This window comes from Rhodococcus sp. IEGM 27, assembly GCF_033142305.1.
Classification (GTDB): Bacteria; Actinomycetota; Actinomycetes; order Mycobacteriales; family Mycobacteriaceae; genus Rhodococcus_F; species Rhodococcus_F oxybenzonivorans.
On sequence record NZ_JAWLSG010000006.1, the window covers coordinates 171,518 to 286,860 of the forward strand.

Annotated in this window: 107 protein-coding genes, 3 tRNA genes and 1 pseudogene (3 of these 111 only partly in view); 55 read left to right on the forward strand and 56 right to left on the reverse strand. The window is 65.8% G+C overall.

Annotated elements, in window-relative coordinates; translation table 11 throughout:
• Positions 1-14: the final stretch of a nitroreductase/quinone reductase family protein gene (locus R4P95_RS33635; protein ID WP_397517705.1), read on the forward strand. It extends 307 nt beyond the left edge of the window; the window shows 14 of its 321 coding nt (coding positions 308-321); its start codon lies off the left edge, out of view; it ends in the stop codon at positions 12-14.
• Here R4P95_RS33635 and R4P95_RS21605 read toward each other — a convergent pair.
• The 4 genes and pseudogenes from R4P95_RS21605 to R4P95_RS21620 all read right to left on the reverse strand — a co-directional run.
• Positions 1-777, reverse strand: partial view of an SDR family oxidoreductase gene (locus R4P95_RS21605; RefSeq protein ID WP_317745234.1) — the 5' portion only. Its footprint begins 30 nt before the window's first position; the window shows 777 of its 807 coding nt (coding positions 1-777); it begins with the start codon at positions 775-777; its stop codon lies beyond the left edge, outside the window. The two genes, R4P95_RS33635 and R4P95_RS21605, sit on opposite strands and share 44 nt — an antisense overlap.
• Before the next feature lie 59 nt (positions 778-836).
• Complete coding sequence (locus R4P95_RS21610) at positions 837-2,147, reverse strand: serine hydrolase domain-containing protein (protein WP_317745235.1); 1,311 nt, start codon at positions 2,145-2,147, stop codon at positions 837-839.
• A 105-nt stretch (positions 2,148-2,252) separates the two neighbouring features.
• The gene (locus R4P95_RS21615; RefSeq protein ID WP_317745236.1) at positions 2,253-3,821 is read right to left on the reverse strand and encodes an MFS transporter; all 1,569 of its coding nucleotides are present in this window, start codon (positions 3,819-3,821) and stop codon (positions 2,253-2,255) included.
• Positions 3,818-4,099 (reverse strand): annotated as a pseudogene (locus R4P95_RS21620) (cation:proton antiporter); the annotation flags it as partial. The gene R4P95_RS21615 and the pseudogene R4P95_RS21620, both read right to left, overlap by 4 nt.
• Before the next feature lie 224 nt (positions 4,100-4,323).
• Between R4P95_RS21620 and R4P95_RS21625 the strand changes: the two are divergent.
• Positions 4,324-4,746 (forward strand): SHOCT domain-containing protein, encoded by a 423-nt coding sequence (locus tag R4P95_RS21625; RefSeq protein ID WP_317745237.1) that lies wholly within the window; start codon positions 4,324-4,326, stop codon positions 4,744-4,746.
• 9 nt (positions 4,747-4,755) lie between these two features.
• Here R4P95_RS21625 and R4P95_RS21630 read toward each other — a convergent pair whose 3' ends face one another.
• Positions 4,756-5,661, reverse strand: coding sequence for a LysR family transcriptional regulator (locus R4P95_RS21630; RefSeq protein WP_317745238.1), 906 nt, complete (start codon positions 5,659-5,661; stop codon positions 4,756-4,758).
• Positions 5,662-5,775: 114 nt separating this feature from the next.
• Here R4P95_RS21630 and R4P95_RS21635 point away from each other — a divergent pair, with 114 nt between their 5' ends.
• Positions 5,776-6,120 (forward strand): YybH family protein, encoded by a 345-nt coding sequence (locus R4P95_RS21635; RefSeq protein WP_244461302.1) that lies wholly within the window; start codon positions 5,776-5,778, stop codon positions 6,118-6,120.
• Positions 6,121-6,187: 67 nt separating this feature from the next.
• Here R4P95_RS21635 and R4P95_RS21640 read toward each other — a convergent pair.
• The 3 genes from R4P95_RS21640 to R4P95_RS21650 all read right to left on the reverse strand — a co-directional run bounded on the left by R4P95_RS21640 (position 6,188) and on the right by R4P95_RS21650 (position 7,212).
• Positions 6,188-6,260, reverse strand: a tRNA-Arg gene (locus R4P95_RS21640).
• Positions 6,261-6,301: 41 nt separating this feature from the next.
• A tRNA-Ser gene (locus R4P95_RS21645) sits at positions 6,302-6,393 on the reverse strand.
• A 93-nt stretch (positions 6,394-6,486) separates the two neighbouring features.
• Entirely contained in the window at positions 6,487-7,212 is a 726-nt protein-coding gene (locus R4P95_RS21650; protein WP_317745239.1) for a dienelactone hydrolase family protein, read from the reverse strand.
• 60 nt (positions 7,213-7,272) lie between these two features.
• Between R4P95_RS21650 and hisC the strand changes: the two genes are divergently transcribed.
• Together hisC and R4P95_RS21660 are read left to right on the forward strand one after the other, a co-directional pair.
• The gene (gene hisC / locus R4P95_RS21655; RefSeq protein ID WP_317745240.1) at positions 7,273-8,349 is read left to right on the forward strand and encodes a histidinol-phosphate transaminase; all 1,077 of its coding nucleotides are present in this window, start codon (positions 7,273-7,275) and stop codon (positions 8,347-8,349) included.
• 90 nt (positions 8,350-8,439) lie between these two features.
• Positions 8,440-10,137, forward strand: coding sequence for a bifunctional UDP-sugar hydrolase/5'-nucleotidase (locus R4P95_RS21660; RefSeq protein ID WP_317745241.1), 1,698 nt, complete (start codon positions 8,440-8,442; stop codon positions 10,135-10,137).
• Here R4P95_RS21660 and R4P95_RS21665 read toward each other — a convergent pair whose 3' ends face one another.
• Positions 10,138-11,145, reverse strand: coding sequence for an alpha/beta hydrolase (locus R4P95_RS21665; RefSeq protein ID WP_213574618.1), 1,008 nt, complete (start codon positions 11,143-11,145; stop codon positions 10,138-10,140).
• A gap of 219 nt (positions 11,146-11,364) precedes the next feature.
• Between R4P95_RS21665 and R4P95_RS21670 the strand changes: the two genes are divergently transcribed.
• The 7 genes from R4P95_RS21670 (at position 11,365) to R4P95_RS21695 (ending at position 15,413) form a co-directional block, all read left to right on the forward strand.
• Positions 11,365-11,823, forward strand: coding sequence for a YbaB/EbfC family nucleoid-associated protein (locus tag R4P95_RS21670; protein ID WP_213574621.1), 459 nt, complete (start codon positions 11,365-11,367; stop codon positions 11,821-11,823).
• Positions 11,820-12,134: a WXG100 family type VII secretion target gene (locus R4P95_RS21675; RefSeq protein ID WP_213574623.1), complete on the forward strand. Its 315-nt coding sequence runs from the start codon at positions 11,820-11,822 to the stop codon at positions 12,132-12,134. The genes R4P95_RS21670 and R4P95_RS21675 overlap by 4 nt, the downstream gene beginning before the upstream one ends.
• Positions 12,134-12,823 carry a hypothetical protein gene (locus tag R4P95_RS21680; RefSeq protein ID WP_213574624.1) on the forward strand — a complete coding sequence of 230 codons (690 nt, stop codon included), beginning with the start codon at positions 12,134-12,136 and terminating at the stop codon, positions 12,821-12,823. The genes R4P95_RS21675 and R4P95_RS21680 overlap by 1 nt, the downstream gene beginning before the upstream one ends.
• A gap of 75 nt (positions 12,824-12,898) precedes the next feature.
• Positions 12,899-13,213 carry an ArsR/SmtB family transcription factor gene (locus tag R4P95_RS33640; RefSeq protein WP_236603354.1) on the forward strand — a complete coding sequence of 105 codons (315 nt, stop codon included), beginning with the start codon at positions 12,899-12,901 and terminating at the stop codon, positions 13,211-13,213.
• Positions 13,213-14,193, forward strand: a complete 981-nt coding sequence (locus R4P95_RS21685) for a TIGR03086 family metal-binding protein (protein WP_397517703.1) — start codon at positions 13,213-13,215, stop codon at positions 14,191-14,193. The genes R4P95_RS33640 and R4P95_RS21685 overlap by 1 nt, the downstream gene beginning before the upstream one ends.
• 23 nt (positions 14,194-14,216) lie before the next feature.
• Entirely contained in the window at positions 14,217-15,008 is a 792-nt protein-coding gene (locus R4P95_RS21690) for a VOC family protein (protein WP_317745242.1), read from the forward strand.
• Positions 15,009-15,035: 27 nt separating this feature from the next.
• Complete coding sequence (locus R4P95_RS21695) at positions 15,036-15,413, forward strand: TfoX/Sxy family protein (protein ID WP_317745243.1); 378 nt, start codon at positions 15,036-15,038, stop codon at positions 15,411-15,413.
• 881 nt (positions 15,414-16,294) lie between these two features.
• On the opposite strand, the gene R4P95_RS21700 is transcribed toward R4P95_RS21695, so the two are convergent.
• On the reverse strand, positions 16,295-16,999 hold the full coding sequence (locus tag R4P95_RS21700) for a lysophospholipid acyltransferase family protein (protein ID WP_317745244.1): 705 nt from the start codon (positions 16,997-16,999) through the stop codon (positions 16,295-16,297).
• Between the two features lie 76 nt (positions 17,000-17,075).
• On the opposite strand from R4P95_RS21700, the gene R4P95_RS33645 reads away from it, so the two are divergent.
• Positions 17,076-17,657, forward strand: a complete 582-nt coding sequence (locus R4P95_RS33645; protein WP_397517712.1) for a TetR/AcrR family transcriptional regulator — start codon at positions 17,076-17,078, stop codon at positions 17,655-17,657.
• A gap of 816 nt (positions 17,658-18,473) precedes the next feature.
• Here the strand turns inward: R4P95_RS33645 and R4P95_RS21705 are convergent.
• A tRNA-Ser gene (locus R4P95_RS21705) sits at positions 18,474-18,563 on the reverse strand.
• A gap of 42 nt (positions 18,564-18,605) precedes the next feature.
• Positions 18,606-19,088 carry a MarR family winged helix-turn-helix transcriptional regulator gene (locus R4P95_RS21710; RefSeq protein ID WP_109326123.1) on the reverse strand — a complete coding sequence of 161 codons (483 nt, stop codon included), beginning with the start codon at positions 19,086-19,088 and terminating at the stop codon, positions 18,606-18,608.
• A 123-nt stretch (positions 19,089-19,211) separates the two neighbouring features.
• Between R4P95_RS21710 and R4P95_RS21715 the strand changes: the two genes are divergently transcribed.
• A complete protein-coding gene (locus R4P95_RS21715; protein WP_317745245.1) occupies positions 19,212-20,207 on the forward strand; it encodes an NAD(P)H-quinone oxidoreductase in 996 nt (331 codons plus the stop codon).
• Positions 20,208-20,271: 64 nt separating this feature from the next.
• Here R4P95_RS21715 and R4P95_RS21720 read toward each other — a convergent pair whose 3' ends face one another.
• Positions 20,272-21,474, reverse strand: a complete 1,203-nt coding sequence (locus tag R4P95_RS21720) for a cysteine desulfurase-like protein (protein ID WP_109326121.1) — start codon at positions 21,472-21,474, stop codon at positions 20,272-20,274.
• Between the two features lie 133 nt (positions 21,475-21,607).
• Between R4P95_RS21720 and R4P95_RS21725 the strand changes: the two genes are divergently transcribed.
• The 6 genes from R4P95_RS21725 (at position 21,608) to R4P95_RS21750 (ending at position 27,223) form a co-directional block, all read left to right on the forward strand.
• Positions 21,608-22,189, forward strand: a complete 582-nt coding sequence (locus tag R4P95_RS21725) for a bacterial proteasome activator family protein (protein ID WP_317745246.1) — start codon at positions 21,608-21,610, stop codon at positions 22,187-22,189.
• Positions 22,190-22,237: 48 nt separating this feature from the next.
• Entirely contained in the window at positions 22,238-23,110 is an 873-nt protein-coding gene (locus R4P95_RS21730) for an ABC transporter permease (RefSeq protein ID WP_213574636.1), read from the forward strand.
• 99 nt (positions 23,111-23,209) lie between these two features.
• Entirely contained in the window at positions 23,210-24,151 is a 942-nt protein-coding gene (locus tag R4P95_RS21735) for an ABC transporter ATP-binding protein (protein WP_317745247.1), read from the forward strand.
• Positions 24,148-25,059 (forward strand): glycosyltransferase, encoded by a 912-nt coding sequence (locus R4P95_RS21740; RefSeq protein ID WP_213574638.1) that lies wholly within the window; start codon positions 24,148-24,150, stop codon positions 25,057-25,059. Before R4P95_RS21735 ends, R4P95_RS21740 begins: the two co-directional genes overlap by 4 nt.
• 193 nt (positions 25,060-25,252) lie before the next feature.
• Entirely contained in the window at positions 25,253-26,287 is a 1,035-nt protein-coding gene (rsgA, locus tag R4P95_RS21745) for a ribosome small subunit-dependent GTPase A (protein ID WP_317745248.1), read from the forward strand.
• A gap of 63 nt (positions 26,288-26,350) precedes the next feature.
• Positions 26,351-27,223, forward strand: a complete 873-nt coding sequence (locus R4P95_RS21750; protein ID WP_213574640.1) for a TylF/MycF/NovP-related O-methyltransferase — start codon at positions 26,351-26,353, stop codon at positions 27,221-27,223.
• On the opposite strand, the gene R4P95_RS21755 is transcribed toward R4P95_RS21750, so the two are convergent.
• Positions 27,215-29,092 carry a glycosyltransferase gene (locus R4P95_RS21755; RefSeq protein WP_317745249.1) on the reverse strand — a complete coding sequence of 626 codons (1,878 nt, stop codon included), beginning with the start codon at positions 29,090-29,092 and terminating at the stop codon, positions 27,215-27,217. The genes R4P95_RS21750 and R4P95_RS21755 overlap by 9 nt on opposite strands.
• A gap of 80 nt (positions 29,093-29,172) precedes the next feature.
• A complete protein-coding gene (locus R4P95_RS21760; RefSeq protein ID WP_317745250.1) occupies positions 29,173-29,778 on the reverse strand; it encodes a helix-turn-helix domain-containing protein in 606 nt (201 codons plus the stop codon).
• 92 nt (positions 29,779-29,870) lie between these two features.
• Here R4P95_RS21760 and R4P95_RS21765 point away from each other — a divergent pair, with 92 nt between their 5' ends.
• Entirely contained in the window at positions 29,871-30,827 is a 957-nt protein-coding gene (locus tag R4P95_RS21765) for an NAD(P)/FAD-dependent oxidoreductase (RefSeq protein ID WP_317745251.1), read from the forward strand.
• Between the two features lie 17 nt (positions 30,828-30,844).
• On the opposite strand, the gene R4P95_RS21770 is transcribed toward R4P95_RS21765, so the two are convergent.
• From R4P95_RS21770 to rfbB, 11 genes are all read right to left on the reverse strand, one after another.
• On the reverse strand, positions 30,845-31,198 hold the full coding sequence (locus R4P95_RS21770; RefSeq protein ID WP_249354096.1) for a gas vesicle protein K: 354 nt from the start codon (positions 31,196-31,198) through the stop codon (positions 30,845-30,847).
• On the reverse strand, positions 31,191-31,394 hold the full coding sequence (locus tag R4P95_RS21775) for a gas vesicle protein (protein WP_159918846.1): 204 nt from the start codon (positions 31,392-31,394) through the stop codon (positions 31,191-31,193). Before R4P95_RS21775 ends, R4P95_RS21770 begins: the two co-directional genes overlap by 8 nt.
• A complete protein-coding gene (locus R4P95_RS21780) occupies positions 31,391-32,179 on the reverse strand; it encodes a GvpL/GvpF family gas vesicle protein (RefSeq protein ID WP_213574645.1) in 789 nt (262 codons plus the stop codon). The genes R4P95_RS21775 and R4P95_RS21780 overlap by 4 nt, the downstream gene beginning before the upstream one ends.
• Complete coding sequence (locus tag R4P95_RS21785) at positions 32,166-32,567, reverse strand: gas vesicle protein (RefSeq protein WP_213574647.1); 402 nt, start codon at positions 32,565-32,567, stop codon at positions 32,166-32,168. Before R4P95_RS21785 ends, R4P95_RS21780 begins: the two co-directional genes overlap by 14 nt.
• Complete coding sequence (locus R4P95_RS21790) at positions 32,564-32,854, reverse strand: gas vesicle protein (RefSeq protein ID WP_213574649.1); 291 nt, start codon at positions 32,852-32,854, stop codon at positions 32,564-32,566. Before R4P95_RS21790 ends, R4P95_RS21785 begins: the two co-directional genes overlap by 4 nt.
• 6 nt (positions 32,855-32,860) lie before the next feature.
• Complete coding sequence (locus tag R4P95_RS21795) at positions 32,861-33,118, reverse strand: gas vesicle protein GvpG (RefSeq protein ID WP_317745252.1); 258 nt, start codon at positions 33,116-33,118, stop codon at positions 32,861-32,863.
• A 3-nt stretch (positions 33,119-33,121) separates the two neighbouring features.
• Complete coding sequence (locus tag R4P95_RS21800) at positions 33,122-33,910, reverse strand: GvpL/GvpF family gas vesicle protein (protein ID WP_317745253.1); 789 nt, start codon at positions 33,908-33,910, stop codon at positions 33,122-33,124.
• Positions 33,910-34,317 (reverse strand): gas vesicle protein GvpJ, encoded by a 408-nt coding sequence (gvpJ, locus tag R4P95_RS21805; RefSeq protein WP_213574655.1) that lies wholly within the window; start codon positions 34,315-34,317, stop codon positions 33,910-33,912. Before gvpJ ends, R4P95_RS21800 begins: the two co-directional genes overlap by 1 nt.
• On the reverse strand, positions 34,314-35,423 hold the full coding sequence (locus R4P95_RS21810) for an SRPBCC family protein (protein WP_213574657.1): 1,110 nt from the start codon (positions 35,421-35,423) through the stop codon (positions 34,314-34,316). The genes gvpJ and R4P95_RS21810 overlap by 4 nt, the downstream gene beginning before the upstream one ends.
• A 4-nt stretch (positions 35,424-35,427) precedes the next feature.
• Positions 35,428-36,087 (reverse strand): hypothetical protein, encoded by a 660-nt coding sequence (locus R4P95_RS21815; protein ID WP_213574659.1) that lies wholly within the window; start codon positions 36,085-36,087, stop codon positions 35,428-35,430.
• A gap of 216 nt (positions 36,088-36,303) precedes the next feature.
• Positions 36,304-37,308: a dTDP-glucose 4,6-dehydratase gene (gene rfbB, locus R4P95_RS21820; RefSeq protein ID WP_317745254.1), complete on the reverse strand. Its 1,005-nt coding sequence runs from the start codon at positions 37,306-37,308 to the stop codon at positions 36,304-36,306.
• A gap of 63 nt (positions 37,309-37,371) precedes the next feature.
• Here rfbB and rfbA point away from each other — a divergent pair, with 63 nt between their 5' ends.
• From rfbA to R4P95_RS21835, 3 genes are all read left to right on the forward strand, one after another.
• A complete protein-coding gene (gene rfbA / locus R4P95_RS21825) occupies positions 37,372-38,247 on the forward strand; it encodes a glucose-1-phosphate thymidylyltransferase RfbA (RefSeq protein ID WP_159918836.1) in 876 nt (291 codons plus the stop codon).
• 1 nt (position 38,248) lies between these two features.
• Complete coding sequence (locus R4P95_RS21830; protein ID WP_213574663.1) at positions 38,249-38,839, forward strand: dTDP-4-dehydrorhamnose 3,5-epimerase family protein; 591 nt, start codon at positions 38,249-38,251, stop codon at positions 38,837-38,839.
• Positions 38,840-38,944: 105 nt separating this feature from the next.
• A complete protein-coding gene (locus R4P95_RS21835) occupies positions 38,945-39,454 on the forward strand; it encodes a polyketide cyclase (protein ID WP_159918833.1) in 510 nt (169 codons plus the stop codon).
• 24 nt (positions 39,455-39,478) lie between these two features.
• Here R4P95_RS21835 and R4P95_RS21840 read toward each other — a convergent pair whose 3' ends face one another.
• From R4P95_RS21840 to R4P95_RS21850, 3 genes are all read right to left on the reverse strand, one after another.
• Positions 39,479-39,763, reverse strand: a complete 285-nt coding sequence (locus R4P95_RS21840) for a PLDc N-terminal domain-containing protein (protein ID WP_317745255.1) — start codon at positions 39,761-39,763, stop codon at positions 39,479-39,481.
• 85 nt (positions 39,764-39,848) lie between these two features.
• On the reverse strand, positions 39,849-41,090 hold the full coding sequence (locus R4P95_RS21845; RefSeq protein WP_317745256.1) for a reverse transcriptase family protein: 1,242 nt from the start codon (positions 41,088-41,090) through the stop codon (positions 39,849-39,851).
• 257 nt (positions 41,091-41,347) lie between these two features.
• Positions 41,348-42,007, reverse strand: coding sequence for a TetR/AcrR family transcriptional regulator (locus R4P95_RS21850; protein ID WP_213574669.1), 660 nt, complete (start codon positions 42,005-42,007; stop codon positions 41,348-41,350).
• A 144-nt stretch (positions 42,008-42,151) separates the two neighbouring features.
• Here R4P95_RS21850 and R4P95_RS21855 point away from each other — a divergent pair, with 144 nt between their 5' ends.
• The 16 genes from R4P95_RS21855 (at position 42,152) to R4P95_RS21930 (ending at position 58,781) form a co-directional block, all read left to right on the forward strand.
• On the forward strand, positions 42,152-43,690 hold the full coding sequence (locus R4P95_RS21855) for an NAD(P)/FAD-dependent oxidoreductase (protein WP_317745257.1): 1,539 nt from the start codon (positions 42,152-42,154) through the stop codon (positions 43,688-43,690).
• Positions 43,687-44,601 carry a metal-dependent hydrolase gene (locus R4P95_RS21860; RefSeq protein ID WP_213574673.1) on the forward strand — a complete coding sequence of 305 codons (915 nt, stop codon included), beginning with the start codon at positions 43,687-43,689 and terminating at the stop codon, positions 44,599-44,601. Before R4P95_RS21855 ends, R4P95_RS21860 begins: the two co-directional genes overlap by 4 nt.
• A gap of 21 nt (positions 44,602-44,622) precedes the next feature.
• Positions 44,623-45,717 (forward strand): PDR/VanB family oxidoreductase, encoded by a 1,095-nt coding sequence (locus R4P95_RS21865; RefSeq protein WP_317745717.1) that lies wholly within the window; start codon positions 44,623-44,625, stop codon positions 45,715-45,717.
• Entirely contained in the window at positions 45,714-46,226 is a 513-nt protein-coding gene (locus tag R4P95_RS21870; RefSeq protein WP_213574675.1) for an SRPBCC family protein, read from the forward strand. The genes R4P95_RS21865 and R4P95_RS21870 overlap by 4 nt, the downstream gene beginning before the upstream one ends.
• A complete protein-coding gene (locus R4P95_RS21875; RefSeq protein WP_317745258.1) occupies positions 46,223-47,707 on the forward strand; it encodes an aldehyde dehydrogenase family protein in 1,485 nt (494 codons plus the stop codon). Before R4P95_RS21870 ends, R4P95_RS21875 begins: the two co-directional genes overlap by 4 nt.
• A 2-nt stretch (positions 47,708-47,709) precedes the next feature.
• Positions 47,710-48,669, forward strand: coding sequence for an SDR family oxidoreductase (locus R4P95_RS21880; RefSeq protein ID WP_317745259.1), 960 nt, complete (start codon positions 47,710-47,712; stop codon positions 48,667-48,669).
• Positions 48,666-50,513, forward strand: coding sequence for a fatty acid--CoA ligase FadD11 (fadD11, locus tag R4P95_RS21885; protein WP_317745260.1), 1,848 nt, complete (start codon positions 48,666-48,668; stop codon positions 50,511-50,513). The genes R4P95_RS21880 and fadD11 overlap by 4 nt, the downstream gene beginning before the upstream one ends.
• A gap of 34 nt (positions 50,514-50,547) precedes the next feature.
• Positions 50,548-51,717, forward strand: a complete 1,170-nt coding sequence (locus R4P95_RS21890) for an acyl-CoA dehydrogenase family protein (protein ID WP_317745261.1) — start codon at positions 50,548-50,550, stop codon at positions 51,715-51,717.
• Between the two features lie 9 nt (positions 51,718-51,726).
• Positions 51,727-52,107, forward strand: coding sequence for a helix-turn-helix domain-containing protein (locus tag R4P95_RS21895; RefSeq protein WP_213574685.1), 381 nt, complete (start codon positions 51,727-51,729; stop codon positions 52,105-52,107).
• A 273-nt stretch (positions 52,108-52,380) separates the two neighbouring features.
• Positions 52,381-52,860, forward strand: coding sequence for a MaoC family dehydratase (locus R4P95_RS21900; protein ID WP_213574687.1), 480 nt, complete (start codon positions 52,381-52,383; stop codon positions 52,858-52,860).
• Positions 52,857-54,548: a PHA/PHB synthase family protein gene (locus R4P95_RS21905; RefSeq protein ID WP_317745262.1), complete on the forward strand. Its 1,692-nt coding sequence runs from the start codon at positions 52,857-52,859 to the stop codon at positions 54,546-54,548. The genes R4P95_RS21900 and R4P95_RS21905 overlap by 4 nt, the downstream gene beginning before the upstream one ends.
• Before the next feature lie 82 nt (positions 54,549-54,630).
• Positions 54,631-54,936, forward strand: a complete 306-nt coding sequence (locus tag R4P95_RS21910) for a hypothetical protein (protein ID WP_109326075.1) — start codon at positions 54,631-54,633, stop codon at positions 54,934-54,936.
• Between the two features lie 91 nt (positions 54,937-55,027).
• Positions 55,028-56,212 carry an alpha/beta fold hydrolase gene (locus tag R4P95_RS21915; RefSeq protein ID WP_317745263.1) on the forward strand — a complete coding sequence of 395 codons (1,185 nt, stop codon included), beginning with the start codon at positions 55,028-55,030 and terminating at the stop codon, positions 56,210-56,212.
• A 98-nt stretch (positions 56,213-56,310) separates the two neighbouring features.
• On the forward strand, positions 56,311-57,120 hold the full coding sequence (locus R4P95_RS21920) for an enoyl-CoA hydratase (RefSeq protein WP_317745264.1): 810 nt from the start codon (positions 56,311-56,313) through the stop codon (positions 57,118-57,120).
• A gap of 147 nt (positions 57,121-57,267) precedes the next feature.
• Positions 57,268-57,675 (forward strand): pyridoxamine 5'-phosphate oxidase family protein, encoded by a 408-nt coding sequence (locus R4P95_RS21925; protein ID WP_317745265.1) that lies wholly within the window; start codon positions 57,268-57,270, stop codon positions 57,673-57,675.
• 29 nt (positions 57,676-57,704) lie between these two features.
• Positions 57,705-58,781, forward strand: a complete 1,077-nt coding sequence (locus R4P95_RS21930) for a S1C family serine protease (protein ID WP_213574697.1) — start codon at positions 57,705-57,707, stop codon at positions 58,779-58,781.
• Between the two features lie 3 nt (positions 58,782-58,784).
• On the opposite strand, the gene R4P95_RS21935 is transcribed toward R4P95_RS21930, so the two are convergent.
• The 3 genes from R4P95_RS21935 to R4P95_RS21945 form a co-directional block, all read right to left on the reverse strand.
• On the reverse strand, positions 58,785-59,822 hold the full coding sequence (locus R4P95_RS21935) for an alpha/beta hydrolase (RefSeq protein ID WP_213574699.1): 1,038 nt from the start codon (positions 59,820-59,822) through the stop codon (positions 58,785-58,787).
• A gap of 129 nt (positions 59,823-59,951) precedes the next feature.
• Positions 59,952-60,809, reverse strand: coding sequence for a PIN domain-containing protein (locus R4P95_RS21940; RefSeq protein WP_213574700.1), 858 nt, complete (start codon positions 60,807-60,809; stop codon positions 59,952-59,954).
• A 133-nt stretch (positions 60,810-60,942) separates the two neighbouring features.
• Entirely contained in the window at positions 60,943-61,419 is a 477-nt protein-coding gene (locus R4P95_RS21945) for a GtrA family protein (RefSeq protein WP_283254043.1), read from the reverse strand.
• A gap of 99 nt (positions 61,420-61,518) precedes the next feature.
• Here R4P95_RS21945 and R4P95_RS21950 point away from each other — a divergent pair, with 99 nt between their 5' ends.
• The 4 genes from R4P95_RS21950 (at position 61,519) to R4P95_RS21965 (ending at position 65,998) form a co-directional block, all read left to right on the forward strand.
• A complete protein-coding gene (locus R4P95_RS21950; protein ID WP_213574702.1) occupies positions 61,519-62,952 on the forward strand; it encodes an FAD-binding oxidoreductase in 1,434 nt (477 codons plus the stop codon).
• Positions 62,949-63,710, forward strand: coding sequence for a decaprenylphospho-beta-D-erythro-pentofuranosid-2-ulose 2-reductase (locus R4P95_RS21955; RefSeq protein WP_159918813.1), 762 nt, complete (start codon positions 62,949-62,951; stop codon positions 63,708-63,710). The genes R4P95_RS21950 and R4P95_RS21955 overlap by 4 nt, the downstream gene beginning before the upstream one ends.
• Before the next feature lie 11 nt (positions 63,711-63,721).
• Positions 63,722-65,614, forward strand: a complete 1,893-nt coding sequence (locus tag R4P95_RS21960) for a galactan 5-O-arabinofuranosyltransferase (protein WP_317745266.1) — start codon at positions 63,722-63,724, stop codon at positions 65,612-65,614.
• A 108-nt stretch (positions 65,615-65,722) separates the two neighbouring features.
• The gene (locus R4P95_RS21965) at positions 65,723-65,998 is read left to right on the forward strand and encodes a hypothetical protein (protein ID WP_213574703.1); all 276 of its coding nucleotides are present in this window, start codon (positions 65,723-65,725) and stop codon (positions 65,996-65,998) included.
• Here R4P95_RS21965 and R4P95_RS21970 read toward each other — a convergent pair.
• A complete protein-coding gene (locus R4P95_RS21970) occupies positions 65,995-66,696 on the reverse strand; it encodes an MspA family porin (protein WP_109326058.1) in 702 nt (233 codons plus the stop codon). The genes R4P95_RS21965 and R4P95_RS21970 overlap by 4 nt on opposite strands.
• A 215-nt stretch (positions 66,697-66,911) precedes the next feature.
• Here R4P95_RS21970 and R4P95_RS21975 point away from each other — a divergent pair, with 215 nt between their 5' ends.
• Positions 66,912-68,717, forward strand: a complete 1,806-nt coding sequence (locus tag R4P95_RS21975) for a glycosyl transferase (protein WP_317745267.1) — start codon at positions 66,912-66,914, stop codon at positions 68,715-68,717.
• Here R4P95_RS21975 and map read toward each other — a convergent pair.
• Positions 68,714-69,478, reverse strand: a complete 765-nt coding sequence (gene map / locus R4P95_RS21980) for a type I methionyl aminopeptidase (RefSeq protein ID WP_213574708.1) — start codon at positions 69,476-69,478, stop codon at positions 68,714-68,716. The two genes, R4P95_RS21975 and map, sit on opposite strands and share 4 nt — an antisense overlap.
• 51 nt (positions 69,479-69,529) lie before the next feature.
• Here map and R4P95_RS21985 point away from each other — a divergent pair, with 51 nt between their 5' ends.
• The 4 genes from R4P95_RS21985 (at position 69,530) to R4P95_RS22000 (ending at position 77,724) form a co-directional block, all read left to right on the forward strand.
• A complete protein-coding gene (locus R4P95_RS21985; protein ID WP_317745268.1) occupies positions 69,530-69,799 on the forward strand; it encodes a helix-turn-helix transcriptional regulator in 270 nt (89 codons plus the stop codon).
• 109 nt (positions 69,800-69,908) lie between these two features.
• Positions 69,909-73,175, forward strand: a complete 3,267-nt coding sequence (locus R4P95_RS21990; protein ID WP_397517702.1) for an arabinosyltransferase domain-containing protein — start codon at positions 69,909-69,911, stop codon at positions 73,173-73,175.
• A gap of 91 nt (positions 73,176-73,266) precedes the next feature.
• The gene (locus R4P95_RS21995) at positions 73,267-76,590 is read left to right on the forward strand and encodes an arabinosyltransferase domain-containing protein (protein WP_317745269.1); all 3,324 of its coding nucleotides are present in this window, start codon (positions 73,267-73,269) and stop codon (positions 76,588-76,590) included.
• A gap of 96 nt (positions 76,591-76,686) precedes the next feature.
• A complete protein-coding gene (locus tag R4P95_RS22000) occupies positions 76,687-77,724 on the forward strand; it encodes a hypothetical protein (protein ID WP_317745270.1) in 1,038 nt (345 codons plus the stop codon).
• A gap of 26 nt (positions 77,725-77,750) precedes the next feature.
• On the opposite strand, the gene R4P95_RS22005 is transcribed toward R4P95_RS22000, so the two are convergent.
• The 14 genes from R4P95_RS22005 to glf all read right to left on the reverse strand — a co-directional run bounded on the left by R4P95_RS22005 (position 77,751) and on the right by glf (position 100,462).
• Positions 77,751-79,295 carry an acyl-CoA carboxylase subunit beta gene (locus R4P95_RS22005; RefSeq protein ID WP_109326052.1) on the reverse strand — a complete coding sequence of 515 codons (1,545 nt, stop codon included), beginning with the start codon at positions 79,293-79,295 and terminating at the stop codon, positions 77,751-77,753.
• On the reverse strand, positions 79,295-84,286 hold the full coding sequence (gene pks13, locus R4P95_RS22010) for a polyketide synthase Pks13 (protein WP_317745719.1): 4,992 nt from the start codon (positions 84,284-84,286) through the stop codon (positions 79,295-79,297). The genes R4P95_RS22005 and pks13 overlap by 1 nt, the downstream gene beginning before the upstream one ends.
• 115 nt (positions 84,287-84,401) lie before the next feature.
• Positions 84,402-86,297 carry a long-chain-fatty-acid--AMP ligase FadD32 gene (gene fadD32 / locus R4P95_RS22015; protein ID WP_213574716.1) on the reverse strand — a complete coding sequence of 632 codons (1,896 nt, stop codon included), beginning with the start codon at positions 86,295-86,297 and terminating at the stop codon, positions 84,402-84,404.
• A gap of 187 nt (positions 86,298-86,484) precedes the next feature.
• Positions 86,485-87,474: an LLM class F420-dependent oxidoreductase gene (locus R4P95_RS22020; protein WP_213574720.1), complete on the reverse strand. Its 990-nt coding sequence runs from the start codon at positions 87,472-87,474 to the stop codon at positions 86,485-86,487.
• A gap of 193 nt (positions 87,475-87,667) precedes the next feature.
• A complete protein-coding gene (locus tag R4P95_RS22025; protein ID WP_317745271.1) occupies positions 87,668-88,648 on the reverse strand; it encodes a cutinase family protein in 981 nt (326 codons plus the stop codon).
• A 6-nt stretch (positions 88,649-88,654) separates the two neighbouring features.
• A complete protein-coding gene (locus R4P95_RS22030) occupies positions 88,655-89,221 on the reverse strand; it encodes a DUF732 domain-containing protein (RefSeq protein WP_317745272.1) in 567 nt (188 codons plus the stop codon).
• 107 nt (positions 89,222-89,328) lie between these two features.
• A complete protein-coding gene (locus R4P95_RS22035) occupies positions 89,329-91,218 on the reverse strand; it encodes an alpha/beta hydrolase-fold protein (protein WP_213574726.1) in 1,890 nt (629 codons plus the stop codon).
• A 143-nt stretch (positions 91,219-91,361) separates the two neighbouring features.
• Positions 91,362-92,357 carry an alpha/beta hydrolase gene (locus R4P95_RS22040; RefSeq protein WP_213574728.1) on the reverse strand — a complete coding sequence of 332 codons (996 nt, stop codon included), beginning with the start codon at positions 92,355-92,357 and terminating at the stop codon, positions 91,362-91,364.
• A 280-nt stretch (positions 92,358-92,637) separates the two neighbouring features.
• Positions 92,638-93,648, reverse strand: coding sequence for an alpha/beta hydrolase (locus R4P95_RS22045; protein ID WP_213574730.1), 1,011 nt, complete (start codon positions 93,646-93,648; stop codon positions 92,638-92,640).
• Between the two features lie 334 nt (positions 93,649-93,982).
• Entirely contained in the window at positions 93,983-95,899 is a 1,917-nt protein-coding gene (gene zomB, locus R4P95_RS22050) for a flagellar motor control protein ZomB (protein ID WP_317745273.1), read from the reverse strand.
• 1 nt (position 95,900) lies between these two features.
• Complete coding sequence (locus R4P95_RS22055; protein WP_213574734.1) at positions 95,901-96,806, reverse strand: decaprenyl-phosphate phosphoribosyltransferase; 906 nt, start codon at positions 96,804-96,806, stop codon at positions 95,901-95,903.
• On the reverse strand, positions 96,803-97,321 hold the full coding sequence (locus R4P95_RS22060) for a phosphatase PAP2 family protein (RefSeq protein WP_208962933.1): 519 nt from the start codon (positions 97,319-97,321) through the stop codon (positions 96,803-96,805). The genes R4P95_RS22055 and R4P95_RS22060 overlap by 4 nt, the downstream gene beginning before the upstream one ends.
• A complete protein-coding gene (locus tag R4P95_RS22065; protein WP_249354102.1) occupies positions 97,302-99,218 on the reverse strand; it encodes a glycosyltransferase in 1,917 nt (638 codons plus the stop codon). Before R4P95_RS22065 ends, R4P95_RS22060 begins: the two co-directional genes overlap by 20 nt.
• Entirely contained in the window at positions 99,215-100,462 is a 1,248-nt protein-coding gene (gene glf / locus R4P95_RS22070) for a UDP-galactopyranose mutase (protein WP_374432658.1), read from the reverse strand. Before glf ends, R4P95_RS22065 begins: the two co-directional genes overlap by 4 nt.
• A gap of 147 nt (positions 100,463-100,609) precedes the next feature.
• Between glf and R4P95_RS22075 the strand changes: the two genes are divergently transcribed.
• Entirely contained in the window at positions 100,610-101,719 is a 1,110-nt protein-coding gene (locus tag R4P95_RS22075; protein WP_317745274.1) for a glycosyltransferase, read from the forward strand.
• Here R4P95_RS22075 and R4P95_RS22080 read toward each other — a convergent pair.
• On the reverse strand, positions 101,716-103,278 hold the full coding sequence (locus R4P95_RS22080) for a SpoIID/LytB domain-containing protein (protein ID WP_317745275.1): 1,563 nt from the start codon (positions 103,276-103,278) through the stop codon (positions 101,716-101,718). The genes R4P95_RS22075 and R4P95_RS22080 overlap by 4 nt on opposite strands.
• 237 nt (positions 103,279-103,515) lie before the next feature.
• On the opposite strand from R4P95_RS22080, the gene R4P95_RS22085 reads away from it, so the two are divergent.
• Positions 103,516-105,666 (forward strand): N-acetylmuramoyl-L-alanine amidase, encoded by a 2,151-nt coding sequence (locus R4P95_RS22085; RefSeq protein ID WP_317745276.1) that lies wholly within the window; start codon positions 103,516-103,518, stop codon positions 105,664-105,666.
• A gap of 33 nt (positions 105,667-105,699) precedes the next feature.
• Here the strand turns inward: R4P95_RS22085 and R4P95_RS22090 are convergent, their stop codons facing one another.
• Complete coding sequence (locus tag R4P95_RS22090; protein WP_159918796.1) at positions 105,700-106,521, reverse strand: HAD family hydrolase; 822 nt, start codon at positions 106,519-106,521, stop codon at positions 105,700-105,702.
• A gap of 204 nt (positions 106,522-106,725) precedes the next feature.
• Complete coding sequence (locus R4P95_RS22095; protein WP_317745277.1) at positions 106,726-107,481, reverse strand: lysophospholipid acyltransferase family protein; 756 nt, start codon at positions 107,479-107,481, stop codon at positions 106,726-106,728.
• A gap of 90 nt (positions 107,482-107,571) precedes the next feature.
• On the opposite strand from R4P95_RS22095, the gene R4P95_RS22100 reads away from it, so the two are divergent.
• Positions 107,572-108,450, forward strand: coding sequence for a hypothetical protein (locus tag R4P95_RS22100; RefSeq protein WP_317745720.1), 879 nt, complete (start codon positions 107,572-107,574; stop codon positions 108,448-108,450).
• A 111-nt stretch (positions 108,451-108,561) separates the two neighbouring features.
• Positions 108,562-110,142, forward strand: coding sequence for a Rieske 2Fe-2S domain-containing protein (locus tag R4P95_RS22105; RefSeq protein WP_317745278.1), 1,581 nt, complete (start codon positions 108,562-108,564; stop codon positions 110,140-110,142).
• 51 nt (positions 110,143-110,193) lie between these two features.
• On the opposite strand, the gene R4P95_RS22110 is transcribed toward R4P95_RS22105, so the two are convergent.
• From R4P95_RS22110 to R4P95_RS22130, 5 genes are all read right to left on the reverse strand, one after another.
• Positions 110,194-111,378: an MFS transporter gene (locus R4P95_RS22110; protein ID WP_317745279.1), complete on the reverse strand. Its 1,185-nt coding sequence runs from the start codon at positions 111,376-111,378 to the stop codon at positions 110,194-110,196.
• A 110-nt stretch (positions 111,379-111,488) separates the two neighbouring features.
• Entirely contained in the window at positions 111,489-111,974 is a 486-nt protein-coding gene (gene bfr / locus R4P95_RS22115; RefSeq protein WP_109326014.1) for a bacterioferritin, read from the reverse strand.
• 77 nt (positions 111,975-112,051) lie between these two features.
• Positions 112,052-112,234: a bacterioferritin-associated ferredoxin gene (locus R4P95_RS22120; RefSeq protein WP_208962940.1), complete on the reverse strand. Its 183-nt coding sequence runs from the start codon at positions 112,232-112,234 to the stop codon at positions 112,052-112,054.
• A 94-nt stretch (positions 112,235-112,328) separates the two neighbouring features.
• On the reverse strand, positions 112,329-113,585 hold the full coding sequence (serS, locus tag R4P95_RS22125) for a serine--tRNA ligase (RefSeq protein WP_317745280.1): 1,257 nt from the start codon (positions 113,583-113,585) through the stop codon (positions 112,329-112,331).
• Positions 113,586-113,618: 33 nt separating this feature from the next.
• The gene (locus tag R4P95_RS22130) at positions 113,619-114,038 is read right to left on the reverse strand and encodes an ankyrin repeat domain-containing protein (protein ID WP_250765697.1); all 420 of its coding nucleotides are present in this window, start codon (positions 114,036-114,038) and stop codon (positions 113,619-113,621) included.
• Positions 114,039-114,119: 81 nt separating this feature from the next.
• Here R4P95_RS22130 and R4P95_RS22135 point away from each other — a divergent pair, with 81 nt between their 5' ends.
• On the forward strand, positions 114,120-115,226 hold the full coding sequence (locus tag R4P95_RS22135; RefSeq protein WP_213574749.1) for a septum formation family protein: 1,107 nt from the start codon (positions 114,120-114,122) through the stop codon (positions 115,224-115,226).
• A 1-nt stretch (position 115,227) separates the two neighbouring features.
• Positions 115,228-115,343, forward strand: the beginning of a protein-coding gene (locus R4P95_RS22140; protein WP_109326000.1) for a metallopeptidase family protein. Its footprint extends 235 nt past the window's final position; only the first 116 of its 351 coding nucleotides appear in the window; it begins with the start codon at positions 115,228-115,230; the stop codon falls past the right edge of the window.

Below are 115,343 nucleotides of genomic sequence, written 5' to 3' on the forward strand. Positions count from 1 at the left end.
CGCCCACCGGGTGAAGGGGGTGGCCGGTCGGCCGACGATGTCCTCGAATACAGAATTGGACTGCTGGGGATGGTCGACGAGGGTCGCCATGCCTTCGAGATACCACCGCGCGTACTCGCCCATCGCGGGGGTGAGGACCTCGACTCCCTCCTCGAACGAGACCTGCCGGTATTCGATGTTGCGGCCGAGGGCCTCCCCCAGCCGGCGAACCAGCTCCGCACGAAGTAATGTCTCCGGACCCGTCAGCTCGTACGACTTGCCGACGTGTCCGTCCTCGAGCAGCGTCACCGCCGCCACCTCGGCAATGTCGTCCATGGCGATGGGCGCATTGCCTGCCGTCGGGAACGGCTCGCGAACCACCCCGGCGTCCTTGATCTGCGGCGCGAGTATTCCTGCGTTTTCCATGAATTCGCCGGGCCACAGATGGGTCCACGGTATGCCGGACGCCTCGACCGCCCGCGCCACGTCACCCCAATGTCCGTCGTGCGGACCGGACAGGTCGACGACGTGACGGACTCCGGCACGCGTCGCCACGGCGAGCACATCCTCGACCGTGTCTGGTGTCGGCGCCAGATACACGGACTCGACGCCGTCGAATGCGGCCGGAAGGGTGTCGAGCCTACGGAGATAGCCGTGCGCGACCTCGACTCCCGCGGGCAGGTGCGCCTTCTCTGGATGGTTGGTGAGTGCCCGGACGTCGGTCGCACCCCGCGCGAGAAGATGATCGACGAGCATCCTGCCGATATTCCCGGTAGCCCCGGTCACCAGAATCGTCACGGCACCACCGTACGCGCCGGCAGGCGTGGGTTCCGGAGATCGCGGTGTCGTGGTTGCGATCAGCTGGTGGGAGCCGGGGAGGACGTCGACGGCTGCGTCGTCCCCGGCGTAGTCGAGGGCGTAGACGTGGCATTGGGATCCTGCACGTCGGCGCGCAACCGGTAGACGTGATCGGGAGAGATGATCTCCGTAATGGCAGTAGCCAGCGCTGTACTCGGCTCGCTGCCCTCGTAGGGAACGTCGGTGTTGATCATGATCGCGAGCGTCATTTCCTTTTCCGGCAGATACACGCTGACCGTCTGGTAGCCGGGGATGCTGCCGTTGTGCCCGATCCAGCCGGCGATGTCGAAGATGCCCAGGCCGTACCCGACATCGGTCGACAGACCCGGCGCGGTCACCGTCTGCAGTCGCTGCTCCTGGGTTGCCGGTTGCAGCAGCGTTCCCGTGGCCAACGCCGGGGCCCAGATGTGCAGGTCCTCGAGGGTGGAGATCATGGCACCCGCGGCCCACCCCCAGGACGGGTTCCAGTCGGTGGCCGTTGCTTCCTTGCCGTCCGCCGTTTGCTCGGTGTAACCCTGCGGATGCGGTTCGGGGATGGCGTTCGAGTTCGGGAAGCTCGTGTCGGCCATCTCGAGCGGGTCGATGATCTTCTGCGTCACATAGTCGGCAAGCGACATTCCGCTGACCTTTTCGACGACCAGTCCCAGCAATGTCGTGTTGGTATTGGAGTACTCGAATCCCTGCCCCGGCGGGAAGGTCGCGGGCTGTGCGTATGCGTAGCCGAGCAGCTGCTGGGGGGTGAAGTTCGCTTTCGGGTCGGCTATCAGGGCCTTCTGGAAGTCCTCGCTGGCCGAGTAGTTGGCCAATCCGCTCTGCATCCGCGCGAGCTGGCGGATCGTGATTTGATCACCCAGGGGAACACCGTCGATGTATTTCCCGATGGGGTCGTCGAGGCCGACCCTTCCCTCGTCGACCAACTGCAGCACGCCGGTGACGGTGAAAGTCTTTGTCACACTGCCGATCCTGCTGTAGAAGTCAGTTTCCATCGGGGCGCCCGATGACTTGTCGGCAACTCCGAACGCTTTCACGTAGTTACCGTCGGCGCCCCACACTCCCACCATCACCCCGGGAATCGAGGCCCTCGCCATCGTATTCTCGATGGCCTCGTCGAGACGCTGCGCGACAGCGGCATCGATCTGCGTGCCATCCCCAGCCGCCGACGTGCCCGCCTGCGTCGTCTGCGTCACCGACGTGGCCGATCCGGTGGAGGAGTCCTCCGAACACGCTGCCGTGACGACCAGCAGCACAGCCGCTGCGGCCGCGACCAGCCCTCGCTTACGATTCGCCTTGGTCACGACCCGAGCTGTCATCGTGCTGGTCCCCTCGTCGATGTGCCGATTGTCGGGAATTTACCCCGCTGACACCGGGCGAATGTACCTTTCGACGCTTCCACCGCGCCGAAAGGTACATGCGTCCTATGTGCCGCGCTGTTCCGCGTACTCCGCCATCAATCGCTTCTCCTCCTCCCGGTGCGGATAGAAGAAGAACACCACCACAGCGCCCGCGCCCCCCACCAGGATTGCGGCGAGGTACGCCTTGGTGTCCCCGTCGAGAAAGGCGTTGCGCGCGGCAGCGATGATCTGGTCCGCGTATTGGGGATACCGTTCGGCTAGCACTTCTGCACTGGAATACGACTTCGTCAGCGCCGCTTGCGTTTCGGGCGTCACCTGACTCGCATCAGGCGATGCCGCGATCGCCGACGACAGCGACTTGGCGTACCCGGCGGTGAGTACCGCGCCGAGGATCGACTGCATGATCGCACCGCCGAGGTCACGCTGAAGGTCGGAGGTGCCGGACGCCATCCCCGCGCGCGACACCGGTACCGATCCGGTGAGCGAACGCGACGCCGGTGTGCCCGCGAACCCGACTCCGATTCCGACGAACGCGTACGCCACCCCCACCTCGAGGTAATGGGCGTTCTCGTTCCACAACAGCAGCGCGACGAGTAACCCGAGGACCACGAACAGGTATCCGAGCAGGAGGGTGAAGCGCGCACCACGCGATTCGACGAGTTTCGCCGAACGAGGAGCGACGATCACCATCGCGACCGCCGCCGGAATGATCGCAGATCCCGCAGCCAGCGTGGAGTACCCGAGCACATTCTGCAGGAACTGCTGCCCGATGAACATGGCCCCCATCAGCGCACCGAACACGATCACCCCGCCCACGGCGGCGACCCAGAATGTGGGCCTCGCCGCCACGTGGAGGTCGAACAACGGGTGCGCCGCGCGGCGCTGCTGCAGGAAGAACGCCGCACCGGCCGCCAAGGCGATCACGCCCAGCCCGATGGCCGTCGCCCCGGCACCGTCGACCGGGGCAAAGTTGATCGCGAGGATGAGTGCAGCGATGAAGACCACCGAAATGACACCGCCGAGGTTGTCGACCGGGTCGGTGGTCTCGTTGACGTGAGCGGGCACCCAGACGGCGGCGCAGACGAGAGCGAGACCGGCGAGGGGCAGTGTCACGAAAAACACCGAGCCCCAGTGAAAGTGCTCGAGGAGCGCGCCCGACACGATCGGCCCGAGCGACGAGATCGCCCCGCCGAGAGCCGACCACAGGGCGATGGCCTTGGTGCGCGGTGGACCCGACCACAGGGCAGTGATGATGGCCAGCGTGGTGGGGAAGGCGAGGCCCGCGGAGATCCCTCCGAGAACACGTGCGAGGAACAGTATTTCGACACTGCCCGCGAACCCGGCAATTGCCGACGCCGGCAACGACAGCGCCATTCCGAGCACCAGCATCTGCTTGCGCCCGTATCGGTCGCCGAGCGCACCGAGATAGAGCACCGAGGCCGCCAGACCCAAGGAGTACGCCACCGCGACCAGGTTCAGCTGGGTTTGGCTCGCATCGAAGGCGCGACCGATGTCGGGCAACGCGACATTGGCCACCGAAAGATTCAAGTTAGCCACGGCGGCAACGAGTATCAGTGTCGCCAGGATAAGCGTTGCCCGGGCCGGCGCCTGTGTCGATGCGGTTCTGGTCACCGGTCAGCTCCTCGGTTGTCGTCACTCGTCGTTGTACAGTCGGTCGCCTCGGCGGGCCCGAGCGGCCCGGTCCCGGGCGCAGATCTATCAATCAGAGAGGCACCGAGTGGGAAGAGGAGAACCGTGATGGCACCCGCAGCGACGAGCACCGACGCATTCGCCGCGGTCATGTCACCCGATTCGACGGCTACCCCGGTGACGGCCACGATCACGGGCAGCCCGGTGCCGGCGATCAGCGCCACGAACGCTACGAGGACACCGGGTTCGGACGCCACCGCGGTCTGCGCATGTACGGCGCCGGTGGCACCGAGCAGCAACACCACCTCGGGCACCAGCTTGCGAGGAACCAACCCGGCGAACAGCGGGGCCACCACCGCGCAACCAATTATCCAGAAAAGCAAGGCACCGAGTGAAGGCATGCACCACCCCGTCTCTTCCTGCATTTCATCCGACACGCTCTCGACGAGCCTCGCAGAGGCCGGGCCTGCCGACATCACCCGTCGTGGATGATGCGCACCCTGCCGCCTGTCGCGAGCATCGACATCAGAACATCCCCGGCACAGGGAAAGACATAACGAATACAGCTGCTGACGTCGGACCGGTCGCGTTCCTGTTCCTCACGTTCCCCGGTGACCGCGCCGACCCCGCGGTGATCGAGTCGTTCCGAGAGCTCGTCGAGCAGGGCACCGTCACCATCCTCGACCTCGTCTTCCTCGCCAAGTCGCAGGACGGGACGCTGCGGCAGGTGGAGGTGGACGAAGAGCTCGACAACGTCGGACTCGCCGCATTGTCCATCGAAGCTAAGGCGCTCATCAGCGGCGACGACCTCGTGTCGCGTATTCAGGAACTCGCGCGCTTGAAGGATGCCGGCGTTCTCACCGATGAAGAGTTCGCCGCAGCGAAGGCGAAATTACTAGGCTCGTGAGCCCGGCCGCTACCGCGGCGCGGGAATCTTCGGCGCTTCTGCCTCGGCGAACGCACGTCGGGTGTGCCTGACCAGTTCGCGAACTGCAGGACTCGCAGCGCTTTTCCACACCAGTGCCAGCACCGCCGGGATCTCGACGTCGTCGAGGACGAGCGCCGTCAGCCCATCGAAGGCGGCGGCCATCGATTCGCTGAGGATCGCGACCCCGAGTCCGCGGAGCGCGAGATCCGCGACAGTGTCCGGGGCACTGGCCTGCAATGCGATACCAGGCCGGATATCCGACGCGGCACACGCCTGGTCGAACACGGTCCGGATTCCTGTTCCGGCGGGCATACATACGATCGCATGGTCGCAGAGTTCGGCCAGGGCCACGCTGGTTCGACCCGCGAGTGGATGATTCGGCGGCACGGCCGCCACCAACCGTTCGCAAATGATCGGGAACGCCTCGAGCCCGTCGGGCGGTGCGGTGGCCGTGCCGACGAGTGCCAGGTCGATGTCGCCGCCACGGACTCGGTCGACAAGCTGATCGGAGCTCTCTTCGAGAAGGGTGATCTCGACGCCGGGATGCGCGTCGTGGAACGTCGCCAACGCATCGAACAGACCGGTGACGGTACAGGCGGTGACCATGCCGACCACCAGGCGTCCACGAACCAGCTGGTTCACGGCGTCGACGGCGTCGCGCACCGCAGCGGCGGCGGCCAGTGCCTCCCTGGCATGGATGAGCGCGGCCTCTCCCGACGCCGTCAACGTGGCCGTCCGAGTCGAGCGGTCGATGAGCGTGGTCCCGAGGTCGTGCTCGAGTTGGCGGATCTGCGCGCTGATACCCGACTGACTGATGTGCACACGCAACGCGGCCCGCGTGAAATTGGCCTCTTCCGCCACGGCTACGAAGTACTTGAGCTGACGCAGTTCCATAACCTCTGATTCTAGAAGTGAGCTGAACTATCTGTTGGACTTCCGCTCCCTCGGGAACGACGCTGGGATTACACGAACGATCCGAACGAGAGGACTGCTGTGTACGAGAAGGCCATGAAACCCGAGGACCTGACCCGCCTGTTCGTCGAGCGGAGCAACGCCGGCGACGCAGCCGGAGTCGCGGCACTGTACGAGGAGAACGCCGTCATGGCCTATCCACCCGGAAGTCGGACCGTCGGCCGCGAGGCGATCCGGCAGTTGTGGGAATCCGTCCTCGCCCATGCGCCGCACTTCGAGCCGGAAACTCCCCTACCCACCCTCATCAGCGAGGACATCGCTCTCACCGCCACCCCACCCAAAGATGGTTCGGGGGCGCGCGCCCAAGTAGTGCGTCGCCAGCCCGACGGGTCGTGGCTTCGCCTGCTCGACCAGCCGGAGTTCGTGCCGCCGACCGCCTGACGCCGCCTCGAGTGCGACCGCAGACACGAGAAACCCCCTCACCACTGTGGTGAGGGGGTTTCTGTTGTGCGCCCGAAGGGATTCGAACCCCTAACCTCTTGATCCGTAGTCAAGTGCTCTATCCGTTGAGCTACGGGCGCAAGTCTTCAGTTATAGCTGTACCGGCCAACTAGCACCGGCGTGGCGGAGGCGAGAGGATTTGAACCTCCGGTCCCTCGTAAAAGGGACAACTCATTAGCAGTGAGTCCCATTCGGCCGCTCTGGCACGCCTCCCTGGGGTGGTTCCGATCCCTTCGGACCGCCGGAGCGAAAGATTACACACCTTTCCACGACAAGACAAAACGGCTGGTCAGAGCGGCGGACGGGCTATCTCAGGTTGCTGTCGAACCAGTCGAAGATTCTGCGTTGAGCGTCGACGATGTTCTCGACGCCGGGGGCGTCGTCCTGCCCGTCAGGCACCTCGAGTGGTTCGTCCGCCCGGTGCGCCAGTCCGGCGTAGCTGACGACGAGGGCCGCGACCGATGCCTTTCCCGTCGCATCCCGCAGCTGCTCGACGTGCTCCGGCGGGGTGGACGGATCGTCCTCGCCGTACAAACCGAGCCATGGAGCCTGCAGCAACGGCGCCGCGTCGATGAGGGCAGGGGCATCGTCGGACAACGGCTCGACGATGCCGCGGGCGGAGACACTCACAGCGGCTCCGATCGGGCGGTTGGTGGCGACGAGCAGCGCGGCAGTACCGGCGTCGTCGAAACCGAGAACCCCGACACAATCGGAGAGGACTCCGCGGCTCGTCAGCCAGTGCACGGTGGCGTCGAAGTCGGCGAACAGCGACTCGCCGAAGACCTCGGTTGCACTGTGCGCGGGACGACCGTGGAAGAGGTGCGGGGCCGCCGCCACCCACCCTTCCTCGGCCAGTGAGCGCATCAAGTCGAGGAGCGGCTCGCTGAACACACGCGACTCGTGCAGCACCACAATCGCGCCACGTGCGGGGCCGTCCGGCTCTGCCACGGTGAGTGGAACCCGCGCCTGCGGATCGGCCGGTGCGCCGCCGACCGCCTGCAGGACCGCGGTGTCCCTGAAGATTCCCGACATGTCCCCACCTTGGCACGGACTGGCCGTCGACGCACCGGATCGGAGGCGCATAATCGCCTGGTGACTCCGCGAACAAGGGCAGACCTCGACACGATTCCGGCCTACGTACCCGGCAAGAACTTTCCGGGTGCGATCAAGCTGGCGAGCAACGAGACCACTCTCGGTCCGCTGCCGAGTGTCCGGGACGCCATCGCGGCAGCAGCGGGCAACGCCAACAGGTATCCGGACAACGGTCACGTGGCCTTGATCGAGGCGCTGGCAGGCCACCTCGGCGTCCCCACCGACAACATCGCCGCAGGCAATGGTTCGGTCAGCCTGTGCCAGGAACTCGTCCAGGTCACCTGCCGGGATGGTGACGAGGTGATCTTCGCGTGGCGCTCCTTCGAGGCGTACCCCGTGGTGACCCAGGTAGCCGGCGCCGTTCCCGTGACGGTTCCGCTGACCGCCGACTTCGGTCACGACCTCGACGCCATGGCGGCCGCCGTCACCGACCGCACGCGGCTGATCTTCGTCTGCAACCCGAACAACCCGACGGGTAACGCCCTCACGAAGGCCGAACTCGAACGGTTCCTCGACGCCGTCCCCGATCGTGTCGTCGTGGCACTCGACGAGGCCTACTTCGAGTACAACAGGTCCGACGCGGACGGCATCGAGCTGTTTCGTGGACGGCCGAACGTCGTCGTGCTGCGCACTTTCTCGAAGGCCTACGGGCTGGCGGGTCTCCGCGTGGGTTACGCCGTGGCCGATCCGACGATCGTCACCGCGCTCGGCAAGGTTCACATCGCTTTCGCCGTCAACACCGTCGCCCAGGCCGCCGCCATCGCATCGTTGGCCGCCGCCGACGAATTGCTCGCCCGCACCGAGAGCGTCGTCGCCGAACGGAACCGCGTCCGCGACGCCCTCCTCGACGCCGGATACGACGTGCCGGAGTCTGCGGCCAACTTCGTCTATCTTCCGCTGGGAACCGAATCCCGACCGTTCGGCGCTGCCAGCGCAGAAGCGGGTGTTCTGCTTCGGCCTTACGGCGACGACGGGGTACGGATCACTATCGGCGACCCCCAGGAAAACGACGCATTCCTTGCCTTCGCGACGAGCGCAGAGACCCGCTCGATCGCGAAGGTCGGTGTTCGCGCGTAAGTCCTGAGATGTAAACGTTACCTGCAGGTATAGCTCCCGTGATTCCCCCTTGGCAGACTCAGTGCGGTTTGCCGAAGGGAGCCACCCACAATGCGCCATCGCGTCGCGGTACGGAGCGCTGTCGTGGCCGCCGCGGTGTCGTTGACACTCGCCACCTCCGTGACCGTCGGCCTTCCCGACGTGCAGGCGCAGGAGCCGCCGGTGTCGTTGCGCTTCCTCGCCTTCAACGACCTGCACGGCAGTCTCACACCTCCCCTCGGCGTTCGTCGTGAGGTGAAGCAGGCGGACGGGTCACGGGTGCCCGCGGGCGGCGCCGCGTATCTCGCGGCATACGTCGATCAACTGCGTGGTCAATCCCCGCACTCGTTGCTGTACTCGGTGGGCGACAACTGGGGATCGTCAGCTCTCGAGTCAGCTGCTTTTCACGACGAGCCGACGGTGCAACTGCTCAACCGGATGGGCGTCGACGCCTCCGCCATCGGCAATCACGAGCTCGACGAGGGGTACGCCGAGTTCCTGCGACTCCAGCGCGGCGGCTGTCACCCCATGGACGGTTGCCGTTTCGACGACACGTTCGAGGGCGCCGATTTCCCGCTGTTGGCTGCGAACCTGCAGTTCGAGGACGGCGCACCCGCGACGTTGCCTTTCGCGGTGAACTACGTCGAGGGCATCCCGATAGGGGTGATCGCGACGATGCCCGCCGATACCGCACACATGGTGACGTCGGGCGGTGCGGACGGGCTCCGGTTCACCGACGAGCTCGCGGCCGTGAACCGGACGGCAGACTTACTCGACTTCTTCGGGGTGCGGGCCGTCGCCCTCCTCATGCACCGAGAGACCGAAGTCGACCAGGACAATCGGCCGGACGAGTGCGACGTGGAATCCCGCCGCACCCACGACGTGGCCTTGCGCGCCTCCCCGAAGGTGGACGTCATCTTCACGGCCGACGGGCACCAGCAGTACAACTGCACCTTTCCCGACCCGGCCGGAAACCCGCGGGTGCTGATGCAGGGCGCCTCGCACGGCCGTATCGTCTCGGTGGTCGATGTGGCGATCGACCGCACCACCCGCGACCTCCTGCGGGATCGCACGTCCTCGTTCAATCAGGTGGTCACGCACGACATACCTCCCGACCCCGACACTGGGCTGCTTGTCGACCGAGCGGGAGAACGGGCGGGCGAGGTCAGCCGAACGTGGGTGGCGTCGATGCAGCACGACCTCACCCGGGAGACGACGGACAGCGGCGAGTCTGCGATGGGCAACGCTGTGGCCGATGCCCAGCTGGCCGCCGGAACAGCGTTCGGCGCTCAGGTTGCACTCACCAATCCCGGCGGTCTCCGCGCAGACCTGGTCGGAGACGCCGTCACCTATGGTCAGGTGTATGCCGTCCAGCCCTTCGGTAACTCGCTCGAGGTTCTGACCCTTCCGGGCGCCACCCTCCGCAGCGTGCTCGAGCAACAGTTCCAGCCCCGTGGAGATGGCAGCGTCACCGAGCGAATCCTGTCGCCGTCGAGTTCGCTGACGTACACGATGGACCGGTCGGCGACTGTCGGCAACCGCATCTCGGATATCCGCGTGAACGGAGAACCGGTGTCGCCGGAGGGTGTCTACCGTGTCGCGGTCAACAGGTTCCTCGCCGACGGCGGGGACGGGTTCGATGCCTTCCGCACCCACACGGAGGCTGTCCACGCGGGTTGCGATCTCGACGCCTTCATCACCTACCTCGGCGCGGACTCGCCCGTGTCACCTCCGAGAACCGATCGGATCGCGGTGGTCGGCCGCCCCTGATCAGATGCCGAGCGCGCCCCTGAGCACGGGCCACGACGTGCGGAGCTCGTCCTGCCAGTACGGCCACGAATGCGTGCCCGAGTTGCGGTAGACGAAGGTGGCGGGAATGGCGAGCGCGTTCAGCCGCTGCTGGAACGTCTGGGTGCAGAGGTTCGCCGCCGCTTCGAGGGGCCCGCCGACCGCGATGGTCGAGGCCAGGTCTCCCCCTGTCGCCATCTCGTACGGTCCGGGAAGGCCGTTGCCCGTCGAGATGTAAATCTGCTTGCCGCGCAGGGCTTCGGCATTGACCGTCGGGTCGTGGGCCGCCCAGGCCGGGTCGAAGTCCGGTCCCCACATGTTGGCCGGATTTCCGCCCTTGAAAGCGACCGTGCCGCGGACCGAATCACGTGAACTGGGCTGAGTGTTGTCGAGGCAGCCGCTGTAGGCGGCGAGACCACGGTAGAGGTGCGGGTGGCGGGTCATGAGGTTGGCCGCACCCATGGCACCCATGGACACGCCGGCAACTGCGTTGGTTCCGTTTCCGCTGAACTGGGCATCGATGATCGGCGGCAGTTCGTCGGCGAGGAAGGTTTCCCACTTGTTGACGCCGAGGGTGGGGTCCGGCAGATGCCAGTCGGTGTAGTAGCTCGCGGTGCCGCCCACCGGCAGGACCACGTTCACCTTCTTGTCGGCGAAGAACTGGACCACGTCCGTCTTCTGCGTCCAGGTACTTTCCCGGAAGTCGGACTCGGCGCCCGCGCTCACCCCGTCGAGCAGATACAGCGACGGGCGCGCAGCGCCACCGGCCGGATGCAGCACCTGCACCTGAATCACCCGGTTCATGGCGGGCGAGTTCACGAAGATCGCACTGCGGGTAGGGGTGATCTTCACAATTTTGTCGACACTCGCAGCACTGCTCGCCCGGGGGGCCGCCGGAGAAGGCGTCGGATCGGCCGTAGCAGTGAACGCCGGCCCAGACAGGGTCAGTGACACTGCCACTCCGACAGCAGCGAATGCTAGGCGACGCATAAAGAAATCCCTCTTCCCGGACCGTGTGAATCCCGATTGCACAGTACAAAGTGCGGCCGGTCAAGCAGAGCTTAAAGGTTTTGTGATTGCTGTGTGATTCGGGTGCGTGCGCTTGTGGCCAGACCGATATGAGAGTGAGGGGAACCGATTGCGGGATCGCTGCGTCCAACCTCGTGAGCAGGCACTGACGCCGAGCTGACCGCATGGGGGAGGAACTCGATGGTCGACCAGGCCGCACGCCACGAACTGCGTGCCCGCAACGAAGAATTGCGCCACCAGATCGATTCGATGCTCGACGCTGTGCGACGGCAGGCCGACAGCCTGGCCCGGGCCAAGTCCGAGGTCGAGCGCACGAGGGGCTCGGGTACCTCGGGCAACGGAGTGGTCCGGGTCTGCGTCGATGCCGGCGGAAACGTGACGGCGGTCGAACTGTCGCCGGACGCGTTCAAGCGCACCAGCCCCGAGGCGCTGGCGTCCTCGATGGCAGAAGCGGCACGTCTGGCCGTGGCGGACGTACGCGAGCGAACTGCCCAGGTCCTGGCACCCGTATTCGACGCCCGCGCCGACCTGCCTACCCTCTCCGAACTGATGCCGGATGCTCCGCGCCCGGGTGACCCGCCGCCTTCCGCCGACGAACCCGGATGGAACGCCACGATCCTGCGCGGAGCGGACCGATGAGTCGAGCACTGTGGGTCGACCCTCACCATCTCCGGACCGTGGCGCCACGTTTCGATGCGCTCGCGGACACAGCCGACGCCCTGCTGACCGAGTTGACGAGCACGCTCGACGCCGAAGGAACTGCGTGGGGCTCCGACGAGGGTGGGACGGCATTCGCCCGGCACTACGTTCCCGGGGCGGAGTCAGCGGTCCACGCCGCCTTGTCTCTCGTCGCGCTTTTCTCCGCGATCGGTGACGGGATGCGAGCGACGGCCGAATCCTTCGAAGCAACGGATACGCGGTTCTCCCGGCGACTGGGCGAGGCCTTCTGATGGGCATCGAACTCCCCGAAGTCGTGAAGCCGGTGGCCTGGCTGGCGTCCGGTTCCCGTTGGCCCGCGGCCGACGAGACGTCACTGCGCCGACTCGCCGACGCCTGGTGCACAGCCTCCACGGGGCTGAAGAACCTCGCGGCGGACGGTGACGCCGCACTGCGCGACGCGTTGTCCGCCGTCGAGGGCGACGTCGCCACTGCCATGTCGCAGCACTGGCAGAAGTACGGTGGAGACGCCGGCGCCCTCCACGATCTCGCGGCCCTGTGCGAGAACCTGTCCGCGATGTGCGAGTCGACGGCGACCAACGTCGAATACGCGAAACTGTCGATCATTGCGGCACTGGCCATATTGCTGGCGGAGCTCGTGGCGATGGCCGCCGCAGCGGTACCGACGCTCGGCGTGAGCGCTGCAGGTGCAATGGCGGCGGAAGCCGCAACGCAGGTCACCATCCGCATGATCATTCGGGATCTGATCATTGCGGTTCTCGAACAAGCCGCAGTCGCTGCAGCACAGAGCGTCGCGGTCGACAGCGGAATCCAGGCACTGCAGATCGTGACCGGTGGTCGAAACGGATTAGACGTCGGCATGCTCACGAACTCACTGATCACGGGAGCCACCGACGGCGCCACCAGCGCACTGTTCGGCGAGTTCGGGATCGAGGTGCACGAGCCCGCGACCGACCGGTGATCGGGTCGACTCGTGGCGACATCAGCACCGTGTGACCCATTGCACAACGCGTTAGCCGCGACTAACGTATTGGACGTGCTCGACCAGTTGGAAGTTGCAGCCGAGCCAACCCGGAGACGCTTGATGCATCTGCTGACATCTGGGGAACAGACCGTCAACACGCTTGCGGCGCACTTTTCCGCGAGCCGGTCGGCCATTTCTCAGCATCTTCGGGTGCTCATGGACGCGGGGCTGGTCACCGCACGTAAAGACGGACGTTTCAGGTACTACCGGCTCGATCCACAGGGCCTTGCCCAACTCCGCACGCTGTTCGATTCGTTCTGGATCGACGAACTCGACCGGCTCGTCGCGGACGCCACCGAGGAAGCAGCTTCCAAAGGAGACCGCTGATGCCATTCGACAAAACCGTTGTCGTTCCGCTCGACCCGGACGCCACCTTCGCACTCGTCACCGAGCCCGAACGGTTACGCAGGTGGCAGACGGTCGCGGCGCGGGTCGATCTCCGAACGGGCGGCGGATACCGCTGGACCGTCGTGCCCGGACACTCGGCCGCAGGAACATTCCAGGAAGTCGACCCCGGCCGGCGAATTGTCTTCACGTGGGGTTGGGAAGAGAGCGAAGACCTTCCGCCCGGCACCTCGACCGTCACCGTGACCCTCACTCCTACCGCAGGCGGAACCGAGGTGCGACTGGTTCACGAAGGACTGAGCGACGAACAGGCAGCCCGCCACGCCGAGGGCTGGACCCACTATCTCGATCGCCTCGCCGCAGCCGCCGTCGTGGGCGACGCCGGACCCGACGAATGGGCGGCGCTCCCGCAGCCTCTCGACGAATTGTCGAGCGCAGAGGCAACTCTGGCGGTCGTGCAGCGGGCGCTACGCGATCTCACTGCCGACGACATGTCCGCCCAGACGGTGTGTACCGAGTTCACCGTCGCGCAGCTCGCCGACCACCTCGCCGGATCGATCACGACCATCGGCTCCGCCGCCGGTCCGAAGATCGACGACGAACCGGGAATGCCCGTAGAAACCAGGATCGCCGACGAAGCCCAACAGGCATTGGAAGCGTGGCGGCGCCGCGGACTGGACGGGACCGTGATCATCGGGGGAAACACAGTCCCGGCACCTATCGCCGTAGGAATATTGTCCATCGAATTCTTGGTGCACGCCTGGGATTTCGCAGCAGCCGTCGACCGGAATGTCACCGTCGATCCTGCACTCTCCGAGTACGTACTCGGACTGGCACACACCATCATCCGGCCGGAAGCCCGGGGTGCCGTCGGATTCGCCGACCCGGTACCTGCCGAACACACCGCCGACCCCTTCGAGCGTTTGATCGCCTTCACCGGTCGCCCACTCCCGACGGCCTGATCTCCTCACCGAAAGGAACCGCCATGCCGATCAAAACGAAATACCCGCAAGGAACCCCGAACTGGGTGGATCTCCAAACCAGCGATCAGGACGCGGCCAAGAAGTTCTATGCTGAACTGCTCGGCTGGGAATACGACGACCGGCCGATGCCCGAAGGCCCCGTCTACTCGATGGCCACCGTGCGCGGCGAGAACGTCGCCGCCATCGCGCCACTACAGCCCGACGCGGCCGCGGCCGGGGCGCCGGCGAATTGGAACACCTACATCGCCGTCGACGACGTCGACGCGACGCTCGCGAAGGTCCCCGGCGCAGGCGGCCAGGTTCTGATGCCGGCGTTCGACGTGGGGGAAGCGGGCCGCATGTCGTTCGTCACCGACCCCACCGGGGCTGCAGTCGGATTGTGGCAGGCGAACAAGCACATCGGCGCCGGCCTCGTCGGAGACCCGGGGGCCTGCCTCTGGAACGAACTGAACACCACCGACGTCGACACGGCGGTCCGCTTCTACAACAGCATCCTCGGGACCACCACCACACAGATGTCCATGGGACCCGACTACACCTACACCCTGTTCCAGGTCGGTGACGAACAGGTCGGCGGCGCCGGTGCACCGCTCCATCCGAATACGCCGAACCATTGGCGCGTGTATTTCGCAGTGGAGGACGTCGACGCCAGCGCCGCAAAAGTGGTCGAACTCGGCGGCGCGATCGTCGAAGAGGCCATGGACATTCCGACGGTCGGACGGATGGCCGGAGTCGCCGACCCCCAGGGCGCCGTCTTCAGCATCATGACCCCCGAAGAGCGCCCGGACCAGTAGATCCGGGCGCTGCGGAAAGGACCGTCCATGGAGATGCCGAAGCCGACCGAAGCGGACAAGGAATTCTTCCGGTCACTGATTCCCGACCGACCCGGTGTCCAAGTGAAGCCGATGTTCGGCAACCTCGGCGCCTTCGTCAACGGCAACATGTTCGCGGGACTACTCGGACCGAGCGTCGGGGTCCGGCTCCTCAGCGAGCAGGCGAACGACGAGCTGTCGTCTGCGGACGGCGTCGGCCCGTTCGGACCCGGAGAAAAGCCGATGCGCGAATACCTCGCCCTGCCGGACCACTGGCGCGACACCCCGGATCAGGCCAGGCAGTGGCTCGAACGCGCGCTCGCGGAGGTAGCGGAACTGCCGCCGAAGGCACCCAAAGCCCGGAAAGCTGCACGCCCCCGCGGGTAGAGGAATGAGAAGCGGCCCCGCCCCGGCACGTGTGGTGCCGGGGCTGGGCCGCTTCTTCGGCGGAGATAAAGGGGTGGCATTCAAACCTTTCGAGAGAGACGCGGCGGGCTCGATAAGTGGTCTGGGCTGTAGGTATGAGTGGGTGCCGCCCTACCGCTCGCTATCTGCCTTCATCTCGGATTCAACGACAGATGCCGCCCGCATGCCAACCTCGAGCTACCGATTAGCGTCAACGCTGCGTAGCAGGCGCCAACCAGCCATACGCTTATTGTCCACCAGCCAATAGTCGACGTCGGGTAAGGCAGGTGGCAGCTCGTCGACCACGTCTGACACTCGGTAAGCACGGGCCTGCATACAGGATGATGAACGGTTCGCCGTGCAGTGCATAAGCAGTAATTTCCTCGTCCGCGTGCATCAGTGCGGTCAGGTGGCACCTCTTCAGTCCGTCGAGAAGACCCGCCCAGCGAAAATCTTGACGAGCAATGTCGATAATCGCGCGCGCTACGGACCGAAGACCTGATTCATCTCGGTATTCAGCTTAATATGAGCATTGCCGGTCGAACGACTAAATGCAATCTTTGTTCTCTTTTCTCTTTCCTTCATGCCATAAACCCCCATGCCCATGAAAGCATGGATCAAGAATATAAGCCACGACCTCAACCAGGCTTACCACTGGTGTCAGGTCCAAATTTCATTCAGAAGATTGCCGACTGGACACCAGACCAAAAGCCCTGTCCGCTCGGCCTTTCTACGACAAATCGACGCTATATACCGCCCGCGTGACTCCGACATATAAGCCGCACGTCGATCTGTCCGGAAGTTGTAAACCTTCTCAGGGGCATGGGCTCGCAACACCCTGGCCGCAACTCATTCGGTCCGCACTAGGCAGTCCGGGCGTTATCGGTTCGGTTTGATCGACTCTTGTAAGCATCGTTGTAACAATCGACGTATTCCTGGCCAGAGTTTTCCTGCAGCGAGCACATGAGGTAATCGGTCGCTGCGCGCAGTACGGCACCCGAGTTGGTGGCTGTGACGTACTTGCTCAGATCCAAAGGTTCACAAATCCGGATCTCAACTCTGCCGCGCCTCAGTCCGCGTTTCCCGATGGGGTTCATTTCACGCGTTCCGGAGGTCACTACAGGGAAGACAACGGCATCAGCCGTTAACGCGATCCGCATGACTCCGGTCTTGCCCTTATAGAGCCTACCGTCTGGCGATCTAGACCCCTCAGGGTAGATGGCCCATATTCCCCCGTTGTCAAGTACGCGGCGTGAAGCTTCGAGTGACTTCTTAGCTGCGTCAGGGTCGTGTCGGCTAATCGGAATCTGCTTAACCGCCCGGAAGAACCATGCCAGTGCTCGTCCCCGTAGTCCGCGGCCTTCAAAGTAGTCGCTCTTTGCGACAAACGTAATGGGCCGGTTTATCAGCAAGCAGAGGTAGAAGGAGTCAACGATACTGAGGTGGTTGCCGGCCAGAATAACCTGCCCGCGAGCCGGAATCCGCTCCAGTCCTTCGATCCGCGGACGGCCTTTATAGCGCAGGTACGGCCCAATCAAGACGTACTTGAACAACGAGTACCACACCATGCCCCCTTAGATACCGACAAGTTTGTAGACGGTGTCTACCATAGTGCGGGACACTATCCAAGTGACTATTGAGAACATGGCCGTTCGCGACCGCTTGGTGCAGGCTGGGTTGAACTTGCTGGGCCGGGAGGGTCTAGACGCGCTGACCCTACGAGGGATTGCACGAGAAGCCGGGGTTTCACATAGCGCACCTCGCCACACGTTCCCGACACGTGCGCGACTCCTAGCGGCTGTGGCGCGGGAGGGCTACACGGAGCTCACGCGGGCGGTGGTCGAGGCGCTGGGTGACCGGTCCACTGCGTCTGTTGAACGGCTTATTCAGGCCGCAGCCGTGTACATCGAGTTCGCCGATCAAAAGCCGTCGATGTACGAACTGATGTTTCGTCATGATTTGATGGAAGGCTCAGGTGAGGCGCTAAGCGATGCGAGCAGGCCATTGTTTACTGCCATGGCGGAGTCGGTATCGATCGTGTCGACATGCAGCCCAGCCGAGTCGCAGTCACGCACCGTACTAATTTGGACAGGACTACACGGGTTGGTACAGCTTTCTCGCACCGGTGCAACGTCGGTGGTATCGCCTGGCCACGACGTCGGCGAACTTGCCCGGCGGTGTGTATTAGCGTACGTTTTCGATCGATCTAACCCGAGGGATGAGTGACGTGGTATCCGTTGGCCGCGACAACGCCTGGTTACTCAGACCGACGTCGAACCGGTTCGGCACCCTCGGAGGCATCCGTTCATACGGAGCCCGATGGTCCGTCCACGTTGAGTCCATAAATTGCCCGGGATTGGTGTTCCATTTGGTCCATCCGCCGGTCCGGGCGTCGACGGCGAGGGAGACACGTCGTGCGTACTAATGCAACCTATGACCACGCCTTCGACCTTCACCGCCACTTTACGTATAGGTCTGTTGAATGACGAAAATACTTGCCTGTTCAGTCCACTGAATGATTTAATACGCGCTTTCGTCATTCGGTTGAATGAATCAGCACGGACGTGCGGCATGATCGACTGGCGAGCCGCCAATAACAGGGTTCTCGGTCAGCGCTTCGGCCAGGAACGACGAAAGTAAATTGCGCGCGGGTCCTCCCGCACTGGCTCTTTCAATCGATTGAAGTCGTCCGACGCAACGATCCACACCACCGCATCCCGTGGGAGTGAGACACCCTCGCTGCCACCGCAAAAGTAGTCGTGACCACGAGACGGGCCCCAGACGCTCGATCTGTCCGAGGACTATTCCGTCATTGGGGACCAAACCAATGTTCATCGACACGCGCAAGGGCCGGGTACGGCACATGCTGGGAGAACGATTTCTCGAAGTCGAACGGACAGGTTCCGAAATCAATCGACTGTGCCGTCGGGGCACTGATCCGGGACGCGAAGGCCAGCGAGCTACCAACGCTGCTCAGCTTCGACCGGCACAAACAAACCCGGCCCACCCTTGCGGGTGGACCGGGTTTGAACAACGAACAGTTGGCGGAAGCGGAGGGATTTGAACCCCCGGTGGGTTTAACGCCACGCTCGCTTTCAAGGCGAGTGCATTCGGCCGCTCTGCCACGCTTCCGTGCGCGATCATATCGGTAACGGTGTCGGCGGCTGCAACCGGTCAGCGGTCGCCGATGGCTTTGTCTACCCGCTCGAACACCTCGGCGAGAACTTTGAGCTGCGATTTGGTGAGCTGATCGACGAGGTTGCGCCGGACCCCGGCTACGTGGGTGGGTGCCGCCTCGGCCAGTCGCGCGCGACCCTCATCCGTGATGACGGCGAGAACACCCCGGCCGTCCTCCAGGCAGGTGTCCCGGGTGACCATGCCTTGCGCCTCCATGCGCCGGATCTGATGCGTGAGGCGACTGCGCGAGGACAGCACCCCGTCGGCGAGATCGGACATCCGTAGCGATCCGTCGGGCGATTCGGACAGCAGCACGAGAATTCGGTAATCGGCGAGCGACAGATCGTGCTTTTCCTGCAGATCCCTGTTGAGGACGTCCATGAGCCGCTGGTTGCCGTCCATATAGCCGCGCCATGCGCGCATCTCGGCCGGGGTCAACCAATTGGTCTCGACTTCGGCGTCGGAGGTTTCTGCTGTCACAGGTTCATATTCTAGTAGCCTGACGTTACTTTCCAGTAGCGTCGGGGCCCCAATCCCTCGATGTGACAAGCGGGATCACTCGCAGGGACCGTGCGTCGCCTCGATTCGCTAACGTCGTCCTTCATGTATGCGATCACGATCGATCAGCCGGGTGGTCCGGAAGTCATGCGATGGGCGGAGCAGCCCGATCCCGAACTGCTACCCGGCCACGTTCTCATCGATGTGGCGGCTACCGCCGTCAACCGCGCAGATCTGACCCAACGCCAGGGGTTCTACCCGCCGCCGCCCGGTGCCAGCGACATTCTCGGCCTCGAATGTTCCGGAATCGTCGCCGAGGTCGGCGACGGCGTCTCGGAGTGGTCCGTCGGCGATCACGTGTGCGCCCTGCTCGCCGGTGGTGGTTACGCCGAACGGGTGGCCGTGCCCGCGACCCAGCTACTACCGGTACCGAAGGGCGTCGATCTCCTCGTCGCCGCTTCCCTGCCCGAGGTTGCCTGCACGGTGTGGTCGAACGTGGTGATGCGGGCAGGGTTGTCGCGCGGTGACGTCCTGCTGGTGCACGGCGGTGGCGGCGGCATCGGCACCCATGCCATCCAGGTGGGTGTCGCGTTGGGCGCGCGGGTGGCAGTCACGGCGGGATCCGAGGCAAAACTGGAACGCTGCCGCGAGCTGGGTGCCGACATCCTCGTCAACTACCGCGAAGCCGACTTCGCCGAAGAAGTGAAGAAGGCGACGGACGGACACGGCGCCGATGTGATTCTCGACAACATGGGCGGCTCGTACCTCGGCCGCAATATCGACGCGCTGGCGTCGGACGGACGGCTCGTCATCATCGGCTTCCAGGGCGGACGCAAAGGCGAGCTCGATCTCACCCGACTGTTCGCGAAGCGCGGCAACATCACTGCCACCGGACTACGCGGCCGTCCCGAGAACGGCCGCGAGAGCAAGGCGGAAATCGTCGCCGACGTCCGAAACCGCCTGTGGCCCCTGATCACCGAGGGCGCGATACAACCCGTGGTGTCGGCCGAACTGCCGATCACCGAGGCGCCGCGCGGCCACGAGCTGCTCGACTCCCCGGAGACCGTCGGCAAAGTGATCCTCACCATTCCGCGGCGCTGACACCCTCGCGCCGCCTCCCGCTGACCGAGTACCCCATCGGGTCAGCGGCGGGGCGGTGCGTACGTCAGCCCAGTGAAGCGAGTTCGCCGACGAGCTGATCGATCTCGTACCGCGTGGTGTACGGGGCGAGGCCGATGGTGACCGCGCCGCCTTCGTCGTTGACGCCGAGGGCGTCGAGGAGTCGGGATCCACCGTGGACGCCGCTGACTGTGGCGATGCGTTTGTCGGCCAGATGGGACGCCACCTTGTCGGCGGAGACTCCGGCGACGGTGAAGCTGAGGGTGGGTACCCGGCTCGGTGACCGGCCGATGACCATGATCTGCGGGAGCCTCTTGAGCGACGACATGAGGTGGTCGAAGAGGGTGTCCTGATAGTTCTGCAACGAGCTGATGGACGTCTCGAGCTTTTCCCGGCGTGATCCCGTGGCGGATTCGTCGAGTCCGGCGAGAAAGTCGATCGAGGTGGTGAGCCCGGCGAGCAGGGCGAACTGGTGTCCCCCGACCTCGAGTCGTTCGACGCCCCGCGCATAGGGGTTGAGCGAGACGGCGGGGATGCGGTCGAGGAGGGTGGGGTCGCGGAAGACGAGGGCGCCGACCTGCGGCCCACCCCAGGAGGTGGCTCCGACAGCGACGACGTCGGCTCCGAGTTCGTTGATGTCGACGTGGGCGTAGGGCGCGGCGCCGATGGCATCGACGACCATCAGACCGCCCACCTCGTGGACGCGATCTGCGGCAACTCGGACGTCGGGCGCGGAGCCGACGATCGGGGATGCCGCGGTGAGTGCGACGAGCCGGGTTGTGGTGGTGATGAGGTCCTGGAACTGCCAGCTGGGGAGTTCGCAGGTCTCGATCTCGACCTCGGCCCAGCGGACCTGGGCGCCGTAGCGGCCGGCCACGCGGAGCCAGGGCGCTACGTTCGCTTCTTCGTCGAGACGGGAGAGAACCAGCCCGGTTCCGAGTCCGAGTCGTGTGCTCAACGACTCGGCCAGCCAGGCGAGCAGGACGGCACGGTCGGGTCCGAGGACCACCCCGGCAGGATCACCACCGACCAGGTCGGCGACGGCGGCGCGGGCGGCGTCGAGCACTGCAGCGCTCCGCCGGCTGGACACGTGACGGCCGGTCGACGAGGAGGCGGACGCCCGGAACGCCGTCGAAACGGTGCGCGACACCGCGTCGGGGATCTGCATGCCGGCCTGAGGATCGAGATGGATCCAACCGTCGCCGAGTGACGGGATCAGTCCCCGTACGCGGGCAACGTCGTAAGCCATGCCCGACACTCTAGGACCCTGAGTCAATACGGTCGAAGCCAGCCGCCTCTTGTTGTGGTGTGCAACAAACCCCGAATGTGGAGAAATCGGAGGCACGCGCGCATGCCCGAGCGCGAACAGACAAGATGGAGTCATGACGAACTCGGAGAATGAACACGTCCTCGTGATCGGCCCCGACGGTCAGCCTGTGGCCGTACCCGTCGAAGAGGCCGCGAAGCGATCCGCCGACGCCGAAGCCGGCGCCGAAAACAATGCGAAACCGGAGTCGGTGGCCGACATGGTCGAGCAGCCCGCCAAGGTGATGCGGATCGGGACGATGATCAAGCAGCTCCTCGAGGAGGTGCGGGCGGCACCTCTCGACGACGCCAGCCGCACCCGGCTCAAAGACATCCACAAGTCGTCGATCAGCGAGCTCGAGCAGGGGCTCGCCCCCGAGTTGCGGGACGAGCTCGAGCGCCTCACGTTGCCCTTCACCGACGACACCGTCCCGTCGGACGCGGAGCTCCGCATTGCGCAGGCGCAGCTGGTCGGCTGGCTGGAAGGCTTGTTCCACGGAATCCAGACCGCGCTCTTCGCCCAGCAGATGGCGGCACGCTCGCAGCTGGAAATGATGCGCCAGGGCGCCCTCCCGCCGGGCATCAGCATCGGCAACCCGCACCCGCCGCAGAACCACGGCGAGGGACACCAATCGAGCGGTACCGGCCAGTACCTGTAGCAACGGGCGGCGCAGCGTGGAAGTCGACTCCCGGTAGGCTCGGTGCCCGTGTCAGCATCCGCTATCGAATCCGAGGCCACAGGCGTTCCGCACCCGGTGTCCGACTCGCAGACCTTCCGTCGTGCGTTCAAGGACCTCCGGGACGGCTTCGCTCAGCGAGAGCTGTGGCTGAGCCTCGGCTGGCAGGACATCAAGCAGCGGTACCGCCGGTCGGTGATCGGCCCGTTCTGGATCACGATCGCCACCGGCGTGCAGGCTGCGGCCATCGGAATTCTGTACGCCGCGCTCCTGGACATCCCACTGCCGGAGTTCCTTCCGTACGTGACGGTGGGACTGATCGTCTGGAACCTGATCAGTGCCAGCATCCTCGAGGGCTCCGAGGTCTTCATCGCCAATGAGGGCCTGATCAAGCAGTTGCCGTCGGCACTGAGCGTGCACGTGTATCGGCTGGTGTGGCGACAGTTGCTGCTGTTCGCCCACAACCTGTTGATCTACGTGATCATGCTCGTGGCATTCGGCGTGTGGCGCGACTTGACGTGGACTTCGCTGGCCGCGATCCCGGCCCTGGGGCTGATCGTTCTCAACGCGGCGTGGGTGTCGATCATGTTCGGCATCTTCTCCACCCGTTACCGGGACATCGCGCCGATCCTCTCCAGCCTGACGCTGCTGCTGTTCGTGCTGACCCCGATCATGTGGACCACCCAGAGCCTCGAGGCGCAGGGTGGTCAAGCCGCCGAGCGGGTCAAGCTCGCCGAGCTGAACCCGTTGTTCCACTATCTCGACATCGTCCGGGCGCCGATGATCGGACAGGACCAGCAGGCGTACCACTGGTACATCGTGCTGGCCATCACCGTTGTCGGGTGGGCCGCCGCCATCCTCGCGCTTCGCAAGTACCGGGCCCGCGTGCCCTACTGGGTTTAGGGGTTTCGAGCAATGACAACGGTTGAGCGAAGCGAGCGGCAATGACAACGGTTGAGCGAAGCGAGCGGCAATGACAACGGTTGAGCGAAGCGAGGGGCGATGACGGAGCACGTGAGTATCGAGACACGGGATGCCTGTGTCGACTTCCCCATTTTCGACGCCAAGTCGCGGTCGCTGAAGAAGGCCTTCCTCGGCAAGGCCGGCGGTTCCATCGGCCGGAACAGTTCCGACGTGGTGGTGGTCGAGGCCCTGCGCGACATCACCTTGTCGCTGAAGGAGGGTGACCGGATCGGGCTGGTCGGTCACAACGGCGCCGGAAAGTCGACGCTTCTGCGACTGCTGTCGGGCATTTACGAGCCCACGAGGGGCAGCGCGAGCATCCGCGGCCGTGTGGCGCCGGTCTTCGACCTCGGTGTCGGCATGGACCCCGAGATCTCCGGCTACGAGAACATCATCATCCGCGGGCTGTTTCTCGGTCAGACCCGTAAGCAGATGCTCGCGAAGATGGATGAGATCGCCGAGTTCACGGAGCTGGGCGAGTATCTGTCGATGCCGCTGCGCACCTACTCCACCGGTATGCGCGTGCGCGTTGCGATGGGCGTGGTGACCAGCATCGACCCCGAAATCCTTCTCCTCGACGAGGGCATCGGCGCCGTCGACGCGGAGTTCATGAAGAAGGCCCGGGTCCGGTTGCAGGCGCTCGTCGAGCGGTCCGGGATTCTGGTGTTCGCCAGCCATTCCAACGAGTTCCTCGCCCAGCTCTGCGACACCGCGATGTGGATCGATCACGGCCGGATTCGCCAGCAGGGTGGCATCGAGGACGTCGTCCGGGCGTACGAGGGGGATGATGCAGCCGACCACGTCCGGCACGTGATCTACGAGCTCGAACGGGAGAAGGCCGGCTTGACTGCTCACTCGCGTTCGTACGAACGGGACGCTGGTAGCGCTGGACCGAACGAACGTCCCGTTCGTACAGGGACAAGTGCGGGCACGAGCACGAGCACCGGTACGGGCACAGGCACGGAGGCGGAGTCCGCGTGAGCGCTCCCGCCGAGCGGATCATCGGCGTCGTCGTCACGCACAAGCGCCGGGAACTGCTCGCGCAGTCGCTGAAGGTGCTGGCGTCGCAGACTCGGCCGCTCGATCATCTGGTGGTCGTCGACAATGCCGCCGAGGACGAAGTGCGGACCCTCGTCGAGTCTGCGGGTATTCCGACCAGCTACCTGGGGTCGCGGCACAACCTCGGTGGTGCGGGAGGCTTCGCACTCGGCATCCTCTATGCGTTGTCGCTGGGCGCCGACTGGGTGTGGCTGGCCGATGACGACGGCCGTCCCGAAGGCGACGAGGTGCTCGAGACCCTGCTCGACTGCGCGAACCGGCACGGGCTGGCCGAGGTGTCGCCTGTCGTCTGCGACATCGACGACCCCGACCGCCTGGCGTTTCCGCTGAGACGCGGGGTGGAATGGCGGCGGCTTCGTTCGGAACTGCACAAGGACGGTGACGACTCCGCCGATCTGCTGCCGGGCATCGCCTCCCTGTTCAACGGCGCATTGTTCCGTGCGTCCACGATCGACGCGGTCGGGGTTCCGGATCTGCGCCTGTTCGTGCGCGGCGACGAGGTGGAGGTGCATCGCCGGCTGGTGCGGTCCGGGCTGCCCTTCGGAACGTGTCTGCAGACGGCCTACGTGCACCCGAACGGCGCTGAGGAGTTCAAACCGATCCTCGGCGGCCGGATGCATACGCAGTACCCGGACAACGAGGTCAAGCGTTACTTCACCTACCGCAATCGGGGATACCTGCTGTCGCAGCCGGGGATGCGGAAGCTGCTTCCCCAGGAATGGGTGCGGTTCGGGTGGTATTTCCTCGTCACACGGCGTGACGTGCAGGGATTGCGTGAATGGATGCGACTACGGAAGCTGGGACGCCGGGAGCGCTTCGAGCGGCCGTAAAATCGGTTGCCCGACGTTCTGTCGGGTGGGATCCTGATTCCCGAACGGTCCGGAAAGTGTCGCGAAGGAGTGAGTGTCCGATGATTGTCTCGTCGGTCGACGCCGCGTGCGTCCACACTCCCCCTTCCTTCGCCTGACCGAACCCTGATCGTGGTCCGGTCGGCACTTCACCGACCCGAGGATTCCACTCATCATGTTCAACCCTGGACAACTCCTGGCTTACGGCTGGAACGACACCCTTCCCTTCGACGACTACACGACCGAGGGTTCCGAGCCCGGGCGCGTGATCCGCGTCGACCGCGGACGTTGCGACGTCGCAACGTCTTCGGACATCGTTCGTGCCGAGAACGGCGAGCATGCGCTCTGCACCGGCGACTGGGTCACTGTCCGTGCGAGCGGTGACGCGATCGTTGTCGCCGACCTGCTCCCGCGGCGCAGCGCCATAGTCCGGTCCGCCGCCTCCGGCAGATCCGACGGCCACGTGCTCGCCGCGAACGTCGACACGGTGGTGATCGCCTGCGCTCTCGACACCGACCTCGATCTCGGCCGCATCGAACGACTGCTGGCACTGGCCTGGGAGAGCGGCGCGACGCCGGTGGTCGCTCTCACCAAAGCCGATGCTGCCGAGGATGTTTCCACCGCAGTCACCGCCGCAACTGCAGTCTCGCCCGGTTCGGTGGTGCTGGCGGTGAGCGCCGAGACCGGCGACGGCGTCGCTGCTCTGACTGCATTGATCGACGGCACCATCGCTCTGATCGGACCGTCCGGTGCGGGCAAGTCGACGCTCGCCAACGCGTTGCTCGGCGCGGATCTGCTCGCCACGGGCCGTGTTCGCGAGGGCGATCACAAGGGTAGGCACACGACCTCGCACCGAGAACTGGTGCCGCTTCCGCAGGGTGGCTCCCTGATCGATACGCCGGGCCTGCGCGGTGTCGGCATGTGGGACGCGGCGGACGGCATCGACAAGGCGTTCCCCGAGATCGACGACTGGGCCGCGCAGTGCCGGTTCCGGGATTGTTCACACGAGACGGAGCCGGGTTGTGCGGTGCTGGCCGCGGTCGAGCGCGGCGATCTCCCCGAACGACGACTTGCGAGTTACCGCAAGTTGATTCGCGAGAACGGCTGGATCGCGTCACGGGCCGATGCCAGGCTACGCGCCGAGCGGGAACGGGAGTGGAAGATCATCGCCCGCGGGCATCGCCGGATGTATCGAACGCGCGGTCACTGACACCTGCCCAACTCGCATCCCGGTTCGGCCCTGAGCCGGGATGCGACCTGGCAGCATGGATACATGTTCGAGGGATTTCGGCGAAAGGCCAGACTCAAGCTTCAGCGCGCCGTGTATGAGGTGGTGGCCGAATCGGATCGGCGTTCTCGCGAGTTGCACGAGAACCAGCACGATCAGACGCTGGCCGAGCTGTCCGCCACCAATAAGGAACTCTCGCGCGTCCTGTCGGAACTGTCGGATGCCCGGATGGAGGTATCCGACGTTCAGCAAAGACTCGGCGAACTCGAACAGCAGGCTCGTCGCGACATCACGCAGGCCCTCGATGTCGGAGCCACCAACCAATCGGCGGCGTTCGTGCTCGAGCACATGCCGAAAGCTCCCGTGTTCTGGAATCCCCACGACACGCTGCGGTACGGACTGTCCCAGGTGCAGATTCCCGGAATGGCGCTCGAGTTCGGTGTCGCGTCGGGTACCACCCTGCGGATCATCGTCGAACAGCTCAAGGATGCCCAGCACGAGGTTTTCGGCTTCGACGTGTTCTCGGGACTGCCGCAGACCTGGCGTACCGGTTTCCCGGCGGGCGAGTTCGCCCAGGAGAAGATGCCCCAGGTGCGCGGCGCCCAGCTGGTCCCGGGACTCTTCGAGGACACGCTCGCCGATTTCCTCGACACACATCCGGATCCGGTGGCTTTCGTGCACCTCGACGCCGACCTGTATTCGTCGACCAAGACGGTGCTGGACCGGATCGGCCTCCGGCTTGTCGCCGGAACGGTGATCGTCTTCGACGAATTCTTCAACTATCCGGGTTGGCAGGAACACGAATACCGGGCGTGGAGGGAATTCGTCGACCGCACGGAAATCGGTTTCGAGTACCTCGGTTACACGGCCAACCACGAGCAGGTGGTCGTGCGGATCACCGAACCGATATCACGATGACGCTTGGTTCATCTGCTCGTAGAGCCGGGTCCAGTTTTCACGGCTGGTGAGGGTGGGCATCTCGGCACGGAACGCCTCCGCGACGGTCGGCGCCTCCGCACGGAATCGTTTCATCACTCCGGCGAGGCGGCCACCCATCTCGGCAGCGAGCTCCCTGTCGTATTTGCGTTCGCGCACACCGGCTTGCGACGCGTCCGTGACATACACGTGGTCGAACCGTCCGACATGCCACCACCGTGCGTCCTCGTAGGAGATCGCGACGGGCCCGCGCTCGAGGCGTCCGCGAAGGTGGGCGGCGGCTCGTTTCGCGAGCACCAGATCGTCCCAGCCCGCCTTCGGAGGCGGATCGGCTCGACGGAACCGGACGCCCGCCGGCAGCTCGGACACCGGCCTGGTGACGGTCTCCGGGAACCGGGTGCGCTCCTTGTTGATCATGGCGAGAGCTGCCTGCCCGCCATCTGCGAGGGCATTCGGGCCTTCGAGGAAGCCCTCGATCGCCCGCAGCTGCGTGTGCGCGAGGCCGTATTGCAAGCTCACGATCGAATGACTGATTTCCCGGCTGAGCTGCTTGGCCAGGGATGTCGGCGCGAAACCGGGGTCGAGGGCAGCGGTGATCAGCCCGTTGCGGGTACTGAAGTAATGCGCGAAGCCGTCGACATCCTTCCAATAGAAATCGGCGTGCCAGACCCCGGTCGACGGCAGGGTGATCGTCGGGATGCCCGCCCGGCCGGCCCGCAAGCTGTATTCGACGTCGTCCCATTGGAAGAAGACGGGCAGCGGCATCCCGATCTGCCGGACCACTTCGGCCGGGATGAGGCACGACCACCAGCCGTTGTACTCGGCATCGATGCGTCGCTCGGGCAGTTTCTTCAGAACGTTGCTGTTGCGGACTCCGTATTTGTCGGTCGGTAGCCCGCGCCGCAGCGTCGCCAGATCGGCGCGTTCCCCGGACGCCAACAGGTAGTTGGGGTTGTACAGGAACAGCATCTGGGCGCCGATCAGCGCCGGGTCGGTGGTCATGTTCGCGAAGGCGCTCAGCCGCAACACGCTCTCCGGCTCACACAGAACGTCGTCGTCCATCAGTAGGACATCGGCATGCGGGCCCGCGGCGGATGCCTCGTAGAGGCCACGACTGAAGCCGCCCGCGCCGCCGAGGTTGGCCTGGCGGAGGTAGTGCAGCCGATCGCCGAACTTCGGGGCGACCTGTTGGAACAGTTCGCGGGTCTCCACCGGATCGGTGCCCTGGTCGACGACGTACACCGCGTCGAGTGAAGAGAGTACCCGCTCGTCGGACGCGAGTGCGGCGACGGTGTTGGCGCAGTCGTCGGCCCGGTTGAAGGTACAGATCGCGATGGCCACCGGCCGTACGGTCTCGGGAGAGGCCACCGTCCACTCGATGTCGGCAACGGTGACGCCGCCCTCGAGCGCATCGAACTGCAACCACAAGGCGCCGCCGTCGGCGAACTTGTCGAGTTTCGCGGTGAGGGTGACCGTGCCGGAGCCGGTGATCACCTCGGCGGCGATGATGCGTCGGTGCCCGCCGATGTCGGAGGCCAGGAGCTGCGCCCGGCAGTGGTCTGCGGCGTCGATCCGCGCTGTGGCCGTGACCTCGGCCGCAGTGGTCCATCGCTGCCAGTAGCTGGCCGGGAACCGGCCGAAGAAGGTGTTGGTATGGACGGTGGCGCCGGCGTGCAGATGCAGTGCGAATCGGGTGCGGGTGGAGCCGCCCCGCTTGACCACTGCGTACAGGTCGTCGTTGACGATCGGTGAGGTGCCCGTGAACGGTCCTCGCTGCGCGACGAGTCGATCGGACACCGCCCGGTGCTCGGTCAGCTCGACGTCGGAAACGGAGGCGTTCGCTGTATCCACCCGGGCAGGGTATCGCGATCGAGACCTTCGCCGCGGCTCAGCCCGCCTTTCCGGCTGGGTGGTGCGCCCGGTCGTGCCGGTCAGGGCGCTGCATCCCCGGCGGGCCGGGCCCGGACGTGGGCCCGCTCCCCCTGCGGCCCGAAAAGGCTCAGTATTTCGACCGGCTCGGGGCCCGGGTTGCCGAACCAGTGCGGTACATGCGTGTCGAACTCGGCCACCTCACCCGCGGTGAGGATCACATCGTGCTCTCCGAGCAGAAGGCGAAGCCGCCCGGAGAGGACGTAGAGCCATTCGTACCCCTCGTGGACTTGCAACTGCGGTTCGCTCGGCGACGGCTCCCGCGCCGGGATGACATGCTTGAACGCCTGGATTCCTCCCGGTCTGCGGGTGAGGGGAATGATCTTCGTGCCGAAACGCTCGATCGGCCGAAGGTGGACCCTCGGGTCACCGGTGGCGGGCGCGTCGACGAGTTCGTCGAGCGGAAGCTGGTGCGCTCGGGCGAGGAGCAGCATCAGCTCGAGCGTGGGTTTGCGCTGACCGGACTCGAGGCGGGACAGGGTGCTCACCGATATGCCGGTGGCGTCCGACAGCTGCGCCAGCGTTGCGCCGCGCTGCTGACGGAGTGCCTTCAGGCGTGGACCCACGGCGTCGAGGACACCGCCGAGGTCGGGAATGTCGTCGCTCATACCCTCATCTTGCCATCCCGGCAAAAGAGTTTGTCAATGCTGCACGAAGTGCTGGAGAGTTCGATTCCGAAGCCCGAACGAAGGAGGACGCAGTGAAGGACAACTACGACGTAGTCATCGTCGGTGGTGGCGCAGCAGGACTGAGTGGTGCGCTGGCCCTGTCCCGGGCACGGCGGTCGGTGCTGGTGATCGATGCCGGCGCCCCGCGCAACGCCCCGGCGGGGCACATCCACAATTACCTGGGCCGCGAGAGCACTCCCCCGGCCGAATTGCTCGGCATCGGACGCGGCGAGGTCGCTTCCTACGGAGGCGAGGTGGTGACCGGCACCGTCATCTCCGCCAAGACGGCCGAGGACGACGGCTTCCGGGTCACCCTTGCCGACGGACGTTCGGCCTCGGCCCGGCGACTGCTGGTGACCACGGGATTGGTGGACGAGCTGCCCGACATTCCCGGCGTGTCCGAACGATGGGGCCGCGATGTGCTCCACTGCCCGTACTGCCACGGGTGGGAAGTCCGGGACCAGCCGATCGGCATCCTGGCGAGCAGCCCCTTCTCGATTCACCAGGCACTGATGTGGCGGCAATGGACCGACAAGGTGACGCTGTTCCTCAACGACGCGATCGAGCCAACCGGTGAGGAGTACGAGCAGCTCGCCGCCCGGGACATCTCCGTGGTCGACGGAAAGCTGTCGGGCCTGACGGTGGCCGAAGATCGCCTCACCGGTGTCCGGTTGCACTCCGGTGAAGAATTCGCCTGCGCCGCAGTGGTGGTCGCGCCTGTCTTCACCGCGCGCGCCGACGTGCTGACCACACTCGGGCTGGTGCCCGTGGAGCAGCAGATGGGCGGACACGTGGTGGGCACCTATATCGCCTCGGATGCCATGGGCGCCACGGCCATTCCGGGCGTGTGGGTCGCGGGAAACGTGGCGGACCTCAAAGGACAGGTAATCGCGTCCGCTGCAGCGGGACTCAATGCTGCGGCGGCCCTCAATGCCGATCTGATCGCGGAGGACACCCGCCTCGCCGTCGCAGCGAGAGCCGGGCGGTAGCCGGACGGGCGTACCCGTCACTCGTGGGACAGCAAAGGTCCCAGTGGTCCGAGATCGATATTCAGGTCTTCGGGCGTCAAGCCGAAGTGCTCGCGCAGTTCGGCCATCCGCTCCTCGAGGAGCATCAGTGTCGTGCCGATCCGCTCGATCTGCTCGTCGCTCAGGTCACCGTTGTCCACCCGGCGCAGTGCCTGGCGTTCCATCAGCTGACGGAGCAGTTCCACGAGAGTGAGCACGAGGGTGACGAGGCCGCGTTCGACCGACTCCGGGTCGGCGTCGATACGCTGCGGCAAGACCCGACGCCCCTGGCCCGTCAGCGCGTCGAGCTCGGCAGCCGGCGGGGTGTCGCTTCCGGGTGGGGTGTCACTCATCGCCGGCTTCCTGCACTTCCGGCACCAGGGCACTCACCGAGGCGATCAGCGTGCGCAGCGAGATGCGGACCATGTCGACGTCGGCGAGCGACAGCGTGATCTCGCCGGTAATCACCACCCCACCACCGAGCACTCGATCGAGGAGGTCGACGAGGGCGATCTGCCGCGTGTCGTCGGCAGGAACCATTTCGCTCATGGGTTCACCTGCTCGATGGTCGCGAAGGAGTACGGAGGCCACGGACCGGTGAGTTCCAGGGTGATACCGGGATGTTCGGCGTCGAGTTGGGTGACGAGGGCACCGAAGTCCTGCGCCCGCTCGTCGTCGACGAGGTAGGTGCCGTTGAAGATCATCCACGCGCGCTTCCCGGTCAGCGCCGGATCGGTGACCCGCTGTCGCCGTCCGTCGACCGCGTTTTCGACGAGCGCGGCGTGAATTTTCGCGGCATGCTCGGCCGCCTGCCGTTCGACGTTCTGCCGCGCGGCCAGTTCCGCACGCCGGCGCAGCAGATACGCCGTTCCCTTGCCGGGACCGCCCTGCGCAACGCGCTCATCGGTCGCCGCCTGAGCCAGCGCGGCGGCGTCCCCGTACGCCTTGACGCCCCACTCGCTGCGACCGGTAACTCGCTCGAGTGCGGCAGTGAATTCCTCCCGCCGATCAGCGAGCAGGCCACGAACCCGGTCGTCGTCGAGATACAGGGTGGCGAGTCGCAGCGGAACGGTGGGACCGCAACGCAGTACTGCGCCCACCACTCGGTCGTGTGCCCTGGCCGTGGCCGCCAGCCAATCGAGGTCCTCGAGATTCCGTTGCAAGGAGTCCTCCCCGAACTCGCTGAGACTGACCGAGCCCACCACCGCGACCAGGCCCTCCGAGGCGACCGCCCGCACCGGTTCACCGGCCACGCCGGTAACGCCCTCCAGTTGGGCATCGCCGACGCCGTCGAAAGTGATGCCGTAGAGCCAAACCCCTTCACTGCGTGTCATCGTCGGTGTCCTGACGTTGCCCCTCCACTTCGATCGACTCGGCACCTCCCAATGCGGGCGACACGGAGCGGTCGGACTCGAGTTCGGCGATTCGTTCGCGCAGCCGGGCGTTCTCGATCTCGATGCTGCTCTTCGAGCCCGTCAGCCAGGGATCGTGTTCCCACCAGTCGATGCCCACCTCCTTCGCTGTTTCCAGTGAGGCGATGACCAACCGCACCTTGATGGTCAGCAGTTCGATATCGAGGAGATTCACCTGAATGTCGCCGGCGATCACCAAACCCTTGTCGAGGACCCGCTCGAGGATGTCGCCCAGGTTCGTCGATTGATGACCGCCGCCGAGGCCGCCGCCCTGCGACATGGGCCCCGAACCGCCCCCCGCGACGGTCATGAGGCTGCGCCCCCGTTATCGGTGCTGCCGCGCATGTAGCGCCGAGTCCGCCGGTAGGACAACAGTTGTCCATCCAGGTCCAACACCACCTCGTACAGCGCGAGCATGTCCGCGGACGACGGAATGCGCCGGTCCTCGACCACCTCGACCTCGACGGTCCACCCGTCGTCGCTGGGCATGACGGAGGTGGCACCGAGAGGCTGCTTCCCGGTCAGCTTCGTGATGTCCCGCAGAGCGACCTGGGCGATCTCGGGCGCCGGCAACGGTGGTGGCTGATCCTCTGCCATGATCGGTCACTCCTCCTGCGGGTTCTCCGGGCTGGTCGCGGCCCCGGAGGTCATTCGATCGAGGATCGCCTGCTGCGCCTGTTCTTCTTCCTCGGCCGTGATATCGCCACGTTCCCGGGCTTCCTCCAGCTCTTCGAGTTCGCGTCGGGCCGTCGCCGGGTTGTGCATCTCCTGTTCGACCTGACGTTGAATCACCTCGGCCAGCGAGATCACGCCCCGCACCGGCGCCAGTGGCAAAGTGAACACGAACGACAGCAGGCCCATCGCTCAGCCCTCCGGTGTCTGCGTCACCACGAAGTCGTAGGGGGCGAGAGGGCCGAGTACTCGCATCTCGACCCGGCCTTCCCACTGTTTGGCGAGTTCTCCGACGGCCTCTTCCAATTCACCCTGCCTCTCGACTTCGACGAGCACCGCCACTTGCGCGGCATCTTCCTCATGCGTCGGTTCCCGGACGTTGACCGAGTCGGCCAGCGGCGTGAGTGCATCCACGACCGTGCGGGTGTCCTGCTCCCGTTTGGCCGCGATGGAGTTGTTGACGATTTCACCGAGGGCCATCCGGGCGTCACGGGTGGCATCCTCCGGCTGATCACGGATGGTGTCGCGGAGGTCGCTCGCCTGCTGGTTCTCGCTGATCACCTCACGCAGGATCGCCTTCTCGACGTAACGCCCCTTCACGACGTACTGCGCCTTGCCCTCGAGTTCCTGCAGCGCCGCCGCGAACTCGTCCGCGTGCTCGCCGAGCAGTTCCTCCTTCACTGCGTCGGCGTCCGTCAGGACCGCGCCGAACCTCAACGGAAGTACCGGCGCCACTCGGGACGTGCCGTCGAGGATATGTGCGTGCACCCGCAGATCTTCCGGTTTGCCAAGCGGTCGATCCACCGACACCTCGCTGACGAGCGCCGCGATATCCCCCTGCTTCACGACGTCGACCTTGGAGTCGCACATACCGACGGCATCGGCTTCCGGCTCTACGTCCGCCGGGACGATCCCGTACACGTAGAAACCTTTCGTGCCTTCCCGTTCCGGCACATCGGTAGTCTGGTCAGAAGTAGACATCACCGGTCTCCCCGGCTCGATTTTCGTGTAACTCTTTCCGGTTGTTCTTGTTCACCTCCGAGGAGATCACCGAGTTTCTCGCCGGCGGCCTCGAGGGCGCCGCGGGTCTTCGACTTGGCGCCTCCCTCCGTGACGTCCTGGACGAGGTCCGGTAGTCCTTTCGGCTCGTTGTCCCCGATCTCGAGCCGATTGACCGCCTCGGCGAACCGCAGATAGGTGTCGACGCTTGCGACCACGACGCGTGCGTCGATGGTCAGCAACTCGATGCCGACCAATGACACACGGACGTAGGCGTCGATCACGAGACCCTTGTCCAGGATGGTGTCCACGACGTCGGCGAGGCTGCTGGAACTGGGTCCACCACCCACTCCGCCGCCACCACCGGCCGGTTGCACTGCCGTGGTCATCGGGTCGCTCCTTGCTTCTTACCGGCCGGGGCCGCCGAGCGCCTGCGGGCGCGCCGCTTGGGCGGCGGCGCCTCCTCTTCCTCGGGCTCCGGTTCGGGTTCTTCTTCGACTTCGTCCTGCTCGGTGTCGTCCGCGTCCGACTCTTCCGCTTCCGGCTCCTCCGCGTCCGGCTCCTCCGCTTCGAGCTCGTCCTCGTCGAACTCGTCGGCTTCCGCTTCGTCTCGCCCGGTGTCGTCCGGTTCCTCTTCCTCGGACTCCCCCGGCTCGACCACCTGGCTGTCGCGGATCTCTCCGGGCCAGCCCTCGATTTCGTCCGGGTGCAGCACCGTCTGGGTCATGACGTGACGCCGGAAGTGCTTGAGTTCCAATCGCACTCGCCGACCCTGCGCACGCCAGATGTTCCCGGTCTTCTCGAACAGGCCCTTGGGGTGGTATTCGAGAACAACGAGGATGCGGGTGAGGTCCGGCGTCAGCTCGTGGAAAGTCACCGCACCGTCGATGTAGCCCTTGTCACCCTTCGAGCGCCAGATGATGCGCTCAGCGGGGACTTGTTCGATGATCGTCGATTCCCACGTCCGCCGCGACCAGAAGACTTTCGCCTTCCACTCGAGCTTCTCGTCCGATACCTGCTCCACTTGTTCGAGCTTCTTCATGAACTGCGGGAAGTCGGTGAACTGAGTCCACTGGTCGTAGGCGAGTTGCACCGGAACACCCACATCGATTTCTTCGATGATGTTGGTGAGTTTGAGCTTCTTGCCTTTGCCGCCGCCACCGCCACCACCCGTGATCGCTTCCTTCAGGTCGGACGCCTTGTCCTTGACGAACTGTGTGGCGCCCGCAGCAGCGGACTTGACCGGGGATTCGCCTTCGGCCAGTTTCTCGGAGCCGGTGACCGCAGCGAGGAGCCCGCCACCGCCGCCTTCGGCGTACTCATTGAGCCGCCCGGAGGTGGACAGAACCTTGCTCGACACGGACGTCAGCGCCCGTTCCGCGACGGTGCCGACCAGCTTCTGTACCGCATCCTGCAGTGGGGACGACGCAGAGGCGCCTTTCTTCCCGCCGGACGACGCCGTGTCCTTCACCTTGTCAGTCAGATTCGTAGTCATCGCTTTACCTCCGCCCGCGGCGCACCGGCGCTGCATCGGTGGGGGCCTGGGCCCTCGTCTTACGAACGCGCGGCGCAGGCTCATCGCCCTCATCGGCGGCCGACTCGGAACGAGACTCGCCGTTTCGAGAGCCGGCTCCACTTGTCGCCCGGCGACGTGCTGTCGGACGGCGGACGGCCGGCTCGGGCTCGGGCTCGTCCTCGTCCTGCTCGTCCTCGATCTCAGCTTCCTCGTCGGCGTATTCGTCCTCGGGCTCCGCATCGACGGTCGCTGCATCGACGTCGTCCTTGCGCGAACGCCGCCCCTTCTTGCGAACGACATCTCCCACACCGGCAACGTCCGCGACGCCGCCCACGGTGTCGGTGAGGCCCTCACCGCCGGACTGGAGCCGGCTGTTGAGCGATTCGATCCGCTGGCTGGCCGCGGTGACCGCCGCAGCCCTCGCGGCGTTGAGCAGTTCTCCTCGGACCGATTCCCCGATTTTGGCGACTTCCGGGGAGCTGGCGAGCATCTTGGTGCCGCGTTCGAGCAGCACCCGCGGTCCGCCCGGAAAGCGTCCGGTAGCGCCCGCGGCTGCGAGCATCAGTGCCATCTTCATCCGGTGGGTGCGGCCGAGCATGTATCCCGCGCCGACAGCTAACGCCACCTGACCTTTAGCCTTCATTGTCGAACCCCTTTGTCCGAATATTCGCGGGCACCTCGTGGTCGGCTTCGACTCGTCCTGCAGAACCGCTCGATCGGGGTGCGCCCTTCCGGTCTACCCCACCTGATGGACGCTCAACCACGATGTGCACGCGATCTTTACTGCTACCGCGGGTACTACCTGCGGTTTCGCCGAAGAGCAACAGGATACGAGGCTCGGTCACCGGGGCACGCGCACTCAGCCGATGACGGATTCCTTTGCAGAATAGACCTTTTCGGCAGATTCCTTCTGCGCCCGCCACCACGGTTCGTTGTCGCGGTACCAGCGCACGGTGGCTTCGAGTCCGCCGCGGAAATCCGCGTACTGAGGCGTCCACCCCAATTCGGTGCGGAGCCGCGTCGAGTCGATTGCGTAGCGGAGGTCGTGCCCGGGGCGGTCGGTGACGAAGTCGAGGTCGTCGATATCGCGGCCGAACAGCTCGAGCAGCGTTTCGACGACGGTCCGGTTGTCTACCTCACCGTCCGCACCGATCAGGTACGTCTGGCCGATGCTGCCCTTTTCGAGGATCGTCCACACAGCCGAGTTGTGGTCGTCGACGTGAATCCAGTCGCGCACGTTGCGGCCGCTGCCGTACAGACGCGGCCGGACCCCGTCGATGAGGTTGGTGATCTGCCGCGGAATGAACTTCTCGACGTGCTGGTACGGGCCGTAATTGTTCGAGCAGTTCGAGAGCGTGGCCCGCACGCCGAACGACCGCGTCCAGGCCCGCACCAGCATGTCGCTCGACGCCTTGGTGGCCGAGTACGGGCTCGACGGGTTGTAGGCCGTCGATTCGGTGAACCGCTGTGGGTCGTCGAGTTCGAGGTCGCCGTACACCTCGTCCGTGGATATGTGGTGATAGCGGACGTCGTGGACACGCACCGCCTCGAGCAGGGTAAACGTCCCCATCACGTTGGTGTGCAGGAACGGCGTGGGGTCGGCCAGCGAGTTGTCGTTGTGTGATTCGGCCGCGAAATGGATCACCGCATCCGAGGCCGCGACCAGGCTGTTCACCAGCGCACCGTCGGCGATGTCACCGTGGACGAATTCGATCCGATCGGCGACCGGGTCGAGTGAGCGTCGGTTGCCGGCGTACGTCAGGGCGTCGAGCACGGTCACCTGCACGTCGGGCCGCTCGGCCACCGTCCGGTGTACGAAATTGGCGCCGATGAACCCCGCGCCGCCGGTCACGAGAAGCCTCATGGGCACCAAGGGTAGCGGCGGCGCCGAGTTTTCATCCGCGGCGAACACTGGAACACTGCGCACATGCGCGGAATCATTCTGGCCGGTGGCACGGGGTCGCGGCTGCATCCCATCACTCTCGGGGTGAGTAAGCAGCTGGTACCTGTCTACGACAAGCCGATGATCTACTACCCGCTCTCCACCCTGATGCTGGCCAACATCCGGGACATCCTGATCATCACCACCCCTCACGACGAAGAGCAGTTCCGCAGGCTTCTGGGCGACGGCTCCCAGTTCGGCGTCAACCTCTCATACCTTGTTCAGAAGGAGCCGAACGGCCTCGCCCAAGCCTTCGTCCTCGGTGCCGATCACATCGGTGACCAACCGGTCTCCCTGATTCTCGGGGACAATATCTTCTATGGACCCGGTCTCGGTTCCCGTTTGAACCGGTTCGAGAACATCGACGGCGGGGCAGTGTTCGCCTATTGGGTCTCCGACCCCAGTTCGTACGGTGTGGTGGAGTTCGACGAGCGCGGCAGTGCAACTTCCATCGAGGAGAAACCGGCCACACCGAAGTCGAACTACTCGATTCCCGGGCTGTACTTCTACGACAACGACGTCGTCGCCATCGCGCGAGGCCTCACCCCGTCGGATCGCGGCGAGTACGAGATCACCGACGTCAACCAGGCGTACCTGCAGGCCGGGCGGCTACAGGTGGAGGTTCTGCCCCGCGGAACCGCCTGGCTCGACACCGGCACCGTCGACTCCCTCCTCGAGGCATCGAACTTCGTCCGCACGCTCGAGCACCGGCAAGGACTGAAAATCGGCGTTCCCGAGGAGGTCGCCTGGCGGCGCGGATTCATCACCGACACCGAATTGGCCGAGCGCGCAGCTACTCTCGGCAAGTCGGGCTACGGCGACTACCTCCTCGAAATCCTCGAACGCGGCAAGGACTGGTGACGTGGAATATCGGGAGCTGACGATCCCCGGGGCGTGGGAGATCACGCCACGACAGTTCGGTGACGACCGCGGCGTGTTCCTGGAGTGGTTCAAGGGCTCCGAGTTCGAGGCGGCTGTCGGGCACCGACTCGACCTCGCGCAGGCCAACTGCTCGGTGTCCGCCGCCGGCGTGCTGCGCGGCATCCACTTCACCGACACACCACCGGGTCAGGCGAAATACGTCACCTGCGTCACAGGTGCGTTCCTCGACGTCATCGTCGACGTGCGCGTGGGCTCCCCCACCTTCGGGCAGTGGGATTCCGTGGTGATCGACGATGTGGACCGTCGCGCCGTGTATCTCCCCGCGGGTCTGGGCCACGCAATTCTGTCGCTCGAGGACGCATCCACGGTGATGTACTTGTGCTCCCTCGAGTACACCCCCGAACTCGACCACGACGTTCATCCCTTCGACCCCGAACTCGCCATCGACTGGCCCGCCCTAGGACGTGACGGCTCGCCGCTGAACTTCCAGCTGTCCGGCAAGGACTCGGCCGCGCCGACGCTGACGCAGGCAGCCGAGGCCGGCGTCCTGCCGGTCTATGTGAGCTCCTGAGGGCGGGTCCGCAGCCGGATCGGCACTGGTTTACCCTCCCGAGATAGGGGCCAGAACGGCAACCGTGCGCAGCGCGGCACCGACCAGGGGTGAGAAGATGCCTGGATGACCAGCGACACGAACGAGACCGCCCCGGTACGCGAACGACTGGAAGTTCAGCGGGCGATCGCGGCGAAGCCGGCGGACATCTTCAGCGTGCTGTGCGACCCGAACGGGCACGTGGCCATCGACAGTTCCGGCATGTTGATGTCCGCCGAGGGCGAACCCGTGACCGCGGCAGGTGACAGCTTCGTCGTCCACATGGACCGTGATGCGCTGAACGACGTGGATCTCGGTCTGTACGACGTGACCGTGACGATCGAGACCTTCGTTCCCGACCGCGAGATTTCGTGGAAGGTCCTCGGCCGGATTCGCCCGCAGATCGGCCACGTATACGGCTACCGTCTCGAGCCGATCGAGGAGGGCACGATGGTCACCTCGTTCTACGACTGGTCGTCCATCGACCCCGTCTGGCGGGACGCCGGAATCTTCCCGGTGATTTCCGAGACTGCTCTGCGCGCCACTTTGGGGATCCTCGCCCGCACCGTCGCACCCGGGTTGCCCCGGCCGCTGTAGCCGGAGTTCCGGTGGGCGGCGAGGTTACTCCTGCGGACGCCGCCGGCTCTCTCGGCGTTGCTCCTCGGCACGTTCACGGCATCGGCGGACGAACTCCGCCTCCTCCGGGTCTTCGGGCAGGCGCTCACCGAGGTACTTCTCGGGCCGCCCCGCCACCAGCCAGAGGACCGAGCCGACGATCGGCAAGAGCAACACCACCACCAGCCAGCCGTCTTTCGACAGATTCCGGACCTCGTTTTCGTCGGTGGTGATCGCATCGGCGAAACAGAGGACCCAGAGGATGAATCCGAACAGCGCGACGTACAGCATCAGCGTTCTCCTCGCCGGCACGCCCGAACACATGGTGCGCCTCCCTCCATCGAACAACCGCCGCGTTGTCGCCGCAAGGGTCGGATCACCCCGTCCACTCGATCCGGTCGGCGAGGGCGAGCAGCGCACGCTTGCGGTTGGGGTTCGATTCCCCGATCCAGGCGATGCGCCCGTAGACGTACTCACGAAAGTGCGGGCGTCCGGCCCGGTTCTGCAGATCCGGGCCGGTGCGCAGGGAGTTGAACAGCAGCGCACGCAGTTGGTCGTACTCCGTGCGGGCGGCCTGCGCGTGTGAGTTGATCACGAGTCCCGCCAGGTGCTGCCGTCGGTGCGCTCGCATGATCCGCGTCTTGCGCGGATGTACCGAGAATCCTTCGTCCGCCGCGATCCGGCCGACGGCGGAGATCAGTCGGTCCGCCGCGAGGTCGGCGCCGGAGAACGCGAGATCGTCGGCGTACCGCGTGTATTCGGCTCGCGAGGACCGCGCCAGTCCGGTCAGCCGTCGGTCGAGCCGGTACGCGACGAGATTCGCGAGGGCCGGCGACGTCGGCGCCCCCTGCGGCAGGTGTGACCCCCGTAATCGGCTCGCCGTGTCGAACGGCAGCCTCGCGAGAACGTCCGGTGGAGTGGAGGTTGTGCAGAGTCCCGTCAGCACACGCGACACCCGTGGCGGATATCCGAGCGAGTCGAAAACCGCCCGCACCCGAGCCTGGGAAATCGACGGAAAGAACGCGCGCAGATCGATCCGCACCACCACATCTCGACCCGCATGCGGGGCCGCGAAGGTGTGAACGCTGCGCCCGGGCACGAAGCCGTGCGCGGCGACATGCGGAGGTACTCGATCGAGCAGGCCCCGCAGGATTCGGCGCTGCACCTCGCGGAGCCGTTCCTTGGGTGCTTCCAGCAATCGGTGGTCCGACCGGATTCGATAGCGGTAGTGCTGCAGGGTAGGCGCCTTGTGCCGCAGCCACTCACCCGGATCGGCGAACCAGTCCAATTCCGCCGGGGTGAGACCGACCGCCTGCGCCACCGCGACCGTGTGGGTCCACTTCGGAACGTCGAACCTCCACTCGTGGTCAGGTTGCTCTACCAGCGGAGCCGGCTCGTCGATGTGCGGCAGTTCCGACAGCAACCGGTACACGCTGTCGACCCCCTCCACCGGAGGAGTGGGCAGCAGGTCGAACAATCGTGTTGCGATCCGGTCGGCGTCCGGGGTGCCGATCTCCTCGAACCGCTGGGCGATCGCGGCTCGCGTCCAGGAACCCGACGTCGCCACCGCTGCGAGGCGACGCGCCACAGCCGGGGACAGGGCGCGACGCCCTGTCATGCGTGCGACGGTGAGAGGCGACCGATACCTGTCGTCTGCGGCGCGCCGAAGCACGCGGAGCGTGCGGTCGTGCGTCGGACGGTGCCTCCGGTGAACAATGCCGAGCCAGGGGTTACCCCTGACGTGGTCGCAGCCGGCGTACCGGCTGCCCCACTCTCACCTCTGCACCGCCGCACCCCGTGAGGATGCCATACCGTTCAGGCGCTTTCCTGACGTTTCCGGCGCGGACGCGATAGTTGCCTACCTCGAGTCCTGAATTACGGGCGTCCTGCCGGTGTGCTGTCGACGCCGACCTGCGCCTCGATCACCAGCGAGACGTGCTCGACTATGCGCCGCTTGGAAATACGCGAACTTCCGGTGAGCCAGTGCTGATACAGGAAGGCGAGAGCACCGAAGATGGCGATCGAGTTGAGGGCGATCGTGGTGGAGTCGTGTTCGGTGCCCCCGGACAACGTTTCCAGTGACGCCGCGATCGGCGCGGTGAACTCCTTCACCAGTTGCTCGCCGCGCTGCGCGAGCTCCGGAACGCTCTGGGACTCGACGAACATGATCCGTCCCCGACGCCGATCGGTGGCCACGTAATCGGTGAACGACCGCACGACGTGCCTGATGAGATCCCGGGGTTCCGACGGGGACGTGTGTAATGCGGCGATCAAGGTGTCCCGGGCACCGAGGACTACCCGATCCAGGACTGCGACCAGCAGTTCGTCTCTGTTCTTGAAGCTCTCGTAGAAGTACCTCTCGGTGAGACCTGCGCGGCGGCAGGTGGCGCGCATCGTCGTCGCGGCAGCACCCTCCGTGCCCATGATGTCCAGACCTGCCTCGATCAGCTGCTCGTGACGTGCGGCCCGGCGATCCTCGGGCTCACGGCCCCGCCATTTCCGGGGCGCGCCGCGAGCGGTCTCGGTCTCGGTCATGCCTCCATCGTCTCATTACTGCGCACCCGGGACCTTCCGGCGGGATCGCTCGAACAGAATGTTGACATCAGCTGCTGTTGACATTGGTTGATGTCACTTCTACTGTCAAGTCACACGGCGGCATCGACGAGGAGGACGCCCCACATGGTCAGCTCTGCACAATCGATTTCCAGCCCGGTCGACGACGACGCTCGCGCGAAGGTGCACGTACTCGTCATCGGCGCAGGCTTCGGTGGCCTGGGAACGGCGATGAAGCTGAAACAAGCCGGTATCGACGATTTCGTCGTGCTCGAGCGAGCGAGCGAGATCGGTGGAACTTGGCAGGTCAACACCTACCCGGGCGCACAGTGCGACATCCCGTCGATCCTGTACTCGTTCTCGTTCGCGCCGAATCCGAACTGGACGAGGCTCTACCCGTTGCAGCCCGAGATCCACGACTACCTGCGTGCCTGCGCCGAGGACTTCGGAATAGTGCCGCACCTGCGCCTGAACCACGAGGTACGTGAGGCGACCTGGGACGATGCTGCACAGGTCTGGCACGTGACGACGAATCAAGGCCGCTGGGAGGCCCGCATTCTGGTGGGGGCCATGGGACCCTTCAGTGAACCGGCGGTCCCGGACCTGCCTGGACTCGACAGCTTCGACGGCGCCGTGTTCCACTCGGCAGCCTGGGATCACGAGCACGATCTGGCCGGCGAGAGAGTTGCCGTCGTCGGAACGGGCGCGTCGGCAGTGCAGATCGTCCCCCGTATTCAGCCGATCGCCCGGTCGATGACGGTGTTCCAGCGGACTCCGACCTGGATACTCCCGCATCCCGACCAGCCGATGACCGGTTGGCCGCGAAGACTTTTCGAACGTATACCGCTCTCCCAGCGACTGGCACGAACTGGACTCGATCTGGTGCAGGAGGCGATGGTTCCGGGGTTCGTGTACCGGCCCGCACTGCTGAAAGGTCTGGCTGCGCTCGGTCGCGCGCACTTGAATCGTCAGGTCCAAGACCCGGAACTGCGACGCGCACTCACTCCTACGTATGCCTTCGGGTGCAAACGCCCGACGTTCTCCAACGCCTACTACCCGGCACTGGCACAACCGAACGTCGACGTGGTCACCGCGGGAATACGGGAAGTGCGACCGGGCGGAATCGTGACCGCCGACGGCACGCTGCACGAACTCGACACGATCGTGATGGGCACCGGCTTCAGGCTGACCGACAATCCTGCCTTCGACGTGGTCCGCGGGCGGGACGGCCGCACGTTGGCCGAGGCCTGGAACGGCAATGCCCGCGCATATCTCGGCACGACGATCAGCGGCTTCCCCAACTTCTTCATGCTCCTCGGCCCCAATTCCGTCACATACACCTCGCAGGTAGTGACGATCGAGGCCCAGGTGGAGTACATCCTGAGCGCTCTCCGGCAGATGGACTCGCAGGGCGTGACGAGCATCGACATCCGCCCCGAGGTGCAGCAGGCGTTCGTCGACGACGTGGACAGGCGTTTGCAGAAGTCGGTGTGGAACGTCGGCGGCTGTACCAGCTACTACCTGAGCGGTGCGGGCCGCAACTTCACCTTCTATCCGGGCTTCAACCACAGCTTCCGGGCGCGCACCCGGCGGGCCGACCTCGCCCAGTACGTCACCCGAAGAGCAGGAACCCCAGCACACACGACCGTGAGGACAGCAGGATGATGACTTTTCCCCGAATCGGGCGGAAACCGGTGGTCGACCCCGCGGGCGCGCGCCGCTACACGGACGAGTCTCACGCGATCACCGCCCGGGACGTCGAGTTCACCTGGGAGGGAGTGCCTCTGCACTACGTTCCCGGCGAGCCGATGGCCACGCACGTCATCAACTTCATGCACCTGGTCCTTCCCGAAGGTGAGCGGGCGATGTCCGCGACCCTTGCCGAGGCACTGCCGCTGATCAAGGACGAACGACTCCACGAGGAAGTGGTGGGTTTCATCGGCCAGGAGGCTACCCACGCCACCTCGCACAAGGGCGCGCGCGAGCATCTCGCGGAACTCGGCATGGACATCGGACCGATGGCGCGCAAAATGGACTGGCTCGTCGATCGAATCCTGGGTGACCGCGGTTTGTCCGGCCGGGCGAAGCGGGCATGGTTGTGCGAGCGACTGGGCCTGTTCGCCGCGATGGAGCACTACACCGCCGTCGTCGGTGAGTGGTTGCTGACCGACCCCGCGCTCGAGAGGGCCGGGATGCACCCGGTGATGCTGGACATGGTCCGGTGGCACGGAGCAGAAGAGGTCGAGCATCGCAATGTCGCCTTCGACGCCTTCATGTACGTGGACGGCAGTTACGCCCGGCGGGTGCGCACCGCCCTGATTGCCAGTTTCACCCTGATCCTGCTCTTCCTGACCTCGATGAACTATCTGTTCCGCGCCGACCCGTCGACGGACAAGGGCCGTTTCTGGCCGTTACAGCTGATCAGCGCGATCAGACGCGGATTGGTACCCAACCTCACCTTCCTGGTGACGGAGATACCGCCGTACCTGCGCCCCAGCTTCCACCCGTCGCAGATCGGCGACATGGACGTCGCGATGCGCTACCTCGCGCAGTCCCCTGCCGCCAACCGCTCCTAGCGAGAAAGACCACTCATCATGATGACCACCTCGGAACGGGTATCGGGGCCGGACTCCCCCGCACGCGAGTTCGAGCCCACCCGCGCACTTCGGTTGGCGGCTCGGGCAACCGTCGCCTACCGGACCGTGTTCGCGGCCAGTCGCGCCGCCTCGTGGCTGTCGCGTCCGAAGCCGGTGCGCAACACAGGGTTCGACATGAGTCTCGTGATCGATCAGGTGAGAGCCGAAGCGGAGGGTGTCATCGGCGTGACCTTGGTGTCGCCGGAAGGACATGCGTTGCCGTCCTGGATTCCGGGCGCGCACCTCGACCTCTTCCTACCGTCTGGCCGGCAGCGTCAGTACTCCTTGTGCGGTGACCCCGACGATCTGTCGTCGTACCGCATCGCCGTCCGCCGCATCGACGGCGGACTGGGCGGTTCGGCGGAGGTCCACGATTCGCTCGAGGCCGGGGATGTCGTCACCGTACGCGGCCCGCGCAACGCCTTTCCGCTGGTCGCTGCGGACTCGTACCTGTTCGTCGCGGGCGGAATCGGCATCACGCCCATCCTGCCGATGGTGAAGAAGTGCCACGCGCGCGGACGCCCGTGGCGGCTTGTCTATCTGGGCCGCTCGCGCGACACCATGCCCTTTCTCGACGAACTCGCGCGGTATGCCGGTTGTGTGGAGGTCCGGCCTGACGACGAGGCCGGTCCACCCGATATCAGCGAGATTCTCACCACCGCAGCCCCTGGCGCAGCCGTCTACCTGTGTGGACCACCGCCGCTGACGAGCACCGCACGCCGCGTGATGCGGCAACTCAATCCCACCGGTTCCCTTCACACCGAACGGTTTTCGGCCCTGCCAGTGGTCGGTGGGCAGAAGTTCGACGTGCACCTCGCCCAGCGGGGAACGACTGTGTCCGTGGGCGCCGACGAAACCGCGCTGGCCGCGATCCGCCGGGAAGTACCGGGTGTCGCCTACTCGTGTCAGCAGGGCTTCTGCGGTACCTGTCGAGTGCGGGTTCTGGCCGGAGATGTCGAGCACCGCGACCGCACGCTGACGGACGCCGAGCGACAGGACTCGATGCTGATCTGCCTGTCACGCTCGGCCGGTGGACCTCTGGTGATCGACCTGTGACGCGCTGGTACCCACTCGCCGCCGCCGACGACGAGTTCCTGCAGACCGCCAGATTCCGCATCGTGCACGTCGTCTACCTGTCGACGGACCCTGCGCACGTGTGGAGTGTCCTCACTGCCCACGACGCACTGGTGTCCTGGTCGCCGCTGATCACGGCGAGCGACTGGACCTCGCATCGGCCCTTCGGTATCGGCACCACCAGAACCGTGACGCTCGGACACGGGGCCGCCGCCTTGAAAGAACGCTTCTACCGCTGGGAGGAGGGCAAACGCATCACGTTCACCGCCGAAAGCGCGTCCAGGCCCGGATTCCGGCGGTTCGCCGAAGACATCAGCCTCGACGCGCACCCCGACGGCACCCGGCTCACTTGGACGTTCGCGATGGACGCCGCACCCGGGCTCACGCCCTTCCTCGCGCTGTCCCTGCCACTGCTGCGCCGAGTGACGCGCGGATGGGCGCGCGGCCTCGCCCACAAGGCACTCGACCACCCGAAGGGCGCGACCCGATGACCACTACCACGCCCGCACCTGCCACATTCGAGGTGACCAGTCCCGCCACGGGACAGGTGGTAGGCGTTCACCCCCTCGGCTCGACCCGCGACGTCGAGGACGCCGTAGCCCGTGCGCGTGGCGCCGCCGACTGGTGGGCATCACTGGGATTCGCTGAACGGGCCCGCAGGCTCGATGCCTGGCGTGGCATCATCGCCCGGCGGGCAACAGAACTCGCAGACCTCGTCCACCGGGAGATGGGGAAGCCACCCGCAGACGCGATGCTCGAGATCGCGATGGCGCTGGAACACCTCGCGTGGGCGGCGAAGAATTCCGGCAAGGTACTGGGGCGTCGCTCGGTACGCACCAGCGCGCTCACCGTCAACCAATCGGCCAGCGTCGAATACCTTCCCCTCGGGGTGGTCGGTGTGATCGGGCCGTGGAACTACCCCGTCTTCACTCCACTGGGATCGTTGTCGTTCGCCCTCGCAGCCGGAAACACGGTGGTCTACAAGCCCAGCGAGTACACCCCGGGCGTAGGCGTGTGGCTGATCGAGGCTTTCACCGAAGCGGTACCGGAACATCCAGTGCTGCAGGTCGTTACCGGAGACGGCTCGACCGGCGCCGCGCTGTGCCGGTCCGGGGTGAACAAGATCGGATTCACCGGATCCACTGCGACCGGCAAGAAAGTGATGGCCGCGTGCGCCGAATCCCTCACCCCCGTCCTGATGGAATGCGGCGGCAAGGACGCCCTGATCGTCAACGCCGACGCAGACCTCGATTCCGCCGCTGACGCCGCTGTGTGGGGCGGGCTGTCCAATGCCGGGCAAACCTGCCTCGGGGTCGAGCGGGTATACGTGCACGACAGGGTATTCGACGAGTTCATCGATCGGGTCGTCACCCTCGCCTCCCCCATTCGTGCCGGTTCCGACACGGATGCGCACATCGGCCCGATTACGATCCCCTCGCAGGTCGACGTGATCCGCCGCCACATCGACGATGCGCTCGACAAGGGCGGGCGGGCGGTTCTCGGCGGACCCGACGCCGTCGAGGGGCGGTTCGTGCAACCCACCGTTCTCGTGGACGTGCCGGAAAACAGCATCGCGGTCACCGAGGAAACCTTCGGCCCCACCTTGATCGTGTCGAGGGTTCGAAACATGGACGAGGCTGTGGAACGGGCCAACGCAAGCCGATACGGCTTGGGTGTCAGCGTTTTCTCCCGGAAGCACGGCGAAGACATCGCACGGCGAATTCGCACCGGCGCCGTCTCCGTCAATTCCTACGTTCTCTACGCGGCCGTTCCCAGTCTGCCCCTGGGCGGTGTCGATGATTCCGGATTCGGTCGGGTCCACGGCGCGGACGGCCTGAGGGAATTCACTTTCCCACGGGCGATGACCAGACAGCGATTCCCGTCCGTACTGCCGCTCACGACATTTCGGCGGACACGCCTGGTGGACTCTCTCGTCCGCGTTCTCATCACCGTGCTTCACGGAAGGAACTGACGATGGCGATCTTCGAGAAACGAAGGGCATACGCTCGCACGTTGCGCGACCTGGGCCTGCCGTTACCCGGAAAAGGGGCTGAGTACGACGTCGCCGGCAAGGTCGTCCTGATCACCGGCGGGGGCGACGGCATCGGACTGGCCTCGGCGCGCGCGCTGCACGCCCGCGGCGCAACCGTCGCAGTGATCGATAACAATCCAGCGGCCCTCACCGCCGCCGACTGCGCACTGGGACAGGAACGGGTCCTGACTCTCATGGCCGACGTCCGCGACCGGGCAGGCATGAACGCAGCCGTGCAGGACGTGATCGAACAGACCGGGCGGCTCGACGTCGTCGTCGCGAACGCCGGTGTGACACCGCCACCGGGCACACTCCGCCGAATCGACCCCGCCGCTTTCGACCGGGTCATCGACATCAACCTCACCGGAGTGTTCAACACCATTCGTCCGGCCGTCGACGAAGTGATCGAACGACGTGGTCACATCGTCGTGGTGTCGTCCGCGGCCGCGTTCGCGCCCGGCCTCGGCGGTGCGTCGTACATGATCAGCAAGGCTGCCGTCGAGCAACTCGGCCGGGCTCTGCGCCTCGAACTCGCAGGTTACGGCGCCTCCGCCGGTGTCGCCTACTTCGGCATGGTCGACACCCAACTGGCACGCGCAACCCTGGACGACGACGAGCTCGGCCGAAAACTCGACGCCCGCCTGCCGCGGCCGTTGCGCCGCCGCATCAGCGCCGAGGACGCCGCGACCGTCATCGCCGACGCCATCGCCCGACGTGCCGGACGCACCCTGGCACCTACGGCCTGGCAACCGTGGGCGCTCGGACGCGGACTCGTGAATGTCCTCGCCGACGGTTACCTCGTCGCCGACCGCGACTGCCACGAACTCATCCGTGAACTCGACGCCCGACCCGCCACCTCCACCATTCCCGGATCACCCACCGCCAGCAGGAAGATGCCATGACCCCGACTCGAGCTCCGATCACCCTGTGCGAGGCCTTCCAACGCGTCGCAGCAATCGACCCCGACTCGGTCGCACTCCGGACCGTGGGCGGCAACGAAGTACTCACCTGGCGGGACTATGCCCAGCAAGTACGGGACGTCGCGGCCGGGTTCGCCGGGCTCGGCGTCGGGCGCGGGGACACCGTGGCACTCATGATGGGAAACCGCCTCGACTTCTACCCGGTGGACGTGGGTGCCCAACACGTCGGTGCCACCTCGTTCTCGATCTACAACACCTCACCGCCGGACGCCATCGCCCATGTCCTCCGCAATGCGGGAGCGAAGGTGGTCGTGTGCGAAGCGCAGTACGTCGAACGGATCAGAGAATCCGGCGTGCAGCCCTCGCGGATCGTCGTCGTCGATGTCGACTCGGGGAGCGCACCCGCCGGAACCCTCTCGCTGGACGAGATGAAAACTCTTCATCCCGCAGACTTCGACTTCGACTCCGCCTGGCGAGCCGTGCAACCGGACGACGTTGCCACGCTCATCTACACCTCGGGGACGACCGGAAATCCCAAGGGCGTCGAATCGACCCACGCCGCATTACTGTTCGAGGCCAGCGCAGTGCGCGAGATCCTGCCGATCGAATTCGGCGACCGGATCACCTCGTTCATGCCATCCGCGCACATCGCCGACCGGATGACCTGTCTCTACTTCCAGATGGTCTTCGGCACCGAAATCACCGTTGTCGAGGACATCTCACAGATCGCCGCCGCCCTCCCCGATTGCCGGCCGACCATCTGGGGTGCAGTCCCACGCGTCTGGGAAAAGCTCCAGGTCGCAGTGGAGCGGGCGGTAGCCGGCGAGCCGGACGAAACCCGGCGCCAGGGATTGCAATGGGGCCTCGAGGTGGGTGCCCGCCGGTTTGCGATGCTGCGGGCCGGCCAACCCGTACCCGAGGAACTCGAGGCCGAATTCGTTTCTGCAGAATCGCGAGTGCTGGCGCCTCTGCGGGCGAAACTCGGATTCGACGCCCTCCGGTGGGCCGTATCGGGCGCGGCCCCCATCCCCGCTGACACCCTGGCATTCTTCGGCTCGCTCGGTCTGAACATCTCGGAAATCTGGGGCATGTCGGAACTGACGTGCATCGCGAGCGCCGCCGCGGCGGACCCCACCAGACTGGGGACGGTCGGCAGAATCATCCCCGGCATGGAGATGCGGATCGCCGACGACGGCGAACTCCTCGTCCGAGGCCCGCTGGTCATGAAGGGCTACCGGGGTGAGCCGGGGAAAACAGCGGAGGCAGTCGACGCGGACGGCTGGCTGTCCACGGGAGATGTGGTGACCGTCGACGACGACGGGTATCTCACGATCATCGACCGGAAGAAGGAGTTGATCATCAACTCTTCGGGCAAGAACATGTCACCGGCCGGGATCGAGAATGCAATCAAGGCCCAATCCTCGCTCATCGGAAACGTGTCCACCATCGGTGACGCGCGGCCGTACAATACCGCACTGATCACGTTGGATCCCGACGGCGCAGCCGGATACGCGGCACAGCTTCACGTGGAGGCGGATGCCGCGACTCTGGCAGCACACCCCGCCGTCATTGCCGTGGTTGCCGACGCGGTCGCGGCAGGAAACAGCCGCCTCTCACGGGTAGAGCAGATCAAGAAGTTCATTGTCCTGCCCTCGTTCTGGGAGCCCGGCAGTGACGAATTGACCCTTACCATGAAGCTGCGACGCACGCCCATCGCCGCAAAATACGCGCCCGAGATCGAAAAACTCTATGCCCAGCCCGTGCCTGAGGGCGTCCAGACAGCCGCGCTGCACCGGGCCGACGCCGAGCCCGCAGTCGCAGGCTGAGGGCACAACTCTCCACCGATGTCGAAAGAAGACGATGACCATCTCTCCTGCTTCCACACTGACGAACTCCGCCTGGATCGACGACGACCTCGGCGCCGTAGCCGAACTCGCACGCAACTTCTTCGCGAAGGAGGTGACTCCACACCAATCCCGCTTCGCACAACAAGGCTTTCCCGACCGGGAGGTCTACCGCACTCTTGGTGACCTGGGCCTGTCAGGCATGTCGATTCCCGCCGAATACGGGGGTGGCGGCGGCACTTTCGCGCACGACGCTGTTCTGTTCCATGAACAGGTCATGGCCGGTGACCATTCGCTTCAGCTGGGCGTGCATTCGGGAATAGTCCCGCACTACCTGAACGCCTACGGGACCGAAGACCAGAAGTCACGGTGGTTGCCCCGCCTCACGAGTGGCGAATGGGTGGGTGCGATCGCCATGACCGAACCCGGAACCGGATCGGACCTCCAGAGCATTACGACCAAAGCGGTGCGGGACGGCGACGACTACCTCCTCACCGGTACCAAAACCTTCATCTCGAACGGCTACAACTGTGATCTGGTGATCGTCGCCGCCAAGACCGACACCACACTCGGCGCGAAAGGAGTGTCGCTGATCGTCGCCGAAGTCGACAACAACACTCCGGGTTTTACGCGGGGACGAATCTTCGACAAGGTGGGACAGAAAGGTCAGGACACCACCGAACTGTTCTTCGACGGCGTCCGAGTGCCCGCCGAGAATCTCCTCGGTCCGGCGGAGGGTGCCGGCTTCGTCCAACTGATGCAGCAGCTTCCCCAGGAACGATTGATCTGCGGTGTTGCCGCAGTCGCTGCGATCGAACGAGCTGTCGCCCTCACCGTGGAGTACGCCAAGTCCCGGACGATGTTCGGCAAGACCCTGTTCGACCTGCAGAACACCCGCTTCGAACTGGCCGAATGCGCCACCATCGCCCGGGTGTCGCGCACCTTCCTCGACGACTGCATCGTCAAGCATCTCCGCGGTGAGCTCGACGTCGCCACGGCCGCAATGGCCAAATACTGGCTCACCGACCAGCAGTGCTCCGTGATCGACCGCTGCGTACAGCTTTTCGGGGGATACGGCTACATCCTCGAATACCCCATCGCCCAGATGTACGCGGACGCCCGGATCCAGCGCATCTACGCCGGATCCAACGAGGTCATGAAGGAACTCATCTCTCGCACGCTCTAGAATGCACTCATGGATCGAGAAGCTCCGCGCGGACTGACGCTCGGTGAGTTGATCAGGCGCCAGCGAGAGATGGCCGAACTCCCGATGCGTCAGTTGGCTGCGATGGTGGGAATCTCGAATCCGTACCTTTCACAAATCGAGCGGAATCTCCGGGAGCCGAGCGACCGCGTTCTGCAGGCCATCGCCGATCAGCTTCATCTGTCCGCTGACATGCTGGTGTCGGAGGCGTCGCGAGCGCAGAAGGACACCGCTTCCGCAGTGATAACGGCGCTCCGGGAGGACCCGGACCTCACCAATGCGCAACGGAAGGCGATCGAGGAAATGTACGAGGCCTTCCGGCAGCTCACCATCGCGAAACGGAAGCGTCCGAGCACCGGACCACAAGACTGACTGCGTCACGCACATCACCGACCACCCGCAGTTGTGTTGCATGTCACATGCACTGGTAAACATAGGTGTGACGACGAGTCCCCGCAGATAGAGAGGCCGTATGGACCGGCTCGTGCAGCCGTGGTAGTACGCCGACGCAAGTGACTGTGCAGTATACCCCTCGGTAATATGCAGTTCAAACATTCCTGTGTAAACGTGTGAGCAGGCGCCACCGGCGCCGTCCCACTCTTCGCCTCTGCGGGATCCGCAGCAAGATCACCTCACAGGAATACCGTGCAGACAGAACACACCACCGCGCGCGCCGTCGCACTCGAAGACCTCCCCACCCTCGTCGGTACCGACCTCGGCACGTCGAGTGCCGTACAGATCACTCAGCAACAGATCAACTTGTTCGCCGATGCGACGAATGATCACCAATGGATCCACACCGATCCCGAGCGCGCGAAAGAAGGTCCGCTCGGGACGACGATTGCGCACGGATTCCTCACATTGTCGTTGGCACCCAGTTTATTCTGGCAACTGATCGATGTCGTCGACAGCGAGCAGGTGATCAATTGCGGTATTGGCAATGCACGGTTCACGGCGCCCGTTCCTGTCGGTTCTCACCTGCGTTTGACCGCTGAGGTCACCACCGTCAAAGCCTGTAGAGGCGGCTATCAGGTGACGTCCGCACTGACCATGTCCGTCGACGGCTCCGAACGTCCGGCGTGCGTGGCGGATATGACGATTCGTTTTTTGGGGAGCAACGTGTGATCGACAACCTGCACAAGAAGATCGCCTCGCGGATCGACCCCATCGGCTGGGGCCCTGCGGTGGCGTCCGTCGCCGGGCGCGCAGCAAAGAATCCTCAGGCCGTCGTCGCCGCATCGACGAACTACGCCACCCACCTCGCCCACATTCCGGCGGCTGCTGTCCGAGTGTTCAACGACGTCGACCCCCAACCTCCCGTACCGGTCGACCCGAGCGACAAGAGGTTCGCCGACGCGGCGTGGCGCGAAAATCCCGCGTTCTTCTCTCTGCACCAAAGCTATCTCGCGACTCGTGAACTTGCGGAAGACCTCACAGAGGCGGGTGCGGGAGACGAATTACAGGACGCCAAGGCACGTCAAGTCGTGAACTTGATGCTCGACGCCCTGTCGCCCACCAATTTCCCGCTCACCAATCCGGGCGTACTGACACGCGCGTTCGACACCGGTGGGGCGAGCCTCGTTCGCGGGGCCCTTTTCGCTGCCGAGGACATCATGAAGAGGAAGGGGCAGCCGGTGAAAGTCGATCGGGCCGCCTTCACTCTCGGTGACAACCTTGCAGCCACGCCGGGCAAAGTCGTTTTTCGCAACGACTTGATCGAAGTGATCCAGTACCAACCGCAGACCCCCTCCGTGCATGCGGTCCCGATCCTTGTCTCCCCACCGTGGATCAACAAGTACTACATACTCGATCTCGCGCCGAAACGCAGCCTCATCGAGTGGGCGGTCGCTCACGGGCGCACGGTCTTTGCGATTTCCTACTGCAATCCCGACCGGTCCATGATGGACATCACGATGGACGACTACTACCTTCGCGGGTTCGCTGCCGCCATGGACGTCGTCGAAGAGGTCACCGGTTCGGGAAAGATCGACATCCTCTCCATCTGCCTCGGTGGCGCTATGGCCGCGATGGGAGCAGCCCGTCTCGCTGCAACCGGGGACGACCGGATCAACTCACTGACGATGCTGAACACGCTGCTCGATTACAGCGAGGTCGGCGAGCTGAGGCTTCTGGTCGATCCAGACACCCTCGACCGGGTCGAGATGCGTATGCGGCGGCAGGGCTTTCTGTCCGGCGAAGAGATGAGTGGCACCTTCGACCTGATCAAGGCCAAAGAGTTGATCTTCAGCTACTGGGTCTCGCGCTGGATGAAGGGCGAAAAGCCGGCCGCATTCGACATCCTCGCGTGGAACGAGGACAAGACCAGGATGCCCGCCACGATGCACGCCCAGTACCTGCGATCCCTCTACGGCCGAAACGAATTATCCTCTGGGGAATACGTATTGGACGGTCAGCAGCTGGATCTGACGAAGGTCACGTGCGATGCCTACATCGTCGGCGCCGTCAACGACCACATCGTGCCGTGGACCTCGTCGTATAAGAGTGTGCATCTACTCGGCGGAGACGTGCGTTTCGTCCTGACCAACGGGGGCCACATCGCCGGTGCGGTCAATCCACCGAACAACCGATGCTTCTTCCATGCCGTCGGCGCACCCGATTCAGGCGAACGCCGGACCATGCCCGCGAATCCGGCGGACTGGCAGATTTTGTCCGAGAAGCATTCCGGCTCGTGGTGGGAGGACTGGACACAGTGGTCAGCTTCTCGCGCCGGCGACATGGTGGCACCGCCGGCAATGGGCAGTGCCAAGCATCCCGTTTTGGCCGATGCCCCCGGGACATACGTCTCCCAGTAATCAGGTGACAGATGCGTTAGCAATCAGATTGCTAACCTGCTAATGTGCTTACTGACGTTACCCCCACCCAAGGAGTAAGAACGTGACCACAGCCAAGACAGTCACCGACGCCACCACCGCAGCGGCTGCCGGCCTCAGCAAGGCACTCGACGAATCGACCGAGCGGATCTCATCCCTCAACGAGAAAGTGGTCGACGCCGCGAAGCAGAGCGGAAACCTCTCGCTCGACACCTACGAGAAGGCCCTCGGCAGTGTCCTCGAGTTCCAGGAGAAGATCGGCACCAGCAGCAACGTCGAGTGGATCAGTAGCCTCACGAAGGCACAGGTGTCCCTCGTCAACGGGATCAGCACGGCGTTCACCGACGCTGCACGCTCCGTGCTGAAATAACGTGAAAGCAGCGATGGCCGGGATAGACACATCCCGGCCATCGTCGTCTGCCAGTGAGAGCGCGCACATGCACCCGACAGGAGCCAGCTGCATGACGACAGCAGGGAATAGGTACTGGAGAGACCTCGCCCTTTTCCCGCTCGAAGTGGGGGCGGCGGCAGTCGAGGGATGGTCGGGGTACTTGACAGGACTCTGTCGCCGAAGGGCGAATCCGTTCGACATAGCTGACGACGTTCTTTCGTTCTGGATGGCGGTGAGCTCGCGCGAATGCCCGAAGTGGGCGCATCACAGTGACGTTGCTCGTCGGGGTCGACTGGCCGATTGCCGGAATTACTCCGCCGACGGACCCACCGACCAGATCCCGACCTTGGTGATCCCACCACACTCGGGTCGCGCCTCCTCGATCGTGGACTATGCGGACGGACGGAGTCTGATGCACACGCTCCGCGAGGCCGGAATCGACAACCTCTACTGCCTCGACTGGCACGGCCGCACTCCCGACAACACCAACGCGTCGATCGACGACTACCTCGACTTACTTACCGAGACAACCGAGTTCCTGGGCGGCAGGATCAACGTGGTCGGCTTCAGCCAGGGCGGATGGCTTGCCACGATTTTCGCGGCTCTTCATCCCGCCGCGGCCCACTCACTCGTCATCGCAGGTGCTCCGATCGATTTCCACGCCGGACGACCGCACGTCGTCGAGGTGATGGGCAGCTGGTTGCGCGATCCGAGCGCCGCATGGTTGCGAACGTGCGCCGTGGCAATCGCCGGATTGCAGTATCGACTCGGTGAAGCGGCCGGCGTCCCCCTCGGGAGACCTACTGCGGAGTTCGAACACGCTATGACGCTGCTTGCGCACATTGATGAACCGGAGTCCGTGGAACGCTATATCGAGCGCAGACGGTGGTTCGCATGGTCGCAGCAGTTACCGGACCGATTCCGAGACTGGATGATCGAGGAGCTGTTCCTGACGAATCGGCTGATCTCGAACGAGCTCCGCGTGAAAGAGGGAATCGTTACGCTCGAGTCGATTTCGTGTCCCGTCTTCTTGATCGCGGGCTCCGATGACGAGTTCACACCGCCCGAGCAGATGTGGGCGCTGGAACGCTACATCTCCACCCCACCGGAGCACATCACGCGGCGTCTCGTGAACGGTGGGCACCTGAGCTTGATCATCGACCCCGCCGTTCTCGAGGAAGTGTGGCGGCCGGTGATGCGCTCGGTGGCGGCGCTGTCAGCGACATCGGAGGGCGACCACTCACCGTCACCATGAACGCGTATCGGGAAAAGTGGCAGCGGAGCCCCGATAACTGAAACGTGTTCTAGTATGAAGTGCGATCGGACACCGGTATCGCCCGCCTAGGAGACGCTGTGAACTTCGTTCTCGTCGACCATCCACGGCCGGGCGTCGCCCTGGTGACGCTCAATCGCCCGGAACGCATGAATGCGATGGCGTTCGACGTCATGGTGCCGTTTCGGGAAACACTGGAACGGATCAGCCACGACAACGCGATACGAGCGGTCGTGGTCACCGGCGCCGGGAAGGGGTTCTCTTCCGGCGCCGACCAGACGTCCGCGGGCAGCCCGCCGCACATCGACGGCCTGACCCGGCCGACCGTCGCCCTGCGCGCGATGGAGATGCTGGACAACGTCGTACTTGCGCTTCGCCGCATGCATCAGCCGGTGATCAGCGCAGTCAACGGTGCCGCCATCGGCGGTGGGCTGTGCCTCGCGCTCGCGTCCGACGTCCGGATCGCCTCGGATACCGCCTATTTCCGGGCCGCCGGGATCAACAACGGGCTCACCGCCAGCGAATTGGGACTCAGCTACCTACTTCCTCGCGCGATCGGCTCGTCCCGTGCCTTCGAGATCATGCTGTCGGGCCGGGACGTCCACGCCGAGGAAGCCGAGCGGATCGGCTTGGTGTCGCGGTGTGTGCCTGCCGACGACCTACTGGGCGCGTGTTTCGACCTGGCCGAGCGGATGGCGACGTTCTCCCGGCCGGGCCTGGAGCTGACCAAGCGCACCTTGTGGTCGGGACTCGACGCGGCATCGCTGGAGTCCCACATCCACCAGGAAGGTCTCGGGCAACTCCTCGTGCGGCTGCTCACCGACAACTTCGAGGAAGCCACCGCCGCCCGCAAGGAGGACCGCACTCCCCGGTTCCGCGACACCCGCTAGGCACGGGACATGCGGGGCGCTGCGCTGGTGGGGGTGAACTTCGGTTCCCGGTTCCCGGTTCCCGGTTCCCGGTCCGCGGGTGAGCGAGGGGCAGTCGGGGTATCTTTCGCACTGGAACGTGAGCGCACCACCCGACGAGAGGTCACCATGCCGAAGCCTCCCCTCCCGCAGGAAGCCGCCGAGATGTTCGCGCGGCCCAATTACGCCACCATCACCGCCGTCCGACCGGACGGGCAGCCCGTGTCGGTGGCCACCTGGTACCTCTACGAGGACGGGAAAGTGCTGGTCAACATGGATTCCGGTCGCAAGCGGCTCGACTATCTGCGCCACGATCCGCGGGTGAGCCTCACTGCGATGGACCCACAGGACTGGATCACCCACGTCAGCGTCCAGGGCCGGGTGGTCAAGCTGGTCGACGACGAGAGTCTCGTCGACATCGACCGCATCGCCCGGCACTACACCGGCAACCCGTATCCGGTCCGGAACCGGGCCCGGGTGAGCGCGTGGATCGACATCGACACCTGGCACGGTTGGGGATCTCTGAAACAGTCGTGAGCCGCACCCCTCGACGGAGGTAGCCGGGCATGCCGAGTTCCCGCACCGCATCGGTCGTCGCCGTGGCGGTGGCGGTGGTCGGCGGTGTTCTCCTGAACCCGCCGCCGGTTCGGGAGGCGGGCGTGCCCACGGTGAGCGTGGCTCAGCCCGCCGCCCCCGCCCCACCTCCGCCGATCGTCCTCACCCCCGAGGAGATCGAGGCACGCGTCGCACCGGTCATCGTCACGCTCGTCGCGGATTCGGGACTCGTCGACACCGCAGGTACGGGCATCGTGCTGACACCCGACGGCGTCGTTCTCACCAATCATCATGTGATCGACGGTGCATTCGACATCAGCGCAGTCACCCTCGCCGACGGTGCGGAATATGTGGTGGACGTCCTGGGCTACGACAGCTCGCGCGACATCGCGGTGCTGCAATTGCAGGGTGCTGATTCGCTGCCCACGGCAACGCTGGCGACGTCCCCTGCCACCCGGATCGGTGACCCCGTCACAGCCGTGGGCAACGCCGAGGGCAACGGATATCCTGTGGCGGCAAGAGGATTCGTCACCGATGTAGGCCAGTCGATCACCGCTAGAAGCTCGACAGACGGTTCCCGGAACCGGTTGAGCGGTCTGATCGAAGTGGACGCCGCGGTGCGCCCGGGCGACTCCGGCGGCCCCCTCGTCGACGCCACCGCCACCGTGATCGGCGTCAACACCGCGGGCAACGCGGACTCCGATCCGTCGACCCCTCCACCCGCGCAACCACGTTCGTATGCCGTTCCCATCGCCACCGCGATGGCCGTCGTCGATCAGGTCCGTGCCGGTAGAACGTCATCCACCGTGCACGTCGGTGACACAGCACTTCTCGGCATCAATGTCACGAACCACGAGCGGGGCGCCGAAGTGCTGTGGGTCGGCATCGGGACCCCGGCAGACGACGCGGGACTCGAGATCGGCAGCATCATCACCGATTTCGATGGAGCACCCGTCCGCTCGTCGACCGAACTGAGCGAACGCATGAACGCGAAACACCCCGGCGACACAGTGTCGGTGCTCTGGCTCGACGACCGCGGGCAGTCGCGGGCAGCCACCATCGTCCTCGACGAGGGTCCTCCGCGTTGACCGTCACGCCGTGGCGCCCTGCACCATCCCGTCGTCACGCCGGACACGGACAGCCACGAATCTGGCGATCCTCCGCAGCACCGCACGACTTTCCGGCAGCCCCGGCCACAACGCCGGAAAAGCATGCACCTGCCCGTCCCAGATCTGCAACGTGGTCGCCACCCCCGCGGCGCTGAGCCGGTGCGCCATCAACTCCGAATCCGACCGCAGCACTTCACCTTCCGCGGCGATCAGCAACGACGGCGGCATTCCCACCAGATTGCCGTTCACCGGCGACAACGCGGGGTCGAGCACGCCGTCGACCTCGGCTCCGAGCTTCCCGATGGTGACCAGCGCCTCGATCGGTGCGAACACGTCCTTCGCCGCGTTGACATGCACCGACTTCTCCGCGCAGTCCAGATCGAGCAACGGGGACAACCCGATGAGCCCGGCAGGCAGATCGACGTTCTCCTCACGGGCTTTCAACGCGGTCGCGAACACCAGGAACCCGCCTGCGGAATCACCGGCAAAGACCGTCCCGTCCGCCCGGGCACCGTTTTCGAGCAGCCACTTGTACGCCGTCAGGCAGTCGTCGACCGATCCGCTGATGTTCGTGTCGGGCAACTGCCGGTAGCCCACGTGCATCACCGGCAGTCCGGTGAGTTTTGCGATGGTCGCCACCACCGGCCGATGCGTGTTCAGGCCACAACAGAGGAATCCACCCCCGTGAAGGTAGAGAACGACGCCCTCGCTCAGGTCCGGCGAGACTCCGGGAGCGCGCACGACCTCGGCGTCGAAACCGGGCAGTCGAACCTTCTGTCGGCGAATGCCGGACGCGGGCCGCATTCCCGCGGCGAGATCGAGCAGTGCCGCCCGGCGGATGGCAGACTCGTTGATCGGGGCCATTCGGACGACAGGGCGAAGAAACCAGCGACAGGCCTGGTAGAGGAGCTGGGATTCAATACTCGGCCCGGCGAGTCGGGCACCGGGCCGGTACTGCACCGTCGGTTTCCCGATCCGCTGTTCCGCAGGTGTGTGGCGGTCGTTCGGCACAGATTCCATGCCCGCTCCCTCGTCGCCGACGCCCGTCTTCGTTGACGGGCGTCTCTCCACGGTAGAAGTATCCGGCGCCGCGTTTGTCCCACATCGGCGCATCGGCATCGAGTCGTAACCAGCGGGTAGCGAGCCGGATCAGCCGAAATCGACGTCGTCGAGTTCCTCGACGATGCTCACCCGCCGGGTGCGACCCCCGATCATCTTCCCGAAGCCGCGGCGCCCACCGCTGTCTGCCTTCCCGGACGGCGGAATGCGCTGAGGTGCGGCGCGTGGGCGCGGCACGGTGACCGGCGGCGGGTCGGGTACCCCCGGCCGCTCCTGTTCCGCCGGCGGCGCAGAACGCGGCACCGAACTGTCGAGGATGACCGGTTCGGGCTCCGGGCCGGGTAGGTCCTCGGTGTGGAGATCCACGTCGGCCAGGCTGGTGGCCCACCACACACGCCCGTCCAGTCGGCGTTCCCGTAGTTCGGCTGCGATGTCGTCGTGCCATACCGGGGGTTCACCGCCCCCGAAGGATCGGGTGTTGGCACTGACCCACACGACACCGTCCGGGTGACGATCGGCCAGATCGAGAACCGTCAGCCAGTTCACCGTCGCCGCGTAGCCGTCGTACCTCTTCTTCTCCCGGTAGGGGCGCCGGCGCTGGACGGCGCGCTGGGCAATCTCCACGTGCGAGCACCCCACCGGCTCGACCACCTCGACGCCGATCTTCTCCAATTCGCGGGCGAGGGCGACCACGTACCCACCGGCCTTCGCCCGGGCCACATCGACGAACAGCGACAGGTCCTCCCGCAGTCCGAGCCGGTCGTACATCCTGGCCTGGACGGTGAGCGCTTCGATCATCGCCGCCGACTCCCGCTGGTACCGGTCGGCGATCTCGAGGAGAACGAGCCGGGGAACCGCGACCCGGACACCCCGGTTCACGGCCGTGCGCACGAAAGTCTCGAAACGCGAATCTCGCGTGACCGCCGATGTATCGAGAACGATGAGCATTGCCCGATTGTGCAGGAGAAACTCACTCGCGCTGCAGCTGTCGCCGGGTCGTTATGCAATCTCGATCACGACGAAAGCACCGCAGGCTCGATCACGACGAAAGCACCGCAAGAACTGTCTCGAGGCCGGAGGGTCAGCCGATCTTGAAGATCACCGCGCGCTGGACGACGAAGTTGATGACCGTTGCCGTCCCCTGCGCGATGACGAATGCCACCGGCAAGCGCCACCATTCGTCGGGGAATGCCTGGTACATGACCCAGTTGAGACCCACCTGCACCGCGAAGGTCACCGCGTAGAGGATCACGACCGCGACGAAACGGGCCCGGCTCGGTTCCGCTTTGAACGTCCACCGGCGGTTGATCAGATACGCCGTGGTCGTGCCGGCGATGAAGCTGATCGACTTGGCCACGTTGACGGGCAGTCCCACCAGTTCGAGGAGCAGCCAGTACAGGCCGAAGTCGACGATCGCCGACAACCCGCCGGTCAGGACGAACCGCACGATCTGCGTCTTCAGGTCCAGTGCGTCGTCCGCGATGTTCTCGGTGACGGGAATCTCGACCGGGAGGGGAACGTGATGTTCGTGCTCGTGACTCGGCTGGGTTTCTGACACGACGACGAGAGTAACCACCTGTGCGTACTTGTTAACCCCCCACTGTTGATAAGTACGCACAGGGCCGGTGGGTCCTACCGCCAGGTAGCCTCTATCTCGATGTCCACGACAGCAGAAGAGACGCCCACCCAGGCGCTCCCCACACAGACCCGCACCCTCACCGGCTGGGGACGCACCGCGCCCACCACGGCGCAGGTGCTGTCCACTCCCGATGTCGAAGTGATCGCTCGAGCGGTCGCCCAGGTCGCGGAGAAGAACGAGTCGAAGCCCTCTCACCTGCAGCGCGGGGTGATCGCCCGCGGCCTCGGCCGCTCGTACGGCGACCCCGCGCAGAATGCCGGCGGCCTGGTCATCGACATGAATGCGCTGAACCGCATTCACCGCATCGACCGCGAGACCCATCTGGTGGACGTCGATGCCGGCGTCAATCTGGACCAGCTGATGAAGGCCGCCCTGCCGTTCGGCCTGTGGGTCCCGGTGCTGCCCGGCACCCGCCAGGTCACCATCGGCGGCGCCATCGGCTCCGACATCCACGGGAAGAACCACCACAGCGCGGGCAGCTTCGGCAACCACGTCGTCTCGCTGGATCTGCTCACCGCCGACGGCCAGGTGCGCAAGCTCACGCCGAAGGGCGGCCGCAACGACCCCAAGGGCGCGCTGTTCTGGGCGACGATCGGCGGCATGGGCCTGACGGGCATCATTCTCCGGGCGACCATCAAGATGACGCCGACCGAGACGGCGTACTTCATCGCCGACGGCGACGTCACGGGCAGCCTCGACGAGACGATCGCCCTGCACAGCGACGGCAGCGAGGCGAACTACGAGTACTCGAGCGCGTGGTTCGACGCCATCGCGGCGCCGCCGAAGCTCGGCCGCGCCGCAATTTCCCGCGGTTCCCTGGCCAAGCTCGACCAGCTGCCGGAGAAGCTGCAGAAGAATCCGCTGGCGTTCGACGCACCGCAGTTGATGACGTTCCCGGATATCTTCCCGAACGGGCTGGCCAACAAGTTCAACTTCTCGCTGATCGGCGAGCTGTGGTTCCGTAAGTCCGGGACATACCGCGGCAAGGTGCAGAACTTGACGCAGTTCTATCACCCGCTCGACATGTTCGGGGAGTGGAACCGTGCGTACGGTTCCAACGGCTTCCTGCAGTACCAGTTCGTGGTGCCGCCGGAGGCAGTCGACGAGTTCAAGGCGATCATCCGCGACATCCAGAAGTCGGGACATCACTCGTTCCTCAACGTGTTCAAGCTGTTCGGTGAGGGCAACCAGGCGCCGCTGAGTTTCCCGATCCCCGGTTGGAACATCTGCGTCGACTTCCGGATCAAGCCGGGCCTGAACGAGTTCGTCACCGAACTCGACAAGCGCGTGCTGAAGTTCGGCGGACGCCTCTACACCGCCAAGGATTCGCGGACCACCGCCGAGACCTTCCACTCCATGTACCCGCGGATCGACGAGTGGATCGCCACCCGCCGCAAGTACGACCCCACCAATGTCTTCGCCTCCGATATGTCCAGAAGGTTGGAACTGTGATCAACGCCGTCGGGAACCCGCAAACCCTCCTGCTCCTCGGTGGCACCTCCGAGATCGGCCTCGCCATCTGCGAGGAGTACCTGAAGAAGGCTCCGATGCGGGTGATCCTCGCCGCTCTGCCCGGCGACCCCGGCCGGGACGCCGCAGTGGCGCAGCTGACGGCTGCCGGGGCGAACGCCGTCGACGTCATCGACTTCGACGCCGTCGACACCGAGAGCCACCCGAAGGTCATCGACGAAGCCTGGGCGAAGGGGGACGTCGACGTCGCCATCGTCGCGTTCGGCCTGCTCGGTGACGCCGAGGAACTGTGGCAGAACCAGCGCAAGGCCGTCCAGATCGCCGAGGTCAACTACACGGCAGCGGTGTCGGTGGGCGTGCTGGTCGGCGAGAAGATGAAGGCGCAGGGCTACGGCCAGATCATCGCCATGTCGTCCGCCGCAGGCGAGCGTGTACGCCGGTCGAACTTCGTGTACGGCTCCACCAAGGCCGGACTCGACGGCTTCTACCTGGGCCTCGGTGAGGCACTGCGCGAGTTCGGGCCCCGCGTCCTCGTGATCCGTCCCGGTCAGGTCCGCACCCGGATGTCCGCGGATGTGAAGGAAGCCCCGCTCACCGTGAACAAAGAAGACGTGGCCAAGCTGGCCGTCGCGTCGGCGGAGAAGGGCAAGGAGCTGGTCTGGGCGCCGGGCGCCTTCCGGTACGTGATGATGATCCTGCGGCACATCCCGCGCCCCATCTTCAAGAAGCTGCCCATCTAAGCTTCGCCCTCGTGACGGAAGCACGCGTAGCCCCCGCCCGTCGGGCACTGTCGACCGCCGCCGAGATGTTTTCGGCGGCGGTCGTCGCCGCAGTGGTCGCGGCGGTCGGACTCGTCGCGTTCGCGCGAGTGCAGTGGCCGGCCTTCAGTTCGTCCAATGTGACGCAGGCTGTCACCACCGTCGGTCAGGTGCTGGCCGTCGCCGGTATCGCCGTGTCGGTGCTGCTCGTGCGGCGCCACCGGGCAGTGCGGTTCGCGAGGCTGCTGTCGTGGGCGAGCCTGTCCGGGTTCGTGACGGTGACGCTCGGCCTCCCGCTCGCCGCAACCCGGCTGTACCTCCACGGCGTCTCCGTCGATCAGGAATTCCGCACCGAGTACCTGACACGGCTCACCGACTCCCCCGCGTTGCGCGACATGACGTACGCGGACCTGCCGCCGTACTACCCGGCGGGGTGGTTCTGGGTCGGTGGACGGGTCGCCGACCTCCTCGGGATGGACGGCTGGGAAGCGTTCAAGCCCTACGCCATCGGGTCGCTGGCCGTGGCTGCCGTGGTAGCACTCGTGTTGTGGAGCAACCTGATCCGGCACGACCTGGCGATCGTCGTCTCACTCGCGACCGCAGCGCTGGTCGTGGCATACGGTTCTCCCGAGCCCTACGGGGCGATCATCGCACTCCTGATCGGGCCCGCCCTCGTTCTGGCTTGGGGTGGGCTGCATCGGGCGTCCGGGCGCGGCGGCTGGGGCGCGGTGATCGGCACCGGACTCTTCCTCGGTCTCGCCGCAACCTTTTACACGCTCTACCTCGGCCTGGCCGCCTTCGCGGTGACTCTGCTCGCAGTGCTCGCCGCCGCACTCCGAATGCGATCGCAGAAGACGTGGCGGGGGGCGCTCGACCCGCTTCTCCGGTTGGCCGTGGCGGCGGTGGTGTCCGGGCTCATTGCCCTCCTGGTCTGGGGTCCGTATCTCCTCGAAGTGATCCACGGCTCGCCTGCCGCTTCGGGAACTGCGCTGCACTACCTGCCCGAAGCGGGGGCGCGTCTCCCCCTGCCGATGATCCACTTCTCGCTGACGGGCGCCCTGTGCCTACTCGGGACCATCTGGCTGGTCGGCCGGGCAACCACGTCGCGTCGCGCGCAGGCGCTCGGGGTCGGGGTGGTGGCCATCTACGTGTGGTCGATGATGTCGATGGCTCTCGCCGCTCTCGGCAACACCCTCCTGTCCTTCCGGCTCGAGCCGGTGTTGATCGTCCTGCTCGGTGCGGCAGGTGTGTTCGGATTCGTCGAGTTCGCAAGCTGGCTCCTGCTGGCCACCAGCGACAATCCCCGAGTTCGTGGCGCAATTCTGGTGATCGGCGTGCTGGGCGGGCTCTCCTTCGTCCAGAACATTCCCCGGCACCTCGATTCCGACATCGCCGTCGCCTACACCGACACCGACGGCAACGGTGAGCGCGCCGACAAACGTCCGCCCGGTTCGGCCGCGCATTTCGCAGCGGTGGACGAACTCGTGCAGGACCAGATCCCGCGCGAACGTGATGACACAGTGGTCCTGACCGCCGACACCACCTTCCTCAGCTTCTACCCGTATCTCGGGTTCCAGGCACTGACGTCCCACTATTCGAACCCGTTGGCCGACTTCGCCGGTCGCGCACAGACCATCGCCGACTGGAGTGAACTCGACACGCCCGACCAATTGGTATCGGCCCTCGACGCATCACCGTGGCGCGCACCCGACGCCTTCGTTTTCCGCCAGGGCCCCGACGGGTACACCTTGCGCCTCGCGGAGGACGTCTACCCCAACGATCCGAACGTTCGCCGCTACACGGTGACGTTCCCGAAGGAACTGTTCGACGACCCCCGATTCACGGTGTCCGAAACCGGACCTTTCGTGGTGGTCACACGAAACTGATCGGTCGGTCCGCGTTTATCCCGGCTCGAGCGAGGGAACCCCGCACCCAGTCCAGGAGCGGAACCATCCGCCCTTCGAGGGGAATGCAGGTTGCGGCGAGGAGCGGTCATGCCCGATGCAGGAAGGCCGCCGCGCGACCTCTCCGGTCCCGAAGATCATGTGCTCGGCACCGGGGGTGGTGAGGTAGCGGTGCACGCCGGACTCGCATTGACAATCGGGGCGATCGTGGGTGTCTACGTGGGGCACTGGGCGCTGTTCGTCATCGCACTGATCGGGGTGTCGTTGTGGATTACCAGTGGTGTCGTCGTCCAGACCACACGGCAGAGGCCGCCGGACGTCGGTCCGGCGGCCTCCCACAGTCACTCGATCGAGCGTGCTGCCTAGTTGAGCTTTTGCGGCACACCGTAGGTCATCACCGAGTCACCGTTCGCCGTGACGGCCATCGCGTACGGCCGGATGGTGACCGGACCGATCGCACCGGAGATGAACCCGTGCATACCCTGCATCCGCACCAGAGCGGAAGGTCCGTCGAACTCCTGGCCTTCGAGGAACGGGACGGTGGTGATACCGCCCGGCTCGAGGTCGATGTCGAGTTCCTGCGACGGGATGATGGAGCCACCGATACCGGCGGCCGTACCGGCATTCAGTCCGAGTTCCAGTTCGGGAACCAGCCCGAGATCGATTCCGTTGTTCGATTCGATGAACCAGTCGAGGTTGGGCGTGTTGAGGACGATCGTCGCACCGGCGAGCGCCACCGGGTAGCCGATCTGATAGCCGAGGGTGAGCTGCGTGTCTTCGAACTCCGCGGCGTTCGGCCCGGTGATGTTCACCGCGGCGTACCCGTCGTGAAAGAACTCGACCGACGTCGGAACGCCGTCGAGCGGGGGAACCGTGTGATAGGAGGTATCTCCCTGGAGGACTTCGATGCGATTGCCACCGGCGTCGACGACGGAGCTGGAATTGTCGACCCCTGCCGAGGCAGTCCCATTGCCCATGACCATGCCGAGCACAGCAATTCCTGCAACAGCCACTGCGCGCGTGAACCGTTTGTATCCATACCGAGATGTGGTGATGTCCGTCATGCCGACCCCATTCAGAGTGCACTGCAACCGATACGAAAAAGCAAGCTGAGCGTAACCACAGGAAGCGAACAATATCCCCGTATTGATCAGAAGTTCACAAATGAACTTCCTGTGACATGGGCAACACTTCTGCCGTCACGCCACGAGTACCCCATCAGACCCTCCGGTACCCTCGGTCGATCGACATCGACCCGGATATTCGGAGGCGCGCCTGCGTGACTGAGATACTCACCGACGTCGGAACGACGCAGCGGTCCCTGAGCACCCCCACCGAGACCCCCGGCCCCGCACGCTCCCGAATTCGCCCCCACCCCGCCGATGTCGCTGCGGTGGCATTCTTCGTCGGCCTGGCGGTGTTCGTGCTGGTTCGACAATGGAAACATCTCGGGACCGGCTACCTCGTCCGCAGTGGCCAGGACCAGACCATGTGGGAATGGTTCTTCGCCGTTGCCGCGCACTCGGTGGTGCACCTGGAGAATCCGCTGTCGAGCGACCTCCAGAACTATCCCCTCGGCGTGAACCTCATGGGCAACACGGCGATGTTCGGTATCAGCATCCCCCTGGCGCCCGTCACCCTGTTGTTCGGCCCCGGTGTCACGTTCACCCTCGCGCTCACGCTGGGGCTGTCCGGCACGGCCATCGCCTGGTACTGGCTGTTCTCCCGCCACGTCGTCGCCTCGCGGTTCGCAGCGGCCGTCGGCGGCGTCGTGTGCGGATTCGCCCCCGCCCTCATCTCGCACAGCAACGGGCACCCCAACTTCGTCGCCCTGTTCCTCCTTCCTTTCATCGCGCTCGGCGTGATCCGGCTCGGCAGCGGACGACGTCCGGTGCGGGACGGTGTCGTGCTCGGCCTGCTGATCGCGTACCAGATCTTCCTGGGTGAAGAACCACTTCTGATCTATGCGCTGGCCTTCACGGTGTTCGGGCTCGCGTTCGCCGCGACCCGTCCCCGCGCCGCTGTGGCGTCGGTACGCAGGGGCGGCAAGGGGTTCGCCATCGCAGGCGGCGTCGCCCTGTCCATCGCCGCCCTGCCCCTGTGGTGGCAGTTCTTCGGGCCGGACAGTTACCGCGCACTCGAGCACGGTCCGGTGGGCAACGACACGGAGGCGTTCACCGGTTTCCCCACTTCCTCACTGGCAGGAGCCCCGGGAACAGCCGAGTTCAGCATGAACTCCACCGAGGAGAACGCCTACTTCGGCTGGCCGCTCCTGATTCTTCTCACGCTGTCGGGATTGTGGTTGTGGCGGATGCCGCTCGCGCGCGCAGCCACCGTGACCGTTGCGGCGATGGGCGTCCTGTCGCTCGGATCCACCCTCACGATCGGCGGAACCGATACGGGAATCCCACTCCCCTGGAAGTACGTATCGCATCTTCCCCTCCTCGAATCCGTTCTGGAGTCACGCTTCGCCATGGGCTGCCTCCCGGCGGCGGCGCTCCTCCTCGCACTCGGCACCGACCGCGCCCTCGCGTCCGCTCGGGCCGGGGAGCGAACCATAACTCTGCTGTGGATCGGCTGGCTCGCCGTCGCCCTGCTTCCATTGGCGCCCACACCCCTTGCCGTCGTACAACGGGACACCGCCCCCGACTTCTTCGCCGAAGGGACCTGGAAGCAGTACGTCACCGACGGATCGGTGGTGACCGTGCCGCTCCCGTCACCGGAGAATGCGCGGATGCTGCGCTGGCAGACCGAGCAGGACCTCGCCTTCCCCATCGCCGGGGGGTACTTCGTCGGCCCGGCCGGCAGTGACGCGAAGGGTAAGTACGGGCCGGACGATCGCCCGACCGCACTGCTGCTGATGTCGGCGCAGAAGTCCGGCAAGGTGCCCGACATCGACGAGCAGACGCGGACCCAGGCGCTGGCGGATCTGCGCTTCTGGAACGCCGACGTCCTGGTGCTCCCACATACCCACAACGATCGCGTTCTGCGTGAGACGGTCCGCCTGCTCATCGGCGAGCCGGCGACGCCTGTGGACGGCGTCTGGGTGTGGGACGTCCGCGCCCTGACGCGGGAAAGCGGTTAGCGGGTCAGCACTTCCGGTCCGTCTTCGCGGATCGCCACCGTGTGTTCGCTGTGTGCGGCGCGGGCTCCCGTCACGGTGCGCAGCGTCCATCCGTCGGCGTCGCAGCGGTAGTCGTCACTGCCGTCCGCGATGAGCATCGGTTCGATCGCGAGAACCATTCCGGGCCGCAACAGCAGACCCTTGCCCGCGCGACCCTCGTTGGGCACGTGCGGATCCTCGTGCATACGCCTGCCGATGCCGTGCCCACCGTGATCGGCGAGCATTCCGTAACCGGCGCCGCGCGCATACAGTCCGATGGCCGCACCGATGTCACCCAACCGGTTTCCGGGACGCGCAGCCGCAATCCCATGCGCCAGTGCCGCTTCGGTGGCCGCGACAAGTGCGATGTCCGCCAGGTCCGCCGTGCCCACGACGAAACTGATCGCGGCGTCACCACACCATCCGTCCAGCCGCGCCCCGCAGTCGACGCTGATCAGATCACCGTCGCGGAGTCGATACGGGCCCGGTATTCCGTGCACGACAGCATCATTCACACTCGCGCACAGAGATCCAGGGAAGGGAGAGGGCGCCCAGCTCGGGTGGTAGTCACGAAACAGCGGCACCGCTCCCGCCCCGACGATCAGGTCGGTGGCCAGGGCGTCGAGGTCGAGCAGGCTCACCCCGACCGCGGCCGATTTCCGTACCGCAGCCAGTGCCGCAGCAACCACCTGCCCCGCCGCGCGCATCGCCTGCACCTCGGCTGCCGTCTTCAGCTCGACCACGACCCACCCTTACCTGTGTGCAATTTTTATACCGGTATTACTATATGGCACATGGTGCGTGTGCCGTTGACAGCCGAAGAACTCGAACGCGGGCAGAGACTGGGCGAGCTGCTGCGCGCCACCCGGGGAGACAGAAGCATGGTCACCGTCGCGCTCGACGCAGGCATCTCGGCCGAAACGCTGCGCAAGATCGAGACCGGACGTATCGCCACTCCCGCATTCTTCACCATCGCAGCAGTGGCCCGGGTCCTCGGCCTGTCGCTCGACGAGGTGGCCGATTCCCTCACCCCTTCGGTAACCGGAGGCATGGCCGCATCCTGACGCCGGTCGGCCGCCTCGGAAGCGGGGCCTCCGATGCACCGTGCGACGTGAGGGCCCGTACGCCGTGGTGACGGAGCACCCACGCGGAGTCACCGCCTACCATCGTCGTGTGCCGTCCGAAGTAGCAGAGAAACCCACACGTTCGCCGTCGGAGCGGCGGCCGCTGCCCGACATTCGAAGCATCCGCACTTCCCGGCTCATCGCGATCGTCACCGGCCTGCTCGGTTTCGTGCTGGCACTCGCCATCCCGTTACTGCCGGTCGAGCAGGACGCCGCCTCGATCGACTGGCCGCAGAACGGTGTTCTCGAGAGCGTCGACGCCCCTCTGGTGTCCTACGCGCCGCTGAACATGCAGGTCTCCGTGCCGTGTTCGGCTGTGACACAGCTCGGCGAGGGTGGCGGCACCCTGGTCTCGACGCTGCCGAACGGCGCACCCGACTTCGAGTCGGCCGGGCTGGTGGTGCGGGCGGCCGCCGACGGCACGGTGGAGGTCGTCGCGCGGGGCAACACGCTGATCTCGGCGACCGGCGCCGACGTGCAGGGTTGCGACACGATCGAAGTCACCTCCGACCACCAGCGCACGTCCGCCGAGGTGACGGGTACCGCGGATCCCGTTGCAGGGTCGGTCGAGGGTGACGCCCGCCCGCAGATGGTCGGTATCTTCACCGATCTGCGCGGCAGCATCCCGGACGGCTTGAACGTGCACGTCGACCTCGACTCCCGGTTCTCGTCGAGCCCGACTCTGCTGAAACTTCTCGCGATGATCGTGTGCGTCCTCGCGACCCTGTCGTCGCTGTACGCGCTGCACCGGGTGGACGGCATCGACGGCAGGCGCGCCCGCCGCTTCCTGCCTGCCCACTGGTGGAAATTCACCGGCGTCGACGCCGTGGTGATCGGGACGTTGCTGCTGTGGCACGTGATCGGAGCCAATACGTCCGACGACGGTTACCTACTGGGGATGGCCCGGGTGTCCGAGCAGTCGGGCTACATGGCCAACTACTTCCGCTGGTTCGGGGTTCCGGAAGCACCGTTCGGCTGGTCGTACGAGCTTCTCGCGGCCCTCGTCAAGGTGAGCACGGCGAGCATGTGGATGCGACTCCCCACTCTCCTCGCGGCGCTGCTGTGCTGGATGGTGATCAGCCGGGAAGTCATTCCCCGCCTCGGTGTCGCGGTGCGGCGCAACAGGACTGCCCTCTGGACGGGTGGGCTGGTCTTCCTCGCGTTCTGGCTGCCCTACGACAACGGCCTGCGCCCCGAACCGGTGATCGCGCTCGGCGCCCTGCTCACCTGGTGTTCCATCGAACGCGCCATCGCGACCGGACGACTGCTTCCCGGCGCGGTGGCCGTGCTGATCGCGGCCTTTTCCCTCGCCGCGGGCCCGTCGGGTCTGATCTGCATCGCCGCGCTGATCGCGGGTGCGAGGCCCATCCTCCGCATCGTCATCGCGCGGGGTCACCGCGTTGGGTTCGCGTCGCAGATCTTGCCCGTCCTCGCTGCGGGCACCGTTGTGCTCGTGGCGGTCTTCGCCGATCAGACGCTGGCGACCGTGCTCGAGTCGACCCGCGTGCGGACAGCCGTGGGGCCCAACGTTGCCTGGTTCGACGAACGGGTGCGCTGGGACGCGCTGCTCGGCATCTCCCCCGACGGCTCGCTCGCACGCCGATTCGGTGTGTTCGTCATGCTGCTCTGCGTCGTCCTCTGCGTGATGCTCATCCTGCGCAAGGGCAAGGTGCCGGGCACGGCGATCGGCCCGTCACGCCGCATCCTCGGCATCGTCTTCGCATCGCTCCTGCTCATGATGTTCACGCCGACCAAGTGGACCCACCACTTCGGCGTGTACGCGGGGCTGGCCGGATCGGTGGCCGTGCTCGCCGCGGTCGGCGTCGGGGCCCGAAGCATCCGCTCCAAACGCAACCGCACCCTGTTCGCCGCGGGCATCCTCTTCATCCTCGCCGTCGCCTTCACCGGATCCAACGGCTGGTGGTACGTCTCGAGCTACGGAGTCCCATGGTGGGACAAGCCGCCGATGCTGGCCGGGAAGGGTTTCTCCACCCTGTTCCTCGGTCTCACCGTGCTCGCGTTGCTCCTCGCCGCCTGGTACCACGTCCGAGAGCCCTACAGGAAAGACACCGAGCCCGACGGGAAACGTGCGCGCGTACTGGCTCCGTCACCGCTGACCATCGCCGCCGGCGCCGTAGTCCTGTTCGAGGTGTTGTCGCTGCTGAAGGGAGTGGTCGCCCAGTACCCCGGCTACTCCATCGGGAAGGCGAACATCGAGTCGATGACCGGCGGCACCTGCGCCCTCGCCGACGAGGTACTCGTGGAGACCGACCCCAACGCGGCACTGCTGCGTCCGCTGGCCCCGATCACCGACCCGGACGGAGCCGGCGCCTTCGCTGCCACCACCGCCGACGGCTTCACGGCCAACGGCATCGCCCGCGACCTCACCGCCGACTCCGAGAAGATCAGCAAGGGTGGGGCCAACACCGTCGACTCCGACACCGATGAGACGACCACCGGCACGAGTTCCGGTACCGGCGGCGGCACCGAGGCCACCGCCGGCGTCAACGGGAGCACCGTCACGCTGCCGTTCGGACTCGACCCCGCCCGCACGCCCGTCCTCGGTAGCTTCCAGACCGGCGAACAGCAGCCCGCCGCCCTGACGACGGGGTGGTACGGCCTTCCCGAGCGCACCGACGACGCCCCGATCGTGACCCTGTCCGCTGCCGGTCGCATCCGGTCGGTCGATGCCGACGGTGTCGTCACGCCCGGACAGATCCTGAAGGTGGAGTACGGCTCCACCGGCCCCGACGGGTCCGTCACCACACTGGGCAGCATCGATCCGATCGACATCGGACCGTCGCCGTCCTGGCGAAACCTGCGTGTGCCGCTCGAGTCGCTGCCCGCCGATGCGAATGCCGTCCGGCTCGTCGCCGAGGACCCGGACACCGACCCCGGCCAGTGGCTCGCCGTCACTCCACCGCGGGTGCCGAAGATGCAGACACTGCAGACGGTGGTCGGATCGACCGATCCGGTGCTGCTGGACTGGGCGGTCGGGCTCGCATTCCCCTGCCAGCGCCCCTTCGACCACCGGTACGGCGTCGCTGAGGTGCCGCAGTGGCGGGTTCTGCCCGACCGCATCGGCGCCGAGTCCACGAACGCCTGGCAGGACAGGATCGGCGGTGGCCCGCTGGGGTGGACCGACCAGCTCCTGTCGGCGAGCACCCTCGCGACCTACCTCTCGAACGACTGGGACCGCGACTGGGGCTCTCTCGAGCGGTTCACGCCGCGCGATGCTGCCACGACCCCTGCGCAGGTGGACACGGAAGAGGTCACCAGGTCCGGCACCTGGTCGGCAGGACCCGTTCGCTACTAGTTTGCGCACTCGTTACCGACGGGTAAGTTCTTCCTTGGCGTAGGGAACCGCCGATATGACTCCTCAGGTTCCTGACATACCATCGACAACCGTGCCCGACGCCGTGACAATCCCTGTGTCCGAACCCGCAGCTCCCCCGCCGCCTGCCCGGCAGGACCGACGGGACGAGTACCGGACCGCTCGTCTGGTCGCCGTCGTCACCGGCCTCATCGGGTTGGTGCTGGCGTTGGCCACCCCGTTCATGCCCGTGGAGCAGAGCACCGCAACGGTCAATTGGCCGGAGAACGGCCAGGTCAGCGACCTCGAGGCACCGCTGATGTCGCAGGTGCCGGTCGCCCTGTCGGCCACCATCCCGTGCTCCGCGGTCGCGGAGCTGCCCGAGCGGGGCGGCATCCTGCTCTCGACCGCACCCGCGCAGGGTGACGGCGCCGCGTTGAACGCGATGTTCGTGCGCGTGTCGGACAAGTCCGTCGACGTCCTCGACCGCAACGTCACCATCGCGACGGCACCGCGCGAACAGGTGCAGTCGGGCGCCTGCTCCGAGATCCGCATCACGTCCGACATCGACACCACCTCGGCTGAGTTCGTCGGCCTCCGCACATCCACCGGGGTTCCCATCGCCGGTCAGCTGACCGGCGACCTGCGGCCGCAGGTGGTCGGGGTCTTCAGTGATCTCCCGAACGGCGCGGCCCCGGCCGGCCTCTCGTTCACGATGGACGTCGATTCGCGGTTCTCGTCGAGCCCCACGCTCATCAAGCTCGTCGCCATGATCGTGGCCCTCCTCACCACCGCGATCGCCATGGTCGCTCTCGGCAGACTCGACGGCACGGACGGACGGGGGCACCGCAACTTCTTCCCGTCGCATTGGTGGAAGTTCACCGGCCTCGACACCCTCGTCGTCGGCACCCTCGTCGTCTGGCACTTCATCGGTGCCAACACGTCGGACGACGGATATCTGCTCACCATGGCGCGGGTGTCCGACCACGCCGGATACATGGCCAACTACTTCCGCTGGTTCGGTGTCCCCGAGGCGCCGTTCGGCTGGTATTACGACGTCCTGGCCGCGATGGCGAAGATCTCGACGGCCAGCCCCTTCATTCGCCTGCCCGCCCTGATCGCCGGAATTCTCTGCTGGCTGGTGATCAGCCGCGAGGTGGCTCCCCGCCTCGGCCGCTCCGTGCGCCGCAACAAGGTGGCACTGTGGACCGGGGGTCTCGTCTTCCTCGCGTTCTGGCTTCCCTACAACAACGGCCTGCGTCCCGAGCCCATCGTCGCCCTCGGTGCGCTGCTCACCTGGTGCTCCATCGAGCGCGCGATCGCGACCGGGCGGCTCCTGCCCGCAGCCGTTGCCGTGCTCATCGGTGCCTTCACACTCGCGGCCGCCCCGACCGGCCTGATGTGTGTGGCCGCCCTCCTCGCCGGCACCCGGCCGCTGGTCCGCATCATCGTCAAACGGCACCGACAGGTGGGGACGCTGCCGTTGCTGGCGCCGATCGCCGCCGCCGGCACCATCGTCCTGGTCGTGGTGTTCGCCGATCAGACCCTGGCGGCCGTCCTCGAAGCCACCCGGGTCCGCACTCTGATCGGCCCCAACCTCGAGTGGTACAAGGACTTCCTGCGCTACTACTACCTGTTCGTGCCGACCGTCGACGGATCCGTCGCTCGCCGGTTCGCGTTCCTCACCATGATCCTGTGCCTGCTCACCACATTGTTCATTCTGTTGCGGCGCAGGAGAATTCCTGGTGCCGCCACCGGACCGTCGTGGCGCCTGCTCGGAGTGGTGTTCGGAACGATCTTCTTCATGATGTTCAACCCCACCAAGTGGACCCACCACTTCGGGGCGTACGCGGGCATCGCCGGTTCCCTCGCGGCGCTCACCGCCGTGGCGGTGTCGGCGTCCGCGCTGCGGTCGCGTCGCAACCGCACCATCTTCCTCGCCGGACTGCTGTTGATGCTCGCGCTGACCTTCGCCGGCATCAACGGGTACTGGTATGTGTCGAGCTTCGGGGTGCCGTGGTTCGACAAGACGGTGTCGCTGGGTGGCCGCGAGTCGAACACCCTCTTCCTCGTCCTCTTCGGACTCGCGGTGGCCCTCGCCGCCTGGCAGTACCTGCGTGAAGGTTTCGCTGCGCCGCCCGTCCGGCCCAACACCGAAAAGGGAAGGCGCATCAGGAAGTTCGCTGCCGCACCGCTCACCGTCATTGCCGGGGTCATGGTGCTGTTCGAGGTGGTCTCCCTGCTCAAGGGCGCGGTGTCCCAATACCCGGCGTACTCGCTGGCACGATCCAACTTCGACTCCGTTGCCGGTCAGACGTGCGGCCTTGCCGAGGACGTCCTCGTCGAAGGGGACACCAACGGCGGCAATCTCGCACCCATCCCCGACCCCACGACGCCGCTGGCCGACCCCGCCGATCCACTCGGTGGCGCCGCGCCCACCGGCTTCTCCCCCAACGGTGTGCCCGCCGACCTCACCGCCGATTACGTCGAGGTCAAACAGGGCATGGGCAACACCGACAACCAGAGCGTCGGCCCCAGCTTCGAGACCGGCGGCAGCGCCGGCACGAGCGGCGGCACCGGCCGCGTCGGCGTCAACGGCAGCACCGCCAAGCTTCCGTTCGGACTCGACCCCAGCACCACCCCGGTCATGGGCAGCTACCAGGAGGGCGTCCAGGAGCCGGCCACATTGTCGTCCAGCTGGTACGCCCTTCCCGAGCGCAGCGAGAACTCCCCGCTCGTCGTCATGTCGGCCGCGGGACGTATCTGGTCGGTCGACCCGACCGGCGCCACCACCTACGGGCAGTCCCTCCTCGTCGAGTACGGCAAGCGTCAGCCCGACGGCACCGTGCAGATCCAGGGCACCTACCTGCCCAAGGACATCGGGCCCGCGCCGTCGTGGCGGAACCTGCGGGTCCCCATCGACGAGCTCGCCCCCGACACCGACGCGGTCCGGATCATCGCGAACGATCCCAACCTCACCGGCGACCAGTGGCTCGCGTTCACCCCGCCGCGGGTTCCGACGCTCGACACGCTCAACTCGACGATCGGCAGCACGCAGCCGGTTCTCCTCGACTGGGCCGTGGGGCTTCAATTCCCGTGCCAGCGACCGTTCGACCACCAGAACGGGGTCGCGGAGATGCCGAACTACCGCATCCTCCCCGACCGGCCACTCGCAGTCAGCTCCACCGACACCTGGCAGTCCGCCGAGAACGGTGGCCCGCTCGGGTTCACCGGACTGCTGGCAGGCGCCACCGCCATCCCCACCTACATGCGGGACGACTGGGGTCGGGACTGGGGCTCGCTCGAGCGTTTCGACCGGTACTATCCGGACGCCAGCGCGGCCACCGTCGACACCGCCACCAGCACCAGGTCCGGACTGTGGTCGCCCGGCACCCTGCGGGTGTACGACAGCCCGTAGCGCGAGTTATCCACAACTTCAGGTTCATCCACAGGGCAAAAGTGCCACCTGCACTTTCCCGGAGGTGACCCCGGCAGGCCCGGCATGCTCTGATCCATGCGACGTGGAACGTGGGCCGACGACCTTTCTGCCATCACCGCGATCAGCCGGGACGCGGTGGTGCGCACGGCCGAGCTGGAACGGCTGGGCATCGCGAAGGGAACCATCTCCGCGCGCTGCGGTGAGCGTGGCCCGTGGCAACGCATCCTGCCCGGCGTGGTCCTGCTGCACAACGGACCGCCGACGACGCTGCAACGGAACCTGGCGGCGCTCGAGTACGGCGGGCCCGACTCGTTGCTGTCCGGGCACGCGGCGCTGACCGCTCTCGGGTACAACCGGTCGGCGTCGAGAAACGATGTGCTGCTGCTCGTTCCGTCTGTCTGCCATCGACGTGACTGGGCGTACGTGAAGGTCGAGCGGACGTGGCGGATGCCCACCCCGGTCCAGCGCGGACTGCTCCGGCTCGCACCTCCCGAACGTAGCCTCCTGGATGCGGCGCGGCGGACCCTGCTACCCGACAGGTGTCGTGCGCTGCTCGCCGACGGAATCCAGCGCGGCGACGTCACCGTCGACGACCTGGCGCGCGAACTGGCGTCGGGCAGCCACCGCGGAAGCCATGTGCCGCGCGCGGTACTGCGGGAGCTGAGCGAAGACGCGCACTCCGTCGCCGAGGTTCACGCCCGAATGTTGTACGCCGCGAGTGACCTTCCGCCACTGCAGCAGGGCGTCGACGTGCTCTCCGCGACGGGGCAGTGGCTCGCCCGCCCGGAGGGGTGGCTCGACGACGTGGCCCTGGCATGGGAGCTCGACTCGCCGAGGTATCACTTCTCCCCGGAACTGCACGACGCCACCATCATTCGTCGGGCGCGCATGCAGCGGGAGGGCATCGTCGTGGTCAGTCACTCGCCCGAGCAGATTTCGGCGGCACCGGCGACGGTGCTGGCAGACCTTCGCGCCGCCCGGTCACTCGCAGCTTCTCGTCCGCGTCCCTCGGTGTTCGCCGCCACCGGGCACACTCGGCAGTCGACGGGACTTCCCGCGGAGTTCGGCGGTGGCGCCGAACCGATGTCACAGCAATCGAATCAGACTGTGTGACATCGGCCTTGATCGGCGCGGATCAGCTAGAGCGGCATCAGATCGTGCTTGCGCGGATTGCGCTGCACTGTCTTGTCGCGCAGCATCGTCAGCGCCTTACGGATCTCGAGCCTGGTCGTGGAGGGCTCGATCACCGCGTCGATGTACCCGCGCTCGGCGGCGATGTACGGCGTTGCGATGTTCTCGTTGTAGAAGTTGATCAGCTGACGCCGGACCGCGGGTGCGTTCTCGCCGGCGGCCTCGATCTGACGGCGGCCGATGAGATCGACGGCACCCTCAGCTCCCATGACGGCGATGCGGGCGGTGGGCCACGCAAAGTTGATGTCGGCACCGAGCTGCTTGGAGCCCATGACAGCGTACGCGCCGCCGTACGCCTTGCGGATCACGACGGTCACCTTCGGCACCGTCGCCGTCACGAACGCGAAGATGAACCGGCCGCCCCGCTTGATGACGCCGATCCGCTCCTGCTCGAGACCCGGCAGGAACCCAGGCGTGTCGACGGCAAACACCAGCGGGATGTCGAAGGCGTCGCAGATGCGGATGAAATGCGCGGCCTTGTCCGAGGCCTGCGCGTCCAGGGCACCCGCCGCGACCAGCGGCTGGTTCGCGATCACCCCGACCGTGCGGCCGTCCACGCGGGCGAAGCCGGTGATGATGTTGAGCGCGACTTGCCCGCCGATCTCGTGGAACTCGCCGTCGTCGAAAATTCGCAACAGGATGTCGTGCATGTCGTAGCCGGCGTTGTCGGCGTCGGGAATGAAGGTGTCCAGATCACGGTCCGAGTCCGTGATCTCCGGTTCGAGACCCGGGTTGACCACCGGCGGCTGCTCCATGCAGCTCGACGGCAGGAAGCTGAGGTACTTGCGCACCCACTCGAAGGCGGCCTTCTCGTCGGCCGCGACATGGTGCAGGTTGCCGTACTGCGCCTGGTTCCGGGCGCCACCGAGTTCTTCGAGGCTGACGTCCTCGCCCGTGATCTTCCGCACCACATCGGGTCCGGTCACGAACATGTACGACTCCTCGGTGGCCACCAGGATGTCGGTGTTGATGGGCGCGTACACGGCCCCACCGGCACACTTGCCGAGGATCATCGAGATCTGCGGGCACATCCCGGACAGCGGCTCCTGCCGGCGGCCGAGCTCGGCGTACCACGCCAGCGAGGTGACCGCGTCCTGGACTCGGGCGCCGCCGGAGTCGTTGATGCCCACGCAGGGGCAGCCGATCTTGGCCGCGAATTCCATGATCGCCGCGACCTTCCGGCCGAACATTTCACCGACGGAACCACCGAACACGGTCTGGTCGTGCGAGAACACTGCGACCGGGCGTCCGTCGACGGTGCCGTGGCCGGTGACCACACCATCGCTGTACAGGGCGTTGGGGTCACCGGGCTGGCGCATGAGCGCGCCCACCTCGATGAAGCTCCCGGGGTCGAGGAGCATGTCGATGCGGTCCCGTGCGCTGGGAATGCCCTTCTTCGCACGTTTGGCGATCGCCTGCTCTCCCGCGGGTTCCTTGGCGACGTCGAGCTTTTCGCGCAGCTCCGCCAGCTTCTCTGCGGTGGTCGTGGTCACTACTGTGCTCCGATTCCGACGGCGGAGATGGCCGCCAGCTTCTTGGTGAGATCGGCCCCGACCTTCGCGATGTAGGGCTCGTCGACGATCTGCAGGTGGTCGCCACCGACGTGGATGATTTCCAGGTTCTCGACCGCGTCACCCCAGCCGCCGTCGGGCTTACGAGTCTTGAAAGCGGGCTCGAGCTGCATGACGTCGTCGTGATAGCGGTCGGCCATGTACAGGACCACCTCGCCGTCGTACTGCTCCAGCTCGGCAGTCTGGATGGCCCGATTGTCGAGCCACGACGTGCGCTGGTGCTCGATGATGCCGCCGGGGATCTTGGTGCCGCTCAACTTCAGCAACTCGGTGAGGATCTTGACCTGTTCCTCGTCGCTGCCCGCCGCCGCGAGCTTGTCGTACGGCAGCGGGTAGTCGACGTTGTAGGTCTTCTTCGCGAACGCCGCGTAACGCTGCCAGCGCTTCCGGATCTCGTCCGGAGTCTCCGGCACCTCTTCACCCGCCATGACGGTGTCGATCAAGCCGACGATCCGGACGTCGGCCCCCTCGGCCCGCAGCAGCTTCGCCACCGCATACGCCAGCACACCACCGAGCGACCAGCCGTACAGCACGTACGGCCCGTCGCCCTGGATCTCACGGATCAAGGGAAGGTACTCGGCGGCCCGCTTCTCGATCGGACCCTCCGTGCGCTCGAACCCGTACATCGGCGTGCCCTCGGGCAGTCGCTTGAGCAGCGGCTCGTACACGACGGTCGAACCACCGGCCGGATGGAACACGAATACCGGTACGGCTGTGGACCCTTCGGGACGCGCGCGCAGTGTGCGCACCAACCCGTCGATCTTGCCGGAGTCCTCGAGGAATCCGCGGACCACATTGGCCAGCTCCTCGATGGTGGTGGCGTCGAGGACGTCGTCGAACGTGATCTCCCCGTTCGCACGCTCGGACAGGCGTGCGGCCAGCTTCTCCGCCACCTCGTCGCCGACGATCGGCAACGTGTTGAAGATGCCTTTCGCGGACTCACCGGTGACAACGGCCCACGTCGCGAAGGTCAGTCGCTCGGCCGCATCACGCGGTGGGACGTCCGAACCGGTCGCGTCGGCGAACGCTTCCTTGCTGTCCATCGAATTACCGTTCGCGACAACGCTTTCCTGTGGGGCGGGTTCGGTCACCGCCTCGGAGACCGGTGCGGCGGGTTCGGTCACAGACTCCGAACCGTTGGCGGACTCGGCATCATCAGCGGCCTCGGCATCATTAACGGCCTCGGCGGCCTCGGCGGCCTCCCTCTCGGCCTTCTGCTTGTCGGCGAGCGCCTGCACCTCTTCACGGTTCTCCACCGCGTATCGCAGGTACTTGCCCACCTCCATGAGGTTGGCGTCCTTGACGGCCTGCAACTGAAGCTGCGGGATGTCGAACTCGTACTCGACGCGGTTCTTGATGCGCACCGCCATCAGCGAGTCGAGGCCCAGTTCGATGAGCGGGATCTCGGCAGGCAGATCTTCGGGTGAGTAACCCATCGACTCTGCAACGATCAGCGCCAGGCGATCGTCCAGCGACTGCGAACCGTTCGGGTCCCATTTGTCCCCGATGTCTTCGACGACCTCGGGCAGTTCCTCCACCGGCTCCGCCGCCGGCGCCGCGGTAGCGACAGGCTCCGGAAGCACCTCTCCCGAGGAGACCGCAGCATCGAACAGCAGCGTGAAACCGGTCGCGGTCCGGGCATGCACCTGAACGGACGCACCACCGGGATGAGTGGTGAGCGTGGTGGTGAGGGTTCCATCGGCCGGAACCTCGGCATGGGAAATCGACGCGGTCAGCGCGACATCCGACAACACCTGGGCCGCGGCGGCGGTGACCAGCGCGGGCAGGTCGGTGACGGCATCGGCCTGGACTTCCCACACGTGGCGGCCGTCGGGCAAAGACACGTGTGCACCGGGAACTCGGTTGTTGCCGCTCGACGTGATGCGGCTGTGCACCCAGTACGGCTTCCGGAGCCACGCCGTGCGCGGCACGGACGCGTAGTCGCCGGCGGGCAGCAACGACGACAGGTCGACCGCGTGTCCGTGGACGTACAGCTGCGCCAGCGCGGCGAGCACACCGAGCGGCTCGTCTTCCTTGCGCTTGAGCGTCTGGATGAGCTGCATGTCGTGCAGACCGGCGTCGAAAGCCGTGGCCGCCACCGACATCAAAGCCACTGGGTTCGGGGCGAGCTCCACGAACGTGGTGTGCCCGCTTCCGACGGCGAGGCGCACGGCGTTGGTGAAGTACACGCTGTGCCGCAGACCCTTGGTCCAGTACTCCTCGCGGTGGATCGGCTCGTGGCCGGCGCGGTAGAAGGTGTCCTGATCGACCGACGAGTACACGCCGCACTTCAGCTTGGTGGGTTCGATTCCGGCCAGTTCGGCGGCCAGCTCACCCAGCAGCGGGTCCACCTGCGAGGTGTGGCTCGCGCCCTTCGTCTGAAGGACCCTGGCCATCTTCTCCTCACCCTCGGCCCGCGCGACGATCGCGTTGACCTCGGACTCGGGTCCGCCGATCACCGTGTGGGTCGGGGCCGCGTACACGCAGACCTCGAGGTGCGGGAAGTCCGGGAGAACGGTCTCGATCTCGGCCGCGCTGTACTCGACGAGCGCCATCAGACGGATGTCGTCGCCCTCGAGCGTGGCCTCGGCCTCACCCATCAGACGCGAACGGGCGCAGATCACCCGGACTGCGTCCTCCAGCGGCAGACCACCGGAGATGAATGCCGCCGCGGCCTCGCCCATGGAGTGACCGACCACGGCCTCCGGCTCGGCGCCGTGATGGCGCAGCAACGCCGCCAGGCCGATCTGGATCGTGAAGATGCCCACCTGCGACGTCTCGACGTCGTAGTCGACGCTGTCGTCGAGGAACTTCTCCTTCATGGAGTAGCCGGCCTCGTCCTCGATCAGCGCGTCCACTTCGTCGATGGCCGCAGCGAACACAGCATTCTCGAGATACAGCTGCTTGGCCATCTTGCGGTGCTGTGAACCGAAGCCCGACAACACCCACACCGGGCCCTTCGACGACGGTGAATCAGCCGAGAACACACCATGACCCGGCTTACCCGCGGCGACCGCACGCAATCCGGTGATCGCCTCGGAACGCGTCTTCGCCAGCACCACGGCCCGGGAACGACCGTGATTGCGGCGCGCGAGGGCACGAGCGACATCGGCGAGAGGCGTGGTGCTGCCCTCTTCCGTCTCGAGCCAGTCGGCGAGATCGGCGGCGGCACGGCGACGTCGTGAGGGCAGCGCGCCCGACACCGGAAGGACGACGGTCTGCTCCACAGGAGCGGTCTCATCCACAACCGCGGTCTCATCGACCTGCGTGGCGACGTCTGTCGTGTCGGCGCTGTCGTCGGTGACTGCGCCGGTGGTCTCCTCGTCGGCAACCGGCCCGGTGTATTCCCGCACGACGACGTGAGCGTTGGTGCCACCGAAACCGAATCCGGAGACACCTGCCACCGCGGCGCCCGAGTAGCGCGGCCAGGCCGCACCTTCCGGGATGACCTGCAGGTGTGCCTTGTCGAACGCGATGTACGGGTTGGGTCCCGCATAGTTCAGGGTGGGCGGCAGGGTGTCTTCCTGCATTGCCAGCACGACCTTGATGAGGCCGGCCGCACCGGCCGCTGCCTCGAGATGGCCGAAGTTGGTCTTGGCGGATCCGAGGAGCGCAGGCTTGTCGTCGGCACGTCCACGCCCGACGATGCGGCCGAGCGCGTCGGCCTCGATCGGATCGCCGAGGATGGTGCCGGTGCCATGAGCTTCGATGTAGTCGACAGCCGAAGGATTGATGCCGGCGTCGCGGTACGCGTGTCGTAGAACATCGGCCTGAGCGTCCGGGTTCGGGGCCGCGAGACCGTTGGAGCGGCCGTCCTGGTTGACCGCGCTGCCGGCGATCACGGCCAGAACCTGGTCGCCGTCGCGCTCGGCATCTTCGAGGCGCTTCAGAACGACGAGTCCGCCGCCCTCTGCCCGGATCATGCCGTCGGCGTCAGCGGAGAATGCCTTGATGCGCCCGTTGGCGGCCATCACACCGAGCTGGTCGAACCCGAGGGTTCCGGGGGGTGCGATGAGCATATTGACGCCACCGGCAAGCGCGACGTCGGATTCACCCGTCCGCAGCGAACGCACCGCCTGGTGCACGGCGACCAGCGAGGAGGAGCACGCCGTGTCGAGCGCGACGGAAGGCCCACGGAAGTCGTAGAAGTAGGAGACACGGTTCGCGACGATCGCCGTCGACGTGCCGGTCAGCGCATACGGGTGAGCGCCGCCCTCGGCACTGACCGCCAGCATCTGATAATCGTTGGCCGAGCTGCCGATGAACACACCGACCTGCTCGCCCTTGAGATCGCTCGCGGGAATGCGGGCGTGCTCGAGCGCCTCCCAGGTCAACTCCATCGCGAGGCGCTGCTGCGGATCGACGTTGACGACCTCGAGCGGAGACATCGCGAAGAATTCCGCGTCGAAACCCTTCACGTCGTCTAGGTAGCCACCCAGCGTGTTGGCCTTCTCGACCGCCGCCTTGATCTGCGGGTCGGCGGTGAATTCCTCCCACCGGCCCTCGGGGAGGTCGGAAATGCCGTCGCGGCCCTGCGCGAGCATCTCCCACATCTCGACGGGGGTCTCCCCCGCTCCCGGGAATCGGGTCGAGAGCCCCACGATCGCGATGTCGTGCGAGTCCGACGTCGGCGCGGACGCGTAGTACGCGGCATCGACCGAATCGTCGATCTGCTCGGGCTCACCCTCGATGATGCGCGTGGCGAGCGAGGCAATGGTCGGATGCTGATAGGCGACCGTCGCGGTGAGCGTCACGCCGACCAGTTCCTCGATCTCGCCGCTCAAGGCGACGGCATCGCGGGACGAGAGGCCGAACTCTTCCATCGGGCGGTCGTCGGTGATCTGGGCGACCGGCTGGCCGGTGGCGTCGGCGACCCAGTTGCGGAGCCACTCACGCAGCTGCGCAACCGTCATGTCGCCGGCAGACCCCGCCGCTCGGTCCGCATCGCTGGTGGTCGCACTCGCGCTGCTACCCCGGTCTTCATTCAATTCAGCCATCAACTCACCAAGCTACCCGTCAGAAAGTGGACTAGTCGGAAACGCTATCGGGGAACGACGTCTGCGTGTATCCGCCACGCAGGGTCCCTTCGATGTAGCTCGCCTTGCAGGCGCGGCGGGCGATCTTGCCGCTCGACGTGCGCGGAATCGATCCCGCCGGCACCAACAGAATGTCCCGTGCGGTCACACCGTGCCTGCTCGAGATGGCTGCCCGCACCGTGTCGGAGATGGGCTGCGGATCGGCCTTGCCGGCGCCGGGAGCACGCTCGGCGACGATGACGAGCTGCTCCGAGGAATCGTCGGGATCGAACGACAGCCCCGACTGTGTGTTTTCGAACACGACCGACGGCAACTGGTTGGCCGGGACGGCGAACGCGGCCACGAAACCGGGCCGAAGGGCGTTACTCGCCTCCTGAGCGGAGAATTCGAGATCTTGCGGGTAGTGGTTGCGGCCGTCGACGATCACGAGGTCCTTCACGCGGCCCGTGATGAACAGCTCACCGTCGATGTAGACGCCGAAGTCCCCGGTCCGCATCCAATTGGCATCCTCGGGTGTGCCCTCGGCGTGGCTGCCCTCGACGAGCCGGTTGGTCAGCTTGTTGTGGAACGTTTCCGCGGTCTCGTCGGTGCGACCCCAGTAGCCGGTGCCGATGTTCTCACCGTGCAGCCAGATCTCCCCGACCCGGTCGTCGGGCTGCTCGATGCCCGTCTCCGGATCGACGATGGCAGCCCACTGGCTGCGCGCCACGTATCCGCACGACACCTGCGGGATCGCGTTCTCGGCGTCCTGATCGACCTTGACGACGCGTCCCGCATTGAGTTCGTTGCGGTCGACGTAGATGACCCGGGCCTCGTCCGAATGCCGGGTCGCCGACACGAACAAGGTGGCCTCGGCCATGCCATACGACGGCTTGATCGCCGTCTTGGGCAGACCGTAGGGCGCGAACGCCTCGTTGAACTTGCGCATCGACGACGTCGTCACCGGCTCGCTGCCGTTGATGAGGCCGATCACGTTGCTCAGGTCGAGGCTCTCGCCGTTCTTCGGCAGACCGCGGGCGGCCGCGTGCTCGAAGGCGAAGTTGGGGGCAGCGGCGAAGGTGCCCGCGCCGTCCGAAACCGCGGCAAGCTCCTTGATCCAGCGGTACGGACGCTGCACGAAGGCACGCGGACTCATGATGGTGATGTACTTGCCGCCCAGCGCAGGCAGAATGACCGTCAGCAGGCCCATGTCGTGGAACAGGGGCAGCCACGTGACGCCGCGCGAGTTCTCGTTGAGCTCGATGGAGTCGACCATCTGCAGGGCGTTGGTGCCCACGGCACGGTGGGTGATCTCGACACCGGCGGGGACACGTGTGGAGCCGGACGTGTACTGCAGGTAAGCGATGTCGTCGAGGTCGATCTCGGGGCGAACCCAGCTGTCGCCGACGCTGTCGGGAATGGCGTCGACCGCGATGATGCGAGGGCGTTCGGCTGCGGGAAGCGACCGGAAGAACTGGCGAACGCCCGCGGCGGAGGAGGTGGCCGTGAGGATCGCGGAGGGCTTGCAGTCACCGAGGACGGCGTGGAGGCGGTCGGTGTGACCGGGCTCGTCGGGATCGAACAGCGGCACCGCAATGGTGCCGGCGTGGATTGCGGCGAAGAACGAGATGACGTAGTCGAGACCCTGCGGCGCGAGGACGGCGACACGGTCGCCCGGCTTGGTGACCTGCTGGAGGCGGGCAGCGACAGCACGCAGGCGATAACCGAACTGTTCCCAGGTCAGCTCGTGGGCTTCGCCGTCACGGTCCCGCGAATAGTCGATGTAGCGGTACGCCAACTCGTCCGAGTTCTCTCGCGTGTGACGCTGGACATAGTCGACCAACGTACTGTCCGAGTCGAGCCGGATATGGCCCTTCTCGTCGATAAAATCATCGAACTTCGCGTTCATTCCATCTCCTCCGAAGCGATCACACAGGCACGCCACCGGCATGCCTGCGCCCCAGACTTCCTTCGCCGAATCGGATCTTGTACAACTCGTGGGGAATCACGCGAAACGCGACTCACCCGAATAAGTGCATCGATTCCAAACCATCGATATGTTACAGATTGGCATCGCCGCCCTCGCTACGCTGCGTCTACTCGCCCTTCAGTTGCGAGATGATCGGCGCGAACGCATCCATCTGTGTGGGGAACACGCCGACGTAGGACATTGTCGTCTTCTCGCGCACCATCCGGATCTGATCGGCGATCTCGTCGAAACTGCCGATCGCGAGGTAGGGCGAGTTGAGGATGTCCTCGACCGAGAGCTTGGCGTCCACCTCGATGTTGGGTGGGAAGCCCTGATCGAGCGCCGAGAGTGCCATCTCGGCCGTCTGCTCCCTGTCGTCGGTGATGACGATGGTCGTGATCGTCCAGTTCAGCTCGATGTCGCCGAATCGCTCACCGGCCGCTTCGCGGATCCGTTCGACCCGTTCCATCGTCTTCTCGAGCGTGACCCCCGACAGCAGCAGCTTGCCTTCCTTGCTGGTGGGGGTGGCGACGGAAATAATGTCCGCGTACTTGGCGGCAAGAGCCAGCATCTTGGGGCCGCCACCGCCGACCGCGATCGGCGGGCGCGGGCCCTGTCGGGGCCGTGGACTGCCGGTCAGGCCCTTGATCTGGTAGTACTTGCCGTCGAAGTTGCATTCCTGGCCGCGCAGCAGCGTGTCGAGAATCTGCAGCGACTCCTCGAGCTTCGCGATGCGCACGCCGGGTCGCTCGTAGTCGATGCCACCCTTGTCGAACTCTTCTTTCATCCACCCGGCGCCGATACCGAGCTCGAGGCGTCCACCCGACAACACGTCGATGGTGGCCGCATCCTTGGCGAGGATCGCCGGGTGCCGGAAGCCGTTGGCGAGCACCGCGGTGCCCAAACGGATCTTGTCGGTGGCTATGGCCAGCGCACCGAGCGCGGCGATCGGCCCCACCTGATTACCCAGGTGATCGGGGATCATGAAGCTGTCGAACCCGAGTTCCTCGGCTTTCTGGGCCAGTTTGACGAACCGGCGCGCGCCGCCCTCGTCTGCATTGCCCTCGCCGCCGGCCGCGAATCGGAACTTACGGGGCGGGCTGGCCTCGGAACTCATGTATCGCTTCTCCTGTGGTGAAACGCCCGCGCAACAGGACGTGAACATCGGTGGGATGGGCACGGGTGGTGCCGCAACAGTGCAGCACTCTACCGGTGCCGAGAAACGCACACTACCGGCGAGTACGAGGCGTGCGTCTCTGTTTGGGACGATTTCCGGATCAGGGACCTCGGCATACCCACCAGTCACAAACTCAACTGTGCGGCGGCGTCGGCGCGGCGGCGATCTTCTCCGCTGCCCACCGCGCCATCCACTGGGTGGCCGTGGTGCCGTTTCCGTCCACGACGTACGAGTTGTACAGCGCGTGGACAGGGTTGTTGTTGTACTCGAGCAGGCGCAGCGCGCTGCCGATCCAATTGCCCGGCGCCAAAGCCTGGGCGGGAGCGTCACAGATGCCGTCCGACGGTGCGCAGATCTCGACCGTGCGGTCGGCGAGTTCTCCGAAGCCACCGGGACGCGGTCCGGTCATCGTGATGCCCGGAATCTGCAGCCCGGCGAGCGACAACTCGGCGCCGACACCGACGACCGGAGCACCGACATTCGTGGCGGCCGAGGGGTCCCGGCGGCCGTCGGCGATGAGGCCGACACCGAGAACGAGGTCTTCCGGGACAGGACCGTCACCGGCGCCGATGCTCGACGCGATGTCGCCCGCGATCACCGCACCCTGCGAGAAACCGGTCAGCAGGAAGCTCGTCAGCGGGCATTCGGCGTGGCGACGGATGAGAATGTCGTTGGCAGCTGCCATCCCTGCGGCCCGGCTGTTGTTGTACGACTGCTGGCCGTCCGGCGGGAACGCGACCGGATTGGAGAACTGGGCGACGTACGGAACCGTGTAGACGTCGGCACGCGACGGCGGAAACTGTTGCTGCAACGGCCGGGACACGTTGAGCATCAGCGACGCCGGGTTCGCGGTCGGGTTGTACGGATCGTCGGTGGGGCTGGACTCCCACGTTCCCGGGACGACGACGACCTGGACGTCCGGGCAGCTCGCGGATTGCGAATCGGGACGATCCGGACCGGGCGGGCTCGGGATGGGTTCGGGGAGCCGCCCCGCAAGGAGATACCAGAGTGCGATCAGTGCCAGCAGAACCACCAGCAGGAAGGCCGCCAGCAGTACGAGCTTGCGCAGGAGGCTGCTCTTCTTCTTCCGCGTTCCGCGCCCGGTCCCCGTCATCGGCGTTTACTTGCAGTAGGTGGCGTGCGCGACGTCCACGTAGGTCTGCGCGTCGGCCGTCGCCTGCTCCTGGCTGAGTTCCTTGCCCGCCGCAGCAGCCTCGGAGCCCACCATCGCCGTGACGAACACCATCGTGTCGGCGTCGCTCTTTCCTTCTGCCTTGGACTGGCAGATGAAGTCGGCGGTGCTCACGGCCATGGTTCCGTCGGCGGCCGGTTCGATGCCCTTGTCCTTCAGTGCGGCGAGGAACCGCTGACCGTCGGCGCTGACAGGAACCTCACTGGGCCCGGGGAAGTCACCGGGAACTTCTTCGGGCTGCTCCGGCGGCGCGGTCGCCGCCTGGCCGGGGCTCGTCACCGGAGCCGACGAGGTGGCACTTCCACTGGCAGCAGGCGCCGAACTCTCGGTGGCACTGGACGTGGCCGCTGCCGTGGTGGTGGTCGCGGACGGAGTGGACGTCGCCGTGGAGTCGTCGCTGCCGCATCCGACGAGCAATCCGCTTGCTGCAACTGCAATCGCGCCGGTCGCCAGTGCTCGTGCGAAGGTGGTGCTGATACGTGAATGCTGCGGCATCTATTTCCGTCCTAGTTTTCCAAGTCGTTGTCTCTCGACAGGGTACAGACGCAGATCGGGCGGGAACCCGGTCCGCTGGACCGGTCCCGCCCGCTGCATTACTCACATCAGTGCACTTCGGCCTTACCGTCGATCAGGGTGATGTAGCCGGTCTGGAAGTTCTGCTGCACACCGCCGGGGATGACGAATTTGTCACTGATCGGGAAGCCGATCCGGCCGGCTTCGTAGCCGACGCTCTTCCAGGCGTCGAAGATCGGACCGTTCTCGATCGCCCAGGCGCCGGACAACGGGCTCCAGTAGATGTTGCCGCCCTCGAACTCGTTGAACCGGCCGCCGTCCTTGACTGCGATCTCGCTCGTCTTCGGGAACCCGAGCCATCCGCCTTCATACCCGAGCTCGGCGTACTTGCCCATGATCATCCCCTGCACGCGGTGCGTGCCGTGGACGGGGCTGTAATACATGGCGCCGATCTCGAAGCCCTGCACGACACCGTCCTTGCCGGGGGTGGGCACCTCGTCGGCCACCGGGTAACCGAGCGGCCCGCCTTCCCAGCCCTGGCGTGCCCACTCCGCGAGAATGGCCCCGCGGATGGCATGCGCACCGGTTTGCGGTGTCCAGTAGATGGACCCGTGCTCGAAGTGATTGAAACGACCGCGACCGTCTGGTGTGCCCAGCTCGGGTGTGGTCGGGTAGCCGAGGGGCCCTGTCGGACCGCCTGCCGCCTGGTAGGCGCCGCCGATGGCCCCGGCAACCGGATGGGTGCCCGTGTCGGACTTGGCGAAGATCCTGCCGAAACGGAAGTCCTGCACCGTGCCGCCCGCGAGGCTGTACTCGGGTGTGAGGCAGTCCCCGATCCACGGGCTGGCCGCGGCGACCCCGGCAATGGAGCCACCCGTGCCACACACCGGCTTGTCTGCCTCGATGCCCACGGCGGCGGCCAGCTGCGGCCACAGCTGGTGCAGCTCGAACTGCCAGTACGGCCACGAGTGTGTCCCGGACGGGCGGTAATTGACCTGCGCGGGAATGCCCAGCTTGTTGAGCTTGGTGGCGAACGTCTGCGAGGTGAGACGCGAAAGAATTTCCAGACCCATGCCCGCGTAATTAGTACTCACGCCCGGAATACCCGACGGCTGGTCGTACGGGCCGGTGGTTCCGCTGCCGCTGGAGATGTACAGGCTGACACCCTTGAGCTTGTCGGCCAGGAGGTACGGGTCGTGCTCTTCCCACGCCGAGCTGGTCGGAGGTCCCCACATGGCGTTCGCGTCGAACCCGCCGGCATCACTCATGGCGTAAGCGACGGCCTGCGGCATTCCGAGCGCCGTGGTGGTCAACATGCCCGACAGTGACGCGGCGAAGTCGAAGAATCCCTGGTTGCGAGCGGCGAGGAACATAGCCGATGTCCCGCCCATGGACAACCCGACCACTCCACGCGTCTGGGTGGTACGCCAGTCGCTCTCGAGGATCGGCGGCAGTTCCTTGGTGAGGAACGTCTCCCACTGGTAGTTCTGGCCGTTGTCCTGCGCCACCCAGTCGGAGTAGAAGCTGGACTGCCCGCCCACGGGAAGGACGACGTTGATGTTCTTGTCCGCGAAGAACGATTCGGCGTCGGTTTCGAGTGTCCAGCCGTTCTCGTTGTCCTGCGCCCGCAGGCCGTCGAGCATCCAGACCGACGGGAACTTCTCGGTCGGCTTGGAATTCCAATCGCGGGCGAGCAGCAACTGGACCTGAATCGGCACACCCATGGACGGAGAGTTGACCCACAGTGCGACCCGGCGGTCGGACAGCCAGTCGACGTGATGAATGGTCGCGCCACTCGGCGCCTGCGTAGCCACCGGAGCCGCGTGCACGGCAACCGGCGCAGCGGACGCGGTGGCGGTCGAGGTGAACCCGACCGCCACCGGCACCACGAGCACAGCGGCGAGCGAGGTGAGGACCCTTCTGCGGACCACTCCGGCCGACACACGCTGACGTTCTGCCCTGAGCAGGCCTACTCGCATGACGTTCACTCTCTCTCTGCGCGTCGAGGCCACAACACGGAACACTGCCTCACGTTCCGGTTCTTTCTACACGCAATCAACTGACGAGTGGGGGCGCCGCGCTGTTACCGCTGGTGCAATTGTTACTTCCGAGCTATTTCCGGCTAGCCGATGGTGTTGCTGAGATCCGGCGCCAGATCGTGGATCTGCTGCTGCCAGTACCGCCAGCTGTGGATGCCGCGGGGCGGGAAGCTGTAGGTGACGTTCTTGGCGCCGATGGTTGCCATCCGCACCTGGAAGGCACGGGTGTTGGCCAGCGACAGCGCCTCGAGGCTCGCGCCGGTAGTGGCGTTGAACACGTCCATGACCCCGGTGGGGGCGGCGCCGCCGGGGGCGGGGATGCCGTTCGCGGCGGAAACCCAGACGCGGGTGCCGTTGTCCCGGAGCTTGTTGGCGAAGACGAACGGGTCGTTACGCAGCCACGCCGGGTTCCACGGCGGGCCCCACATCGCGTCGACGTTGAACCGACCGGCGTCGAGCATCGCGACCCGAATGGCTTCACGCATGCCGGGAGCGGAGATGTTCAGATACCCGGAGAGCGAACCGGCGTAGTTGAACTGGTCCGGGTGGTACGCGGCGAGCGTCAGAGCGGCGCTGCCACCCATCGACAAGCCGATGACACCGTTGCGGGTGGACTGGAAACCGAGACGGTTCGCAAGCGCGTTGCGGAGTTCCTCTGTGAGGAAGGTCTCCCACTTGTAGGTGACCTTCTGACCGTTGAAGGTCGAGTTCGACACCCAGTCCGAGTAGAAGCTGGACTGGCCGCCGACCGGCTGGACGACGTTGATGTTCTGCGCAGCGAGGAACGGCCCGGCGTCGGTGTTGATTTCCCAGCCGCTGAGGTCGTCCTGGGCGCGGAGGCCGTCGAGCAGGTACACCACACGGCTGGTGTTGCCGTCAGCTGCACGCCAGATGCGGCTCTTGATCGGGCCCATGCTCGAGTCGACCCAGAAGTCCTGGGCTGCAGGGTCGAAGGCTGCGGATGCGGTCGCGCCGCCGCCCACCATGGTCACGCCCAGCGGCAGTGCTACTGCCAGAGCAATCGCGGCGGCGGTGCGTCTGGCCCACCCGCTCGTTCTCGTCGAACCCCCAACTCGCATGAAATCGTCTTCCCTCCGGTTGATCCCTCGCGCGCCGCGGACGCGGCAACCACTCGAACTCTCGTGAAAATCTCACGTACAGACGCCACCCGCGCAGCGATCGCTGCGCGGGTGGCGTCTCGACGGGATCACCTTACTGACAAAACATGTCGTTGCGCACTCCCGGGTACGAGAATTCCGACCGTTCCCCCGGTTCGGGCTCACTCCGGACAGACCCGGTCCCGAACGACGAATGCCGTCCCACCCGGAAGGTGGGACGGCATTCGATGTCGAGCTCAGATCACCAGGCGCCGAGCGTGTCCAGGATCTGTCCGCGGGCCTTCCACAGCTCCGAACTCCAGTACGGCCACGAGTGTGTGCCGTTGGCGGGGAAGCTGAAGTGGGCGGGAACACCGAGGGTGGCCAGGCGAACCTGGAAGGCGCGGGTGTTGGCCAGTGCGAGCGCCTCGAGTCCCATGCCGTTGGCGGTGTTGTAGTAGTCGATCGGTGCACGCGGGTGGTCGAACTCACCGGGCAGGCCGCTGGCGGCCGAGATGTACATCGACAGACCCTGCAGACGCGGGGCGAACACGAACGGGTCGTTGCGCAGCCACGCCGGGTTCCACGGCGGGCCCCACATCGCGTCGACGTTGAACCGGCCGGCGTCGAGCATGGCGACCCGGATGGCTTCACGCATGCCGGGAGCGGAGATGTTCAGATACCCGGAGAGCGAACCGGCGAACTTGAACTGGTCGCGGTGGTACGCGGCGAGCGTCAGAGCGGCGCTGCCACCCATCGACAGGCCGAGAACCGCGTTGTTGGTGCGGGAGACACCGTAGTTCGCGAGGAAGTTGGGAAGCTCCTGAGTCAGGAAGGTCTCCCACCTGTACGTGATGGGCTGGCCGTTGAAGTTGCTGGGCGCGTACCAGTCGGAGTAGAAGCTCGACTCGCCGCCGACCGGCATGACCAGGGTGACGTTGTCGTTGCGGTACTGGTCCAGCGCGTTGGTCTCGAAGCTCCACGCGTTGCGGTCGTTGCGGGCACGCAGGCCGTCGAGCAGGTAGAGCGCGGCGCTACCACCACGAGCTGCCCACTGCACCTGGACCTTGATGTTCCCCATCGAAGAAGGAACCCACAGCTCCTCGTATCCACCCGACGGTGCGGTGTGGACGGGGGCGGCGTGAGCGGGTGCTGCCACGGCGACGGCTCCACCAGCGACTCCTGCGGCCACAGGCAGTACCAGTGCGGCGGCACCTACTGCCATCGCACGCTGCTTGAGGCGCTGAGACAACCTCGTTCTGGCAAAACGCATGGATACTGCTCTCTCTCTTCGTCTGCGGACTCCGCCAAGGGGCGGTTCCGGCGGATTCCGTCGGGGAACAGGCGACCTGCCGGCCCGGATCTATCCCGGGTCGGCAGCGGACCTCTTCCAAGTCACACTGCGCTCGGTGGACTGTATGTCACACAAAGTCCCCTGACAAACGCTCGCGGAGCATTTGCCGGGCACTTTCCAGACCACCGTCACCGATGACTCATCATCGACGTACATCGTGACCGAAGGGCCCCGCGTTACACAAACGAGATGTGACGTTCTGGCATCGAGATCTGCAGGTCAGCCACCAGCGACCGCGCCTGCCCGATTCGGCCTATTTCACCGGTTCCGGAAAAGGTGGCTCCAGATTGCACCGCTGAATTTCGTATGCAGGCACCCGATCGAAACGGTAACTCGCGAAATCCAACGCATCCTTGAAATTCTGCTTGAAACGCGGCCAGGTCAGTTCGGACCTATATGAGGTCAACAGTTCCTGCGTCTCTGGGCAGGACAGCGCCACGCGCGCTTCCGTCACCCATTCCTCGTCGAGGAATCCGGGCATCCAAGGGTGCTTGTCGATCATTCCCGTGTCGACCACCACCCAGTCGGGATAGAGGTTCTTGTCGTGTCCGATGCGGCCGTCGTCCAGACGCTCGGTGTGGGCCGCGAGCGGATAGGCGAGGCCCATCTGGTCGAGAACCTTCACATCTAGCCCGACGTTCATGCTCGTCATGCCGAGGTTGAGGAAATAGACCGTGTGGCCTGCACCGCCCTCTGGGATCGGAAGGGGCGGAGGAACGACGAACCAGTACGTGTAGTCGGGCGACGGGATGAGAAGGCCACCGTCCGGGGTGTCCGCAATGGTTTCCGCCATGGCCCGCATCCGGGGATAGTCCAGATAATCGTCGGCGCGAATGGGATGGGCGTGACCGGTATTGAGCACGTAGAACGCGCGCTCGTCGACAATTCCGGATCGCCCGACGACGGCGCCTTCCGGCATTCCGGTGGTATTGGACGCGAAGAATGCCCACACCACAGTGCCCACCCACAGGAATGCCATCGCGAAGAACAGTGAGGTTTCGCGATTTCTCCCCCACGACACCTTTTCGGGAATTCGCACCGGAATAACGGCGACGGGGACGAGGAAACAGAACAGCACGGGAAGGAGAACGCGCCCGTGCATGAAGTCGCCGCCGACACGCAGCGAATAGAGACCCAGAATGAATCCACTGCCGAGAATGAATGCAACCACCGCATTCTGCGTCCGGAGCCGGGCGCGTAGGCGTCGGACACGGCTGCCGCGAGTGTGAGCAACACCATTGCCGAGAGACTTGCCGCGACCCCGCCAGGAGAACACGACGCCGACGAGAAGGAACAGCAACGGGAGCCACAGAAGGTACGGGCCGACAAGATTCCACAGATACGCGAACCCCTGCGACCACTTGGCGCCACCGGCGTCCTTCGACACCGCGGTGTTGGGATACGGGAGCGCGTAGTAGCCCATCCGCCAGATCTGGTACCCGACCGGCACGATGCCGGCCACGAACACCATGACGGTGCGCGCCATCCAGGTCAGTCCGGGTGCGAGGAAGATCATGGCCAGCGACAGGGCGCCCAGAATAGCCAGTTCGGGTCGCACCAGCGGGCCCATTCCCGCAATGAACGCGAGGATCAGCACAGATCCGGTGGAGGGTGCAGCAGCCTGGCTCCAGCGGATCAGCAGCAGCCACAGCAGCGCGATCCAGAAGATGACCAGGCAACTTTCGAGGCCGGACGTGGCGAAGTCGCGCGCAGGCGGAACCGCGATGTAGACCAGCACACCGGCAGGCAGGAGGAACAGCGTCCCGCCCGAGCCGAACGATCCACCGCGGTAGAGCCGGGCCGTGCCCAGCATGGCGAGCACGATGGCAGCCGTGGACAGAACCAGGGCAATCGTGAGAACCACGTACTCGAGCCGGCTCTGGGTGAGCCAGCCGAAAGCGTAGACGATGTAGGTCCAGGCGGTACTGGTGTTCGCCTCGACGCGCTCGCCTGCGTTGAAGACGGGACCGTTGCCCGCGAGCAGGTTGCGCACAGTGCGCAGGACGATCAAACCGTCGTCGGCGATCCACCGACGCTCCCAGGCTCCCCAGAACATCAGGAGAGCCGAGATGGCCACACCCCCGAGGAAGACCACCCTCGAGAGGATGGCCTTCCGGTGGCGTTCGGTCTGCTCCGCGGCGGCATCCGAGTGTTCGGTGCCTCCTACCACGTCAGACGAGGTAGACAGCGACACCCACCACTCCGATCCAGGCGATGGCGAGGAGTTGGAGCACGCGGTCGCCCAGAGCGATCTCCTCGGGCTCTCCTGCCTCGCCACCGTCCACGTCAACCGCGTAGCGGAGGATCGCGACGGTGAACGGCACCATGGAGATGGCGTACCAGTTCGTGTTCTTCAGGTCGTCCTGCTGGAAGGCCCACAGTCCGTAGCAGAGCACCACGGCCGTGGCGCTGAGGGTCCAGACGAAGCGCAGGTAGGTAGTGGTGTAATTCTCGAGCGACTTGCGGATCTTCGCCCCGGTGTTCTCTGCAAGCTGCAGTTCCGCATACCGCTTACCGGCGGCCATGAACAACGATCCGAACGCCATGACCAGCAGGAACCACTGCGACAACGCGATCTCGGCGGCCACACCACCGGCGATGGCGCGCAGCAGGAAGCCGGACGAGACGATGCAGATGTCCAGGACGGCCTGGTGTTTGAGCCCGAAGCAGTACGCCAGCTGGATACCGATGTACACGGCCATCACGACGGCAAGCTGCCAGTTGGCCAGGAACGACAGGGCGATGGCACCGACCAGGAGGACGACCGCCATGGCGAATGCCAGGTTGACCGGGAGTACGCCGGCAGCGATGGGACGGAATCGCTTGGTGGGGTGTGCGCGGTCCGCTTCGACATCCATTGCGTCGTTGACGAGGTAGATGCCGGATGCTGCCATGCAGAACACCACGAATGCGAGCGCGACCGGCAGCAGGACGTCGGGCTCCGTGGCCGTTCCTGCCGCGATGGGAGCTGCCAGCACCAGGACGTTCTTCACCCACTGGCGGGGGCGAACTGCCCGGACGATGCCTGTGGCCAGGGATGTCGGGGGTCCCGTGACGACGGCCGGTTCCTCGCTCATTTTTCTCCAAACTTCTGCTCGGCCTTGAGTACCGCAGCCGCAGACGCGGCCCCCAGGGCAGATCCGGCGAGCACATCGGTCGGGTAATGCACTCCCAGAACGAGCCGGGAGAGCAGCATCGGCGGTACCAACAACGCAGGCAAGGGTAGCCCGGTGAGTCGGCCGAGCAGCACAGCAGCCGCCGTCGTGGATGTGGCGTGCGAGGACGGGAAGCTCAGTTTGCTCGGTGTCGACACGTTGACCTGGATGGACGGGTCGATCGGCCGAGGCCGGCGGACCACGCGCTTGATCGCGATCGACGCTGCGTGGGCACCCACCGCGCCGACGGCGACTCCCGCCCACTGACGCCGGCGGGGCTTGTCGAGCGCGGCACCGATCCCGGCGACGGCCACCCAGCCGAAGGCGTGCTCACCGAAGTGAGACATCCCACGGGCGGTGGCGACGACTCCCGGCTTGCCCGCGATCGTCGACTGCACGGACCGCAGAATCTTCACCTCACGAGATGCCGAAGACACGTTCCCACCTCTCCTTGCTGGTCAGGGCAGGAACAGCGTCCTGGTACTCACGTTTGAGATCGGGGAACCGCTGAGCCAGTTCACGGCGCAGCCGCAGGGCTTCCTTCAGCAGCGCGAGGGCCTGCTTGGGGTTGCGCTTCCGGTAGACGACTCCCCTGCCGTCGGCGGTGGTGACCGTGACGCCGTCCACCTGCGAGAGGAGGAACCAGCGTGCGTCCAGCGTCGGGACATTGAGCTGCGGCCGCTCGTGGTGTTCCGTGTGCGCGGGCTTGACGTTGTGAACCAGGCCCTTGCCGAGGCGCACGATCTTCGCCAGCGGGTTGGTGGGCAGACCGACGGCGCCGACCTCGGCCCCGGAGGGCAGCGGCAGGCTGGTCGACGACGGCAAGACAACGGCGTCCGGGAATTCCTTACGCATCGCGTGGACGTTGCCCAACGCGGTGGGCAGCAACTCGAAGATGTGCTCGGGTCCCTGGAGGAAGTCGGCGATGGCCTGGTTCTGAATCGCCACGGTCGAGTATTCGAGGCACAGCAAGTGCTTGATGGTGGCCTTCACGCTGTTGACCACGAGGCCGCGGACGCTGCCCGGCATGTGCAGGGCGGCGACGACGAGCCGGTTCCGCAGGTGGAAGTACGCCTGCCAGTCGATGGCGTCGTCCTTGTCACTCCACGCCATGTGCCAGATGGCGGCGCCGGGCATGGTGATGGTGGGGTAACCGGCCGCGCGGGCGCGCAGCCCGTACTCGGCGTCGTCCCACTTGATGAAGAGCGGGAGCGGCTGACCGAGTTCCTCGGCCGCCTGGCGGGGGATCATGCACATCCACCAGCCGTTGAAGTCGACGTCGATGCGGCGGTGCAGCTTCTTCGAGTTCTCGCGGTCGCTGAGCGGGTACTTGGAGAAGTCGTGGTCGTATTCCACGTTGGGCGCGGCGGTCCACATGAAAATGCTGCGATCGACCACTTCGCCCATCGTGTGCAGGTGGCTGCGCTCCTGGAGGTTGAGCATCTGGCCACCCACCAGCATGGGGGACTTGGCGAACCGGGACATCGCGAGCGCACGCAGAATCGAGTCGGGCTCGATCTCGATGTCGTCGTCCATGAAGAGGATGTGCTGGCAGTCGGTGGTCTTCAGGGCCTCGTACATGATGCGGCTGTAGCCGCCCGAGCCACCCAGATTGGCCTGGTCGTGAATGACGAGGCGATCACCGAGAGCGGCTGCGGCCTCTTCGTACCCGGGCTCGTCCACGACCTTGCGCGTGCCCTGATCCGGGACGATGACGGCCTTGACCACATCGAGCACCAGCTCGTCGGACGCGAGCGCTTCCAACGCCTTCACACAGTCGGTGGGCCGGTTGAACGTGGGGATGCCCACGGCCACGGTGGCCTCGCCCGGCGCATCGATCGGAGCGAACCAGCCGGCGCTCTCGAGCACGACCTCGGTGTCGGAGGTGATGTCGAACCAGATCCAGCCGCCGTCCTCGAAAGGCGCCAGCTCGATCTCGAACTCCATCGCGGCGTCGCCGTCGAGGAACTCGCGTCCCTCGACGTGGATGCGGGACGAGTCGGCCTTCGAGCGGTACACGTCGACGCGGCCGTGGCCGGACAGATCCAGCCGCAGCACCACCGACTTCAGGATGGTCCAGCGACGCCAATAGCTCGCCGGGAAAGCGTTGAAATAGGTGCAGAACGAGGCTTCGGACTCCGCACCGACCGACAGCGACGTCCGCGACAGCGGGTGGGCGCGACGACTGTTGGTCTTCGCTTCCTCCACGTAGAGGGTGCGCACGTCGAGGGGCTCCCCCGGCCGGGGCACGAGGATGCGCTGCAGCAACGACTTGCCCAGCAACGACGGGTCCTCGGTCCCCTTCTCGGCCTCGAGCAGGTGGCGGGCGCTCATTCGGAGTCCCCCACGAGTTCCGCACCGGATTCGAAATGCGGTCGAAGGGAGTTGTCGAACATCGACAGCGCGCTCGCGATCGCCATGTGCATGTCCAGGTACTGGTAGGTGCCGAGGCGTCCGCCGAACAACACCTTCTTCTCGGCCATCTCCGCCTTGGCCCGGTCCCGGTAGGCGGCGAGTTTCTCGCGGTCCTCGCGGGTGTTGATCGGGTAGTACGGCTCGTCCGCGCTCTCGGCGAAGCGCGAGTACTCGCGCATGATCACCGTCTTGTCCTTCGGGTAATCCCGCTCCGGGTGGAAGTGGCGGAACTCGTGGATGCGCGTGAAGGGCACGTCGGCGTCGTTGTAGTTCATCACCGGTGTTCCCTGGAAGTCGCCGGTCTCGAGGACCTCGGTCTCGAAGTCGAGCGTGCGCCAGCCCAGCTCACCCTCCGAGTAGTCGAAGTACCGGTCGAGGGGGCCCGTGTAGACGACGGGAGCGTCCGGGTTCGCGGCACGCAGCTCGTCACGGACGTCGAAGTAATCCGTTTCCAACCGGACCTCGATTTTCGGGTCCTTCGCCATGTTCTCGAGCCATGCCGTGTAACCGTCGACGGGCAGGCCCTCGTACGTGTCGTTGAAGTAGCGATTGTCGAACGTGTACCGCACGGGCAGTCGAGTGATGTTGCCCGCAGGCAGGTTCTTGGGGTCCGTCTGCCATTGCTTGGCGGTGTAGTCCCGGACGAAGGCCTCGTACAGCGGGCGTCCGATCAGGGAGATCGCCTTTTCCTCGAGGTTGGACGCTTCCGCCGGGTCGATCTCGCTGGACTGCTCGGCGATCAGCTTCCGCGCCTCCTCCGGGGTGAAGAAGCGGCCGAAGAACTGCGACACCAGGCCGAGGCCCATCGGGAACTGGTACGCCTGCCCCTTGTGCAGTGCGAACACCCGGTGCTGGTAGTTGGTGAATTCGGTGAACTGGGTGACGTAGTCCCACACGCGCTTGTTCGAGGTGTGGAACAGGTGCGCGCCGTACTTGTGGATCTCGATGCCGGTCTCCGGCTCGGCCTCCGAGTAGGCGTTTCCGCCCAGGTGGTGGCGGCGGTCGAGCACCAGCACACGCTTGCCCAGCTGTGTTGCTGCACGCTCGGCGATGGTCAGTCCGAAGAATCCGGAGCCGACGACGATGAGGTCGTATCCGGCCGCGCTGTCGCGCTCCGTCTCGGCCTTCGCGGGGGCAGTGGTCTCTGGGTTTGCAGCGGTCACGGTGAACCAGGGTAAGCGACTCGGCCCCCCGTGCGCGGCCACGGGGTGCACGGACACCCTCGCCATGCACGAGGAGTTCTCCCGGTATTCACCGCTTCTGCGAACCTCGTTGTTCCCGCCGTCGCGCCGATCCAGCTCAATGATCGGGTGCGCATCGTCCAGTTGGCCAACTTCTACGGACCGCGGTCGGGCGGGCTCCGCACTGCCCTGCACAACTGGGGGCGTGGCTACGCCGAGCGCGGCCACGAAGTGGTTCTTGTCGTCCCAGGTCAGCGGGACAATGAGGAGGTTCTGCCGGGTGGGGTCCTGCGGATCACGCGGGCGGCACCGGTGATCCCAGCGACGGGGGGCTATCGCATCGTCAATCCGCGGCGCGTGGCCGACGTCGTGCGAGGACTGCGACCCGACGTCCTCGAGGTGTCCGATCGGCTGACGTTGCGTGGTTTCGGCGGCTGGGCCCGCGACCGCGGCATTCGCAGTGTCGTGGTCTCACACGAGCGTCTCGACCGACTTCTCGGCCAGTTTGCACCGCGTCGTCTCGCCACCGGGTGGGCCGATGCCGCGAACCGCCGCATGGCGCGCAACTACGACGCCGTCGTCTGCACGACGGACTTCGCGAGCGAGGAGTTCCTCCGGATCAGGGCACCCAACCTGCACCGGGTGCCACTGGGGGTGGATCTGGCGATGTTCCATCCCGGCAAACACGATCAGGGCATGCGCGACTCCTACGCCGGGCCCGCGCAGCGCTTCCTCCTGCACTGTGGCCGCCTCTCGGTGGAGAAGCAGGTGGAGCGGAGCATCGAGGCGGTCCGCCTACTTCGGCGCGAAGGGCACGACACCCGCCTCGTCATCGCCGGTGACGGACCCCGGCGCGAAGCACTGAAGTCCCGGGCACGCGGACTCCCGGTCCACTTCACCGGGTTCATCAGCGACAAGTCGCGGCTCGCCGCCCTGTTCGCCTCGGCCGACGTGTCGCTGGCACCCGGCCCGCACGAAACGTTCTGCCTGTCGGCGCTGGAGTCGCTGGCAGCGGGCACCCCGGTAGTTGCGTCACAGTCCTCGGCGCTGGCCGAAATCATCACACCGGGGTGCGGCGCCCTGGCGAGCAACCGCGGCTCGGCCTTCGCGGAGGCGGTCAGCAGCGTCCTCGAGATTCCCGCGAATACTCGGCGGGCGTCCGCCAGGCGTCGGGCCGAGGATTTCGGCTGGGCCGAATCCGTCGACGGAATGCTCGCGGTGCTCGGGGACGACCGCTAGCTGCCGCCGGTCGGGATCCAGTCCCGGAGCACACTCGCGTCGATCACCTGTGCACCCAGCTTCTCCGTCCAGATGATGGTTCCGTTCTGATACACCCGGAACTTGCCCGCCTCGGACGGCAGCATCATCTCCGGGCCGACCGGTGCACCGAGCGTGCTGTTCACTCCGCCCAGTTCCTTGTACTTCTCGGCGATCGGCGATCCCGGGGTGGTGCCGACGGTGTCGTCGTCGGCGAGACTCGGGTCGGGTTCGCTCGGCGCCGGCGGCACTCCCGGTATCCCGACGCCCTCGCCGACCGTGAACCAGTCGGACTTCAGTTTCAGCTTGGCCCGCGCCTGCGCCCCCGTCACCTCCGTGGTACCGGCGGAACCAACTACCTTCACACCGGTGACCCGGCCCCCGTCGACGCCGAAGTTGTTGCGTGTCACCACTTCGAAGGTGTGGAGTTCGCCCACACCGAACGCGGTCGCGATATCGCCGGCCGTCAGTGTGACCGTCCAATCGTGGTGCGGCGACGCGGTGTCGCCCTGGTCCTCGACAGCCGGAAACTCGCCACCGGCCGTGAATCCGCCTGTCGACGAGGAAAATTCGGCGGCAACGGCCTTGTTGTCCTTGACGAGGATCATGCCCTGAGTCGAACGCACGGCATCCGTGGTGCGGGGATCCTCCACCTCGGAGCCGCCATAGACCTGACAACTCTGGGTGTCGCAGGTCCGCGCGTAGGCTTCACGACTCTCGGCGGCAGCGTACGAGCGTGCGGCAACCGCCTGTGCCCGAAGGGCTTCCGCACCGCCGGTATCGGCCCACTCGGCCTTCGCCTCGACGGGCACGACCCCGAGTAGGTAGTCCTCCATGCCGAGAACGTTGACCGTGCGCACGGCTGCGCCGTCCAGCGCGACACCGAGCGCACCGCGGTACGGCGTGTCGCCGGCACAGAAGGTGAGGTGCTCGTTCGACGGACGGTCGGGCCCGAGATCGACCGGGTCCACCCACGGGTGGTCCGTGACGTCCTGCCACAGCACCTCCCCGGCGCAGCCCCGGGTCACGACGACGTTGGCGCCACCGCCCGCCGTCGGCGTGAGGTGCACGGCTTCACCCGGCCCGACGGGCTTGCCCGCCACGACCGCACCGACGGCGGAATACACGTCGAGTGTCTGATCGTCGCGGCCCTGTAGTCGCACGCTGATCTGCGCGTCCGCGAGCGTGCCGAGGGTGGTTCCGCCGTAGTAGTGGGCGAGGATGCGCTCGGCTGCCCATCCCTGGTCTTTGGCGTATCCGTAGGCGCCCCACTGGCCCATCCCGCGACCGTGCCCGTTGCCGTGCCCGGAGAGCGTGAACGAAGTGTCCGAGGCGACCGACTCCCGGACCTCCGGCTCGGCCGAGCGGAGATGGACCGCCATGCCCGCAGCGCCCACCACGAGGAGAGGAGCGATACCGAGCGTCGACACGCGCGCCACCGACGACGTCCATCCGCGCCGAGCGGGACGTCCCGCGATGTACCGTCTTTTCCGTGTCCAGGCAGTTCTCCCTGCGCGGATCCCGAATTCGGTCTTGGACATCAATGCACTCCTCAGCGCTGAAACAACGAGCTCCGAAGCGCGGTGAGTGCCTTGCTCCGGCGGGTCCGAAGAATTCGGGATAAAGTCTCAATGTAAGGTTGAGCGTTATGGACCTGTGTGACTAGTGTGGCAAGAGTGATTCGAGTTGGCAACATCAGTCACATAGGTCACATCGGCATCACAAGTTGCAGATGAGCGAGGCCTGCTCGCAGGAAACTACAACTGAGGAGAGTCCCCTTGCCGCACCGCCGACCGAAGCCCTCGATCGTCCTCGGGGCTGTCGCTGCTCTGGCTGTCGCAAGTCCCGTTGCGGTCTACGGCATCAGCAGCGCCCCCTCCGACGTCCGCTCCACCAACGAGACCTCTGCCTCCGCGGTATCCACGGAGATCGCCCAGGTAGTGCTCTCCCAGATTCCCGACATCGTGATTCCGCTGAAGGAACTCACGGGGCTGAACCTGCCCGACGTCAACATCGGCGATCTGCGCAACGTGAAGATCCCGCCGTACATCCAGATTCCGAGCAATCTGCCCCTGCCGGCCGGAATTCAGATCCCCAACCTGCAGATCCCCCTGAAGCTTCCCGCTCCCGGTGACGTCTCCGACCCGGCGATCCTGCCGCCTGCCGACCAGCAGCCGGGAGCCATCGTCAAGGAAATCACCCGGGACACCCCGTTCAGCATGGTGGCGCTCACCTCCGAGACCGTGGCGTCCGCCGAGTCGAAGGTCCGCGCCCTGCGAGCCGACGGAACCTGGGGCGACTGGTTCTCCCCCGACATGATCGACACGCGGCGCACCGACAGCACGGCGTCGAACGGCACGGTGGCCACCGAACCGGTGTACGTCGGGTTGACGAAGGCCATCCAGATCCTGACGCCCACGTCTGCGCCGGCATCCGCCGCCGAGCCGGTACCCGCTCCGGTCGCGCCGCAGCCTGCACCTCCGGCGGCACCTGCACCTCCGGCGGCAGCGGCGCCCGCGGGTGCTGCGCCGCTGGGGTACACACCCGCTTCCGTCGACCGGCCGCTGCGTCAACAGCCGGCCCAGACCGGTGCAGACGACGTCACCGCCGTGCTCATCGAGCCGGGAAGCGGACCGGGCGACGGAGCCCTGAGTGACATCGCGGCACCGATCGGCGGATCCGGACCCAAGGTGATCACCCGCTCCCAGTGGGGCGCCGACGAGTCGATCCGTTGCGACGAACCGACGTACGACGACTTCATCGGAGGGGCGACGGTGCACCACACCGCCGGCGCCAACGACTACTCCAAGGCCGAGTCGGCCGAAATCGTCCGGGCGATCTACGCGTATCACGCGCAGACGCTGGGCTGGTGCGACGTCGGCTACAACGTGCTGGTCGACAAGTACGGGCAAATCTTCGAAGGTCGCGCCGGCGGCCTGGACCGTCCGGTTCAAGGAGCGCACGCAGGCGGGTTCAACGAGAACACCATGGGCATCGCGATGATGGGTGACTTCTCGTCCGAGGATCCGCCGCAGGCGACGATCGACTCCGTCGGCAAGTTCCTCGGATGGAAGCTCGCCAAGGCGGGACTCGATCCGCTCGGCCAGACCACGATGTACTCGGAAGGCACCGAGTTCACGCCGTACGCACAGGGTGAGGCCGTCGACCTGCCGGTGATCTTCGCGCACCGCGACGTCGGCAACACCTCCTGCCCCGGTGATGCCGGGTACTCGCACATGGACGAGATCCGTCAGATCGCGGCCGCGAATACCGGTGGCGGCGGCGACAGCGCATCACTCGCCTCGGGACCTCCCCCGGGCGAGACCCCGCCTGCGTCCGCGCCGGGAACGGATGTGAGCGCGAGCCTCGGCGCAGGCATTCCGGCGCTGGTCAACGAAATTCTCCGGCTGACCGACCCCTCCCCCGTCGCACAGAAGTGGGTGGCCGAAGGCGGTGACACCGGCCCCCTCGGGCAGGCCGTCACCGGACTGCTGCAGGCGAAGGCCGGCAACCAGGGTGCGAAGTTCACCAACGGAGCCATTTACACGTCACCCAACGGGGGTGTGTGGTCGGTTCTCGGACAGATCTTCAAGACCTGGCAGAACCTGGGCGCCGACAACGGCGAGCTGGGATTGCCGACCTCGGACGAATACCCGATCCCGGGTGGGCTGCGCACCGATTTCGAGAACGGCTCGCTCATCTTCAACGAGCTCACCGGCATCGTCACCAAGGTGTTGAAGACCTACAACGACGCCTACGCGGAGGCGTACCGCGACGGCGCCCGGGTCGACGCCGCAGCGCCCGCCGCACCGCCCGCGGATCCGGCACAGCTGCCGCCGGCAGCTGCACCGGCTGCACCGGCACCTGCACCTGCACCGGTCGAGCCTGCGCCGGCCGCTCCGGCTCCGGCACCAGCTCCGGTGGGCTGACGGAACTGCATCACCCTCTCGGGCGCTGGTGGTCTACGACCACCAGCGCTCGAGTACTTTTGCCACTCCGTCGTCCGAGTTGGTGGCGGTGACCTCGTCGGCAGCCGCCTTGGCGTCCGGATGCGCGTTCTCCACGGCCACTCCTCGACCCGCGAGGTTCAGCATCGGAATGTCGTTGGGCATGTCACCGAATGCAACGATCCCCGACGCCGTGACCCCGAGCTCCTCCATCACGATCGCGAGGCCGGACGCCTTGCTGATCCCCGACGCCGACAGCTCGATCAGACCGTTGTCCGTCGAAAAGGTGAGGTCCGCGCGGGCGCCGAGGTGGGGCCGCAAGACGTCGACCATCGCCTGGCTCGACATTCCGGGCACTCTGATCAGCAGCTTGACTGCCGGCGCTGCCAGAACCTCGTCCTCGGACATCTCGGTGTTGTCCGGATTGAGCCATGCATGCTGATAGCCCGGAGAGCTCACGAACTGGGGTGTGGCGGCGTCGTGAGCGCTGACGCCCACACGTTCCGCCGCCAGCCCCGCGCCCGGCAACATCTCCAGAGCGATCTCCGACAACCAGGTGAGGGTGTCCACGTCGAGCGTCGCGGCGCTGAGCACTCGGTCACTGTCGGCGTCGTAGATGACGGCGCCGTTGGCGCAGACGGCGAGGGGCGCATAACCCAGGCCCTCCACCACGGGATGGATCCACCGCGGCGGGCGGCCGGTGGCGAGAACGAAGGGGGTTCCCGACGCCACCACCGACTGCACGGCGTCACGGGTGCGGGCACTGACCCGTTCGTCGGGCCCGATCAGGGTGCCGTCGACATCGGACGCTACAAGGGTCGGTCGGTCTGGGCTCACCCGGTCATTCTGCCTGCACTGTTCTTCCCCGTGCCGAGCGGCCGCCGGGCGCGGGCTACCGGTGGTGTCGCAGCTCGGTCTCGCGGTGGTCCATCTCGGTGGTCCGTCGCCGGGATGTTGTCGAGTCCGGTGCGAGAAATCCTCAGTCCCTGGAAACGGGACAGCGCCCTGGCCGCCGTCTCGACAAGACAGGTTCCACCCGATCTAGCTCCCCGACTCCCGGGCCTGTCGGGCCTGCGCCCTCTTCTCGGCGTCGGCGGCGTCCAACTTGTCGGCCTCTTCCAAGGTCGGCGCGCTGCCGCCGAGTCGCGCGGGCACCCAGTAGGCGCCCGCGGGATGGTCGTAATCCTTCTGCAGGTCGGCGAGCATTTCCTGCATGGTGGTGTGGAGTTTCTTCGTCAATTCGGCGGCGGGCTCGAACGGCGCGATGGGCTCACCGACAGCAATCGAGATGGGGGTGTTGGTTCGCCCGAGGCGCTTCGGGAACCCCTTGGTCCACACGCGCTGCGCACCCCAGATCACCATCGGGATGATGGGCACGTCGGCCTCGATCGCCATCCGTGCGGCGCCCGACTTGAATTCCTTGATCTCGAAGCTGCGACTGATCGTGGCCTCGGGATAGACGCCGACCAGCTCCCCGCGGCGAAGCCGGTCGACGGCAGCCCGATACGAATCCGAACCAGCCCCGCGGTCGACGGGAATGTGTTTGAGGGCCCGCATGATCGGGCCCGAAATCTTGTTGTCGAACACTTCCTTCTTCGCCATGAAGCGGACGTACCGCTTCACTCTGCGCGCAGGGAGCCCCGCATAGGTGAAGTCCATGTAGCCGGTGTGATTGATCGCGATCACCGCCCCACCCGTCGCGGGAATGTGCTGATCGCCCTTGACCGTGAACTTCAGCCCCTCGAAGGCGAATACGGTGCGGGCAATGCCGATGACGGTTCGATAGACGGGTTCCACAATCGGCTAGCGTAGCCGGGTATCGGCGATCTGGCCCGCAGTCGGGGACGGACGCTCGGCGGGGAGTCGGCAGGAGGGCGTGTGAAGGAAATGGGCCGCACGGGCAGGGGGGCGTTCGCGCCCGCACACACATTCGCCCTCGTGGTCGGAATCCTCGCCTCAGCGGCGGCCTGCGATTCCCAGTCCGGCATCCCCGTGGACGCCGCGGAGGCAGACATTGCGGCGGGAGAAGTCGCGGCGGCAGGAGTCGCGGCTGACCCCACCTCCACCGCCGACGGTCCCGCCACCGTGCCTCCCACCTCAGCCCGGCCGGCCCCGCAGGTGGTCGTCGGTGAGGTCCCCGGCAACCCCGAAGCCGCCGACGCCGTCCGCGCCTGGGCTCTCGACCTCGTCACGGATCCCGAGGGGCTGACCTCGACCTGCTGGACGCTGCCGCCGGCTCAGATGGCCGAACAGTACGCGGACACCGGCGCAGTGCTGCGGGCCCTCGCGCAACCCGGTGTCGACGGGCAGTTCTCCGTGTCCTGGACAGGTGGCGGCACCACCGTGTCGGTCAAGCGGAGCGAGATCGCGTCGGGTTACGCCTGCCCGCACGTCCATCCCGCCGGGACAGCCGACGTCTACACCCCGGCGGACGCCGAACACGCGGTGGCGAGGTTCCTGTCGCGGGAGGCGGGACGACCGGTGAGCCCGGCCGACACCGAGACCGCCTATCCCTTGATCTGCCCCGGGTTCAGTCCGTGGGACCCCTCCGGGTCGGGGAACGGTGGACAGCCACCGCTGAAGCAGGACCCCGACGTTCTGGCCGACACCACCGCGTTCGCGGCAGACGACATGACCACCACACCGCTCCGCAGCGACTACGTGAACGTCACGGTCCCGGTCACCGATGTCACCGGTGTGACGAAGACCAAGCAGGTCACCTTGTCGATCGGCCAGGACGGCTACTGCCTGGGCGAAGTGACATAGGCGGCTCCGCCGCGCGTGCGCCTTTTCCGTAGTTGGGGCTACCGGAAAGACGCACAGGTGGCGCAGCCGCCTACCCTGGAACAGTCGCTCAGCTCTTCAGGAGGCATACCAGTGCAGGTCACCAGCGTCGGCCACGCCGGATTTCACATCCAAACAGAGGCAGGATCGATCCTGTGCGACCCCTGGGTGAACCCCGCGTACTTCGGGGCGTGGTTCCCGTTCCCGGACAACACCCAGCTCGACTGGGACGCCCTCGGCAACTGCGACTACCTGTACGTATCGCACCTGCACAAGGACCACTTCGATCCGGAGAACCTGAGCAAGCACGTCAACAAGGACGCCATCGTTCTGCTCCCCGACTATCCGGTGCCGGACCTCAAACGGGAACTCGAGGCACTCGGATTCCATAAATTCTTCGAGACCGAGGATTCGGTCAAGCACAGGATCAACGGGGCAGGAATCGAGGTCGCTCCGCAGTCCCCGCTCGCGCCAGGCGACCTGGACATCATGATCATCGCCTTGCGGGCGCCCGCCGACGGACCGATCGGCGACTCCGGTCTCGTGGTGTCCGACGGCGAGACGACGTGCTTCAACATGAACGACGCCCGGCCCGTCGACATGGACGTCCTGCACGACCAGTTCGGCAAGATCGACATCCATTTGCTGCAGTACTCGGGCGCCATCTGGTACCCGATGGTCTACGACATTCCCACCAAGACGAAGGCCAACTTCGGCAAGCAGAAGCGTCAGCGCGGCATGGATCGGTGTCGCAGTTACATCGAGCAGGTCGATGCCACCTGGGTGGTGCCTTCGGCAGGTCCGCCGGTGTTCCTGGACGACGAGCTGCGTTACCTCAACGACGACCGCGGCGACGAGGGAAACATCTTCCCCGACCAGATCACGTTCCTCGAGCAGATGAAAATTCACGGCAACGACGGCGGGATATTGATGATCCCGGGGTCCACCGCGGATGTGAAGGGCAGTGCGCTCACCCTGACGCACCCCATTCCCGACGCCGAGGTCGACAAGATCTTCGCCGACAAGGCCGCGTACATCGAGGACATGGCGCAGCGGATGGCTCCGGTCCTGGCCGCCGAGAAGGCGGGGTGGGCTCCGGCCGAGGGCGAACCGTTGTTCGAGGCGCTCAAGGCCAAGTTCGAGCCGATCATGAAGCAGTCCGATCTGATCTGCGACGGTATCGGCTACCCGGTCGGTCTGGTGATGGGTGACGAGACCGTCGTCCTCGACTTCCCGCAGCGCATCGTCCGTCCGCGCGGGGAGAAGGACGGCAAGTACCGGTACGGCTTCCGTATCGCGCCCGAACTGGTCCGCACCGTGCTCCGGGACGACGAACCCGACTGGGTGAACACCATCTTCCTGTCCACCCGCTTCGAGGCGTGGCGGGTCGGCGGATACAACGAGTTCCTGTACACCTTCTTCAAGTGCCTCACCGACGAGCGCATCGCCTACGCCGACGGCTGGTTCGCAGAAGCCCACGACGACTCGGCGTCGATCGAGCTCGGCGGCTACGAAATTCAGCGTCGCTGCCCCCACCTCAAGGCCGACCTGTCCAAGTTCGGCGTCGTCGACGGCACTAACCTCACCTGCAACCTGCACGGCTGGCAGTGGGACCTCGAGTCGGGTCGCTGCAAGACGTCGAAGGGCCACGAGCTGCGGTCCAGCAAGCTCTGATTGCGCGGGCGAATGTACCTTTCGGCGCATCTGAGGCGTCCAAAGGTACATTCACCCGGCGGTGGGTGTGTCCGGCCGAACCGGTGGCAGCCACCGGCGCACCAGGACCGCCGACAGCAGCACCGGAACAGCCAGTGCTGCAACGAGTGTGGTGACCGAGAACCACGTCGAACCGACAGCGAAACCCACGTAGATCAGTAGTGCGGTGATCTCGCCGAACAGCCCCGACACCGAGGTGACGGTGGCCCGCGCCGGACCGGTGATCGCGTCCTGCACACGAGCTTCCGACACGATCATGGCATTGCCGAGGATGCCGTAGCCCACGCCGATTGCCGCGAACCCGGCGACACCACCCAGAAGCGCTCCGGCACAGAGCAGTACGGCACCCACTGCGACGACCCGGCTCATCGTCACCGCTCGCATCGACGCCGTCCGTCCGGCCACCGCGGTACCCACCACTTGGCCGGCGACGGTGATGGCCACCAGCAACGGCACAGCCGCCGTCGCGGTGCCACCGTCGCGGGCGAGCAGGCCGAAGTACTCGTCGAAGGCGAGAAATCCGACGAGTACCGACGACAGCACCACGCCTCGGCGGAGCACCGTGTCGTGCGACACCTCCCCGACCCCGGCCCGGAGCATCCCGGCGTAGCGGGACAGCAGTCCGCGCCCGCCGGCCACTTCCCGTGTTTCGTCCGCGTCGGCTGCCCTCGGCGCAGCGGGAAGCAGTAGTGCGAAGCCTCCGTGCACCACCGTCGCAGCGACACTGGCCCATCCGACGAGTGTGTAACCGCCCAGAACGAAGAGCGGCGCGGCGGTCAGCGTGGCGACGAGGTTGCTCGCCATGGCGCCGGAGTTGGCGTAGCCGAGGAGCCGGGCGAAGCTCTCCGACTTCCCCTGCGAGGCAAGTTCGTCGTACAGCAACGCCTCGAACGTTCCGGACTGGATGGCACCACTGATGCCCCACAGCACGAATCCGGCTGCGAAGCCTGCATACGACGGCGCCACCACCCACACGGTGAATCCCGCGGTGTACAGGGCGGAGGCGAAGACGAGCAGTCCACGCCGGGACACGGTGTCAGCCCAGGCACCCGAGGGCACTTCGGCGACGAACGATACGACGGACCAGATGACGAGTAGCGACGAAATCTGACCGACGCTGAGACCGTGGTCGGCGAACAGCAGGTCGTAGAGACCGAAAAGCGGAATGAGGTCACGCGTGGCGGTGTAACCGACCACGCGGACGGTGAGCGATCGCTGGGAGCTGGGTCAAGGCTGAGCGGCGGGGTATCTCACGCGCCCATTTTTACACAGAGCACCCAACGAGTCGCGCGGTTTTCGTCGATCGACTACCCGGCCGTCGGTGGCTGATCGACGAGCTGGGCCATGTACAGCTGGTCGCCCATCTTGTCCATCAACTCGATCTGTGTCTCCAGATAGTCGATGTGCTCCTCTTCTTCCGCGAGGATGCCTTCGAGCAGCTTCGCCGACGTCGCGTCGCCCTTCTCCCGGCACATCTGAATTCCGGGACGCAGGCGTTCGACCACCTCGAGCTCGACCGCGAGGTCGGAGTGGAACTGCTCTCGCAGGTCCTGTCCGATGCGCAGCGGGAGCAGCTTCTGATAGTTCGGTAGCGCCTCGAGAAAGAGGATGCGGTCGGTCAAGATCTCGGCGTGAATCATCTCTTCGATGGATTCGGCACGCGTCTTGGCCGCCAGTTTGGTGAAACCCCAGTTGGCCTGCATCTTCGAGTGCAGGAAATACTGGTTGATTGCCGTCAGCTCACTCGTCAACTGTTCGTTGAGAAGAGCGATTACCTCGTCGTTACCGCGCATGACAACCTCCGGTCGCCGGGACTAATGCGACCGTATCAGGCTCGACCACTCTCCGCAGCGGATCGTGGTGTCAGTTGTCAGGCAGCTGTGCGATTACGCTCCGCGTACGCACAGAGAATTTCTTCGAGGCGGTTGACGCAGGTTCCACACCCCCATCCGGCTCCACATCGCTCACCGATGGCATCTGCAGAGTCGGCACCGTCGTGCACATGCTCGTGCACCTCGGTTTCGGTGACGGCCTTGCAGATGCACACGAACATGCGGAGCTCCCTTACGCGAACTATCTGATTAGGTAAGGGTTACATCATTCGGGCGGAGATGCAAGGGTAGCCTTGCATAACGGACAGTATTCTTTTACGGCTTCAATACGTCCGTACCGACGAAGGGCACCAGCGCCTCCGGCACTCGTACGGTCCCATCGGACTGCTGGTGGTTCTCGAGGATCGCCACGATCCATCGCGTGGTGGCCAACGTGCCGTTCAGGGTGGCAGCAGTCTGCGGCTTCCCGTTCTCGTCGCGGTACCGCACACCGAGGCGCCGCGCCTGGAACGTCGTGCAGTTCGAGGTGGACGTGAGCTCGCGGTACGCCTGCTGGGTGGGCACCCACGCCTCGCAATCGAACTTGCGGGCAGCCGAGGAACCCAGATCGCCCCCGGCGACGTCGATCACCCGGTAGGGGACGTCGATTGCGGCCAGCATGTCGCGCTCCCAGGACAGCAGACGCTGATGCTCGGCGTCGGCATCCTCGGGCTTGCAGTAGGTGAACATCTCCACCTTGTCGAACTGGTGGACCCGGATGATTCCGCGGGTGTCCTTGCCGTAGCTGCCTGCTTCCCGGCGGAAGCAGGTCGACCAGCCCGCGTACCGCTTCGGGCCTGCGGAAAGATCGAGGATCTCGCCCGAGTGGTACCCGGCGAGCGGGACCTCGGAGGTTCCGACGAGGTAGAGGTCGTCGTCGGCAAGGTGGTAGATCTCGTCCGAGTGGGCGCCGAGGAATCCGGTGCCCGCCATGATCTCGGGGCGCACCAGCACGGGGGGAATCATCATGTGGAACCCGTTGGCCATTGCCTTCTGCGCGGCGAGCTGCAGCATTCCGAGTTGCAACATGGCGCCGAACCCGGTGAGGAAATAGAACCGGGCGCCGGACACCTTCGCGCCGCGTTCCATGTCGATCAGTCCCAGCGACTCGCCCAGCTCGAGGTGGTCCTTGGGCTCGAAGTCGAACGTGGGGACATCGCCGACCGTGTCCAGGGTGACGAAGTCGTCCTCGCCACCGGCCGGGGCGCCGTCCTGGACGATGTTGGAGATCGCCCGGTGCGCGGCGTCGAGCGCGGCCTGCGCCTCGTGCTGCGCCGCCTCGGCCTGCTTGACCTTGGCTGCGAGTTCCTTGGATCCCTCGAGCAGCGCGGGCCGTTCCTCGGGGGACGCCTGGCCCACCTTCTTACCGAAGGCCTTCTGCTCGGCGCGCAGAGTGTCACCGGCGAGTACCGCGGCGCGACGGGACGCATCGGCTTCGAGCAGCGCGTCGACCAGCGCAGGATCTTCACCGCGGGTGCGCTGCGACTCGCGGACGGCGTCGGGGTTCTCGCGGAGGAACTTCAGGTCAATCACGGTGTCAAACCCTACCGGGCGCCTCCGGAGCGCTCATTCGGGTTTCGGTTCCAGCAGGCTCAGGAGATCTTCTCGGCCGAACATCCGCGCGGCGTCCACCGCGGTGGGGTGCCCGGCTGTGGGGTCGGCACCGCCCGCGACGAGGGTGCGCACCACCCCGTCCTCACCCTTGAACAACGCCCCTGCCAGCGGTGACTGACCCTTGTCGTTGAGTCGGTTGACGTCGGCACCGCGGTCGATCAGAGCCTGGACCGCCTCGGCATGGCCGTGGTAGGCGGCCAGCATGACGAGGGTGTCGCCGTTCTGGTTGGTGAGGTTCACCGGGACCCCGGCGTCGATGTACGTGGCCAACGCCACTGCGTCGCCCGCGCGTGCGGCATCGAACACCCGGCCCGCGAGTTCCTGGAGTTCCGGATCCACAGGTTCGGCGGAGGGCTGCGAATGGTCGTTCATGGCACTCGAAGCTACCCCGCTGCGAACCTGATCGAAGGAGTTGTTCTGCTTCTCGCACCGGAACGGGCATGATGGAAAACGATGTCCTCAGATCAGCCGAACGGTGCCGAACCGCAGCCCGGGAACGCCGGGCAACCGACCAAGGCACCCCGCACCATGTCCGCGACCACGACGCGTCGCGCGCTCGCTGCTGTCGCGATCGGCGCCGTGGTCGCGGCGATCGCGACCTTCGCGATCTCAGGTGGGTTCGACCGCAGCGAGAATCTGCCCACCCACTCGGGCGATCCCGGGCCACAGGCCACCGCATCGGTGGAAGGGGAGGCTTTCGCATCGGCGGTCGCCGGCGACTGCCTCGACTGGACACCGTCGAACGATCCGAAGGAGGATCGCAAGGACGTCGCGAAGGTCGACTGCGCCGAGGAGCACCGTTTCGAGGTGGCGGCCCCACTGGATCTCAGTGTCTACCCGGGCGCAGAGTTCGGGCCGGGGTCGCGTTACCCGGGCGCCCTGCGGTTCGCCGAACTGCGGGACGAGCATTGCGTGCCCGCCGTCGAGACCTACCTGGGTGCGCGTTTCGACCCTTATGGGAAGTTCAGCGTCGGTCTCATGTTCCCCAGCGAGGCAGGCTGGACCGCCGGGGAGCGCACCCTGCGGTGCGGTCTCCAATTCTCCGGCACCGCAGGCACTTTGCTTCCATTCAGTGGGCGCGTGGCCGAGCAGGACCAATCCAATGTCTGGGATCCCGGCACCTGCATCGGCATCAATCAGAATGTCCCCACCGATCCCGTCGACTGCGTGCAGCCTCACGCGTACGAGGTGATCTCCGTGGTCGATCTCGGCACCCAGTTCCCGGGTTCGATGCCGTCGGTCGAAGACCAGGACAAGTACCTCGAGGGCGTGTGCACCCAGGCGTCCAACGAGTTTCTCGGCTCGGCAGACGCGTTGCGGAACAAGACCCTCACCCTGTTCTGGGACAACCTGGAACTCGACAGCTGGCTGGCGGGCAGCAGGCGCATCAACTGTTCGGTGGGCAAGGAGACCGACACCGGCGGCTTCTCGACCATCACCGGGTCCGCCAAGGGCGACATCCTGATCAACGGCGCGGCGCCGGTACCGCCACCGCCTACTCCGGAGGGCCGGTCGATGCCGACGCCGCTTCCCGGCGCCGCTCCGGTTCCCGGGCCCTGACGTGCCGGTTCTGATGACGCCCGACCGATTCGAGGAATTGGTGGGAGACGCTCTCGATCTGATTCCGCCTCAACTCGCGACCGCAATCGACAACGTCGTCGTCCTCGTCGACGACCG

Bases quoted from the DNA above. Each gene is read 5' to 3' on its own strand.
- R4P95_RS21610 (WP_317745235.1), bottom strand. From the start codon at position 2,147: ATGACAGCTCGGGTCGTGACCAAGGCGAATCGTAAGCGAGGGCTGGTC.
- R4P95_RS21630 (WP_317745238.1), bottom strand. From the start codon at position 5,661: ATGGAACTGCGTCAGCTCAAGTACTTCGTAGCCGTGGCGGAAGAGGCC.
- R4P95_RS21635 (WP_244461302.1), top strand. From the start codon at position 5,776: ATGAAACCCGAGGACCTGACCCGCCTGTTCGTCGAGCGGAGCAACGCC.
- R4P95_RS21650 (WP_317745239.1), bottom strand. From the start codon at position 7,212: ATGTCGGGAATCTTCAGGGACACCGCGGTCCTGCAGGCGGTCGGCGGC.
- R4P95_RS21660 (WP_317745241.1), top strand. From the start codon at position 8,440: ATGCGCCATCGCGTCGCGGTACGGAGCGCTGTCGTGGCCGCCGCGGTG.
- R4P95_RS21665 (WP_213574618.1), bottom strand. From the start codon at position 11,145: ATGCGTCGCCTAGCATTCGCTGCTGTCGGAGTGGCAGTGTCACTGACC.
- R4P95_RS21670 (WP_213574621.1), top strand. From the start codon at position 11,365: ATGGTCGACCAGGCCGCACGCCACGAACTGCGTGCCCGCAACGAAGAA.
- R4P95_RS21675 (WP_213574623.1), top strand. From the start codon at position 11,820: ATGAGTCGAGCACTGTGGGTCGACCCTCACCATCTCCGGACCGTGGCG.
- R4P95_RS21680 (WP_213574624.1), top strand. From the start codon at position 12,134: ATGGGCATCGAACTCCCCGAAGTCGTGAAGCCGGTGGCCTGGCTGGCG.
- R4P95_RS21685 (WP_397517703.1), top strand. From the start codon at position 13,213: ATGCCATTCGACAAAACCGTTGTCGTTCCGCTCGACCCGGACGCCACC.
- R4P95_RS21690 (WP_317745242.1), top strand. From the start codon at position 14,217: ATGCCGATCAAAACGAAATACCCGCAAGGAACCCCGAACTGGGTGGAT.
- R4P95_RS21695 (WP_317745243.1), top strand. From the start codon at position 15,036: ATGGAGATGCCGAAGCCGACCGAAGCGGACAAGGAATTCTTCCGGTCA.
- R4P95_RS21700 (WP_317745244.1), bottom strand. From the start codon at position 16,999: ATGGTGTGGTACTCGTTGTTCAAGTACGTCTTGATTGGGCCGTACCTG.
- R4P95_RS33645 (WP_397517712.1), top strand. From the start codon at position 17,076: ATGGCCGTTCGCGACCGCTTGGTGCAGGCTGGGTTGAACTTGCTGGGC.
- R4P95_RS21715 (WP_317745245.1), top strand. From the start codon at position 19,212: ATGTATGCGATCACGATCGATCAGCCGGGTGGTCCGGAAGTCATGCGA.
- R4P95_RS21720 (WP_109326121.1), bottom strand. From the start codon at position 21,474: ATGGCTTACGACGTTGCCCGCGTACGGGGACTGATCCCGTCACTCGGC.
- R4P95_RS21725 (WP_317745246.1), top strand. From the start codon at position 21,608: ATGACGAACTCGGAGAATGAACACGTCCTCGTGATCGGCCCCGACGGT.
- R4P95_RS21735 (WP_317745247.1), top strand. From the start codon at position 23,210: ATGACGGAGCACGTGAGTATCGAGACACGGGATGCCTGTGTCGACTTC.
- rsgA (WP_317745248.1), top strand. From the start codon at position 25,253: ATGTTCAACCCTGGACAACTCCTGGCTTACGGCTGGAACGACACCCTT.
- R4P95_RS21750 (WP_213574640.1), top strand. From the start codon at position 26,351: ATGTTCGAGGGATTTCGGCGAAAGGCCAGACTCAAGCTTCAGCGCGCC.
- R4P95_RS21760 (WP_317745250.1), bottom strand. From the start codon at position 29,778: ATGAGCGACGACATTCCCGACCTCGGCGGTGTCCTCGACGCCGTGGGT.
- R4P95_RS21770 (WP_249354096.1), bottom strand. From the start codon at position 31,198: ATGAGTGACACCCCACCCGGAAGCGACACCCCGCCGGCTGCCGAGCTC.
- R4P95_RS21775 (WP_159918846.1), bottom strand. From the start codon at position 31,394: ATGAGCGAAATGGTTCCTGCCGACGACACGCGGCAGATCGCCCTCGTC.
- R4P95_RS21780 (WP_213574645.1), bottom strand. From the start codon at position 32,179: ATGACACGCAGTGAAGGGGTTTGGCTCTACGGCATCACTTTCGACGGC.
- R4P95_RS21785 (WP_213574647.1), bottom strand. From the start codon at position 32,567: ATGACCGTCGCGGGGGGCGGTTCGGGGCCCATGTCGCAGGGCGGCGGC.
- R4P95_RS21790 (WP_213574649.1), bottom strand. From the start codon at position 32,854: ATGGCAGAGGATCAGCCACCACCGTTGCCGGCGCCCGAGATCGCCCAG.
- R4P95_RS21795 (WP_317745252.1), bottom strand. From the start codon at position 33,118: ATGGGCCTGCTGTCGTTCGTGTTCACTTTGCCACTGGCGCCGGTGCGG.
- R4P95_RS21800 (WP_317745253.1), bottom strand. From the start codon at position 33,910: ATGTCTACTTCTGACCAGACTACCGATGTGCCGGAACGGGAAGGCACG.
- gvpJ (WP_213574655.1), bottom strand. From the start codon at position 34,317: ATGACCACGGCAGTGCAACCGGCCGGTGGTGGCGGCGGAGTGGGTGGT.
- R4P95_RS21810 (WP_213574657.1), bottom strand. From the start codon at position 35,423: ATGACTACGAATCTGACTGACAAGGTGAAGGACACGGCGTCGTCCGGC.
- R4P95_RS21815 (WP_213574659.1), bottom strand. From the start codon at position 36,087: ATGAAGGCTAAAGGTCAGGTGGCGTTAGCTGTCGGCGCGGGATACATG.
- rfbB (WP_317745254.1), bottom strand. From the start codon at position 37,308: ATGAGGCTTCTCGTGACCGGCGGCGCGGGGTTCATCGGCGCCAATTTC.
- rfbA (WP_159918836.1), top strand. From the start codon at position 37,372: ATGCGCGGAATCATTCTGGCCGGTGGCACGGGGTCGCGGCTGCATCCC.
- R4P95_RS21835 (WP_159918833.1), top strand. From the start codon at position 38,945: ATGACCAGCGACACGAACGAGACCGCCCCGGTACGCGAACGACTGGAA.
- R4P95_RS21840 (WP_317745255.1), bottom strand. From the start codon at position 39,763: ATGCTGTACGTCGCGCTGTTCGGATTCATCCTCTGGGTCCTCTGTTTC.
- R4P95_RS21845 (WP_317745256.1), bottom strand. From the start codon at position 41,090: ATGACAGGGCGTCGCGCCCTGTCCCCGGCTGTGGCGCGTCGCCTCGCA.
- R4P95_RS21850 (WP_213574669.1), bottom strand. From the start codon at position 42,007: ATGACCGAGACCGAGACCGCTCGCGGCGCGCCCCGGAAATGGCGGGGC.
- R4P95_RS21855 (WP_317745257.1), top strand. From the start codon at position 42,152: ATGGTCAGCTCTGCACAATCGATTTCCAGCCCGGTCGACGACGACGCT.
- R4P95_RS21860 (WP_213574673.1), top strand. From the start codon at position 43,687: ATGATGACTTTTCCCCGAATCGGGCGGAAACCGGTGGTCGACCCCGCG.
- R4P95_RS21865 (WP_317745717.1), top strand. From the start codon at position 44,623: ATGACCACCTCGGAACGGGTATCGGGGCCGGACTCCCCCGCACGCGAG.
- R4P95_RS21875 (WP_317745258.1), top strand. From the start codon at position 46,223: ATGACCACTACCACGCCCGCACCTGCCACATTCGAGGTGACCAGTCCC.
- R4P95_RS21880 (WP_317745259.1), top strand. From the start codon at position 47,710: ATGGCGATCTTCGAGAAACGAAGGGCATACGCTCGCACGTTGCGCGAC.
- fadD11 (WP_317745260.1), top strand. From the start codon at position 48,666: ATGACCCCGACTCGAGCTCCGATCACCCTGTGCGAGGCCTTCCAACGC.
- R4P95_RS21890 (WP_317745261.1), top strand. From the start codon at position 50,548: ATGACCATCTCTCCTGCTTCCACACTGACGAACTCCGCCTGGATCGAC.
- R4P95_RS21895 (WP_213574685.1), top strand. From the start codon at position 51,727: ATGGATCGAGAAGCTCCGCGCGGACTGACGCTCGGTGAGTTGATCAGG.
- R4P95_RS21915 (WP_317745263.1), top strand. From the start codon at position 55,028: ATGACGACAGCAGGGAATAGGTACTGGAGAGACCTCGCCCTTTTCCCG.
- R4P95_RS21925 (WP_317745265.1), top strand. From the start codon at position 57,268: ATGCCGAAGCCTCCCCTCCCGCAGGAAGCCGCCGAGATGTTCGCGCGG.
- R4P95_RS21930 (WP_213574697.1), top strand. From the start codon at position 57,705: ATGCCGAGTTCCCGCACCGCATCGGTCGTCGCCGTGGCGGTGGCGGTG.
- R4P95_RS21935 (WP_213574699.1), bottom strand. From the start codon at position 59,822: ATGGAATCTGTGCCGAACGACCGCCACACACCTGCGGAACAGCGGATC.
- R4P95_RS21940 (WP_213574700.1), bottom strand. From the start codon at position 60,809: ATGCTCATCGTTCTCGATACATCGGCGGTCACGCGAGATTCGCGTTTC.
- R4P95_RS21950 (WP_213574702.1), top strand. From the start codon at position 61,519: ATGTCCACGACAGCAGAAGAGACGCCCACCCAGGCGCTCCCCACACAG.
- R4P95_RS21965 (WP_213574703.1), top strand. From the start codon at position 65,723: ATGCCCGATGCAGGAAGGCCGCCGCGCGACCTCTCCGGTCCCGAAGAT.
- R4P95_RS21970 (WP_109326058.1), bottom strand. From the start codon at position 66,696: ATGACGGACATCACCACATCTCGGTATGGATACAAACGGTTCACGCGC.
- R4P95_RS21985 (WP_317745268.1), top strand. From the start codon at position 69,530: ATGGTGCGTGTGCCGTTGACAGCCGAAGAACTCGAACGCGGGCAGAGA.
- R4P95_RS22000 (WP_317745270.1), top strand. From the start codon at position 76,687: ATGCGACGTGGAACGTGGGCCGACGACCTTTCTGCCATCACCGCGATC.
- pks13 (WP_317745719.1), bottom strand. From the start codon at position 84,286: ATGACGGTTGCGCAGCTGCGTGAGTGGCTCCGCAACTGGGTCGCCGAC.
- fadD32 (WP_213574716.1), bottom strand. From the start codon at position 86,297: ATGAACGCGAAGTTCGATGATTTTATCGACGAGAAGGGCCATATCCGG.
- R4P95_RS22020 (WP_213574720.1), bottom strand. From the start codon at position 87,474: ATGAGTTCCGAGGCCAGCCCGCCCCGTAAGTTCCGATTCGCGGCCGGC.
- R4P95_RS22025 (WP_317745271.1), bottom strand. From the start codon at position 88,648: ATGACGGGGACCGGGCGCGGAACGCGGAAGAAGAAGAGCAGCCTCCTG.
- R4P95_RS22030 (WP_317745272.1), bottom strand. From the start codon at position 89,221: ATGCCGCAGCATTCACGTATCAGCACCACCTTCGCACGAGCACTGGCG.
- R4P95_RS22035 (WP_213574726.1), bottom strand. From the start codon at position 91,218: ATGCGAGTAGGCCTGCTCAGGGCAGAACGTCAGCGTGTGTCGGCCGGA.
- R4P95_RS22040 (WP_213574728.1), bottom strand. From the start codon at position 92,357: ATGCGAGTTGGGGGTTCGACGAGAACGAGCGGGTGGGCCAGACGCACC.
- R4P95_RS22045 (WP_213574730.1), bottom strand. From the start codon at position 93,648: ATGCGTTTTGCCAGAACGAGGTTGTCTCAGCGCCTCAAGCAGCGTGCG.
- R4P95_RS22055 (WP_213574734.1), bottom strand. From the start codon at position 96,806: ATGAGCGAGGAACCGGCCGTCGTCACGGGACCCCCGACATCCCTGGCC.
- R4P95_RS22065 (WP_249354102.1), bottom strand. From the start codon at position 99,218: ATGAGCGCCCGCCACCTGCTCGAGGCCGAGAAGGGGACCGAGGACCCG.
- R4P95_RS22080 (WP_317745275.1), bottom strand. From the start codon at position 103,278: ATGTCCAAGACCGAATTCGGGATCCGCGCAGGGAGAACTGCCTGGACA.
- R4P95_RS22100 (WP_317745720.1), top strand. From the start codon at position 107,572: ATGGGCCGCACGGGCAGGGGGGCGTTCGCGCCCGCACACACATTCGCC.
- bfr (WP_109326014.1), bottom strand. From the start codon at position 111,974: ATGCGCGGTAACGACGAGGTAATCGCTCTTCTCAACGAACAGTTGACG.
- R4P95_RS22120 (WP_208962940.1), bottom strand. From the start codon at position 112,234: ATGTTCGTGTGCATCTGCAAGGCCGTCACCGAAACCGAGGTGCACGAG.
- R4P95_RS22130 (WP_250765697.1), bottom strand. From the start codon at position 114,038: ATGAACGACCATTCGCAGCCCTCCGCCGAACCTGTGGATCCGGAACTC.
- R4P95_RS22135 (WP_213574749.1), top strand. From the start codon at position 114,120: ATGTCCTCAGATCAGCCGAACGGTGCCGAACCGCAGCCCGGGAACGCC.